Below are 110,711 nucleotides of genomic sequence, written 5' to 3'. Positions count from 1 at the left end.
GTGCCGAAGCCTGGCTCGCCAGGCAGAGCGACGGTGGGCTGGCCCGATGCGGACGTCTCCAGCAGCATGTTCGATCCGATGGCTTCGAGACCTGCTTCATTGACGAAGGTCGCGATTTCGAGCTGTCCGATCGTCTGCATTTCCACCTGATCGGCCAGCTTTACCTGCACTTCGCCGGTCTTCGAAATGACCACGTCGATCGCACCTTGCGGCACGATGATGCCGGGCTGGACGCGATAGCCGTCATTGGTGACCAGTTCACCCTGATCGGACGGCTGGAAGGATCCCGCGCGGGTATAGGCGGTCTCGCCATTAGGCAGCTCGATCCGGAAATAGCCCTTGCCGTCCACCGCGATGTCATAAGTGGCGTCGGTCTTGGTGAAGGCACCCTGTTCGACGATGCGGTAGACGCCGCCGGTGCGCACACCTGCGCCGATCTGAATGCCGGAGGGTACGCGGGTGCCGTCCGCACTGGTCGTCGCGCCCGGGCGTGAAACCTGTTGATAGAGCAGATCCTGAAACTCTGCGCGCTGGCGCTTGAAGGCCGTGGTGTTCATGTTGGCGATGTTGTTCGAGATCACATCGACATTGGTTTGCTGGGCCAGCATACCCGTGGCGGAGATGGACAGTGAGCGCATGTATTTGGTCCTTTTGGTGAGGTTTTAGAAAAGGGAAGGGGGAGAAGTTACATCTTGCCGAGCCGTTCGATCGCGCGTTGCCGCATCGAATTCATGCTGTCCGATATGGCGACGCTGGTTTGATAGGCGCGCAGGATTTCGACCATTTTCGTGGTCTCCACGATGGGCTGGACGTTGGACGCCTCGACGCCGCCGATTTTCAGCCGGGCTTCGGTGGGGGCGAGAAAGCGGCCGTTCGATCCGTTCATCAGGCCGTCGCCGCGTGGATCGACCTGGGTTTCGCTGGCAAAAGCGCTGATCGCGATGCGGCCGACCGGGCCATCGGCCGCCATCACCGTGCCGTCCTGCGCGATCGTGATGCTGCTGATCTGCTCGCGGGGAACGGTGATCGGCCGGCCATTGGCGTCGAGCAAGCGCTGGCCGCCCGCAGTGGCCAGTTCACCCGTTTCCAAAACCTTGATGAAGCCGGCGCGGGTATAGGCGACGCCGCCGCCCGGCGCTTCGACATTGAGATAGCCAGAGCCATCGATCATCACGTCGAGCGGATTGCCGGTCGCCTGAAACGCCCCCTGTGCGGCGTCATGGACCGCCCCGAAATCGAGCACGAACGACGTCTTCTTGGCGTCATCCACCGGTGCCTCCTGCACCTTCTCCACATATTCGTGAAACAGCGGCTGTTCCCGCTTGAAACCCACCGTGCTGCTGTTCGCCATATTGTTGGCGGTGACGTCAAGCTGGCGGCGCAGCGCCTGTTCGTGGCTCAGCAGCACAAAGGATGAGACGTCCATTTCCACCACTCCAAAAAAACGATGATCGATTGGCACCAGGCAAAATTTTCCCTGTGTCCGTCCTATAATAGAAACGAAATGGCGAAAGCGGTTGCCGGCATAGTGAATTCCGCAGCCGCAACGAGGCATCCAGATGGGGGTAATATGGCAAACGAAATGGCGTTGGAGATGGAGCCGGAGGACACGGTCTCCGTCCCTGAAGAAATTCAGCCGCAGACGCGAGCAAAGCCCAAGGGGCGCAAGCTCTTATGGGGTGGCATCGCCGCGGTTCTGCTGACCGGCGCAGCAGGCGGAGGCTATATCTTTATGACCCGCGACGCTGAAAACACCGCGATTGCGCCCGAGAATGCGGTGGATGCCTATGTCGAGGTGCCGCCGATGACGGTGAATTTGCGTGTGCCGGGCGGACAGGCGCGCTTCTTGAAGCTACGCTTCATCATCGTTGCCGCCAATGCCGCGCAAAGCGAGACCATCAGGACGAAGATCCCGATGTTGCTCGATGCGCTCCAGCCCTTTTTACGCGAGCTGCGTCCCGAGGATCTGAATGGTTCGGCCGCGGTGTTCCGCGTGAAGGAGGAAATGATGGTTCGCGCCCACGCCACCTTCGGTTCAGGCATGGTGCGCGATATCCTTATCCAGGATCTGGTGCAGCAATGAGCGACGATTTCGACAATTTCGCGCTCCCCGATCCGCCCAAGATGGAGCCAGGCGGGGAAGGCATTTTCGATCAGGCGGGCATAGACGCGCTGTTTGGCTTCGATGGCGGCAACCAGACGACGCAGAAAAGCGGACTCAAGGCGGTCATCGAATCCGACGTCATCAGCCATGAACGACTGCCGATGCTTGAGGTGGTATGCGAGCGGATGGTGCGCACCTTTGCCACCAGTATGCGCAATCTCACGTCGGATTCGATCGACGTCAATCTGGAGCAGGTGACATCCACACGCTTCGGCGAATTCATGAACCGCGTTTCGCTGCCCGCGATGCTCGGGGTATTCCAGGTGCATGAATGGGAAAATTATGGCGTCGTCGCGGTCGATTCCGGGCTGATCTACGCGGTTGTCGATGCGCTGCTGGGCGGCCGCAAGGGCAATGTCTCCCAGCGGATCGAAGGGCGCGCCTTCACCACGATCGAGACCAGCCTGGTCTCCAAGATGGTGCAGCTTGCGCTCAATGATTTCGCGGCATCGTTCGAAGCGATCGAGGTAGTGAACATGGAGCTTGAGCGCGTCGAGACCAGCCCGCGCTTCGCGGCGATTGCGGGGCCGAGCAACATCGCCGCAGTGGCCACTTTCAGCGTTGATATGGAAGGGCGCGGCGGGCGTTTCAGCATCATCCTGCCCTATGCCACGATCGAACCGGTGCGCGAAAAGCTGCTTCAGCGCTTCATGGGCGAAAAGCTGGGCCGCGACAGGATCTGGGAATTGCACATGGCATCCGAACTCTCCCAGACCGAGATCATCATGGATGTCGTGCTGGGTGACAAGCAGATGCGGCTGCGCGACGTGATGAACCTTCAGGTGGGCCAGACGATCGGCGTCAATCGCGGGCCGGACGATGCGCTTGAAGTGCATTGCGGCGGGATCGCGCTCGGCCGGGCCTATATCGGTCAGCGCTGCAACAATATCGCCATCAAGATGGTGACGGACATTTCAAAAGGATTTTCACGATGATATTCGCGACCCTGACCAATCTGGTGCTGATCATCCTTTGTGTCGCCGTGCTGATACAGAGCGCGCGGCTGCTTTACAGTTTCCGCATGATCAAATCGGGCGATCTCGCCGAAACCGTCAAATCGCTCGATCGCGCCACGGCGCAGGCGCGCGCGGTTCTTGGCGAATTGAAGGATATTCTCTCGGTCGACGGAGCGGCGAACGCGCGCACCATCGCATCGGGTGCCAGCTTGCGCGAAGAGCTTTCGGTGATGGTCGGGATCGGCAATGCCGTGGCCGAACGGATCATGGATGCGGCTGGCGCGGCGAGCCCGCAACGGGATGAAAAGGCGGTGACCCGCAAGCCAGTGCCACGCGCGCCGGCGCATAAGCGGCGTGCGCGCGCTGCGGATGCGACCAACGGCCTTGCTGTCGGCACCGTGCAATGAAAAACGGCGCGATCCTGCCCAGGCTTTCATGCGGCGCGCAAATGCTGGTGATGGCGTCTCGGGCGCGGGCCTTTGCCAAGCGCCCCTCTCTGCTGGCGATCACCGCCGGCTTTGCGGGGCTCACCGCTTTCGCCAACGCCATGGCCGCCGGTGCCGATCCTGCGCCGACGCGGATGGGGGTTTCGATCCAGCAAAGTATGGGCGAGCGGGATCAGGCCCTGGCCAAGCAAAAGCGCGGCCTGGAATTGCGTGAACAGGCGACGCGGGCGGCTGAGGCGCGCCTGAAAGCGAGCGTGGAAGCCCGCAAGACAACTGCGGCCAACGCCGAAAATCCTGCGCTCGCAGCGCAGGCGCAAGCCGCGGCACTGGAGGAAAATGCCCAGCCGTTCGACGATCTCGCCCGCATCTATCAGACGATGAAGCCGGGGAAGGCCGCGCCGATCTTCGAACGGCTCGATCTCGATGTGCAGTTGCAGATCGCGCGCCGGATGCGCGAGCGATCGACCGCGCTCATCCTCTCCAGCATGTCGCCCAATGCCGCGGTACAGCTCAGCATGGCGCTGGCGGGGCATCGGATCAAGCCGACGCCGGCGGCTGTGCCGGCATCGGCACCGCGCGTCGATCCGGTCAAGAAAGGCGCCCCTGATGTCAGGCAGGCAGGCGCGCGCGCGCCCAAGGCCATCGGTACCACGCCCTAGACGCGGCAGCACCGCCGGACCCTGTCGATATAGACAAGGTCCGGCGGCGGATCAGGCGGGATCCGCTGATAATTTCAAGATCAAGGCGCGTTCCGCACCGGGATGCACGCGTTGCAGCGCCGCTGTAAGCTGTTCATCCAGACGCTCGGCATCCACCGGCTGGAAACCCGAGGCGTAGAGACGTGAAAATTCCAGCGTGGTCGTGAGCAGTGCCGCGCGCAATTCCGGCATCTTTTCCCGGAGATCGTTGATCATGCTGGCGTCTCTGGCCTGAATGGCCACCGATACGCTGAGCGAGCCATCGATCCCGCTGGGCGAGAAGATCGGCGTGGTTATATCGCTGACGTTGAGGAAAGATGCCGAATCGCCGCTCGGGGCAGGGCTGCCCACAGCCGCCATGCCGCCCCCGGCCAAAGACGAGAGCGCAGCGGCGGCGGTTATCACGATCATGCGCATTTTAGGCGATCTCCGGGCAACAAAGGTGCGATCGCCGGATGGTCATAACGCCGAGAGAATCGGTCCTATGGGGCAATCTCATTCTATAATAGGATTAAAGATTGAACGGAAGGTAAAGCATGTCCCGCGATCAGCGGCCCGGCACGGTCAGGATCGTTTCCGATCCTCGGGCAACACTCCCCAGAAACCGTCGGCATGACGATGCGCAAAGCGCGGGCAAAAGCGGTCGCAACGCAGCGCCTTCGCCCGGCGAGTCCACCACGCCCGACCGACGTCGTTGGGTGGTCCCCGCGTCACTGTTCGCCGCGGGATTTGCGTTGGGCGGGCTGCTCGTCGCCGCGCGCAACCTCCTCCAGGTTCCCGGATTATGAAAAGCCGCTTTTTGTGGGCCGCGGCGATGATCGTCCTGCCGCTTCCCGCGGCCATGGTCCTTGGCGCGGATACGATCGCCCTGTCGCCTGCGCGTTTGCCGGGTTTTGCGGCCCTGCTTGCGCAGCAGCCGGCGATCGCCGCACCTGCCGGCTGGAAGGCGCTATCTGAAGCGGAGGCCTGGACGGCGCTGTCCCGCGCCGGCGATGCGGGGCGGCAGGGTGCGCGCTGGGCTTATGCGCGCAGCCTGATCGCGCAACGCCGCGGTGCGGAGGCGCATGGCGTGCTGAGCGTGATGCAGCAGGATGATCCCGATCTGGCGATGGTGGCCGCATTCCGCCTGGCGCGGGGCGCGGCCTATGTGCTCACGGGGCGGCCATCGGATGCGCTTGATGTGCTGGGCGGCAATGGACTGGCGGACAATCCCGAAGGGTGCGCATGGCGAATGCGGGCACTGGCCGAGGCCGGCTATGCGGCGCAGGCGCTGGGCGAAGGGCGATGCGCGCTGCCAGCCGTGAATGCGCGGGGCGGACGTGCGCGCTTGCCTTTCGTGCTGGCGGCGGCGCGGGCGGCGATCGAGACCGGCCAACCCGACGATGCGCTGGGCTGGCTCGCCGGCGTTTCGGACCGGGATATGCAGGCGGATATTTACCGCGCCCGCGCCTATCTCGCGCTCGGACGACCCGAAGAGGCCAGAGCGCGACTGGATCGCGCGGGGCAAAGGGGATCCATGACCGAGCGCATGGATGCGCAACTCACGGGCATCGAACTGGGCCTGGCCACGCACGCGCTGGCCCCCGCAGCCGCGCTGAAGCAGCTGGCCGATCTGCGCTTCATATGGCGCGGCGATCATATCGAGGAGCGCGCGCTGCGCCTGAGTTACCGGCTTTCAGGCGAAGCCAAGGATTCGGGCGGTGCGCTCGCGACGGGCGCCATATTGTTCCGCTTCTTCGATCCCGCGGCGCAGGGGCCGGGGTTCGTGAGCGGATTGCAGGCGCATCTGACCGCCGTGCTCAACGCCAGCAACACATTGCCGCTGGATCAGGCAGCGGGCATTTTCTGGGATCATCGCGATCTGATGCCCAGCGGCGCGGAGGGCGACAAGCTGGCGAGCAGCCTTGGCGCGCGGCTGCAGGAGGCGGGGCTCTATGATCGCGCCGCCGAATTGTTCGAACATCTGCTGTTCGTGCGCGCGCAGGATCTGGCTCGGGGGCCGCTGTCGGTCCGCGTGGCGTCTCTCCATATTCTGGCGGGGCATTCCGATCGCGCGCTCTCAGCGCTCAATCGCACAGCGCAGGATGGCTATACCGACGAGATGATCCATGCGCGCAAACGCGTGGAGGCGGCGGCGCTCAGCCAGGCCGGCAAGATCCCCGAAGCCTTTGCCGTCTTGCAGGAGGTGCCGGACGCCGGCGCTTTGCGCGCCGAAATTCTTTGGAACAAACGGGATTGGTCCGGGCTGATTGCCGAGACCGGCCATGCGCTGCCGTCGGGCGGCGCGCTGAGCGATGTGGATCAGGCGATCATCCTGCGCCACGCGATCGCGCTGGCCATGCTGGGGCATGAAGACGCACTGGCCGCCTTGCACAGCCGTTATGCCGCAGTCTTTGCACGGCTTCCAACCGCGCCCGTCTTCGAGATGCTGACGGCGTCTGCCGACACCGTGAACCCCGGAGCCATCGCCCGCGCCATGGCCTCGCTCCCCACAGCCAGCCCGGCAGGCGAAATGGCGGCGCTGTTCGATGTGGCGCGGAAATAGGGGGGATAGCGGACCGAAGGTTCTCGATTCACTTAGAAGGGTGAGCCACCATTCCGACCTGACAGGCGACGCAGGGTTGTCAAAAAGTCGCTTAATAAGCTAGCTCAAGCGCTAGTGGAAAATATAAGACAATGAGGTGTTCCATCAACTTGGAAGACCTGCAAATGGCCGGACGAATGGCCAAAAATAATCGGCAACAGCGAGCCTCACCCACGAAGCCCTGCCGTCCATTTCCCCTTGGTCCGGCTGGTCAAATGGAATTGCTGGCAGCGGTCGCAGCGATAATGTCTGAGCGCGATGCTGGCGGCCTGGGCGGCCAGCATCGCGTGGTGTTCGGATGGGTAGCGCGCCTTTTTCAGGCAGATGCTGAGCTTGGTGCGCATGTCGGTCTTCCGCTAACGTCGGCCATATTCCGCTATGACGGAAGAAGGCGCTCGACAGCAAGCGCGGGGCACCTGTCTTTCTGCTATCCGGATCGTTCCGACGCTCAGCGCAGATAATTCGCCAGCGACAGTCCTGATATCTGCGCGAAGACCGAATAGGATGCGGTGAGGATCGCGCGGTTGTTTTCGATGTCCAGCGCGACCTGGCCCATGTCCGCATCCTCGGCGTCGCCGATCACCTTTTCCAGCATCAGCGCGCGTTCGTCGGCGCGCAGGCCGAGTGTTTCCACCTGATTCTGCTTCGCGCCATTATGCGCATTGTTGCTGCGGATATCCTTCAAGCCGATTTCGAGTTCGCTGATCGCCTGCTTCATCGCGTCCAATTGCACCGCCGTCGGCTTGTCGCCGAAGGGACCGGCCTCCGCCAGCGTGCGATAGGCCTTGACGAGATTGCCCGCCACATCGCTTGCCACGATGCCGAATTCCACATTGACGCCATCGGCCATCTGGGCGGAGCGCAGAATCTGATCATTGGCAAAGGCATCGGCGGATGCGAGACCGACCATATCCGAAAGCTGCTGGGGAATGAACGGCTTGGTATTGGTCTGCGATCCGGCGAAAATCGCATTGCCGGCGGAAACGGTGTTGAGCGTGGCGCGCAGGCTATCGAAATTGCTTTCGATGTCCGCCTGAAGGCCCGGGCCATTGCCAGTGCCGATCACCTCCAGCAGCGCCTTGCGCAGATCTTCGGTCTGCGTGTCGATCGCATTCAGGCCGGTGTCATAATATTCGAGCGTGGTCGACACATGCGACGCCACGGTCTTGTGCGCTTCCTGGCGCGCGAGCACCGAGCGGGCGGATAGCAGGCGTGACGTATCGATGCCGATGCCGGCGTAGTCGGTCGCCTTCTTCTGCGTTTCGAGCTGGTGAAGGCTGTTGGCCAAGCGCTGCTGTGCGGTCTGCATGGCGGTTTTCATGGAATATTGCACGGGTCCGGTGGCGACGCGGTTCATGGTCGAACTCCCTTAATTGAGCATGGCGAGGAGCGTGTCATACATATCGCTCGCCGTGGTGATGACGCGCGCTGACGCGGAATAGCTGTTTTGCAGAACGACCATCTGGGCCAGTTCCTCGTCGATATTGACGCCCGCGAAATTGTCGCGGCGAATGGTTGCATCCTCGCGCCGGGCGGCGGCGTCATCATAGGCGCTGCGTGCCTGCGCCGATTCCGCACCGGCCTTGCCGAGCAGCAGGCTGGCGAAGCTGTCGAGCGTGGAATCGCCATCCTTGCCGAGATCGACCGCATTGGCCAGATTTTCGACGAAATCCTCGGCACCGCGGATATCGCCCGTGCCCACGGCCTTCTCCCCGATGGCGGCATCAAGCTGAAGCCGGGCGAGCGGGAGCTTCTTTGGATCGCCCAATATGCCTGGGATCACATTGGCGCTGCGCGAACCACTGGCATTGCCGGTAAGGCCCGACAGGGACGAGAAGGTGCGGCCCGTGCCCATGCGATCGGTGGAATCCGAAGGGATGGAGATGGTGGAGCCGGTCGATGCCGCGCCGGGCGCGAAAGCGATCCGGCCCTTGTCGTCCATCGAGAAGACACCGAAGCCGCCGAGCGGGCTGGTGTTCAATTCGGTGAGCAGATCACCGAATGTCGGGCCGACGGAGCCGGTGAGCGTATCGCTTGTCAGCGTGCGGCCGGAGAGATCCCGCAGCGTGATCTGCGCGGTCTGGCCGGGCGCGAAGCCATGGGGATCGGCCGGGATAAACCCTGAAGGGGCAAGCGCGCTGGTCTCGCTGCGGACCAGATCATTCAGGCCGAAATGATGCGAGAAGCCGATGCCGGCGCGGTCGCTGGGCGCGGTGTCGCTTTGCGCGACGGCAATGCCGTTGCCGGCACCCGTGGCGCTGATCGAAAGCACGCCGTCGATCATCTGGGCGGTGGCCTCCGGGGCCAGGCCGGCATTGATCGCGGCGATTGCATCATCCACCGTTGCCGCAGGGCCGAGCGCGTCGAAATCGACGGTGGTGGTAGCCACCAGCGTGCCATCCGCGGCGAGAACGGCGAACACAGCAGCGCCGGTAAAGCCGAGCCGGTCTGTGCCGACCAGGCCGCTCTCTCGTCCCGTGAGCGTGGCGGGGGCGGGCACGGCCGTCCCCGCATTCGAAGCGGCGTTCAGCGTGTCGGCCAGGCCGGTGAACAGCACGCCCAGTTTCTCGGTGAAATCGGGCAGAGTGCGATCCCGCGTGTCGATCAGGCCGCCCAGCTTGCCGCCGATCGCAGAGGAATCGATCCTGTCGCCTGTCGCCGCGCCGGGCATTCCCGCGGCGTCGGCAAAGCGGATGTCGATGGGCGGATAGGTCGGCTGAGACGCGCCCGGCCCCGCGGGATAGCTCAGCAATCGCAGCCGGCGATCGAGCAGAACCTGTCCCGATCCGGTTTCGATCGTGACGCGACCATCCTGCTGCTGGCGGACATTGACCTTCATCAGCGTGCTGAGTTCGTCCACCGCCGCGACGCGCCGGTTCTCAGCGCCATTGGCGCTCTGCCCGCCGGTCTGCGCGATCTGATCGTTGAGATCATGGATCTGATCGAGCAGGACATTGATCCGGTCCACGGTGTAGCCCAGCTCGGTCTCCACGTCGGCGCGCAGGTTTTTCACGTCGCCGTCGAGCTGCTTGATCGACAATAGTGCATCCTGCACATTGCCCGTGAATTGCGCGATGGTTTCCGGCGATCCCGACGCGCCCGTCATCGTCGCCGCCGACGCCGCGATGGCGTCGATGCGCCCGGCGATGCCGGATTCAGCGCCCGGCGCGCCGAGCAGCGCCTGAAGACGATCGAGATAGCTCGCCACGGCTTCCGACCGGCCCATGTCGCCGCCCCGGCGGAACACCGCATTTTCCAGGAAACTGTCCGCCACGCGTTCCGGCTGGCCGATGAGGACACCGGTGACCCGCCCCGCCGTGGTGGCGGTGCTGATCGTCGTGCGCTCCCGCGCATAACCGGACACACCCACATTGGCGATATTGTTGGACACCGAACGCATTCCCGCTTGCGAGGCGGCGAGGCCGGACGTGGCGGTATGGAGGATTTCGTTCAGTGACACGGTGGTGTTCCTTTGGCGGGCGGGGGCGGCTGGGGGATCAGCGTTTCAGGTTGCTGATTTCCTGAAGCATGTCGTCCACCGTGGTGATGATCTTCGACGACGCGCTATACGCACGCTGAAAGCGGATCATGTTGGTGAATTCCTGCGCTAGATCGACGTTGGAGGCTTCGAGCGAACTGGCCGAGATATTGCCCGAACCCAGCGAGCCGGGAATGTTGATCGCGACGTTGCCGCTATCCTGGGAGATGGCGTAGGCATTGCCCGAAAGCCGCGTCATGCCATCCGGATTCTGGACCGTGGCCAGCGGAAGCTGGTAGATCTTCTTCGACGAGCCATCCTCGAAAATGGCGCTGACGATGCCGGTGTCCGAAATTTCGACCGAGGCGACCGTGCCCAGCGTGCCGCCATCGACGAACGAGCTGAGCAAAGCGGAGTCATCGTCGAAGGACGTCAGTCCATCAAGCGCGCCATCGGTGCCCAATTGCAGCGTGATCGGATCGGACCCTGCGCCATTGGCCCAGGTGATGTTGAGATCGGCGAACAGAGCCGCGGTCGATCCGGGGAGATCCAGGCTGCCGTCGCCATTGAACTGCACCGTGCCGCTAGCGAGCAAGCCACCGGGCGCGCCGGTGACATCGGCGGCGGGCACGGCATAGATTTCCGCCTGCCATTCATTGGGCGCAGTCTTGACGAAACCCATGGTGATACGGTGCGGGCTGCCCTGGGCGTCATAGATGTCCATCGAGCGCGCGAATTGCGCGGCGGCCGTGCCAGCGGCCATATCACCTGCAGCATAGGCACCCACGAAGTCCGCGGTGGTCGATTTGAGATTGATGCGCGCCTGAAGACGCGATGTGGGCGAAGCCGAACCGGTCAGCGCGGATGGGCGGATCGGTTCGAGCTGATCGAGATTGCCGGTGTTGACGAAATTGCCCTGCGCATCGAGCGGCCAGCCTTGCAGATAATATTGCGAGGTGTTGCGCAGGAAACCCTGCGAATCCGGCTTGAACGATCCGGCGCGCGTGAAGGCGATTTCGCTGTCTGCGCCCAGGCCGGCGCGGACCACGAAGAAACCGGCGCCATCGACGCCGATATCGGTGAGGCTGGAGGAAGCCTGAAGCAGACCCTGCTTCGAAATCATCGCCTGGGGCGCGGCGACGACGCCGCCTGCGGAATAGTTGCTTCGCACGCGGCCATCGGTGACCAGCGTACGGAATTCGGCGGCGACACCCTTATAGCCCACGGTGTTCACGTTGGTGATGTTGTCGGCCACGGTGGCCATGGCGCTGGCTTGCGCGCTGAGGCCGGAAACACCGGCGTAAAGGGCGGAATAGAGGCTCACGATTGTCTCCCATGTGCGGCACGGGCGCTGCGCCCTGCCAAGTTCCATTTTCATTGTAGGAGGGGGCTGTGCAGAACCAAAGATAGGCAAAATTTGCCCAGTCGATGACCGCGAATCCTGCATCATCCTATAATATTGGAAATGGCCAATGGCGGTCCCGGATGGAGAAGGCAATGTCCCTGCGAATTTCGCTGCGCGATGGCGAGAAATGTGTCGTGAACGGCGCGGTGTTACGTTCCGAAGGACGGACCAATCTCTATGTGGAAAACGGCGCGGCGATCCTGCGTGGGCGCGACGTCATGTCTCCCGCTGATGCGGATACCGCCGCGAAATGCCTCTATCTGGCGTGCATGATGGCCTATATCGATCCGGCGCATGTCGCCCGGCATCAGGAGACTATCCTGGCAGGGCTGGGCGATCTCATCACGGCGCTGGGATCGGCCGAAGCGCGATCGGTGTGCATCGCGTTTGCCGAAAAGGTGGCCGCGCTGGATTTCTATAGTGCATTGGCGGATTGTCGCTGGCTGATCGCCTATGAAGCCACCGCGCTCGCCCGCCTTTCAGAGACGGTGCAATAGCATGCGCATGATGCAGACGCTGGCCGCGACGGCCGATGGATTGCGCGCGCTGGAGCCCGACCGCCGCTATGGCCGTGTGGTTGCGGTGCGCGGCGCGCTGATCGAAATCGAAGGACTGGCGGGTGCGGCGCAGATCGGATCGCGCATCCGGGTGGGCGGCGCCGTGGACGCCGAGGTGATCGGGCTGGACCGCGGAATCGCGCATTGCCTGCCGTTCAGCTATCCGCAGGGCATCGCATCGGGCACGCGCGCAGACCTGGTGGGCGGTGCCTTTGCCATTAAGCCTTCTTCGGCATGGCTGGGCCGCATGATCGACGGTCTTGGCCGGCCGATCGACGGGAGCCGCCCGTTGCCGGCAGGCGGGCAGTCCCGCCTCATCCGGGGTATGCCGCCTCATGCTTCGGCGCGCGCGCGGGTCGGTCGGAAAATCGAGACAGGCGTGGCCGCACTCGATATCTTTGCGCCGCTGTGCGAGGGGCAAAGGCTTGGCCTCTTCGCCGGCTCGGGCGTGGGCAAATCGACCTTGCTTTCGATGATCGCGCGGTGGACGGAATGCGATGTCGCCGTGATCGGGCTGATCGGCGAACGCGGCCGCGAAGTTCAGGAATTCGTGGAAGATGATCTCGGCCCCGAAGGCATGGCGCGCAGCGTCGTTGTGGTCGCGACGTCGGACGAACCTGCACTGATGCGGCGGCAGGCGGCGTGGACGACCATGGCGGTGGCGGAGCATTTCCGCGATCAGGGTCTGCATGTGCTGTGCCTGATGGATTCGGTCACGCGCTTCGCCATGGCGCAGCGCGAGATTGGTCTGGCGAGCGGCGAACCGCCCGCCACCAAGGGCTATACACCGACGGTTTTCGCCGAATTGCCCCGGCTGCTGGAGCGCGCCGGGCCAGGCGTCGTGGGGCAGGGCTCGATCACGGGGCTCTTCACCGTGCTGGTGGATGGCGATGATCATAACGAGCCGGTGGCCGATGCGGTGCGCGGGATATTGGATGGCCATGTGGTGATCACGCGGCGGATCGCGGAGCGCGGACGCTATCCCGCGATCGACGTCCTGAAATCCATATCGCGCACCTTGCCGCGGGCGCATGAGCCCGAGCAGAACCGGATCTGCCTCGCTGCGCGCCGCATCCTGTCCACCTATGGCGATATGGAGGAAATGGTCCGGCTCGGTGCCTATCGTGCCGGATCGAGCGAAGAGGTGGATCGCGCGGTGCGCCTGGCACCACAAATCGAGGCGCTGCTCAATCAGGCCAAGGATGCCCGCAGATTTTCCGAAGACGGCTTTGCGGCGCTGGCCGCGCTGGTGGAGGTGCATGATGAAGACCCCGTATGACGCTGCGATGCGCATCCGCCGACGCGAGATCGACACCGCGCAGGTGGCCATCAATATCCAGATCAATCAATTGGTGCAGATCGAAAGTCACCACAGCGATGTCGACCACACGCTCGCCAAAGAAGCCGAAATCGCCGCGGGCGATCATGCACTGAGTTCCCATGCCTATATGGAACGGATGCGAATGCTGCGCGAGCGCCTGGCCGCGGAGCGCGACGAGGCCGATGTCAGGCTTGGCCGGCTGCGGACGACGGCGCTGGCCGCTTATGGCGATTTCAAGGCCATCGAATCCGCCGCCGACACTTATCGGGACGATGAAACCCGCAAAGCGGCGAATGGCGAGCAGGGACATATGGACGATATGGCGGCCACCGCCGTCGTGCGCCGCCTGCGCAGGTGGGGATGATGATCGGGCGCGTCGATCATGCGCAGGAAGCCGCGATGCGGCGCGCGGAGCTGATCTATGCCCAGGCGCGGAGTGAGCTTTCCACGCGCTTATGGCAGGCGGCGCTCGGCGCGGGTGATGGCAGCTATGCCCGCACGCCTAAGATGGAGCGCAGCGCACAAGGCGTATCGCTGGACTCACTCATGGCGCTGATGATGGCGCGCGATGCCGATGATGCAGCGCCAGCGCGGCGGGCGTCACAGACAAAGGCCGAACCATTGGCAATACCGACAAAAGCAGAGCCCGTTGTGCCTGCCGCTCGCGCTGTTGCGGCTGAGCGACCCGCGGGGCTTGGGGTCAATGCCGGTTTTACCAATATCCTCCAGGCATCGGCAGTGCGAACGGGCATTCCGGCACCTGCGCTCGCGGCGATCGTCAATGCGGAAGCCGCCAAGGACGAGGACGGGCGCTGGCGCGTCTATTCCCGCAATCCGCGATCCAGCGCCGCCGGACTGGGACAGTTTCTGAGCGGCACTTGGCGCGGAGAGGCCGAGCGGTCAGGCACCTGGCTCAACAGCCTGTGCATCGCGCGGGGCTGGGTTGATGGACGGGGAAAGGTGATCAAGGAGGCGCGATCCCAATTGCTGGCGCTGCGCTATGATCCCGAGGCATCGATCAACGCCATTGCGGACTATGCCAAGGGCAATCTCGACCGCCTGCGCTCTGCCGGTGTCCATGTGGGCCAAGGCCTGGATGACATCGCCCAGGCTGCTTATTTCGGCCATCATCTGGGGATTGGCGACGCGATCAAATTCATGAAGGGTGGCCTTCAGGCCGGGCGTGCGCGCCGCCTCCTGGACGCGCAGATCGGCAATGGGGCGGCCAATCGGCGCATCGCCGAGACCGGAGACGCTGTCAGCGCACACCGCAATTGGCTGCTCGGCTTTGTAGGACGCAATATCCGCCCGGCGCGTTTTGCGGCGCTTCAGCCCGTCGGCCCCGGGCGAGTATCCTAAAAATTATAGGATAATAATTTTATTAAATATAGGAATAACGGGTTGTTAACCATTGTTCCCGTAAACCCTGTCTCAGGGGGCACGCGGTGGGCGCGGCGCCTTGAGCTGGAGGGTTCAAAATGTCGAAAATCACGATTGCGCTGGAATCAGCGGTGGCCTTGGTCATCGCCAATAAGCCTAAGGACGGAGAGAAGCAGACTGCACGGCAACGCGTCGATACCGATCGCGCCTTTGCCCATATCCTGAAATTGATCGCACCGCGCATTCGCCACTTCATCCGCCAATATGGATTGGCCGCACATTGGGACGATGCTGAACAGGTCTGCGCCATCGGAGTGCATCGGGCGATCCAGGGCTATGACCCGGAAAAAGCGCAATTCACGACATTCGTAAACTGGCAGATCCGGGGGGAATTACAGGGTCTTCGCTTTCGTCTGATGACCGACCAGAGGCCATCTGCGAAAAAGGTGGATGCCACCACGGTGTCTCTCCATGCGACGACCCGCGGACCGGAAGGCGAAGAAACTTCTCTGGAATCGCTGATCGAAGACGAAAGCGCAACGGCTCTGACCGAAGCCGCCGCCGCCGATTATCTGGCATCTTCAGCCATGAAGTCGCTGGTCGACAGCTACATTGATCATCTGCGCACCACGGCGATCGGCCAGCTCAAGCGCCGTCCCCGTCCCAGAACGCCAGCGCGTCCCTGCGAAATCGGCGGCGGCATGGCATCGCGTCCGCGCACGGCGCTCCACAATATCGATCCAGAAGAATTGCTGAAGCTCGATCTGCGGCTGAAGCGCAACCGCGAGATCGTGGAAAGCCGCCTGTTCGAACTGCCCGGCAGCGATGTGATCGAGGATGATGCCGGGATCACCAAGGAGCGGGTCCGCCAGATTGCGAAGCGCGCAGCCAAGACCATCGGCGAACTGGCCGGAAGCGATCCGAAATTCCAGCTTATGGCGAATTATCGCAAGATCGGCATGATCCGCAGAAAGACACCGAAGACCGAAACGGAAACCATGATGGACGGCGAAATGCCTCTTTGCGTCATCCTGCCCGAGCCGCAGCACAATGGGCGGCTGTTGCCCATGCTGAGCGAAGCACAGATGCTCGATATGGCCATCGCCGATCGTGGTCATCTGGCGGGGCCGCAATCCAACATGCGCCATTGAGCGACAAGCGGGCCAAGCCCGCTCGCACCGGCCAACAGGGAAGGGGCTCCGCTGCTTGATGCAGGGGAGCCCTTTTCGCGTCTCAATGCGGATTGCGCGGAAGCGATACGCCTGAGCGGGAAGGATCGTTGATCCGCGGCGATCCTCGGGCGCGATCGCCACTCGTTCACGCATAAGGATGGCCGCCCGGCGGATTGCGCCGGGCGGCCGGACTGATCGGTGGAGGATTAGAAGTCCGACCAGTCCTTGCTTTCAATGCCGTGCGCCACACCATTCGCCTTGGCCATCACCGAAACGGGAAGGGCTTTGACGGGGGAGGTATAGGGCACAGCACCGATCTTGGCGGGCGCCGCCTTGGCGACCTTGCGCACTTTCCGGACAGCGCCATTGTCCACCTTGAAGAGCGCGGCCTGATCCGCGAGCGCGGTGACTTCGTTGGTCAAATTGCGCGCCGCCGCAGACGTTTGCTCGACCATGGCCGCATTCTGCTGGGTCGATTGATCCATCGCGCTGACGGCCACGCTGATCTGCGTAATCGCGGACGACTGCGCCTGATTGTCGGCCGCCATCGTACCGAGCAAGGTGTGCACTTCGCCTACGTCGCCCGAAATGTTGGCAAGCGCGCCATCCACCCGCTGCACTGCTTCCACAGCGGTCACGATATCGGTTTGCGTGACGGTCAATTGGTCGCGTGCGCGCTTGGCTTCCTCTTCGGCGCGCATTGCCAGCGAACTGACCAGATCCGCGACGACCGCAAAACCGCGGCCCGCGTCACCGGCGCGACCGGCTTCCACCGCAGCATTCATCGCGAGCACGCGCGTTTGAAATGCGATCTTGTCGACGCCCTGGATGACCGAATCGATTCCTGTGGCACTCTCGCGCACGCGTTCCATCGCCTGCACCGCTTCATCGGCCATGGTGCGTCCGCCGCTGACCGTTGCGATGGCCTGATCGGCGCGCGCCACCGTGCGGCCAGCCGCGGATGCGGTGGCTTTCAGGCGGCCGTCGATCTGCACCAGCGCAGCCGATGTCTGTTCCAGGCTGGCGGCATTGCCTTCGGTGCGGCGGGCCAGATCGTCCGAGGCCTGAGCAATTTCGGATGAGCCGGTTCGGATGCCGGCGGCGCTTTCGGAAACCGATCCGATCATTGTGCGCAGACGCACGACAGCATCGTTGAAATTGGTTTTGAGTGCCGCATAGTGACGCGGAAATTCGACGCTGATCTCGGCGGTCAGATCACCCTCGGTCAGAAGAACAAGCCCTTCCGCCAGTGTCGTCGTGACGATCTGTTGCTCGGCAGCGGCGCGCGCGTCACTCCCCGCACGGTCCACCGCTGCCATGCGGAATTGCTCGACCGCTTTGGCCACATCACCGATTTCATCGCCGCGATCCCGGTGCGGGACGTCTGCCTTGCCACCGGCGGCGAGAATACCCGTGGCGCGGGAGAGCTCGCTCAGCGGCCTGGCGATCAGCCGTGTGAGCATGATCAGGCCACCAAGCACGCCGGCGACGCCTATGACGAGCGCGACAATCAGCGTCACGCGGGATCTGGACTCGGTCGTGGACACCGAATTGCTGACTTCCTTGGCCAGATCGCGTTGAATCTCGACGGCTTGATCGGCGCTGGCGAGCACGGCGTCGAACCGTGTTTCGGCGTCTCTGGCGACGGCCAGCGCTTCATCCTTTCTCAGCGCCCGAGACAATTCCAATACTCTGGCGTCATCACGATAATAGCTTTCCAGCCGTGCCTTGAATTCGCTGAAATTGGTCAAGGTTTCGGGGCGGGCGAGGGTCTTGCTATATTTGGCGATGACGGCGGAGAGCGCCTTGCGGTGCACATCGAGATCGGCGTCTGCCTCCCTCAATGCGTGGAGTGTGCTGGATAGAATGTGATTATATTCACCGGCACGGATATTGGCGACCGCGGTCTTCAATTCCATCGCATTGCTCAAATTGGGGATGCGCCGTTCGACCAGCGCAGTGGCTTCGGTATTGACGCTGGACAGCGCCACGATGGCAAGCACGCAAATGCCGGTGATCAGGATCATGAGACCGCCGAAGACGACCATGAACTTCCTTTGTATGTGCAAATTCTGCATGGCTTGATCCTTGAATGTCAAATGCCCCATGCCGCGTTCGCGCAGAAAGCCCGTCTCGGAACCGGCGGTCCTGTTCGAAGGCGATGCCGGAAGCCGGTGTCGCTGTTCCCCGCGATCGAAAGGGTGCCGCTGGGATGAGCATCGCGATCGCGCGCCATGCGAGCCAGCGCCTCATAATCGCTTACATCATATTATAGGATTTTTTTGGCCTACGCCTTATTGCAGCGGCATCAGCGGTGTTAGACCGCTTCAGTCAGGAAACAATCCGCTGGCGAAAGCGACGCGCAAGGCTTCGGACAAACTTCTGACGTCGAGCTTTTCCATCACCTTGGCGCGATAGATTTCCACCGTTCTCGGGCTGATATCCAGTTGATGTGCGATCACCTTGTTGGACAAGCCATCGATAAGCCCGCGCAGTACATCGCGCTCACGCGGAGACAGGCGCGCCAGCTTCACACGCGCGTCGGCCTCCTTGGAGGAAATCTCATTGTGCTTTTCAAGCCAGAGGAAAGCGCGATCGACGGCCTGAATCAGGCTGAGCGGATCGCAGGGCTTTTCCAGGAAATCGATCGCGTTCAGCTTCATGGCATGGACTGCCAGCGTGATGTCACCCTGTCCGGTCAGGATGATTGCGGCGAAGCGCGATGGCGGCCCCGCGATCTCCTTGAGCACTTCAAGCCCATTGGCGCCGGGCATGTTGAGGTCCAGCAGTATACATCCCGGCGCAAGATCGGGGGCATTTTTCAGAAATTCGTCGCCGGAACTGAAACAGCGGATGGCGAAACCGGTCTGTGTCGCCATCAAGCTGTGCAGAGACAGCCGGACGTCATCATTATCATCGACGATATAGAGCGCGCGATCCGTCATGATGCCCTGCGCTCGATGTCTCCGAATGCCGGCACCGTAAAGCGCACGACGGCACCCACGCCCGGCAGGTTTTCCGTGGACAGCCGGCCGCGATGTGCTTCGACGATCCGCCGGCAGATGGAAAGGCCAATCCCCATGCCATGCGCCTTGGACGAAACGAAATGTTCGTGGTGCCGATTGAGCACATCGAGCGGAATGCCGGGTCCATTATCATTCACGGCGATTTCCACCATATTGTCCTCTGTTCCCCGCGTGACGAAATGAATCTGGGGGTGATACGTCTTGGCGTCCGTCATCGCTTCGATGGCGTTGCGCGTCATGTTGACCAGAACCTGCTGGATCTGGACGCGATCCGCGAAGATGAAGGCATGGCGGGGATCGATTTCAGTCTTGATGTCGATGATCTTCCTTTCCGCACTGGTCAGCGCGAGATCAATCGAATCCGCAATGATTTCATCGAGGCGCTGTGCCTGGAATTCCACTTCGCCCTTGGATGCGAAAGTGCGAACGCGCTGAATGATTTCGCCGGCGCGCATCGCTTGAGAGGCGGTGAGCCGCAGCAATTCCGTGACGCGGCTCTTGTCGAACCGGTCATTGGCAAGGATGAGATCGGCCGCACCCACGAAATTGCTCATGGCGGCCAGCGGCTGATTCAATTCATGCGCCAGGCCGGCAGCCATTTCGCCCATCGCGCTCAGCCTGGAGACATGGAGCAATTCATCCCGCAACTTGGCCAGTCGCGTCTGATCAGCAATCTGGTCGGTCAGATCGCTGACAAATAAGGTGAGAATGGAGTCCGGCCCCGATTGCGCTTTCCCGACCGACAGTTTGACGGGTATTTCCTTCCCGTCGCGATGCAGCGCTATCCAGTAATTGCCCGGGCCAACCGGGGGATATTCCCCAGTCTCAAGATAACGATCTATAAAGCGATGATAGATGCGCCGAAACTTTCTGGGCATCAGCATCGCGACATCGCGTCCGATCACATCCTGCGCCGGATGTCCAAACAGCTTTTCCGCATTGGCGTTGAATGATCCAACCTTGCCCGTGATATCAATCGTGATGAGCGCTTCCGGCACCGTCTTGAGAATGGCTTTCAGCGCGGACTCGCGTATCTCCAGCATCGTGGCGCGATGTTCATGTTCCGACGTATCGAGCAACACCCCCAGCATTCGTGAAATCAGGCCGTCATCCGTGTAAAAACAATGCGTCGATCCTTCGATGACCTGCGGCATGGCGACAGGGGCTATCGTGCGCAGTTGAAATTTGACCCTTGAAATCCGGTTCTCACGCGCGACGTCGAGCGGCGGAATAAACTCCCTGTGGAAGCTTGAGAGGATCAGCTTTTCGGCGCGCTCGGTATCAAGGGATGCCGTGTCGGGTGGAAATCCCAGAAGGCGTTGGGCCTGAGTTGAATAGGAAACGAGATCGGATCCGATTGTCCATTCGAATATGCCGATTTCATGGGCCTCAACGGCCAACGCCAGTCGCGCGTCGCTCTCGCGCAAGGCTTGTTCGATCTGCTTGCGCGCGGTGATGTCGGTCATCGTCAATACGATGATGCCTTCTGCTTTCGTGGCGCCTTGAATCGGTCTTGATTGTTCCAGGATCTCGACCGGTGAACCATCCTGCTTATGCTCCGTGATTTCCCGCTCGCACTCGCCTTTCACGGCGATCGGCGTTGCGGATGGACCCGCGCTGGAGCGGAGCAATTCATGCTTGATCCGGCCGACGGCATCGGCGGCTGACCATTGATAAAGCTGCTCGCAACCCCTGGACCAATGCAGGATCCGGCCATCGGGATCGGTGATGGCGATCGTGGCGGAATCCAATGCGCCGATCAGCCTGGTCCGTGTCGCGAGCGATCTGGAAAAGCGCCCGGGCCAGGCTTTGCTCTGGCTCCAGACAATGGCGGCCATCGCGATCAGGCCTGTGATCAGACCAGCGCCGGCGGGTATGAAAAGCTGAAACTCGGCTGGCGCGGCATAGCGTGATGGAAAAGCCGATATCGACCACGCCGCGATCCCGATCGTCACGCCGGCGACGATGCGCGCCATCCTGGTGGCTTGGCGGTCTCTTATCATCAGCAGGCCCGTGACCAGCGCGAGCAGCAAGATGGTCGTTCCAGACATCGGACTGCCCAAGGTTCTCGGACCCCAGTGGCGATCGACCTGCCACGTTTCCTGAGACAGGGTCGCCGCGCCGATCAGCGATGGAAGCAGCAGCAAAAGCGCCGCCGGCAAGGGGCGCTCATGGATCAACACGAAGAGCGCCAACGCAATCATGCCATAGGCCGCCGCGACGGCCGGCTGCACCGAAAATGCCGCGCCGTCAGCCTCTTGGGTCAGCAGCACATGGGAGTGCCAGCCACTGATCAGGCAGCACAGGATGGCGACAACGAGCGAGAAAATTGGCAGGGATCGCGTTTCCCATAAAACCATTTTCACCGAATCACGCTGATGCAGAGGGAGATTCTGCATTTTTTTTCCAATATTATAGAAGCTTATTGCGTAACGAGATTCTGCATTGGAATGCGTATATCGGACTTAACAATCCAAGTAATTGTTAATTCCCTGTTCGGTATCTTTAGTTGTCTTCGAGGTAATGCTTAGTATCCTATCTATCGCGCGGGGACATTTTCGGGGGCGAGTCCCTCGATCAGCGTGCGATTGACTGAAATCAAATCCTCGATCGAGGCCTGCCCCCTCACCACCTGCCCGGTGTGGCGTTCTACCCACAGGGCGATGGAGATGATGCGCGCGCGCAGCTCGGCTGGAAGCTGATTGTCCGGCGAAGCGCATAAATTGGAAAATGTGCTCCAGACTTCGCGATTGCGGTGAAGCGCGGGCATGAGCGCGGCGTGCTGCAGCCCGGCGTCATGCGCGTCGATCATGTCTCCGGTGATCTGGCTCATCAACCGATATTCCATGGCGCGCGGTGTTTCCGCGATGGCGCGCGCGCGCTGATACGCATTCAAAGACATGCTTCCTCCGTGGGAATTTCTGGCTCCATTGTAGGAGAGCGGAAGCAAGTCCGAACCCTTTTCGGCTTTTCATGGTCTTCAGGAAAAAACGGGTGGTTTGCGCCGGGAGAGGGCGGAGCATCCTATAATCAAGAAACCCGGCCTAGGCCCCCCCGCTTTTTGGATTTTGTCCATGCTCAACGGAATTGGTGTCGTCGTCATATTGGTATGCGTCTTCGGAAGCTTCCTGATGTCGGGCGGCAACATAATGGTGATCCTCCATGCCTTGCCGCACGAGATGCTGGCGATCGCCGGCGCTGCAATCGGCGCGTTCGTCTTCGGCAATTCGGGGGGCACCGTCAAAAAGACGCTGGCCGGTTTCAAGCGGGTCTTCGATGGTCCGCACTGGACCGAGGGCGATTATCGCGATCTCCTCGCCTTGCTTTTCACGCTGCTCTCCACCTTTCGCAAAGGTGGTGCGACCGCGATCGAGCAGCATGTGGAGGCGCCGGATACGAGCGCGATCTTCTCGCAATATCCGCGCCTGCTGGCCGATCCGCCGCTGATCGATTTCATCTGCGATTATCTGCGCATGATGACGGTGAATTTCGAAGATCCGCACCAGATGGCGGAAGCCATGGAGCGCGACATCGAACGCCATCATGATGAAGAGCTGCTGCCGCAACATGCGATTCAGATCATGGCCGATGGTCTGCCCGCTCTGGGCATTGTCGCGGCCGTGCTGGGCGTGATCAAGACGATGTCGTCGATCGATCAGCCGACCGACATATTGGGTGCAATGATCGGCGGCGCTCTGGTCGGCACGTTCCTCGGCGTGCTGCTTTCTTATTGCTTTGTCGGCCCGATCGCCTCGAAATTGCACCAGATCGTGGACGCTGATTGCAAGCCCTATTCGATCGTGAAGACGGCGATCGTGGCCTATACCCAGCGGCTGCCGATCCAGGTCGCGATCGAACTCGCGCGTCGCATGACGCCGTCGACCTACGCCCCCACCTTCACCGAACTCGAGATCGCTCTCGATGAAGCCAAGGATCGCCTCAATGCCCAAACCGTATGATCAAGCCGAAGATCGGGCGCTTCGGCTGCCAAGCCATGGCACCACGGTCACCGCAGAAGATCTGCGCGTCCGTCTCGTCCTGTGCAGCGATTTCGATGGCGAGATGCTCATCGATGGCAGTCAGGTGGAAAGCGTGGGGCAGGCTGTGCTGCAGCTTCTCGTTGCCGCGCGGCAGGAAGCGATCACGCATGATCAGCCATTTGCGATCACCAATCCGAGCAGCGCGTTCGTCGAGCGCGCCAAGGCCTGTATGCTGAGCGCTGCACTTGGCCTGGATATTCAAGGGGAGTCCGTCCAGTGAGCAAGTTAATCCTGACCGTCGATGACTCCGCCAGCATGAGGATGCTGCTGAAGGCCTCTCTCACCGCCCAAGGATTTCGCATCGAAAGCGCGAATGACGGTGCGCACGGGCTCGAGCGGATGCACGAGGTGATGCCGGATCTGCTGATCACGGACATCAACATGCCCAAGATGGACGGGTTCGAACTGATCGAAGCCGTGCGGGTCGTGCCCGAATTCCGGGGCACGCCCATCCTGGTTCTGTCCACCGAATTTTCTGAGGACAAGAAGACCCGCGCCCGCGAGGCGGGTGCGACCGGCTGGATCACCAAGCCGTTCGATGCCGATAAATTGGGAGCGGCGATCCGCCGCGTGTGCCCATGAGCGGCGATAGCGAACTGGACGAAATTCAGGGCATCTTCTTCGAGGAATGCGCCGAAGGTCTGACCGTCGCCGAAGAGGGTCTGTCGGCCATGGCCGCCGGTGATGTGTCTGCGGACGTGATCGCCGGTGTGTTTCGCGCTGTGCATTCGATCAAGGGCGGCTCCGGTGCCTTTGGCCATGCGGCGCTGCTCGCCTTTTCGCACCGTTTCGAAAATGTGCTCGATGAAGTGCGCGGGGGCAAGATACCGCCCGATGAGGCGGTCACCCAGACCATGTTGAATGCGTTCGATGTGCTCTCGGATCACGTCAAGGCGGCGCAGTTCAAGACGGATCCGCCGAACGATGCGGCCATGCTCGCGCAACTGGATGCACTGCTGGAGCATAAGGCAGGAGCCGTGGCCGAAGCGCCGGTTGTCGTGGTGGCCGAGGCACCAGTCGCCGACGATTTCGGCTTTGTGCCGGTGGTCGCGCCGATCGAGGATTTCGATCCGTTCGGATTTGAACCGGTAAGCGTATCGCTTGATATCGAGATGGACGTTGCCGCACCTTGGCAGGTGCGCTTCGGCCCGTCGCGCGGCGCGCTGGCCAATGGCGGCGAACCCTTGCTGGTGATCCGCGAGCTTGAGGCCATGGGCGGCACCGTGACTGCGGTGGACGTGTCCGCTTTGCCCAAATTACGCGATCTCGATCCCGAAGACAGCTATTTCATCTGGACCCTCGATTTGCCCGGCGAGATGGACGAGCAGGCAATCAGAGACTGTTTCGATTTTGTCGCGCCGGACTCGCTGATCGAAGTGGCGCGATCCGCGGCGGCGCCGCCGCCCGCCCTGGTCGATCTGGCACCAGTCACGGTGGAACCCGTCGCCGCGCCGGCCAAGCCCGTGGCAGCCGAAACGCCATCGGCCCGGTCCGCTCCGACGCCCGAGGTTCGTCCGGCCGAAGCGGCGGCCCAGACGATCCGGGTCGAATTGTCGAAGCTGGATCAGTTGCTCAATCTCGTCGGCGAACTGGTGATCCGCAACTCGATCCTGGCGGACCGTTTGTCGCTTCCCGATCAGGAACGTGTCGAACTGCCGGATCTTTTGCGGCTGACGCGGCAGATCCAGGACAATGTGATGTCTCTGCGCGCGCAACCGATCCGCCAGGCCTTTTCGCGGGTTCCGCGGATGCTGCGCGATCTGGCGAGCGAGACGGGCAAGAAGGTCGTTCTGGAAACGATCGGTGAGACCACCGAAGTGGACAAGGGCGTGCTGGAGAAGATCGGCGATCCGCTGACCCACATGATCCGCAATGCGGTGGATCACGGCATCGAAAGTCCGGAAGAACGCATCGCGGCCGGAAAATCGCCCGAAGGCACGATCCGCCTGTCTGCCGAGCAGAAGGGTGCCAGGATCATCGTCAGCGTGAGCGATGATGGCAAGGGGATCGATCGCGTGCGGGTGCGCGCCAAAGCGGTGGAAAAGGGCATCATCAGCGCCGACGCCGTGCTTTCGGACGAAGAGATCGATGCTTTGATCTGCGCACCGGGCTTTTCCACCGCGGAGAGCATCTCGAACATCTCGGGCCGCGGCGTCGGCATGGATGTGGTGCGCAGCAACGTGGAAGCCCTGGGCGGACGCGTGGAAATCCATTCTGTGCCGGGTGAGGGGACCACCTTCATCATGGGCCTGCCGCTCACGCTGGCCATTCTGGACGGCATGATCGTTCGGCTGGAAGAGCAGCGCTTCGTGCTGCCGCTGGCCAATGTGATCGAAACGATCCGGCCGGAGCCCGGGCAGGTGAAGGCGACATCGCCCACCACCGAGGTGATCGAATTGCGCGGCAGCTATCTCCCCGTGAAGCGCGGCAGCGAACTGTTTGGCATCGGAGCCAATGACCGGCGCAATCCCGAGGATTCGGTGATCATCATCGTCGAAAGCGAAACTGCCGGTCATGTCGGCCTGATGGTCGATACGATCGATAACCGCCGTGAAGTCGTCATCAAGAGCCTTGAGGACAATCTCCATCCGATCCGCGGGCTCGGCGGCGCCACGATCCTGGGCGACGGATCGATCGCGCTCATCCTGGATATCGACGCGCTGGTCGCGCCGCCCCCCATGCAGGTCAAATTCACACAAAAGGGTATTGCAGCATGACCATCGCCGAAGAAACCGAAACGGAAACCGACGAGCGCAAGATCGTCACCTTCACCCTCGGCCACCAGATGTTCGGCATTGATATGCGTGCGCTGATCGAAATCCGCGAATGGGAAGAGCCGACCCCGCTGCCCAGCGTGCCGCTCTATATCAAGGGTGTCACCAATTTGCGTGGATCGGTGGTGCCCGTCGTCGGCCTGGCCGAACGGCTGGGCTGGGAACCGAGCCAGATCCATTCGCGCTCCTGCATCCTGGTGGTGAGCATCGCGGGCAAGCAGGCCGGGTTCCTGGTCGATGAAGTCGCCGATATCGTGGTCATCAACGGCGGCGATATCCAGCCGGCACCCGATGTGGACGTCAATGACGAAAGCGTGATCGCGGGTCTCGTGAAGATCGAACGTCGCACCAAGGATGCCGAAGATGCGGAAACCATGGTGCTTCTGCTGGATCTCGATGCGCTGAGCCTGACTCGGCACCTGACCGATATCGCCGCGTGAAACACGATTTGATCACGACAGCAGACAGGCGGGGTGATTCCTCTGCACTCGGCGCGTCGGCGGAGCTTGGCCTGGCCGAGTTTCGCGAGATCGCCGTGATCATGCAGCGTGAAGCACGCATCCATCTGGTGGAAAGCAAGCTGACGCTGGTGCATTCGCGTCTGTCCAGACGATTGCGCGAGCATGGCGTTTCGAATTTCCGCGATTATGTCGCGCTGGTGAACCGCGATGAGGCGGAGCGCCGGGCGATGGTGACGGCGTTGACGACCAACCACACCCATTTTTTCCGCGAGGCGCATCATTTCGATCATCTGCGCAGCGCCGTGCTGCCCGATCTGCAGGCGCGCGCCCGCGCGGGCAGGCCGGTGCGGATCTGGTCGGCGGGCTGCTCCAGCGGCGAGGAGGTCTACACCATTGCCATGACGATCGCGGGCGAGAGCCATGCGAGCGCGGCATGGCTGCGCAACGGCGACGTGCGTCTGCTCGCCACGGATATCGCGCCGCATGTGGTCGCCTCCGTGGCGGAAGGCGTTTATGCGGAATCGACGGTCGAGCCGATTCCGCCGGCATATCGCGCGCATTGGGTGAAGCCTCATGAAAAGGGCTTCATCATTGCGGACGAGCTGCGCGCGCTGGTCACGCCACGGGTGCTCAATCTGTTCGATCACTGGCCGATGAAGCTGCAATATGACGTGATCTTCTGCCGCAACGTGATGATCTATTTCGACGATGCGGCGAAGGCGGAACTCGAAACCAAATTGATCGACATGCTCGCGCCGGGTGGTCATCTGTATATCGGCCATTCGGAGCGGCTGAGCGCGCGCGGCATCGCAAAGATGTTTTCCGCAGGGCAGACGATCTACGGCAAGATCGAAGGGAGCGCAGGCCAATGACCGCGCCGACCCGCGTGCTGATCGTCGATGATAGCGCGTCCATGCGCGCTGTGCTCAACCGGATCCTGTCGTCCGATCCGCTGATCGAAGTGGTGGGCATGGCCCCCGAACCCCATGCCGCGCGCGAGATGATCAAGTCGCTCAATCCCGATGTGGTGACCCTGGACGTCGAAATGCCGGGCATGGATGGTCTCTCCTTTCTGGAAAAGATCATGCGGCTGCGGCCGATGCCGGTCATCATGTGTTCCACATTGACGGCCAAGGGGGCTGAAATAACAATCGAGGCGCTGCGCCTGGGCGCGGTGGACTGCATCGCCAAGCCGTCCGGCGATCCGAGCCAGATCGAACGGGATGGCGCGCTGTTTCGCAAGATGGTGAGGGACGCCGCGCGCTTCGAGGTGCGCAGGGCACCCGAAATTCGCCAGCCGGTCGCTCCGGCGCTGCCGGGCAAGCAACGCGATGTGCTGATCGCCATCGGCGCATCGACCGGCGGTGTGGAAGCGCTTTTCTCGTTGATCGGCGCGCTGCCGCTCGATTGCCCGCCGGTGCTGGTGGTGCAGCATATGCCGGCCAGCTTCACGAGCGGATTTGCCGAGCGGCTGGACCGTGAGTGTCAGGTTTCAGTGGTCGAAGCGATCGCCGGCACGCAGATCAGGCGTGGAACCGTCTATATAGCACCCGGGGGCGCAAACCATATGGAGCTGACCGGCGGGACGACGGGCCATATCCGGCTGCGTCCCTCCGAATTGGTGGGCGGGCACAGGCCTTCGGTCGATGTGCTGTTCCGGTCGGTCTCCGCGCTGGGCGCTTCGGCCGTCGGGGCGATCCTGACGGGCATGGGGAGCGACGGTGCAGAGGGTTTGCTCGCGATGCGGCAGGCGGGCGCACGGACGTTCGGTCAAAACCAGGCGAGCTGCGTGGTTTATGGAATGCCGCGGGCGGCCTTCGAGCGCGGTGCGGTCGAAAAGGAAGTCAGTTTGTCTGCCATGCCCGAGGCGATCCTCGGCGCGTGCAGAACGCAGTAAGGGTCAGGAAATCGTCATGCCGGCAGCAGCAACAATCAAGGTTATGGTGGTCGACGATCAGACGAGTATGCGTGCGATGATCCGCCGCTCGCTTCAGGATATCGGCTTCAAGGATGTACGGGACAAGGGCAGCGCGATCGAAGCACTGAACGCGATCAAGTCCGACCGTGTCCACCTCATCATCTCCGATTTCAACATGCCCGATATGGACGGCCTTCAATTTCTGGAGGCCGTGCGCGCGGATCCGGTGATTGGTAAAACCGTGTTCATCATGCTCACCGGATCTTCGGATCGCGAGATCGTGCAGAAAGCGGCCGCGCTGGGCGTCAACAACTATGTGGTCAAACCCTTCGCGCCCGCCGCGCTGAAGGAAAAGATCGAACGCGTCTTCGGCGAGCTGGAATAGCCATGCGGCGCGTCCCCATCATTCAGGGCGAATTGAGCGTGATCGCCGAACCCGGCGTCATGATTTCGACGTTGCTGGGCTCCTGCGTAGCGGTGTGCCTCCAGGATCCCGTTGCGCGTGTGGGCGGCATGAATCATTTCCTGTTGGTGCAGCCCGAGAGCAACAGGCCGCTCAGCGCTTCGGACGAGCAGCGCTATGGCGTGCACGCCATGGAATTGCTTATCAACGGCATGATGCAGCACGGCGCGATGCGCAACCGGTTGCGCGGGCATCTGTATGGCGGGGCGAATATCATTGCCGGGCTCGCCGCAATCGGCACGAGCAATGCGAAGTTTGCGCGCGCCTTCATGGAAACCGAAGGCATCGAGATCGGCCGTTGCGAACTGGGTGGGACCTTGGCCCGGCGCGTGGATTTCATTCCCTATGAAGGCCGGGTGCGATCGATGGTGGTGCGCGACGTGCCGCCGCCCGTCATCGCGCGTGCCGCGCTGGCCGAGGCGGACGGCGATGTCGAACTTTTCTGAAATCCTGTGACTATGATGGGCCGAGCCATGACCAAACGCATTGACGAGACCAGCGCCTCCCTTTGTGCGGCGGTGGCCGACGAGATCCGTCATGCGCGCGACCTCATCGAGGGTCTGGCAACGCAACTCGTCTCCGACGAACGGTTCGTGACCGATTATCTGGACGCCTTGCAGGCCTTCGACCTGATCATCCAGCATATGGACGAGAGTGCCGATCTGCTCGGCCGGGTGGCCGATGGCCATGACATAGCGGGTGCGCTCGCCCGGATCAGGCTGAATGTGATGCAGCATCGGCTGAACAACGCGCTGGCGGGAGAATAAGCATGGTGCAGTTCAGCCAGGACGACCAGCCGATCATCGTGATCCGCAAGGTGAACCGCAAGAAACCGGCGGCGCATCATGGCGGTGCGTGGAAGGTGGCCTATGCCGATTTCGTCACCGCGATGATGGCGTTTTTCATGCTGCTCTGGCTGCTTGCCACGCCGGACAAGGGACGGCTGAAGGGGCTGGCCGAATATTTTTCTCCCGCCACCTCCGAAGGCGCACCGGCAGTGCCGACATTGACCAACATGCCGGGTGACGAAGCGGGCTTTGGCGGCCATCGCCGCCGCGCCCAGGCGGACGCCGTCGAGGCCAAGGGCGAAACCACAGCGGAAGCCGGCACCAAGGGTGCCGCGCGGGGCGGCACGGCAGATATCCCCGAGGCCGCGATGCGGATGCTGGCAGACGAGATGATGGTGGCGCTCGAAGCTTCGCCGGCGACGCCGGTCGATCAGCGCCAGGTGCGTGTCGATCAGCAACGCAATGGCGTGCGGATCAATCTGATGGATACGGCCAATCGCACGATGTTTCGCGGTCCCACGGCCGAGCTGAACGGCTATGCCCGCGAATTGCTCGGCAAGGTCGCGCGCCGTCTGATCAAATCGGGCGCGCAGATTGCGATCGAGGGGCATACCGACTCCAGCGGGGGGCAGAGCGACGCCAATTGGCGGCTGTCGAGCGAACGCGCTCTGGCTGCGCGTTCGGCGATGGTGGCCGCCGGGCTGACCGTGGATCATTTCTCCGAAGTGGTGGCCAAGGCGGGCACCGCGCCCATCTATCCCGATCGCCCGGATCGGCCGGAAAACCGGCGGATCACCATCGTGATCCTGGGTGATCCGTCTGTGCTGCCGCGCGACGTGAGCTTCAAATTCTGATGTCTGCGGGAGTATCGCCATGAAGAAGATCGTCATCTGGGGTGCCAGCCTGATGCTCGGGATGAGCGCCGGGGGCGCCACCGCCTATAGCGCGGGCTGGTTGACGGACGGGGCGCTTCTTCCGGCAGCGGATCCGGTGTTTGTGCCGACCGGGCCGGTGCTCGCGCCGCTGGTTTTCTCCGATGGCCGTCTGGCGGGCTATGCCTCATTCGAGGTGCAGCTCGAAGTGATCAACGGCGAGGATGCGATGGTGAAGGAGCGGGTGCCGCTGCTGTTGAACGCCATCAATATGCGGACGCACCGGACACCGATGGCGAGCGGGCCGGATGGTCTGGTGCCCAATCTCGAAGCCTTCCGCACGCTGGTCATGCAGGCGGCGCAAGAGGTTTACGGCCCCGGCGTAATCGGCCGCGCGGCGATCACTCAGGCGACACCGGTTTAGAGATTGCAACGGGCATTGCTTCGGAGTTCACGCATGAGCTAGCTGGCTTATGACCGAAATTTCAGATCGCGAGCGGCACTCTTTCATCAAAGACGGCGCACAGCATTTGCGCGCTGGCGTTACAGCGCATCTGGCACAACTCCATTCGATATTCTCCGATCTCCCTGAGGGTCATGCTGGTGTCCGGCTCAATGGGCTAGAAAAACTGAAGCCCTTGCTTTCCAATAATGGGCCGATAGGTTCGATCGCCGCCCACATTCTTGGGCAGACATGCCGTCCCGTCCGCGCTATTATGTTCGACAATACGACTGAAGCCAATTGGTCTCTGGCTTGGCATCAGGACCGCACGATCTGCGTAAGACTTAGAATTGAGATAGCCGAATTCGGCCCTTGGACGACCAAGGCTGGAATGCAGCATGTGGAACCGCCATTTGACTTAATAGCCCGGATGCTCACGTTGCGGGTCCATCTTGACGATGTGTCTGCCAATAACGCGTCGCTTTTGATCGCGCTGGGCTCGCACAGGAGGGGGCGTGTCCCGATCGACATGATTGACGCAGTCGTGCATCAGTCCGGGATCAGGAAGTGTTTCGCCGAGGCTGGTGATGTCTGGCTCTATTCCACGCCAATCTTACATGCTTCGGACCGCGCGAAGAACCCATCGCGAAGACGCGTTCTTCAGGTGGATTTTTCGGCAGACAGTCTGCCAGGGTGTCTGGAATGGCTTGGTGTTTAACCCGGTCCGCCGAAACTCTTCACCAGCGATCCGGCGATCAGCGCCCAGCCGTCCACTAGCACGAAGAAGATGATCTTCATCGGCAATGATATGGTTGCGGGTGGCAGCATCATCATGCCCATCGCCATCAGCACCGCGGCCACCGCAAGATCGATTACGAGAAAGGGCAGCAACAGCAGAAATCCGATTTCGAAGGCGCGGCGCAGTTCTGAGATCATGAAGGCGGGCATCAATGTGGTGAGCGGCAGATCCGCGCGGGTGCCGGGCTTTTTGCCGGACATCTCGACGAACAGGCGCACATCCTCTTCGCGCACATGCTTGAGCATGAAAGCATGGAAAGGCTTGGCTGTCCGTTCGAAGGCGACGGTCTCGGTGATCTTGCCCTGATTGTAGGGCGTGATGCCATCTTTCCACGCGGTCTCGAACGTCGGTGCCATCACGAAGAAGGACAGGAACATCGCCAGGCTGATGATCACGGGATTGGGCGGCACGCCCGGCGCGCCGATGCCGGTGCGCAGCAGGGACAATGCCACCACGATGCGCGTGAAGGATGTGACGGTCATCAATATGCCCGGCGCGAGGCTGAGCACGGTCATCATGATCAGGAGCTGGATGGCCCGGCCGGAGATCGACCCTTCGCCCAGATCGGCGGAGATGCTCTGCGCCAGCGCCGCATGAGGCGATGTCAGAAGCAAAGCAAAGGCGGTAGCCGCCAGCAATTTACGCATCGGGCTTCCCCTTGGGCGGATTGCGGGCGGGGAGCGCTTCAAGCAACAGCACGCCTTCCGGGGCCATCAGCACGAGATGTTCGCGATTGTCGCGGCGGATCAGCGCGATCGAACGGCGGCCATCGAGCGGCAGACGCTCTATCAGCGAGAGCCGTTTGGCGGGCGCGGCATTCATGAACTTGCCCATCAATCCGCCCGCCAGCGTGATATCATAGCGGCGGACCGCCCAGAGCGCGCCGGCGAGCAGACCCAGCACGATGCCCAAAGCGCCCAATGTGCGCAGGATGGAGAGAATATCCACCTCAGCCGGCCCGCCGCATCACTTCGGTGATTTCGAGCGACATCATTTCACCGTCGACCAGGATCCGCCCCTTGGCGATGAGCTCGTTATTCACATAGACGAGCGTCGGATCATTATGATCGCAATCGAACGGAATCATCGCGCCGCGGCTCATCTTGAGCACCTGGCGAATGGGTATGTTCGTCGATCCAAGCACGATCGACAGATCGATCGGTATTCCCTCGAGCACAGACATGCTGGTCTCCTTTCAAGGTCGTTATAGGAATAATTTGCAGGATTGATCCGCAGCTAGGCAAAAAATGCCTATAAGAGAAATGTCTGCATGGAGCGGACGGGAGACCATCATGGAGCTGCAATCCTCGATCGACGTTTCGGCGTCCGGTCTGCGCGCGCAATCGCTGCGGATGCGCGTCATCGCCGAAAATCTGGCCAATACCGATTCCGTGGCGCGCACGCCGGGCGGCGATCCGTATCGCCGCCGCGTGGCGACGTTCAAGACCGAGGTCGATCGCGCCACGGGTGCCAATTCGGTCGCGGTGAAATCGATCGAGGGCGACAAATCGGCGTTTCAGAGCGTCTATCAACCCGGCAATCCGGCAGCCGATGCGCAGGGCTATGTGCAGCGGCCCAACGTCAACAGCCTGATCGAAGCGGCCGACATGAAGGCCGCGCAGCGCTCCTATGAAGCCAATATCAACGCCATCGAAGCGGCGCGCGGCCTGACCATGCGCACCATCGACCTGCTCAAATAAGGATCAAGATCATGTCCATCGGAACACTCGACGCCACCACCGCTTATAGCCGTGCACTCAAGACCATGGTGACGCCGCCCGCAGAAAGCGCCGTCGCCGAACCTTCAGCCAATCCTGCCAGCTTTGGCGGCATGATCCAGACCATGGTCACAGATGCCGCCGCATCCTTGCGCACCGCCGAAAGCGAGAGCGCCAAGCAGGTGGCGGGCAAGGGCGACATGATCGATATGGTCACTGCGATCGGCGCCGCCGAAACCGCGCTGGAGACCGTGGTCGCCGTGCGGGATCGGGTGGTGAACGCCTATTCCGAAATCATGCGTATGCAGATCTGAACGATCATGGATTCGCTACAGGCGATTGATCTGGCGCGGGCGGGGCTGGTGCTCGTGCTGACCGTGGCCGGGCCGATGCTGATTACCTCGCTGATCGTGGGCGTGTCCATCGGCCTGCTTCAGGCTTTGACGCAGGTGCAGGAAATGACGCTGACCTTCGTGCCGAAGATCCTGATCATGGGGCTGGTGCTGCTGCTGTCCCTGCCGATGATCGGCCAAGCGCTGTCCACCTTCATGACGCGCATCTCCGATATGATCATCACGGGCGGAGCATGACCGATCTGCCATTCGACGTAACGGGCTTCCTGATCCTGTTCGCCAGGATCGGCGCGGTGCTGATGCTGCTCCCCGCTTTTTCCGAAGAGGCGATCCCGGCGCAGATCCGGCTTTTGCTGGGCATGGGCTTCACGGCCGGGCTGTTCGGTCTGCTGCACGGTCGCCTGACGCCTGCGCAACTGACCGACACCGCATTGCCGGGGATCATCATCTCAGAACTTCTGGTGGGGCTGGCCATTGGTTCGATCATCAGCATCGTCTTCAAGGCCGCGGCGATTGCCGGCGGGATCGTGAGTATGCAGATCGGCCTGTCTTCAGCGCTCGTCTCCGATCCGGCGCTCGGCGGGCAATCGCCGATGATCGCGCATTTCGTGGCGGTGGCGGCCACGGTCGTGTGTCTCGCGATGGGCGTGCACCATCTGTGGATCGGTTCGATGATCCAGTCCTATACGGTGTTTCCGGTCGGCGGATTGCCGCCTGCGGAGGATTTCGCGCGGCTCGCGATCAGCGCGGTCGGTCATGCCATGGGGCTTGGCCTCGGTATGGCGGCACCGCTCATCGTCTATGGCATCGTGTTCAATGTGGCGCTGGGTCTGGCGGCGCGCATGGCCCCTGCGATCCAAGTGTTCTTCATCACCCAGCCGCTCAATATCATGATGGGCTTCGCCTTGTTCGCCGTGACCATCGGCGCGAGCCTGACCGCCTTCGCCAATGCGATGGCGGCTTTCCTCCAGAGCGGCTGGCAGGCCTGACGCCGTGGCCGAGACCGACCAGAGCCAAAAAACCGAGGAGCCGACCCAGAAGCGGCTCGACGATGCGCGCGCGCGCGGCGAAGTCGCGAATGCGCCCGAAGTCCGCCACGCCACGATGTTTGCGGGCATGATCGTGGTCGCGGGCGGGCTTGGCACATGGACCATCGACAGCCTCAGCACCATGTTTGTCCGGCTTTGGGGGAATGCGGATGATTATGCGCTGCAGCCGCTGGGCGCGCAGAGCCTGGCAACCGGCATCATGAAGCAGACCGCGCTCTCGCTCGCGCCGATCGCAGGACTGCTCTTTGGCTGCGCGCTGCTGACGTTATTCCTTCAGGGGCGCCCGACGCTCTCGTGGAGCCGGGTTGCTCCGAAATGGTCCAAACTCTCGCCCATGAGCGGATTCAAGCGGCTATTGGGCCAGCGGGCCTTGGTGGAATTTGGCAAGACGCTGGCGAAATTCACGATCATCGTGACGGTCGCGGTCGTGGTTTTGTGGCCCAGGGCGATCGCGCTCGATCAGCTTGTCGGCATGAACACATGGATGATCGGCAAGGTGGCGGGCGCTTTGATATTCGATCTGGTCAAGGCCGTGGGTATTCTCGTTCTGGCGCTCGGCATGGCTGATTTCGTCTATCAGCGCCGGGCCTTTCTCCGGCGGATGCGCATGTCTCTGCAGGAATTGAAGGACGAGATGAAGAACAATGACGGCGATCCAAAGATCAAGGCGCGCGTCCGGTCGATCCGGGTGCAGCGCGCGCGTCGCCGAATGATGTTTGCCGTGCCCGGTGCCAGCGTGATCATCACCAACCCGACCCATTATGCCGTCGCGTTGAAGTATGAGCATGGGAATATGGCCGCGCCGGTGGTGGTGGCAAAGGGCATGGATACGATTGCGCTCAAGATCCGCGAGATCGCGGACGCGAACGGCGTTCCGATCGTGGAAAGTCCGCCCCTTGCCCGGGCGCTTTACGCGGCGGTCGAAATCGATCGGCCCATTCCCGTGGAGCATTATGCCGCGGTGGCGGAAATCATCGGCTTCGTGATGCGGATCGCGCGCCGTGCCGCCTGAATCGCCCAAAATTCTGGACCGGCCAGCGCCGGCCTCATCCTCCATCCTATAAGGTAAGAGATGAAACGCTTTCTGAATTTGCGGGCGAAAGCCCTGGCCATCGCTGCCGTCTGCTTGGCGCTGCTCGGCACCGCATCGGTGCAGGCCGCGCCGTCTTCGCGGATCAAGGACATTGTCGACGTCGAAAATGTCCGGTCCAACCAGCTCGTCGGCTATGGCCTCGTCGTCGGTCTGCCGGGGACGGGGGACCGGACGCGCAATATCCCGTTCACCGAAGAAACGATGCAGGCGATGCTGGAGCGGATGGGCGTCAATATCCGCGGCACGCAGATGCGCACGCAGAATGTGGCGGCCGTTTCGGTCACGGCCACGCTGCCGCCCTTCGCGCGCGCCGGATCGAAGATCGACGTGCAGGTCTCTGCGCTCGGCGACGCGACCAGCCTGCAGGGCGGGGTTCTGGTCGTGACATCGCTGCGCGCGCTGGATGGAGAGATCTATGCCGTGGCGCAAGGATCGCTCGCGGTGTCCGGCTTCAAGGCGCAGGGGCAGGCGGCGAGCGTGACACGCGGCGTTTCCACGTCGGGGCGGATCGCCAGCGGCGGCATCGTCGAACGCGAAGTGCCTTATGCGCTTAAATCCGCGCTCGCGCTGAAGCTTGCGCTGAAAAATCCAGATTTCACGACGGCTTACCGCATTGCCGATGTGATCAACGGTCAGGTTCCCGGTTCGGCCGAAGTGCTGGATCCGGCGACGGTGCAGTTGAAGCCGGCGGGCGGCTTTTCAGGGTCAGTGATCGATCTTGTCGCGCAGGTGGAAAATCTGTCCGTGTTCGTGGATCAGCCCGCGCGCGTGGTGATCAATGAATCGTCGGGCACGGTGGTGATGGGCAGCGACGTGCGGATCAGCCCCGTCGCGATCGCCCAGGGTGGCCTGACGATCAGCGTCACCGAAACACCCGTGGCCTCGCAACCCGCGCCATTTTCGGAAGGGGAGACGGTGGTTCTCCCGCGCACGCAGATCGATGTGGACGATGGCTCCGGCCGCTCGCTCGCGATGGTGGGTGGCGGTGCATCGCTTCAATCCCTGGTCTCGGGCCTGAATACGCTGGGCGTGAGCCCGCGCGATCTGATCACGATCCTTCAGGCGCTGCGCAGCGCAGGTGCGCTGCAGGCCGAAATCGAGGTGCAGTGATGGAAGCGTCGCCCGTTCAGCCGGCCCAGCCTTTGCCGGAGCGTCATGCGCCGCGCGTGCCGCAGCCGGCGCATGACGCCCGATCGACAGCTCGCGAATTCGAATCCGTGTTCATTGGCGAGATGACCAAGATCATGATGGAAACGGTGGAGACCGATAACGGCTTCTCCGGCGGGCATGGCGAAGAGATGTTTCGCGGCGTGCTGGCCGAGGAACTGGGCAAGGAAATCGCGCGGCGGGGCGGCATCGGCCTGGCTCCCGCCGTCATGGATCAGATCATCCGGATGCAGGGAGCCCATGCCGATGGCCAGTAACCTCGTCGATATCATATCATCGCTGACACTTATCATGAGCGAAGAGACCGAGCGGCTGAGTGCGCGCGAGCGCGGAAAGGATCTGGCCGAATTGGCCGCCGTGAAGATCCGGTTGACCGGCCTGCTCGAAGGCGAACTGGCGCGTCTGAACCGGACGCAGCCGGGCTGGGCCGACACCATGGATGAGGATACGAAAGAGGGATTATCCGGTGGACTGATCGCGCTCGGCGCGGCATCGGCGTCGAACGCCGCCGTGCTCGAACGCCAGATCGATCTCTCCGTGGAACTGATGGCGGCATTCGAGGCCGAGGCACGCCGCATTTCGAAAAGTCGCGCTGAAACCTACAGCGCCAGCGGCATTCTGGCACCGATCGATCCCGCCACGCCCATCTCGATCAATTCGGAATATTGAACGCGCCGTTATTCGTAAATGGCGGCGATCACCGTGCCGACGGCGGATGGCGGCAGCCCGTCCATGGCGATTTCGAGGTCGGGGTTTTGGCTATAGCCGGTCATGCAGCCGTTGCGATCACAGGTGACCATCAACAGGCGTAGGCCTTCATCCTCGGTGATCGCCACGATCCCGCCGCTCGCGGGCAAACGGCCCGGATCGACAACGACCACGGTGCGCGCGGGCAGACCCGGCCCCAGCGTGGCTCGGCAGACGCGAAGGCCATAGGCATCCGGCCCTGCCTTGCGCGGCGCTTCCACCATCTCGCCCGTTGGGATACGCGCGATCAGGCCATCCACCAGCGGCGCCCCGAACACGGGCACCAACCGGACGGTGACCATCTCATCAGCGAGAATGGCTGGTTCGGGCGCTGGAGATGACGCGCTTTCAGACGGTGCAGCAAAAGGCTTGATGCGCGCCGGTTGTGGGGTTTTGCTCGGGATCCGATCGGGCTTGCCCTCGCGCAAATCCCGCCGGAGCGCGGCAATCCTCGCCAGACTCTTTTCGATCCGATGATCCGGGTTCGCGATCAGTCCCAGATAGGAATCGAGCGCGCCATTCTCGTGAAGCCTGATGATATGCGTGCGCAGCGCCGCGGCATCGGCCACACCGAACAGTCGATACAGCGCCTCCAGCGTTTGCCTGTTCCAGCGCAACAGCGGCTTTTGCGCATTCTCCAGGCGGGAGAGGATGACGGGTGCAATGCCGAAGTCCCGTTCCAGCACGGCAATGCTCAGTGCGCCATCCCTGTCCCGCAGGGCGCGCAGGGCGGCGGCGAGCATGACGGCGAAACGGTCTTCCTCGGGATCGACGGCCTCCCAATCCTGCAACCCGGCCGCCCAGTCCGCGATGTCGAAACCGGCGTCACCGATGTCGATCAGCAGATCATCGGGGCCGGTGCCGAGCGCGCTGGCGATAGCGATGATCTCGCTCGCCTTGGCGACGACTTCTCCACGCTCGATTTTCGAAAGGCGAACATAGGGAATATGCGGCAGCTTGGCCGCCAATTGCAGCAGCTTCGGCATGGTCGCATTGCGGCGCTGCTCTCTGACTCTGTTGGGAAAGACGATGGCGCGGAAGGGATCGACCACGATCGGCCTGTTGCTGCGGCGCTCGATCTTCTTGGCAGGCCTGGATGGAGCAGCCGATCTCGACGTCGCCTTCACGACTAAAGGAGGCTCACGCCGCATGATTTGGCTCCCAAAAATCCCACGAGTCAGCGGTGCCCGAGTCGCGGCGCAAATTCAATAGCGGGGCGCTGAGGTTAATAATTCGTTGATCCATAAGGCTTATTCATTCCGTCTCCGAAAGGAGTCCTGGCTCACGTGGGACCGTTCCACTGAGTCCGTCCCCACGCTGCAAAACGGAGCGGCTAACAAAGGACAGATACGATTCGACCAATTTCTCGAATCTATCCGCTTTGCCAGCGGACGGGTCTTTGCATGGGTGCGACAGGCTGCTGGGTGCGGCGCGAGATCGCGTGTGACGCCGATCACTGTGGCCGGTCGCGCGCAGTGTAAAACACACCCTGCGACCAAGGTTTGCTTCGCGCGAAGGCGCTGCTAAACAATCCGAAAGGGGTCGCGTCCTTGAAGGGGTTTCAAATTATGAACCGTTTGACGCGTGTATCACTTATGACTGCGGGAGTGGCCGGCGCTGGCTGCGCCGTGATCGTGCAAGGGATGGCCGCAGGCCCGTCCGCGCCGATGGCCCGCTATGTGATGGATGTCAGCACCACCAGCGGCATGGCCGCGATGGGCGGTGGCATGGGCGGCGCGATGAGCATGATGTTCGGCGGTGGAGACCGTGAGGCGCGGTCGATCGAATTGCGCCTGGGCTCCAGCCTGTCACCCACGGGCGGTGCCCCCAAGGCCGATCACTTTCCCCCGGTGAGCGCGAAAATGGGCAAGGCGCTGCCTTTGACCAGCCCGAAGCCGGCAACACCCGGCGAACCGGGAAAGGACAAGGAATACAGCAACCAGTTTCAAAAGCCGAAGGGCCGGCTGCTGCTCTATTGGGGCTGTGGTGCGAAAGCGGGCAAGGGCCAGCCGGTGATCATCGATTTCTCCAAGCTGGCCAAGGGCCAGATGCCGCCGAACCTGTTCACCACGCGGGTGCCCACGCCCGATACCGGGCCGATGCTGACCAACAGCCGCACTTATGGTGCATGGCCTGGTGACAAGGGCGGCAAGCAACCAACCAAGGCGTCGTCGCTGCTCGGCGAACATCGCGTGGCGGGCAATTATGCGCCAGAGATCAAATTCACCTTGGGCCAGGATTTCATGCCGGCGATCAACGGCAAGGCGCGCGATCTGCCCGGTGGCGCTGCCGATCTATCTTGGAATTCGGTGACCAATGCGACGGGCTATTATGCCTGGGCGATGGGCGCGAAAGACGCGGGCGGCGATTCGGCGGATATGGTGTGGTGGACATCCTCGGCCGCGCGCGATTTTGGCGGGGGGCTGTGGGACTGGTTGCCACCCGAAACCGTCCGCCGCCTGATCACCGAAAAGGTGGTGATGCCGCCGACGCAGACGAGTTGCACCATTCCGGCCGAAGTGAAGGCCGCATCGCCCGGCTTCCTGATGGGAAATCTCTATGCCTATGGCCCGGAAGCGCATTTCGCTTATCCGCCGCGCCCCGCCAATGCGGCGGCTGCCTGGAAGCCCGAATGGACGACGCGCGTGCGTTTCCGCTCGAATACGAGCTGGCTGATCGGCGGACCTGACATGGGCGCTGCGATGTCGGGCGACGATGGCGCGAAGCCCAAGGGCAAGAAATGCAAGGGCGGCCTGGGCGGAATATTATCCGGCGCGATCGGCGCGGGCTGCTGAGCGTTTGAGGGCGAAGCCGCCGCTCAGCCGGAAAGCTGGGCGGCGCGCTTTGTAGCCAGGGCGTCAAAGATCATCCCGCCGGCCATGAACACCGCGCCGGTGCAGGCGGCGGCGAGCAGCCATCCGCCATAGCCGGGATATTGCACCATGTAAGCCTTGCCGCGCTCCGCCGCGCCGACGGACAGCGCGTAGATGATCAGGCAGGCTTCGAAACGGGTCTTGATGACGAACAGACGTTTTACGCGCTTCCACATGCCAAAAGTTAATGCACACTCCGTGCCAGCGGCGCAATGGGCCGGGGTCGCGTTAAAGATTAAGGTTAACTGTTAAATTGCCCGACACTTGGCGTCAGGCGAGGTCTTCCAGATCAAGCAAAGCCAGCAGCGAGGCCCGCGCCATGCGGACATGCCCGGCGAAATTATAGTCATCCAGATCCGATGGCGTGATCCGTTCCGGCCAGCGGCCCGAAACGAGCGATTCGATCAGGTCGATCTTCGCTTCATCCAGCAGGAAGCGTGGGTCGATCGTGGCGGGATCGGCCACCACGCGCAGGCGTAGACACGCAGGCCCGCCGCCATTGGCCATGGACTGGCGCACGTCCACGGGGATCAGACGGCGGATCGGACCATTGCCGGCGACATGCTCTTCCAGCCACGCCCATACCGCGGGCGTTTCCTGCGCTTCGCTGGGCAGGACCAGCGCCATGCCACCCCCGCCGGGCAGCGTCACGAGCTGGGCGTTGAACAGATAGGAACGGATCGCCTGGGCCAGGCTGACTCGCGCCGCGGGGACTTCAACGATTTCCACATCGGGCATGATCGCCCGCAAATCGGCGAAGAATCCGGCCTTGTCGGCAAAGGCCTGTTCGTGCGCGAACAGAACCCGCTCATTGGCGACCGCGACCACATCATTGTGAAACGCCCCCGCCGCAATGGCTTCGTCCGACTGCGCCACGAAGAGGGCGCGCTGTGGATCAAGCCCGTGATAGCGCGCGACGGCTCTGGAGGCCTCGACATGCTGGCGGGCGGGGAAGGGGCCGCCGCTCTGGCCGTAAACAAACACTTCAAACCCCGGTGCGGCATGATCCGGGCACAGTCGCATGTGATTGGCCGCGCCCTCGTCGCCAAAGGGGGCGGGGGCCGGGCCGTGCACCACGAAAGCAGGATGGGCAAAGGCCAGCCGGAGCTGCGCGAGTGTGCCCGGCCATTCATGGCTGCGGTGCGGCATGGTCTGAAGATTGGCGACCGTCAGGTGCGTCCTGCCATCTGCCGTGTCGGGCGCGGGGGATATGGTGGCGGCATTCGCCGCCCACATGGGCGAAGCGGAAAAGGCACAGGCGCGGATATGCGGTGCGGCATCCGCCAGATTGGTGCCCAGCGATGCGAGCCAATCGAGATTGGGGCGGTCATGCGGGAGCAACAGCCCCTGCGTCAGGCCCAGCCGAAGATTGGCGCGCATCTTGGCCAGCCCCTGCAAGGCGGCGGCGCGGGGCTGGGATATCCCGCCGGCATTCTTGGCAGAGGCCAGATTGCCGAGACTGAGACCCGCATAATTATGGGTCGGGCCAATCAGGCCGTCGAAATTGATTTCAGTGAGCGGCATTCAGCACTCCATCACCAGCGCGAGACATGGGTGATCGTATCCCCGATTTTCACATCGAGCAGCGCTGCGCCCTGCGGATCGATCGCGACGCCATCGACGCGGTTTTCGATCTGCGCATAAGCAGCGACGAAATCACCGAGCCGGCCGGTGGAAACAAGCGATTTGGCACCGTCCCCGCCGATTTTCGCGATTGCCACGATCGGCGCGGTCCTGGCTTCCATAATGCTGCGCACCTTGTCGGTTTCCGCGGTCATCGTCGGGCCGCCGTCAAAGATGTCGATATAGGAATCGAACTTGAAATGCTCATTCTCCAGCATCCGCATCGCCGCCCTGCCGCTGGGATGCGGAATGCCGATCACGGCGCGCGCACTTTCCGGCAGCATCGCAGTGTAAATGGGATGCTTGGGCATCAGGTCGGCGATGAACTGATTGCCGTGGATCGCATTGAACCCGTCGGCATCCTGGAAATTCATCCCGAAGAAGCGGCCCGCCAGTCCGTCCCAGAAGGGCGAGCCGCCGGCCTCGTCGATCACCCCGCGCAATTCGGCCAGGATACGGTCCCCGAAACGCGCGCGGTGTTCGCGGATGAAAAGATAGCGGCTGCGCGCGATCAGCAGACCGAGTCCGCCCGCCCGTTCGCCGGGATGAAGGAAAAGCCCGCCGACCTCGCTCGCCCCCTCCAGATCCGTGGAAAGCGTGAGCATATCCGCCCTGAACGTGCGCTTCAGTTCCTGACTGTGCTGCGTGAGCGTGCCGATGCGATAGCTGTAGAAGGGCCATTTTTGCCCCACCTGACTGAACAATTGGCAGGTGCCGCGCACCTCTCCGGTTTCGGCATTTTCCAGCACCAGCACGAACAGATCGTCGGTAATCATATTGTCATCGCGCGAAAGCGCGGCATCCGATCGTTCGAGCTTGTCGGTCAGCGATGTGCGATCGGCGGGCAGGTTCGTAAACCCCCCTCCGGTCAGCTTCGCCATCTCGTAAAGCGGCTGGAGATCCCCGGCGTGTGCCGCCCGCATTCTGAAGCTCAAATCAATCCCCTTTCGGCTATGCGCATGATTGTCAGCGCGGACAGCGCGGCGCGTTCGGCAAGCGACTCCACGATCAGAAATTCATCCGATGAATGAATCGCGCCGCCCCGCACGCCCATCGTATCGACCACCGGAACCCCGCACGCCGCGATATTGTTGCCGTCGCAAACCCCGCCCGTGGATTTCCAGGCGACGGGGATGCCCAGATCGGCACCGGCCTGCTTCACCAGCCCGAACAGGCGCTCGGCGGCGGGATCGATCGGCTTTGGCGGGCGACCGAAACCCCCATGGAGATGGATATGAACATCATGCTCGGCCGCGACGTCCGTCACCAGACGGTTCAGCAGAGCCTGCGCCCGGGCTTTGTCCGCCGACGTCGCGGGCCGGAAATTGACGCGGAGCACGGCATGATCGGGCACGACATTATTGGGACCGCCGCCATCGATCCGCGCGGGATTGACCGCAAGGCCGGGTGTGACCGCCTTTTTGAGCCGCAGCGCGAGATCGGCTGCAGCGACCAAGGCGTTGCGGCCATCTTCCGGATTGCGCCCGGCATGGGCGCTGCGCCCCGTCACGATGAGCGAGAAATTGCCGCTGCCGGCACGCGCGCCGGCCAGCGTGCCATCGGGGAGCGCGGGCTCATAGGTGAGCGCCGCCAATTTGCCCTTGGCCAATCGCGCGATCAGCGCGGCGGATGACCCCGAACCCACTTCTTCGTCCGAATTGATCAGCACGTCATAACCGATAATGGACGCGGCGGGCGAGGCTTCGACGGCGTGGAGCGCAGCCAGCATCAGCGCGATGCCGCCCTTCATATCCGCCACGCCGGGACCGTTCAGCGTGCCTTCGTCCAGCCACGCAAGCTGCTGAAACGGATGATCGATGGGAAACACCGTATCCATATGCCCGGTAAACAACATCTGCACCGGCGCATCGGGTCGCACGCTGAGATGCAGATGCCGGCCATGATCGATCATGCTGACAATGCCATCCGGCGTCACGCTCTCGACCGGATCGGGCTGCGCCAGTCTCAAATCGCCGGGCAGCGCCGAAAAGCTGTCTGCCAACAGCTCCGCCATCGCCGCCAGTCCCGCCAGATTGCGTGACCCGCTGTTGATCGCGGCCCAGCGCTCCACCTGCGCAAGCATCGGCGCGGCGCGGGCCGTTTCGATCGCGTCTTGCTCGGCATGGGAGAGAAGTGTCATCCGGCGCTTCTAGTGATCTATGGGGCCGGGGTGAAGGGGCAAGGCTCTCTCTGCTTCGGCTTCAATTCTGCCTCGATACGCGCTAAGCGACGCGTCATCATGACCCAGAATATTTGTGTCGCCGCGCTGTATCGTTTCGCGGCCTTTCCCGATCCCGCGGCTCTCCGCGATCCTTTGCTCGCGCTCTGTAAAGATCAGGGCGTGAAAGGCACGCTATTGCTGGCCACCGAGGGCATCAATGGAACGATTGCAGGGGCGGCCACCGCGGTGGAAGCCGTGCTCGATCATCTCCGGACCTTGCCGGACTGTGCGGCGCTCGAGGTCAAATATTCCAGTGCGGACACGATGCCGTTTCACCGGATGAAGGTGCGCATCAAGCGCGAGATCGTGACGATGGGCGTGGAGGGCGTGGATGCGCGCGATCCCGGGCGCTATGTTGCGCCGACCGAATGGAACGCGCTGATCAGCGATCCCGACGTGATCGTGATCGACACGCGCAACGATTATGAGGTCGGCATCGGCAGTTTTCAGGGTGCGATCAACCCGGCCACCACCCATTTCGGCGAATTTCCCGGCTGGTTTCGCGATTACCGCGCGACGCTGGGTGAAGATGCGCAGCCCCGGATCGCGATGTTCTGTACCGGGGGCATACGCTGCGAAAAGGCGACTGCCTTTCTCAAGGCCGAGGGCATAGTGGATGTCTCGCATCTGAAGGGCGGCATCCTGGCCTATCTCGAACAGATGCCATCAGCGGAAAGCTTGTGGGAAGGTGAATGCTTCGTGTTCGACGAGCGCGTGGCGGTGGGGCACGGCGTGGCGCAGGGCAGCTACATGCTGTGCCGGGGCTGTCGCGCGCCGGTCAGCGCCACCGATGCCGCCTCGCCGCTATATGTGGAAGGCGTCAGTTGCCCGGCCTGCGCAGGGTCCCGCGATGCCCAGCAACGCGCCCGTTATGCCGAACGCCAGAAGCAGGTGGAACTGGCCGAAGCCCGCGGCGAAACGCATATCGGGGATGCTGAGACCGCACTGGCGGATCAGAAGTCATAGACCAGTGAGGCGCGGCTCAGCGTGTCGGTCGTGCGCCGGCCGTCGGGCGGGTTGCTTTCATATTGCACATTGTAACTCAGCCGGGCCGATAGCGGGCCGACCACTTTCGCGGTGAACGCCGTCGTCCCGTTGAGCGTGCTGGTGACGGCGTCGGCATAGAGCGCCGCATTCTGGGTGAACGAAATTCCCGGTCTCGGCTTCCAGTCCAGCGTGAAAGATCCGCGGCCGGCGACCATCGGCTCGAACCCGCCCTCGCTGAACTGCGTGAGACGCAGCGCCGGCCCGGCCTCCAGATCGAGCTTCAGGCGCTCGCCGCCGATCGCGCGATAACCCATGCCGCCGGATAAAGTATAACGGCTGTCATAGCCCAGGAAGGGATCATGCTCATATTGGGCAAGGCCATAAGCAAAGCCCTGCTCGCTGAACTTGTAGCGGGGTTGCCAGGACGTCAGCACGCGCTGCCGCGTCGTGATCCCGTCGCTTTCCTGATAATCGCCCTGGATGATCACGCTATGTCGCCATTGCGCGCTTTCCCGCGATACGTTTACCGCGGCGGTGGCCCCGATATATTCGCTATTTCCAGTCGCGAGAAAGCCCCCTAGTTCCGCACTGCCCTTCCAGGGAATAAGCGGAACAGCGGCCGGGTACAGCGTCGGCTGAACCGCCGCGACCTGCAAGGACGGCATGACCGGCTGGGGCAGACCGGATTTGCGTGCGGCCACTACCGCGTCGATCGTCGCTATATCATCGGGACTTGCCAGCTTGGCATATTTCGCGATGGCCGCGATTTCCGCATCGTCGCCACTCGCAACCGCGGCATCGAGCATGACCCTGACCGCATGAGGCATGGCCGCGGCGGGCGCTGCACAGCAAAATGCCGGAGCGAGAAAAGCGGCCAGCAGCGCGCGCATCAACAATGTCTCCCGAGCGTGCAAATTGCAGTCACGATTTTACGTTGCAATGCGGCAAGAGCAAGGCCGCGTGCGGCAGGCAGCACCGGGAGATGGTTGAGTGGTGATCAAAGTCCCATTCAGATCTTGGTCCAGATTCTCGAAATCTTGATCGGTGTTAAGGAAAATCGGGAAACAATCTCGTTTTCGTGCATTTTGAGATGTGAACATCAAACTGGAACCAAGACGCTCATGAAACGCCGTGCCCTCATTGTTGAAGACGAAATCCTCGTCGCGCTCGACATCGAGAATGCCTTGCGCGAATTGGGGATCGAGGTCGTCGGGATCGCGGCAGACAGTCAATCGGCACTCAGCATGGCGGCAGACGTCGATTTCGCGCTGGTCGATATCAATTTGCGAGACGGCCAGACCGGGCCGATGATCGGGCGGACATTGGCGCGCGATTATGGGGTATCCGTGATCTTTGTGACGGCCAACCCCTCGCTTCTGGGCGATGGCGTTGAAGGGACGATGGGGGTCCTGACCAAACCCTTTTCGGATCAGGGAATCTCCGCCACGGTAAGCTATATCACCATGCGAGACGCCGCCCGCGATGTCTCGCCGCCGCCCGGACTGCATCTCTTCAACTAAATCAGGATCAACGCGACAGCGAGATCAGCGGGATCGTGATCCGTGCGTGCAGCCCGTCACCGTCCCACGATTTGACGATGTCTCCGCGCAATTGATCTCTTACGCTGAGCTGGATGAGCCGCGATCCGAAGCCCGTCAACTCCGGCCGTGTGCCTATAGCGGGGCCGCCATGCTCGCGCCAATCTATCAAGCAATCATCGTCACGCACTTCGATGCTGACATCGACCCGGCCACGCGCGCGCGAAAGGGCACCATATTTCGAGGCATTGGTCGCCAGTTCATGGAAAAGCAGTGCCAATGGGGTGGCGGCGCGGTCATCAATGGCTGGATTGTCGCCCTCGATGTGAACACCGCGGCCGTCGGCATCGCCATAGGGTTCGAACAATGCGCCCAGCAACCCCTGCAGATTGGCCGGATCCTCGGACGGGCGCGACTCCCGGCTATGAGGCCGCACAAAATCATGGGCGCGGCCGAGCGACTGGATGCGGGTCCGCAGATCGTCAGCAAGGGGTTTGATCTCCGGCCGGGTGCGCGCCGAAAGGTTGATCAGCCCAGCTATGACGGCGAAGATGTTCTTGATCCGGTGACTGAGTTCCTGCGCGACGATTTCGCGTTCCTCGGCGATGCTCTTGGTTTCGTGAATATCCGTGCAGGTGCCGAACCAGCGGACGATGTGGCCGGCATCATCGCGGATCGGCATCGCGCGTCCCAAGGTCCAGCGATACTCACCGCTGTGATGTCGCAGCCGGTATTCGATCTCATAAGGTTCGCCCGTTTTCAGCGACTGGCTCCAGCGCTTAAAGGCGCGATCCTGATCGTCCGGGTGGAACATGTCGTTCCAACCCTCGCCGTCGGTCGATCCGGCAGGAACGCCCGTGAATTCATACCAGCGCGCATTATAATAATCATGAAAGCCATCGGGCAGCGTGGACCACACCATTTGCGGCATCGTGTCGGCCAGCACATGGAAGCCCTGTTCGCTTTCGCGCAGGCGGCGGTCGTCAGCCAATTGGCGGCGCAATCGGCGGCGCAGTTCGAGCTGGGTCATCACCTGCGCGGCGAGCACTTCGAGCCCCATGGACTGCAGCGAGGTGAGATGTTCGCGCGGCGCTGTATCGATCACACACAAGGAACCCAGAGGAATGCCTTCAGGCGAGACCAGCGGCGCTCCTGCGTAGAAGCGGATATCGGGCCGACATGTGACCAGCGGATTATCCGAAAAACGCGGATCGAGCGTCGCGTCCGGGACGACCAAAATCTCGTTTTCCAGCATTGCAAAGGCGCAGAAGGACTGGCTGCGGGGCGTTTCCGTCGCGTCCAGTCCGTGGCGCGCCTTGAACCATTGCCGATCGGACGTGACAAAGCTTACCAGCGCGATCGGCGTCTCGCACAAGGCACTGGCGAAATCGACGATATCGTCAAAAGGCTTTTCAGGCGCGGTATCGAGAATGCCATATTCTTCGAAAACGCGCAGGCGCTGTTCTTCATCGAAATTCAAGAGAGACGGGCTCCAGGACAGAGGGGAGCGAACAGCAAGGCTACCATGGCACATACGCCACAAAGCGGCAATGGTTCCGCGACGTCAACGATCTAGGCGCGGTCCAGATGCGGGGCGAATGCGGCCAGAATGTCCTCGTAGAGCGCCTTTTTGAACGGCACGATCAATGCGGGGAGGTCGGCGGGGTCCGCCCATTTCCAGGCGCGGAATTCGGGATGCTCGGTTTCTATGTTCACATCCGCATCGGTGCCGGTGAAGCGCGCGAGAAACCAGATCTGTCGCTGGCCGCGATATTTGCCTTTCCAGATCCGCCCGACGAGTTCGGCCGGAAGATCGTAAAACATTTCATCGGGGGCTTGGGCGACAATTTGGATATGTTCGGGGGCGATGCCGGTTTCCTCACCCACTTCGCGCCGCGCTGCGGTCTCTGCATCTTCGCCCGGATCGATCCCGCCCTGCGGCATCTGCCACGCCTCGACGACGTTATCGAGCCGCTGGCCGACAAAGACTTGGCCCTCCGCATTGAGGATCATGACGCCCGCGCAGGGACGATAGGGCAGGGTTTCAGGATCGATGCTCATCCGCGCGTCACTGGCCGGTTTTGCTCCTTTTGTCGAGCATGAGCGCTGTGCGGCACGCTGCATCCGTCGCATTGGGCGCGCAGAGCCGCACGGTGCCGAATTTGGCCAGTTGCGCGCGCGCCGCGGCGTCCGGAATGGGTGGGGTCGCCGGGGCGAAGCCCTTTCCCCTTATGGCATATTGCACCGAATAGACATTCTGCGCGTCGCGATAATGCAGCACCAGATTTTGTTCGCCGCTATTGCCCACAGCGCCGGGATAGGCATTGGCAGCCACCTTGCCGCAGCCCTTGGAGATCATCGCCATGGACAGTCCGCTGCCGAGATCGCGGGTCTCCAGAACCTTGTAGAAAAAACCGGCGGCGCAGCCGGCTTCATTGCGGAAAAGGCGCGCCGCCAGCGCTGCATTGTCCAGCCGGGCAGCGCCGCCGCCCTTGACCGATGTCACGGTGACCAGCCGGGACCAGCGTTCCGATGTTTCGCCATCCGGCGCGAATTCGAACAGGAATTGCCGTTCATTCTGCGCCTTGAACACGGGCACGAAATTACGGAGCATGTCGAAGGTCAGCACCTTGCCATATAGGCCCAGGGTCATGCCCACGGGCTTGACGGGGCTCTGCTTCAGGGCGGCGCGCATGGCGTCGGCCTGCGCCTTGATCGCCTGGGGGCTATCGATCTGCGCCTGGGCGGGGTTGAAGGGGCACAGGCAGGCCAGAGCCAAAGCGGCGCGGATCATCGTCATGGGCAAATCCTTATCCTGTCAGGAGCGCATTATCGTGGCTTCGTCCTGGGGCACGATACCTCTGTATGTTGCCAGAGCGCCAGCCCTATCCCTGAAGTATTGCTTCAGATCGGCACCTGCTGGCTGATGCAATGAAAGCTGCCACCGCCGACCAATATGTGATCCGCGCGCTGGCCGGTGACATGGCGATCGGGGAAAAGTCTCTGGATCGCCGCGATCGACGCTTCGTCATTGGGCGCGCCATAAAGCGGGACGACCACGGCGGCATTGCCGATGTAGAAATTCATGTAGCTCGCCGGGATGATTTCGCCATCGCGCCGGACGAGGCCGGGGGAGGGGATGGAAACCGTCTCGATCCCCATCGCCGCCGCGCGCACGCGGGCATCGGCATAGATGGCCGCATTGGGATCGTCATCGCCTTCTGGCGCAGGCACCGCCAGCACATTGGGCGCCACGAAGCGCGCGAGATTATCGACATGGCCATCGGTATGATCGTTCAGCAGGCCATCGCCCAGCCACAGGATGCGCGTCACGCCCAGTGCATCCTCAAGCCGCGCGGCGATATCTTCGCGGGTGAGGTCGGGATTGCGGTTCGTGTTGAGCAGGCATTGTTCGGTGGTGACGGCCAGGCCGGTGCCATCCACATCGAGCGCGCCACCTTCGAACACCCAGCGGCAGAGCGTGACGGGCAGGGCTATCGTGGCGGCAAGCCGTGAACCGATATCCTCGTCGCCCGGCATCTCATATTTGCCGCCCCATCCGTTGAACCCGAAATCTCGGGCTTCGCGGGCGGTACCCGTATCGACGATGATCGGGCCGGTATCGCGCAGCCAGATATCCCCGAAACGATGCTCCTCCACGATCACGCCGGGCGCGGCCAGCGCGCGCGCGGCTTCGGCCGAGGAGGCATTGGCGGCAATCAGGTGGACGGCTTCGCCCTTGCCATCGGCATGAACCGCATTGGCAAAGGCCGCGACTTCGCGCCGCGCGGCATCGATCACGCCCGGCCATTCCGCATCATGACTGGGAAAGCCGATCCACACGCGCGCGTGCGGTGCCCATTCGGGAAGCATGGTTTTGGTCATCACTCTCTCGCATCAGACTCAGCCGTCACCCTGAACTTGTTTCAGGGTCCATTTGGAAGTCCCGACCATCGTGCGGCGGATAAATGGATGCTGAAACAAGTTCAGCATGACGGAGAGGTTTAGGCCATTGGAACAGCGTCTCTACTGCCCAGCGCGGCTCTTGTCGCGGATCGCGCGAAATTCGTCAGTCGGCATCCAATTGGGCCAGGCATCGCTGTCCGCCAGTTCGCGGCCGATCGTGTAATAAAGCTGGAGATCCTGCACAGCGCCGCCCCAGTCCCAATCGGGATTATATTCATCCTGGGGCTTGTGATAGCGATGGGTCACATAATCCTCGGCGGCCGCCATGCCGGCTGCCGTGCCGCCCTTTTCCAGATCGTCGCCGCTGCCCGCGGCCAGCATCGGCACGCCCAGCTTGGCGAAGCTGAAATGATCCGAACGGTAATAATGCCCCTTTTCCGGGGTGGATTCCGCCGTGATCACACGCCCCTGCGCTTTGGCGGCGCGCGCCAGATAATCGTCCAATTCGGATTTTCCGGGACCGGTGACGGTCACGTCACGGGTGCGGCCGAACAGATTGAGGCTGTCCATATTCACGCCGCCCACGGTCTTGCCCAGCGGATGCAGCGGGTTTTCGGCATAATATTGCGAGCCGAGCAGGCCGGATTCCTCGGCGGTCACCGCCACAAACAGCATCGAGCGGTCTGCCGCACCCGCCTTGGCATAGGCTTCGGCCAGCGCGATCAGGCCCGCCGTGCCGCTGGCATTGTCCACCGCGCCATTGCAGATGTTGTCGCCCTTCACCGCCGGACAGATGCCCAGATGATCCCAATGCGCCGTGAACATCACATATTCGTCGGGCCGCGTCTTGCCCGGCAGCAGGCCGACGACATTCTTCGAAGCCTGTTTGCGGATGCTGGTGTCGAACGACACGGATGCCTTCACCCCCAGCGGCACCGCCTTGAAGCCCTTCTGCCTGGCGGCAGCGGACAGCGCGTCGAAATCCTGCCCTGCGCTGGCCATCAGCTTTTTCGCGGCATCGAGCTGCATCCAGCCAATCGCGAGAGACTGATCCATATGGCCATCGGCCGAATCCGCGCCCAGCCGGGGGCCATCCCAGGATCCTTGGATCACGCCCCAGGGATAGGCGGCGGGTTCGGTATCGTGGACGATGATCGCGGCGGCGGCACCCTGACGCGCGGCCTCCTCGAATTTATAGGTCCAGCGGCCATAATAGGTCATCGCGCGGCCGTTGAAATCGCCGTCGAGCGTCTTGGTCTGATAATCGGGATCGTTGATCAGGATGATGACGGTCTTTCCCTTCACGTCCAGCCCGGCATAGTCATTCCAGCCCTTTTCGGGCGCATTGATGCCATAGCCGACGAATACGGTATCGCTATTTGTCACATCGACATGCGGCACGACGCGATTGGTGCCCACCACCATATCGGTGCTGAAGGCGAGCGAGACGGGCGTCTTGCCGCCGGTGAACGTCATGGGAGAGATATTCTTCGCGGTGATCTCCACCAGCGGCACATCCTGATACCAGCTTGTTCCGTTACCGGGCTTCAGGCCCGCTTTGGCGAAGCGGTCGGCGATGAGCTTGATCGTCTTTTCCTCGCCGGGCGTCGCGGGCGCGCGGCCTTCGAAACTGTCATCGGAAAGCGTCTTGGTGACGTCCTTCAGCGTGGTGAGCGAGATATCGGGCGCTTTTGCGAGCGCGGTGCTCGAAAGCAGGGCGAAGGCCAACAGGGCGGTGGTGGAGCGGATCAACGCAGGTCTCCGAAATGTTTCATATGAGACCGCTTTTGGCGAAGGTCGCGGGAGCGCACAACGAAAAAGGGCGGCCATTGCGGGCCGCCCTTTCGATTTTGCTTCGGGTGAAACCGATCAGCGCGAATAGAATTCGACGACCAGATTGGGTTCCATCTTCACCGGATAAGGCACTTCGTCGAGCGACGGCACGCGGGTGTAGGTCACCTTGGTGTTGCCATCGGGCACGACATAATCGGGGATGTCACGCTCGGCGAGGCTCTGCGCTTCCATCACCAGCGCCATTTCCTGCGCCTTCTTGCCGAGGCTGATTTCGTCACCCGGCTTCACGAGACGCGAAGCGATGTTGCAACGAACGCCGTTCACGAAGATGTGGCCATGGCTCACGATCTGGCGGGCGGAGAAGATCGTCGGCGCAAACTTGGCGCGATAGACCACGGCATCCAGGCGACGCTCGAGCAGACCGATGAGGTTCTGCGAGGTATCGCCCTTCATGCGCGATGCTTCGGTATAGTTCTTCTTGAACTGCTTCTCGGTGATCTCGCCGTAATAGCCCTTCAGCTTCTGCTTGGCGCGGAGCTGAATGCCGTAATCGGAGACCTTGCCCTTGCGGCGCTGGCCGTGCTGGCCGGGGCCGTATTCGCGCTTGTTGACCGGGCTCTTGGGCCGACCCCAGATGTTTTCGCCCAGACGGCGATCGATCTTATACTTGGATGCGTTACGCTTCGACATAGTGTGTCCTTCAATTGCTACAACGTCTCCTGCCCCGAGGGGCAGGTTGTTCCCGGTACGTCGCTCTATGCGGAACAAGAGTCCGATAGGGCCACCGCTTCACCGAGGTGCGGGGCCAATTGCGAAGCGGGGCCGTTAGACCGGCTGCCGCGCAGAGTCAAGAATGTGCGGTCAGCTTCTGTCCCTGGGCGCGGCCAGGCTGGAGAGAACGCCACGCAATGTGCGCACCTCGCCGCTGTTCCAGCCGGGCTTGGTGAGCAGGGTGCGCAGCATCCGGCGCGTGACCGGGGTGCGATCGGGCGGGAAGAAGAAGCCGGATGTGACGAGCATCGCATCGAGCTGCGCGATCATGCCGTCCAGCTCGTCCTGCGGCGCGGGCGGCTCGATCTCGATCGTCGGCGGGCTGGCGAGCGCTTCGCCCTTCGACCATTCATACACCGCAAGCATCACGGCCTGCGCCAGATTGAGCGACTGAAACTGCGGGTTGATCGGCACGGTGATGATCTTGCGCGCGATCGCGACGTCGTCGGATTCGAGGCCGGAGCGTTCCGGCCCGAACAGGATCGCGGATTTGGCGGCCGTGCTGCGGATTTCCCGCGCGGCGTCTTCGGGCGTGACGACGGGCTTGGTCACCCCGCGCTTGCGCACCGTGGTGGCGTAGACATGCGGGCAATCCGCCACGGCTTCGGCCACGGTCTCGAATACGGTGGCGTTCGCCAGCACGATATCCGCGCCCGATGCGGCCGGGCCGGCAGACGGATTGGGCCAGCCATCACGCGGAGCGACGAGCCGCAACTCGGTCAGCCCGAAATTGAGCATCGCGCGGGCGGCTTTGCCGATGTTTTCGCCGAGCTGAGGGCGAACGAGAACGATGGCGGGCGGCGGGGCCAATCTGTCTCGACCGCGCATCTCGGCTTCGCTCGATGCTGGCTCGACACCAACGGGGCGGGGAATGGACGAGGAATGGGCTTCCCCCTCCCGTTCGTCCCGAGCAGATGTCGAGCTTGTCGAGACATCGTGTCGAGGGATTCTGCGGCTGGGCGGCTTGGAAAAATGCGCCAATTGTGCCCAATCGCTTTTGATCAACGCTTCTTTCTTGATGCGAGACCAGTTTTTGATCTGAGATTCGGCGGTCAGCGCCTGTTCCCGTGTCTGGAAATCTTCGGACCACACCAGTTCGACCGGCCTGCGCTTTTGGGTATAGCCCTCAATCTCGCCATGCTGATGCTGGCTGATGCGATGCTCCAGGTTTTCAGTATGGCCGACATAATAGCTGCCATCGGCGCAACGCAGCATATAGGTAAAAAAGCTCATGCGCTTCCATTAGAGCCTCGGCTGCGCTCGGCATAGTCCCTCCACTGCGCTCGGGATAGACGGTGTGGGGTTAAAGGACAGGACTAACTCCCCATTTCCTTCACCGATCCTGCAAATTCCTCGAAATCCTTGGCCTCCGTGAAATCCTTATACACGCTGGCGAACCGGATATAGGCTACGCTGTCCAGCGCCTTCAGGCCGTCCATCACCATCTCGCCCACGCGATTGGCCTGGATCTCGCTTTCGCCGCTTGTTTCGATCTGGCGCTGGATCGCGGTCACAAGGCGTTCGATGCGGATGGGTTCGATCGGGCGTTTGCGGCAGGCGATGGCGATCGAGCGTTCGAGCTTTTCGCGTTCGAACGGCTCGCGCCGGCCCTCGCTTTTCACGATCGTCAGTTCGCGAAGCTGAATCCGTTCGAACGTGGTGAACCGCGCGCCGCACCCCTCGCACTGCCGCCGCCTGCGGATGGCCGCCCCGTCTTCAGTGGGGCGGCTGTCCTTCACCTGGCTGTCATCATGGCTGCAAAAGGGGCACTTCAACGATCAGAAACCCGGATAGATCGGGAAACGATTGCACAACGCCTGGACGCGCTCACGCACATTGGCCTCGATCTGGCCGTCGCCCGCCTCGCCATTCTTGCGCAGGCCATCGAGGACATCGGCAACCATATTGCCGATCTCGCGGAATTCCGCGGGGCCGAAGCCGCGCGTGGTGCCCGCGGGCGATCCGACGCGGATGCCGCTGGTCTTGACCGGGGGCAGGGGGTCGTTCGGGATGCCATTCTTGTTGCAGGTGATTGCCGAGCGTTCCAGCGCTTCGTCCGCATCGCGCCCGGTGACGCCCAGCGGGGAGAGATCGACCAGCGCGAGATGCGTATCCGTGCCGCCCGAAACGAGGTTCGCGCCGCGCTCCTTGAGCGTGGCCGCCAGAATCTTGGCGTTTTCGACCACGGCCTTGGAATAGCTTTTGAATTCCGGCTGGAGCGCCTCGCCGAACGCCACCGCCTTGGCGGCGATGACGTGCATCAGCGGGCCACCCTGCAGGCCGGGGAACACCGCCGAGTTGATCTTCTTGGCGATCGCCTCGTCATTGGTCATCACCATGCCGCCACGCGGGCCGCGCAGCGTCTTGTGCGTTGTGGTCGTCACGACATGGGCATGGCCAAAGGGCGTGGGATGCACGCCGCCGGCCACCAGGCCCGCGAAATGCGCCATGTCCACCATGAACAGCGCGCCGACTTCATCCGCGATCGCCCGGAAGCGCGCGAAATCGATGTGGCGCGGATAAGCCGAGCCGCCGGTGATGATCAGCTTGGGCTTATGTTCCTTCGCCAGCGCCTCGACCTGATCGAAATCGATCAGATGCGTTTCGGGATGGACGCCATATTGGATCGCGTTGAACCATTTGCCCGACATCGCGGCACGCGCGCCGTGCGTCAGGTGACCACCGGCGTCGAGGCTGAGGCCCATGATCGTGTCGCCCGGCTTGGTGAGCGCGAGCATCACGGCACCGTTGGCCTGCGCGCCCGAATGCGGCTGCACATTGGCGAAACCGCAATCGAAGAGCTGTTTGGCGCGATCGATCGCGATCTGCTCCACCTCGTCGGAAGGCGCGCAGCCCTGATAATAACGCTTGCCGGGATAGCCCTCGGCATATTTGTTGGTGAAGACCGAGCCCTGCGCTTCGAGCACGGCACGCGAGACGATGTTTTCCGAAGCGATCAGCTCGATCTGGTTCTGCTCGCGCGCGAGTTCGTGGCGCACGCCGGCGAAGATGGCGGCATCGGCATCGGCCAGGCCGCGCGTGAAGAATCCATCGGGCTGAACATCGTTCAGATTGGCGGGGTTGGTGCTCATAGGGCCTCCTGCGGATTGGACAGTTTATCGACGCGGCCGCTGTGGCGGCCGCCTTCAAAGGATGCGGTGAGAAATTCGGCGAGGCATTCCTTCGCCATATCCGGGCCGGTCAACCGCGCGCCCATGGCGATCACGTTCGCATCATTGTGCTGGCGCGCCAGGCGGGCGGAAAGACTGTCGGATACCCGCGCGCAGCGGCACGCGGGATTGCGATTGACCGCGATCGAAATGCCGATACCCGATCCGCACAGCGCGACGCCGAAATCGGACAGGCCCGCGGCGATGTGCGCGGCCAGCTTATAACCATAATCGGGATAATCCACGCGATCGGCGGTTTCGGGGCCAAGATCGGTCACGTCATGACCCTGCTCGCGCGCCCAATCGGCAAGGACCGTTTTTAGGTCGATCGCGGCATGATCCGATGCGAAACCGATGCGCATGTGGCGCTCCCAAGACTCTGTGGTGACTCGAATGCGCCCCCATTAGGCGAGAGCCGGCGGGATTGCCACCATGGATTGCCGTTCGTCGAGGTCTGGACAGGGGAGGACACAAACGCTCTAACCGGGCGTTACCGACGCAAGACAAATGCACAATAAGGATATGCCCATGCGCTTGACCCTCTCGATCGCCGCCGCGACGCTGCTTCTGGCGGGTTGCGGCGCCAAGACCGACACGGCCGATAATGTGGCCGTGATCGACGACAATGCGATGGCGATGGAGGATGTTCCGGCCAATGAAGAGCCGGGCGTGATGAATGACGAAAGCATGGCTGACGCTCCGGTGACCGACGCCTGGATCGGCAAATGGACCGGCCCCGAGGGACTGGCGCTGGATATCGCGAAAACCGAAGCGCCGGGAAGCTATAAGGTCACCGTAAACCTGCTGGATGGTGCTGGCAGCTATGCGGGCACGGCGGATGGCGACGTGATCACCTTTATGCGGGCGGGCATCAAGGAAACCATCCGTGCCGCCACGGGCGACGAAACAGGTCTCAAATATCTGGCAGGCAAGCCCAATTGCCTGATGATCAAGCAGGCCGAAGGATTTTGTCGCGGCTGATGTGATCCTTGTCACACAGACGTCGCTGATTGCGGTGTAGGGAATCGCTAGCCGGTTCCTTTGCCAATCCTCCCGAGCAGCGAAAGAATCCGCTAAAAGGCCCGTCCGCGTCATCGGGCGGGCCTTTACCTTTCCAGCGTCTCCAAACTGAAGCAGATCCGTCACCCGCCGGTCACCAGCCGCGCCTATCGCCGCGCCATCACAATGCGTGGAGTGATGGGATGAACGGCATGGCGGTGAATGAGGTTTCGGATACCAATCAGCGAGTGCGCGACGCCGTGCTCCGACACGGACAATTATCGAAGCAGGGGCTGCTCGAGCGCGCCTTCACCTTCGCATTCCGAGGGTTGGTCTATGCCCAGATCTGGGAAGATCCCGCCATCGATCTGGAAGCGCTGCAGATCACGCCTGACAGTCATGTCGTGACCATCGCCAGCGGCGGCTGCAATGTCTTATCCTATCTCACTGCCGATCCCGCACGGATTACGGCGGTCGATCTGAACACCGCCCATATTGCCCTGAACCGCTTGAAACTGGCGGCCGCGACGCATCTGCCGGATCATGCGAGCTTCCGCCGCTTTTTTGGCGAAGCGGATCAGGCTGAGAATGTCGCTGATTATGAATATCATGTCCGCCCGCATCTCGACGCGGTCTCGCGCCGCTATTGGGAGGGGCGCGATCTGATCGGGCGGCGGCGGATCGGCGGCTTTGCCAAGGGGATTTACCGGCGCGGATTGCTGGGTGGTTTCATCGGCACCGCGCATCTGCTCGCCAAGCTCTATCGCATCGATCCGGGCGCGCTGCTCGCGGCGAACAGCGTGGAGGAGCAGCGCACGATCTTCGAGGAAAAGCTGGCACCGATCTTCGACAAGAAATTCGTCCGCTGGCTGACCGATCAGCCGGCCTCCCTGTTTGGCCTGGGTATTCCGCCCGCCCAATATGAGGCGCTGGCGGGGGACGATCCCGAAGGCATGGCGGCGGTGCTGCGCGCACGGCTGGAGAAGCTCGCCTGCGATTTCGATATCCGCCAGAATTACTTTGCGTGGCAGGCCTTTGGACGTGGCTATGGCAAAGGTCCGGACGCGCCTTTGCCGCCCTATCTCCAGCCGGCGCATTATGAGGCTGTGAAAGGTCGGATCGGCCGCGTCGATGTGCGGCACGCCAATTTCGCCGATTTCCTCGATAGCCAGCCCCAGGCAAGCCTTGATCGCTTCGTTTTGCTCGATGCGCAGGATTGGATGACGGACGCCCAGCTTGAGCGGTTGTGGATCGGGATCACGCGCACGAGCAAGCCCGGCGCGCGCGTCGTGTTTCGCACAGCGGCTGCGCCCAGCCTGTTACCGGGGCGCGTGCCCGATTCCATCCTGTCACGCTGGCATTATAAGGCGGCGGCGTCGCGCGATTTCACGGCGCGGGATCGTTCCTCAATCTATGGCGGCGTTCATCTCTATGTGCTGAAAGGCGCAGACTGATGGCGCATGTCGCATCGGGCGCGGCGCAGATGGATGCGATCTACCGCACCCAGCGACATTTTTACGATCTCACCCGCAAATATTATCTGCTGGGGCGAGACAGGCTGATCGGGGATCTGGCGGTGCCGCCGCACGGGACCGTGCTTGAAGTGGGCTGTGGCACGGGGCGCAATCTGATCGCGATCGCGCGCGCATGGCCGCACGCGCAATGTCATGGCTTCGACATTTCCAACGCCATGCTGGAAACCGCGACAGCCTCCATCGCGCGCGCAGGCCTGTCGGGCAAAATCCGGCTGGCGCAGGGCGACGCCACGCGCTTCGATCCGCGCCCCATGTTCAGGAAAGCCGCGTTCGAGAGGATCGTGTTTTCCTATACGCTTTCGATGATTCCCGGCTGGCGTGACGCCATCGGCGCTGCGGCGGACGTTCTGAGCGAAACGGGCGCAATCCATATCGTCGATTTCGGGCAGCAGGAGCGATTGCCAATTTGGTGGCGGTCGATCTTGTTCGGTTGGCTGGCGCGCTTCGATGTCACGCCACGCGCCGGATTGCGCGCCGTGCTGGAGGCGTTTGCGGCGGAGCACGGGATGCCGCTGGAATTCACATCGCTTTATCGCGGCTATGCCTGGAGCGCCGTGCTCAGGCGCTGAGCAGCCATTCCCGGAAGGTGCACATGGCGGTGGACTCGATCCGGGTCTTCAAGCGGGTGAGCCAATAGGCACCGGTCTCCCATTCGGTTGCAAAGGGCTGGATCAGGCGACCTTCGTCTCGTTCGGCGCGGAACATCGCGGCAGGAAGCAGTCCGACGCCTGCGCCCGCCATCGCCGCCGCCGCCATGGTGACCGAGGAATCGAAGATCGGCCCTCGCAAAGGCGGGCAGGGGGCGGCGGCCGCGCGAAACCAGCCGGGCCATTCATCGGCGCGATAGGATCGCAGCAAGGTTTCACCGGCGAGATCGGCGGGGCTTTTCAGCCGGCCTGCCAAAGCAGGGGCGCAGAGCGGCGTCAGCGGGGCGATGACCAGCCGGTCTGCCTCTGCACCCTGCCATGTGCCGTCGCCAAAGCGGATCGCATAATCCAGCCCTTCGCCCGCCAGATCGACCCGGTTGTTATTGGTCAGAATGCGCAGGTCGATGAAGGGATGCCGCACGCGGAAATCGGGCAGCCGGGGGATCAGCCAGCCGGTCGCAAAGGTGCCGACGACGCCCACGGTCAGCACATCGTGGAAGCGGCCATCGGCATAGCGCTCCAGCGTATGCCCGATGCGATCGAAGGACTCGGCGAGCACCGGGACAAGCGCCGCGCCTTCGTCGGTCAGCGCCAGCCCGCGTGGCAGGCGGCGGAACAGGATCGTGCCCAGCCGCTCTTCCAGGCGCTTCACCTGATGGCTCACCGCCGCCTGGCTGACGCACAATTCCAGCCCCGCGCGCGTGAAGCTGAGATGCCGTGCAGATGCTTCGAAAGCGCGCAGAGCGTTCAGCGGGAGATGCGGCCGATCCATATTTGACCCCAATTCAATTCATGGCTGCGCCGACATATCGTCGATTGTGAGGTACACGCCAAGGCGGCATTCTTCGCTGCGAAAAGGAGATGCAGCATGTTGGGACGGCGTGATATATTGATCGGCATCGGTGGCGCAACCGTGGGTCTGGCCGCGTTGCCACAATTGAGCATGGGCAGAATTAGCAAGGATTTGCGGGATGATGCGCTGCTTTCGGAGCTGGAGCGGATCGAACGGTCCATCGACGGTCGCATGGGATTTTCGCTTCATGATATGGACAGCGGATACCGTCTTTCCCGGCGTGGCGGCGAACGCTTTCCGATGTGCAGCACCTTCAAATTCATATTGGCGGCGGCCACGTTGAAGCGGGTGGATCAGGGCCGGGAGCGGCTCGACCGGCGCATCGCCATTATCAAGGCGGACATGGTGGAGCACGCCCCCGTTACCGAAAAGCATATTGGTCCTGCGGGCATGACGGTGGGGGCGTTGTGCGAAGCGACGATGACGCAAAGCGACAATCCGGCGGCCAATCTGCTATTGCGCGCGATGGGCGGCGTCGCGGTCTATAATGCGTTTCTGCGCAGCATCGGCGATCGGCATAGCCGGCTGGACCGGACCGAACCCGCGATCAACGAATCCGCGCCCGGCGATCCGCGCGACACGACCATGCCCGATGCGATGCGCGGCAATCTGGAGCGGTTGCTGATAGGGCACGCATTGACGCCGGCGTCTCGCGCCACACTGACCGGCTGGATGATCGCCAACAAGACAGGCGATAAAAGATTGCGCGCGGGCCTGCCGAAGAATTGGCGGATCGGCGACAAGACGGGGGCCGGCCTGAACGGCAGCAATAACGATATCGCGATCCTGTGGCCCCCGCGGCGCAAGCCAATCCTGATGACGAGCTATCTCACCGAATCCAACGCGTCATTCCAAGCCTGTAACGCGGCGCATCAGGCTGTTGCCGCAGCGGTGGCGAAATTTCTCGGCTAGGCATCTCGTGCGGCCGCCTGTCGGCAGCTTATCGCACGGGATTCAGGCGGCCTTGCGCAATTCCAGCCGACCCCAGATTTCCACGAGCGCCCCGGTCAGTTCGCGCATCATCTCTTCGGTGTGCGAGGGGCCGGGCGTGAAGCGCAGCCGCTCGAGACCGCGCGGCACGGTGGGATAATTGATCGGCTGCACATACACGCCATATTCGGCGAGCAGGATATCGCTGATCTTCTTCGCCCTGATCGGATCACCCACCATCAGCGGCACGATATGCGTGGTCGATGGCATCACGGGCAGGCCCGCATCGGCGAACATGTCCTTCAAGCATTGCGCAGCCGCCTGCTGCCCATCACGCTCTTCGCTCGATTGCTTCAGGTGACGCACCGCCGCCAGCACGCCCGCGACCAGCACGGGAGAGAGAGAAGTGGTGAAGATGAAGCCCGGCGCATAGCTGCGGATCACATCGATGATCATCTGATCGGCCGCGATATAACCGCCCATCACGCCGAAAGCCTTGCCCAGCGTGCCTTCGATGATCGTTAGTCGGTGCGCAGCGTCATCGCGCTCCGAAATGCCGCCGCCGCGTGCGCCATACATGCCGACGGCATGGACTTCGTCGAGATAGGTCAGCGCATTATATTTGTCCGCCAGATCGCAGATCGCGTGGATGGGCGCGACATCGCCGTCCATCGAATAGACGCTTTCGAACGCGATCAATTTGGGAACGTCGGGATCGGCGGCGGCGAGCAGCTCTTCCAGATGCTCCAGATCATTATGCCGGAAAACCTGCTTCTCGCAGCCCGAATTGCGGATGCCTGCGATCATCGAAGCGTGGTTCAATTCGTCCGAAAAGACCACGCAGCCGGGCAGGATCTTGGCGAGGGTAGAGAGCGTGGCGTCGTTCGAGACATAGCCCGACGTGAAGATCAGCGCACCTTCCTTGTCATGCAGATCGGCCAGCTCGGCTTCCAGATCGACGTGATAATGCGTGTTGCCGCCGATATTGCGGGTGCCGCCGGAGCCTGCGCCCACATCGTGCAGCGCGTCTTCCATGGCGGCGATCACCTTGGGATGCTGGCCCATGGCGAGATAATCATTGGAGCACCATACGGTGATCGGCTTGGGGCCGTTATGCCCGGCGAAGCAGCGCGCGTTCGGAAACGAGCCCTTGTTGCGCAGGATGTCGATGAATACCCGGTAACGTCCTTCGGCATGAAGCCGGTCGATCGCCTGGGTGAATACGCGATGATAATCCAATGTTTCGGCCCCTCAGCCCGTTATTCTATCGCTGCGCCCTTGTTGCAGACGCCTTTAGCGATGACCGCCGTCCATTGCCAGCGCGAACGGTTCGCAAATATACGCAATAATCCCGATTACAGTATTCGCATATCCTCAAATCCATAATTCCGAAGCGCCGGCACAAGGGAATCGACGCCCGGCGTGGCTGCGGTGAAGATCGCGATGCCAGCGCCCGGCTTCTCCGGCCAGACATGGCCCTGAGTCAGAAAGGCGATGCGCCGGGCGATGCCCTCGCCGCCGTGAACGAAGGAAAGAGGGCGTCCTGCGGCGCGGGCCAGTTCGGCCTCCACCAGTGGGAAATGCGTGCAGGCAAGCGCCACCACGTCCAGCATTTCGCCGCCCGGCTGGCCCGTAAGCCCGGCCATGGCGCGCGCGAAAACGGCGGGATCCGGTACCTCTCTACGAAGTTTGGCTTCGGCCGCATCCACCAATTCGGCAGACCCGTGGCGCAGCACCACGCAATCGCTCGCAAATTCGGCGGCCAGTCGATCGACATAGGGCTGGCGCACGGTGGCATCGGTGCCCAGCACGCCGATCACGCGGGTCTTCGAGGCGAGCGCCGCGGGCTTGATCGCGGGCACGGTGCCGACGATCGGCAGATCGAGCGCATGGCGCACGGCCCCCAATGCGATCGTGGAAGCCGTGTTGCAGGCGATCACGATCAGCCGCGGATTGAACCGCTCCGCCAATCGCCCGAGCAAGGCGGGCACGCGCGCTGCGATCTCAAGTTCGCTCTTGGTGCCATAAGGATAACCGGCATTGTCGGCGACATAGACGAAGGGCGCGGCGGGCAGCAGGGCGCGCGCCGGGGCAAGCACGGAAAGCCCGCCGATGCCGGAATCGAAGAACAGGATCGGGCGTTTGTCCGTCATCGGCGCGGGTTTAGCTTAACCGCGGCGCGCGTCAAATCATCGGCATTGATCCATATTGTTGCGGTTGGGTGATAATCCACTATTATGGCCGCAGAGGGGAATTTTGTGACTTCGATACCCTGGATCGCGCCGGCCCTGGCGCTCCTGATCGGCTATCTGCTGGGATCGATCCCGTTCGGACTGATCCTGACGCGGGTTTCCGGCGCGGGCGATCTGCGCACGATCGGATCGGGCAACATCGGTGCGACCAATGTGCTGCGCACCGGGCGCAAGGGCATTGCCGCGGCCACATTGCTGCTGGATATCGGCAAGGGCGCAGCCGCCGTGCTGATTGCCGGAGCGCTGTTTCCCGGCGGTGCCGTTCTGGCCGCGATCGGCGCGTTTTTCGGGCATCTATATCCGATCTGGCTCAAGTTCCGGGGCGGCAAGGGCGTTGCGGTCTTGATGGGGATCGCACTCGCGCTAAGCCCGGTGTGCGGGCTGGTGTTCGCGCTGATGTGGATCGGGATGTTGCTGGTGACGAGGATTTCTTCGGTGGGCGGGATGAGCGCTGCGATCGCATTGCCGGTCACCGCCGCGATATTGGGCGATTTCGAGCTGGTCGCGCTGTTTCTGGCGCTGTCGCTGATGGTCATCTGGAAACATCGGGAGAATATCGCGCGGCTGCTTTCGGGCACCGAGCCACGGATCGGCGGCGCAAAGGCGGACGCGCCGCAGGGTGACTGACCCGGCCGATGACCGCATCGCGCGGCTGCGCCTGATCCGCTCTTCCCAGATCGGCCCTGTCACCTGCCATCAACTCATATCCCGTTTCGGCAGCGCGCAGGCGGCGCTCGATGTCCTGCCCGATCTGGTGCGGCGTGGCGGCGGACGGGTGCCAAGGATCGCGACACAGGCGCAGGTGGAGGCGGAAATCGCCACGGTGGAACGGATCGGCGCACGCTATCTGTTTCGCGCGCAGGGGCTCTATCCCCGATTGCTCAACGAGATGGACAATGCACCCGCAGCCCTGATCGTGCGGGGCGATCTGAAATGGCTCGATCGGCCGGCGGTCGCGATCGTGGGCGCGCGCAATGCGTCCGCCGCCGCCTGCCGCTTTGCGCGGATATTGGCGCAAGGGCTTGGCGATGCGGGGATTTCGGTTGTGTCCGGCCTGGCGCGCGGGATCGATACCGCCGCGCATCAGGGATCGATCGATAGCGGCACAGTGGGCGTCATCGCCAGCGGGATCGATGTGACCTATCCGCCGGAAAATCGCGCGTTGCAGGAGGACGTCGCCACGCGCGGTGTGTTGATCGCCGAACAGCCGCCGGGCACCGAACCCCTGGCGCGGCATTTCCCCTATCGCAACCGGATCATCGCCGGGATGACGCTGGGCACGGTGGTGGTCGAGGCGGCGCCGCGATCCGGATCCCTGATTACCGCGCGGCTGGCGAATGAAGCGGGCCGCGAGGTGATGGCCGTCCCTGGCTCGCCGCTCGATCCGCGCGCGCAAGGCTGCAACGCGCTGATCCGCGATGGCGCGACGTTGATCCAGAGCGCGGCCGATGTGATCGAATCGGTGATGCCGCTGGGTGCGGCGCGGCTGGCGGAACCGTACTATCCATTCGAGCCTGCCGAACCCTATGTGGATACAGGCGATGTGGAGCGCGCCGCGCTGCTGTCGCTGCTCAGCCACACGCCGGTGCCGGTGGATGAATTGATCCGGCAGACGGGCTTGCCGTCCGCGATCGTGCAGACCGTGTTGCTTGAACTCGAACTGGGTGGCCGCTTGCAAAGACATGCGGGGGCGAAGGTCAGCCTTGCTTCTTGAAAGGGCTTGACGCATCCCCCCGCAACTCGCCAGCCTCGTGCGCCTATGCGTAAGGAAACGAACACTCCATGCAACTCGTCATCGTAGAATCGCCGGCCAAGGCAAAGACCATCGAGAAATATCTGGGTGGCGATTTTCGCGTGCTCGCTTCTTACGGTCACATCCGCGATCTGCCGCCCAAGGACGGGTCGGTCGATCCCGATGACGGTTTTGCGATGCAATGGGAGAATTACGCGGACAAGGGCAAGCAGCTCAAGGCGATCACCGACGAGGCCAAGAAAGCAACGCGGCTAATCCTTGCGACCGATCCCGATCGCGAGGGCGAGGCGATTTCATGGCATGTACAGGAAGTGTTGCGAAACAAGAAGGCACTGCCGGCGATCGTGGACCGGGTGACGTTCAATGCGATCACCAAGCAGGCGGTGACCGATGCGATGAAGGCACCGCGCGCGCTGGATGAGGACCTGATCGACGCCTATCGCGCCCGCCGCGCACTCGATTATCTCGTGGGATTCACGCTTTCCCCTGTGCTGTGGCGCAAGCTGCCCGGCGCGAAATCGGCCGGACGCGTGCAATCGGTCTCACTGCGTCTGATCGTGGAGCGTGAGCGCGAGATCGAGCAGTTCAAGCCCCAGGAATATTGGTCCGTCACCGCCGACATGGAACATGCGGGAACCGGCTTCGTCGCGCGGCTGACCAAGTGGCGCGGGGACAAGATCGATCGCCTGACGATCGGCAATCAGGGCGATGCCGAAGCCGCGAAGAAGGCGGTCGAGGATGGCCGGTTCAGCGTGGCGTCGGTGGAAACCAAGCCGCTCACGCGCAATCCGCCGCCGCCCTTCACCACCTCGACGCTGCAGCAGGAAGCCGCCCGCAAGCTGGGCTTTTCCGCGAGCCACACGATGCGCGTGGCGCAAAATCTCTACGAAGACGGCGCGATCACCTATATGCGCACCGATGGCGTGCAGATGGACCACAGCGCCATCTCCGCCGCGCGCAAGGCCGTGGCGGACCGCTATGACGCGGGCTATGTGCCCGACAAGCCACGGCAATATACCGCCAAGGCCAAGAATGCGCAGGAAGCCCATGAGGCGATCCGCCCGACCGATTTCGGCAAGGACAAGCTGGGCAGTGGTGATCATGCCAAGCTCTATGACCTGATCTTTAAGCGCGCACTCGCGAGCCAGATGGCCTCGGCACGGCTTGAGCGGACGACCGTCGAACTGGCGGATGGCAGCGGGCAGACGGGCCTGCGGGCCACGGGTCAGGTCGTGCTCTTTCCAGGCTTTCTCGCGCTTTATGAAGAAGGGCGCGACGACGCCCCTGGCCGCTCCGGGCAACAGACCGACGCGGGGGACGACGAGGACGGCCGCCTGCTGCCGCGCATGGCCGAGGGCGATGCGCCCGCGAAGAAGGCGGTCAATGCCGAACAGCATTTCACCCAGCCGCCGCCGCGTTACTCCGAGGCCAGTCTGGTCAAGAAGATGGAAGAGCTCGGTATCGGGCGGCCGTCCACTTATGCGTCTATTTTGCAGACGCTTAAGGATCGTTCTTATGTCCGTATCGAAAAAAACCGGTTTTTCGCGGAGGAAAGCGGACGGCTGGTCACGGCCTTTCTGGAGCGCTTCTTCGAACGCTATGTGAGCTATGATTATACCGCCGGGCTCGAGGAAGAGCTGGACGAGATTTCGGGCGGGCGCGCTGAGTGGCAGAAAGTGCTCGAAGCCTTTTGGGCCGATTTCAAGCCCAAGACCGCCGAGGTGATGGAACAGAAGCCATCGGAAGTGACGGCGGAACTGGACAAGTTTCTGGCCCCCTTCCTGTTTCCGGAAAAAGAGGATGGTAGCGATCCTCGCCTTTGCCCCAATTGCGGGGAAGGGCAGCTTGCCTTGCGCGGCGGCAAATTCGGCGCGTTCATCGCCTGCTCCAACTATCCGGAATGCAAATATACCCGCCGCTTCGCCCAGGCCGGCGGCGGTGACGCGGGCGCGGATACCGGTCCGGAAGTGCTGGGTGTCGATCCCGACACCAATCTGGAGGTGTCCAAGCGGTCCGGGCGTTTCGGCCCCTATGTTCAGCTTGGCGATGGCAAGGAAGCCAAGCGCAGTTCAATCCCCAAGGATGTGCCGGGTGAGGATTTCGGGCTGGAATGGGCGCTGAAGCTGCTCTCATTGCCGCGCACGATCGGCGTTCATCCCGAAAGCGGCAATCCGATCGCGGCCAGCATCGGGCGCTATGGCCCCTATCTGATCCATGACGGCAAATATGCGCGGCTGACGTCCACGGCCGAAGTGTTCGAGACGGGCATGAATGCCGCTGTGGTCAAGCTGGCCGAAGCCGCGGCCAATGGCGGTCGCCCGGCACGGGGCGCGGCGCGCGAGCCTCTGAAAGTCTATGGCAAGCATCCGCGCACCGATCTGGAGCTTAAGCTCATGGATGGCCGCTTCGGGGCTTACATCACCGATGGCACCACCAACGCCACGCTGCCCAAGTCGATCGACAAGGACGCCCTGACGCTGGAGGAAGCGGCGCAACTGATCGACGCGCGTGCGGCGATGCCGAGCAAGGGCAAGAAGAAAGCGGCACCGAAAAAGGCGGCTGCGAAGAAGCCGGCGGCGAAGAAGGCACCGGCCAAGAAGGCTGCGCCGAAGAAGAAGGCGGCGGAGGGCTGAGGGACGGGGGCCAACGCCGCTTCGCCGTTTGTCCCGAGCGAAGTCGAGGGACGTGGTGCAGGTGACAGACGTCCCTCGACTTCGGTCGGGACAACGGTGAGGAGAGAGTGCAGGCTTAAACCGTCACCAGCCGGTCCTCGCCCAGATCCTGCATCACGCTCACCAGGCCGCCATAGTCCACCCGGGGGTCGAAATCTTCCGGCCGGGCATTGGCCAGTTGCAGGCCCGACTGGCAGGCGATGATACGGACACCCAGTTTCAGCGCCTCATCGAACAGGATGGCGAGCGCAGGCAGGCCGGCGTCTTCATGCGTATCGTCTTCCCAGCCCTGGAGCGGTTCGCGGATCGCGCGGACCGCCTCACCCTGCAGGAAAATCCGCGCGTTTCCGCCCAGCGCGGCATGGGCGGCGGCGATGGAGAGCGCGCCGCGCAATCGTTCGGACGAACCCTCTATGACGATGACCGTCAGCCCGCGCACTTGGGGCACCCCGGATCCTTGGGCAATGTCAGCGTGCGGAACCGCAGCGAGAGCCCGTCTGCCAGCAGCAATTTGCCTGCACTGTCCTCGCCAAAGGGCATCAGCGCGCGGATCACCTCCAGCGCGGCGAGGCTCCCCATGATGCCGGTGAGCGCGCCCATCACGCCCTGATCTGCGCAGGACACATCGGGACGGTCGGGATCACCGCCCACGAAGCAGCGATAACAGGGCTTGTCCTTCTCCCAGCCGCGATAGACCGCAAGCTGCCCCTCGAACTGGCCCACCGCGGCGGAAATGAGCGGGATTCGAAGCGTTAGGGCGGCGTCCGCCACTGCGAGCCGGGTCGTGAAATTGTCACATCCATCAAGCACCGCATCGACGCCTTTCAGAAGGTAGGCGGCATTTTCTGCCGTGATCCGAATCGGATGCGCGGTAATCTTCGTATCCGGCGTCAGCCGCGCCACGGCATCGCCCGCCGCCTCCACCTTGGCGCGACCCTCGTCGACGGTGCCGAACAGCGTCTGCCGCTGGAGATTGGAGAGCGAGACATGATCGTCATCGATCAGCGTCAGCCGCCCCACGCCCGCAGCCGCGAGATACTGGATTGCCGGAGACCCGATCCCGCCCGCGCCGATGATGGCGACATGGCTGGCGAGCAGCTTTGCCTGCCCAGCGCCTCCAATCTCCTTCAGGATGATATGGCGGGCGTATCGCTCTAGCTGGGTATCGCTCAGATCATTCACGACCCATCCTTTGCCGTTTGTCCCGAGCGAAGTCGAGGGACGTGGTGCGGGTGACAGACGTCCTCCGATTTCGGCCTTCGGCCGAAGAGTATCCTGAGCGCCTGCCGGGCGTTAAAGCGCCTTCACGCCCGTCGATCCGAAGCCACCCGCGCCGCGTGCGGTCTCGTCCAACGCCTCCACTTCGGCAAAGGTTGCGTGCTGCACCTTGGCCGGAACAAGCTGCGCGATCCGGTCGCCGCGCGCGATTTCAAAGGCTTCGCTGCCCAGATTGATCATGATGATCTTCATCTCGCCGCGATAATCGGCGTCGATCGTGCCGGGCGTATTGGGCAGCGAAATCCCGTGTTTGAGCGCCAGGCCGGAGCGCGGGCGAACCTGCACCTCATAGCCTTGGGGAATGGCGATCGCGAAGCCGGTAGCGACTGCGTGGCGTGCCCCGGGTGCCAGTGTCACAGCCTCGGCCGCAACCACATCCATGCCCGCCGCATGGGCGGTGGCATAAGAGGGCAGGGGCAGGCCTTCGCCGTGGGGCAGGCGCTTGATCGCGATGGAGATGGTCATGGTCGCCTTTCGGAAATGATGCCGCGGGCATAGCGACGCGGGCGCGAGTCGGGAAGCGGCTCAGAGCAGGGATAGAGCGGCTGCGATCCTTTCGGCGATCTTCATCGCGACCACGTCCTTGGGCTGCTCGTCCCAGTTTTCCACGCCATCCGTGGTCACGATCTGCACGCGATTGCGCTCGCCGCCCATGACATCGCCCGATACGTCATTGGCGATGATCCAGTCACAGCCCTTGCGCGCCAGCTTGGCGCGCGCGTGCGCCACGATGTCGTCGGTCTCGGCGGCAAAGCCGATCAGCAGCGCTGGGCGTTTGTCCGACTTCGAGAGCGTGGCGAGAATATCGGGATTTTCAGTCAGGACGAGGCTCGGGATGGTGCCATCGCCGGCCTTCTTGATCTTGGACGTCGCGGCATTTTCCGTCCGCCAGTCGGCGACGGCGGCGACCATCACGGCGGCGTCGGCGGGCAGCGCGGCATCGACGGCGGCAGCCATGTCGCGTGCGGTTTGCACGTCGATCCGTTCCACGCCCACGGGCGTGACCAGATCAACCGGCCCGGCGACCAGAGAGACGCGCGCGCCCAGCATTGCCAGCGCGCCTGCGATGGCAAAGCCCTGCTTGCCCGATGAGCGATTGGCGATGTAGCGCACGGGATCGATCGGCTCATGCGTCGGCCCCGCGGTCACGAGGATATGGCGTCCGGCAAGCGGCAATGTTTTCGGCTTGGCTACAGCGACATAGCCGCCAAAATGCGCGCGGATCGCGTCCATGATCGCTTCGGGTTCTGGCAGGCGACCGGGACCGAATTCGCCGCAGGCCATCGGGCCTTCATCGGGATCAAGGACGATCACGCCATCGCCACGCAATTGCGCCACATTGCGCTGCGTGGCCGCATGGCTCCACATCCTTACGTTCATCGCGGGCACGGCCATCACCGGCTTGTCGGTTGCGAGCAGCAATGTCGTGGCCAGGCTATCGGTGATCCCCGCCGCCATCTTGGCGAGCAGATCGGCAGTGGCGGGGCAGACGACGACCAGATCGGCCTCGCGGCTCAAGCGGATATGCCCCATCTCCGCTTCATTCTTCAAATCCCACAGGCTGGTGTGAACGGGCTGTTCGGACAGGGCCGCCAGCGTCATCGGCGTAATGAACTGCGCGCCGCCATCAGTCAGCACGCAGCGCACGCTCATCCCCGCCTTGCGGATCAGGCGGATCAGCTCGCAGGCTTTATAAGCCGCGATCCCGCCGCCGACGATAAGGAGGATGCGCTTGCCCTTCATACCGGACCTAATGCCGTGCAGCGGCGTCTGAGTCGAGGGCAGGGCGGCGGAAGGGCACGATGAGATCGGTGAGGGCTGCGGGCACGAACATCAGGCCGAGCAAAAGCAGTGGCGCGATCAGCAGACCCCAATAGAAATTGTCCGGCCGTGCGAAGACCATCAGCATGACGGCGTAACCGATCAGTGTAAGGCTCGTGCGCAGCGCAAACGGCGTCCGCCAAGATATCCAGCCGAGCAGCGCGAGCGGGATCAGGATCGCACTCAGCCATTGCGGAAACAGGGTGAGCGGTGTGGTGAGCCGCATCGCCGCTATGAAAAATGTCCAGCCGCCCATGCCGTTCCAACCCGATGACACAGGATCGGCAGCGCTGGTGACAGCGGCCACCTGTCCGACATGCCAGAGCAGATAGCCGGCGAACACCGCGATGACCGCGCCCCAAGCTGCGCCTTCCCGCTTCTTGCCATCGATCAGCGCCAATATGCCCATGGCGAGGACGTAAGCGATGGCGGTTTCGCGAATGAGCACGGCGCAAAGCCCGGCCACAACGCTGCCGATCCAGCGGTCCCGCCGCCGTAGCGCCAGTGAAAGCGCGATCAGCAAAGCGGCCCATGTCTCATGAAATAAGATCATGCCGGGCTGCGCGGCCACGACCGATCCGCACAGAATCAGCGCAGCGCCGATGGCTAGCCGGGTCCGGCTGCCGAAAGCCTCGCTCAGCCTCGCCGTCCAGAGCGCGACGACCGCGGCGATCAGCAGGAAGATCATCCCGCGCGGCATTGGCGCGGGCAGCAGCGTGAGCAATGTCGCGAGGGTGGGAAGCCTAAAAGCGATAAAGGGCCGGAGCGGAAAGCCGCCCGCGCGCAAAGCTTCGGCCGCGGCGGGATAATAGGATGCGCCGCGATCCATTTCAGTAACGATCGTTTGATATAGCCTGGCGTCCGTGCCGCCTTTGCTATTGGCGGCGTAGGGCGCTGTGGTGCCCGGCTTGATCGAGCGCCCAGAGGCTCCGATTCCCGTCAATATGGCGACAGACAGCAACGCCAATATCGTCATGGACACCCATGCCGAGCATCCGGCGAAGCGGGTGGGCGGGTCTTTCATCGCTCGAACCGGACGCGCTGATGCAACACTGTTTGTTTTTCTCGCTCAAACCGCCGCGATGAAGCGCCATCTGATGTCGATAAGGCAAGATGGTTAAGTTAGCGTGTTCGGATCACCCGAAGAAAAGCGTACCCGCGATTCCGGCCGCAGCGGCGAGGATCGCCACCGCGGCATAGCGCCATCCGCCGCCGATCCGCACGACCTGGATTTCGCGCAGGGGCGGGGCCGGGGGTGCCGCGCCGGCTTTGGGATAATGCGTCTCGATCCGGCGGACCAGATCGGGCAGGCCGGCCAACGTGCGGAAATCGAGGATCAGGCGATCGGCGAGTGCGGCTTCCGGGCCAAGCTCGGTCCGCATCCATTCCTGCACGAACGGGCCGGACGTATCCCACATATTGATATCGGGATCGAGCGACTGGGCGACGCCCTCGACCATGACCATCGTCTTTTGCAGCAGCAGCAGATGCGGCTGGGTCTGCATGTCGAAGTCGCGGGTGATCGCGAACAGCCCGTCGAGCATCTGGCCGATCGAGATATCCTTGACCGGCAGACCGCGGATCGGCTCGCCCACGGCTCTCAGCGCGGTGGCGAATTCATCGACATTGTGATGTGCGGGCACATATTGCGCCTCGAAGTGAATTTCGGCCACGCGGCGGTAATTGCCGGTGAGCAGGCCATAGAGAATTTCCGCCAGCCAGGTGCGCGCCTGACGGTTGATCCGGCCCATGATCCCGAAATCGATCGCCGCCAGATCGCCATTGGGCATGGCGAAGAGGTTGCCCTGATGCAGATCGGCGTGGAAAAAGCCTTCCGATATGGCCTGGCGCAGAAAGGCGCGGATCAGACGCTGGGCGAGGATCTTGGGATCATGGCCAGCGGCGATCAAGTCATCGCGGCGGGAGAGCTTGATCCCGTCGATCCATTCCAGCGTCATCACGCGGCGTGCCGTGCGCTGCCAGTCGATCGACGGGATCTTATACCCCGGCTCCGCCGTCATGGCCTCGGCCAGTTCGGAAGCGGAGGCGGCTTCGCGGCGCAGATCGAGCTCGCGCATCGTCCATTGGCGGAACGTGGCGATGACGAGACGGGGGCGGAGACGGGAAAGTTCGCCGCCCATCGCTTCCACTTGTGCGGCGGCCCATTCATAGGTCTCCAGCGCCGCGGCGAAATCGTCTTCTATGTGAGGGCGCAGCACTTTAATCGCGACCGTGCGGCCCTCGGTGGTGACGGCCTTGTGCACCTGCGCAATGGATGCGGCACCCACGGGCACCGGATCAATGCTCTGGAACAAGTTTTCGACCGGCTTGCCCAAAGCGGTTTCGATACTGGCGCGGATCACTTCAAAAGGCGCGGGGGGCAAGGCGTCCTGAAGCCGGAAGAGATCGCGCGCGGCTTCCTCTCCCACCAGATCGGGGCGGGTGGCGAGCGACTGGCCCAGTTTGATCGCGGCGGGGCCAAGCGCCTCGAACGCGGCGGAATAATTGGGCTGTTTGGGCACGCGCGCGCCGAAACGCGCGATGCGGATCAGCATTTTGACGCGCGGCGGGGTCAGCGGATCGCGCTCGATCCCCTGCAAGGCCCCATGCCGCGCCAGAGTGCGGCCCCATTTCAGGAGACGCCAGCCATGAGTGACGGGGTGGGTCAAATCTTCCAGCCGCTATGGATGGCCACGAGCCCGCCCAGCATCGGCTCCACGTTGGACTGAACGAAGCCGGCCTTGTCGATCATGCCCTTGAACGTGGCCATATCGGGGAAACGCCGGATCGATTCGATCAGATAGCGATAGCTCTCTTCATCATTGGCCAGCAGCTTGCCGAGCTTGGGCACCATCGTATGCGAATAGCGATCATAGACGTCGGAGAAGCCGGGCCACAGCGTGGTGGAGAATTCCAGGCAGAAGAAGCGGCCGCCGCGTTTCAGCACGCGGTGCGCATCGTTCAACGCCTGCTGCACATGGGTCACATTGCGGATCCCGAAGGCGATCGTATAGGCATCGAAACTGGCTGATGGAAAGCTGAGCGTTTCGGCATTTTCCTCGGCCCAGATCAGGCCTTCCAGCCCCTTTTTCCGCGCGCGCTCCATGCCGACTTCCAGCATTTGCGGATTGATGTCGGACACCGTGATCGCGGCACCCGAGGCGTGCATCCGAAAGGCGATGTCCCCCGTGCCGCCCGCGACGTCGAGGATCAATTCGCCGGCGCGCGGTTTCACCCGGCGCACGAAGCGGTCTTTCCACAGCCGGTGCATCCCGCCGGACATGGCATCATTCATGAGATCATATTTCGCCGCCACGTTGGAGAAGACGGCGCGGACGCGGCCGGCCTTCTCGCTGGCGTCGATATCTTGATAGCCGAAGGAAACGGTGTCGGTCATTGGAACGCCTCTCGTGCCGATCCTGCAAACTGCGGGGCCTGCGGTTGGGTGAGGACGCTCTAGCCAGACTTGCCGCGGGTGCAAAGCCTGTTAAGTCCTTGGCCATGCCTGAATTGCCCGAAGTCGAAACCACGGTGCGCGGCCTGACCGGGGTGCTGGAGGGGGAAGTGCTGGCACGCGTGGAGCCGCGCCGCGCCGATCTGCGCCGCGCCATCCCCGTCGATCTGCGGCAAAGGCTGACCGGCGCGCGCGTGACAGGGCTTTCCCGCCGCGCGAAATACGGGCTTATCGCGACCGACCGGGGCGATACGATGATCTTTCACCTGGGTATGTCCGGGCGCTGGCGGGTCGATCCGGAGGACATCGGCACGCATGATCATCTGGTGATCGAAACCGGATCGGGGCGGTTGTTGGCGCTGAACGATCCGCGGCGGTTCGGCTCGATCGACCTGGTGGAAACCGCGCTGGTGGAGCGATTTGCACCGTTCATGGCGCTGGGGCCGGAGCCTTTGGGCGAGGGTTTCGACGCGCCCTATCTCGCCGCCGCGCTGGAGGGGCGAGTCTCCGCGATCAAATTGCTGTTGCTCGATCAACGGATCGTGGCGGGACTCGGCAATATCTATGTGTGTGAATCGCTGCATATGGCGGGCATTGCGCCGACCAAACCAGGCGGCCGGATTGCGCGCAAACGGCTCGATCTGCTGGTGGAGGCGATCAAGGAGGTTCTGGCGGCGGCGATCGAAGCGGGGGGCTCCACCTTGCGTGATTATGCGCGGCCGGATGGGCAATTGGGCTATTTTTTCAAGCAATGGCGCGTCTATGGGCGCGAAGGACTTGAGTGCCCCGTTTGTGCGCAGCCCGTTCTTCGCCGCGTGGATGGGGGACGCTCCACCTTTTACTGTGGAAAATGCCAAGGTTGATTAGGTCGGCGTTGAGCGGTTGACCAGCGACGAGTCTGTGGTTATTGGAGCCGCTTTCCGGGCGTGGATGATTTCCGCGCCTTCTTTCTTTCGAATATGAGGCAGCAGGCATGGCGAATACGCCGCAAGCAAAGAAGCGCATCCGGCGGAACGCCCGTCGTACCGAAGTCAATGGCAACCGCATCGGTCGCATCCGTACCTTCGTCAAGAAGGTGGAAGCGGCTCTCGAAGCGGGTGACAAAGCTGCCGCCAGCGCAGCGCTTCAGGGCGTTCAGCCCGAGCTGATGCGCGGCGTTGCCAAGGGCGTGCTTCATCGCAACACGGCTTCGCGCAAGTTCTCGCGCCTCAACAAGCGGGTCGCGGCGCTCGCCTGACCCCCTATTTGGGTAAACAAAAACGAAAGGCCCGCCGGCTTCCAGTCGGCGGGCCTTTTGTTTTGCGCGGGCTCTATTCCCGCTGCCTAGGCAATCCCGCGATTCGCCCGTCATTGCGATATCGCAACCAAGTCTAAAGCATTAAAATAAAACAGAAAAATGCCCATCTGGTTGATTTGCGCGCCTTTGCGGAGTCAAGCGTCTTTATTTCATATTTTTGACAGGGCTGCCCTTGATCCGGGTCCGAGTCCGTCCCTAAAACAGACCTCCGGCGAGTCGTATCAGTGGCCGGGACAGCATGATTCAGCGGGTATTCGCGTCGGGGCAAGTCAGTTCCGGCCGAGGGAGCGCGTTGACTCTGATTGAAGGCGCATTGAGCGCGCAGGTGGGCAGGGCGAGGCGTGAACCGAATGGCGAATAACAAGGCGCAGGACGTGACTTACGAGAATGCTGCGCCGTTCGCCCAAGCCTGGACCGAGGTCCGTGCCGGACTGCGGCGCGATTGCGGGGTGCGCACGTTCGATCACTGGCTGAAGCCGATCCGGCTGGGCGCGTTTCACGCCGAAGACGGCCTTGTCGAAATGGTGCTGCCCTCTCCCTTCATGGCGCGCTGGGTCGAATCGCATTTCGCGGAGCGGCTGACGCTCGCGTGGCGCGCCGTCGCGCCGATGGTGAGCGGCGTTATGGTGCTCGCAGAGGACGCTGTGGAGGGCGTGGCTCTCTATGCCGCGGAGCCGGAGCCCGAGGCGCTGGCGGTCGTGCCGCAGCCCATTCCCGAGCCCCGCACCGCCAGTTCGCTCGATCAGCGTTTCACGTTCGACAGTTTCATCACCGGCGATGCCAATGCGCTCGCGGGCAGCGCGGCGCGCAAGATGGCCGAAAGCGGCCCGGTGATGTTCAATCCCTTGTTCATCCATGGCGGCACGGGCCAGGGCAAGACGCATCTGCTGCACGCCATCGGCCATGCTTTCGAGGCCAGCCAGCCCGGTGCCAATATCGTCTACATGTCTGCCGAGAAGTTCATGGTGGAATTCGTCTCGGCGATGCGGGCGAAGGATACGCTCGGGTTCAAGGCCAAGCTCCGCTCCGCCGATCTGCTGATGATCGACGATGTGCAGTTCATCGCCGGCAAGGGATCGACGCAGGAGGAGTTTCTCCACACCGTCAATGAGGTGATGGCCAGCGGCAAAAGGCTGGTGATCAGCGCCGACCGCAGCCCGCAGGCGCTGGAAGGCGTGGATGCGCGCATCCTCTCGCGCCTCGCCATGGGTCTGGTGGCCGATGTAAAGCCCGCCGACCATGATCTGCGCCTGGCCATCCTCCGCCGCAAGGCCGAGGCGGCCGGGTCCGTGGTGCCCGAGGAAGTGGTCTGCTTCCTGGCCCGCAAGATCGCCAACAATGTCCGCGAACTGGAAGGGGCGATGAACCGCGTCGCGGCTTATGCCACGCTCACCGGGCGCGCCATCGACCTGGCCTTCACCCAGGACGTGCTGGGCGATCTGCTGCAGGCCAGCCAGCGCAAGGTGACGATCGACGAGATCCAGAAACGGGTGTGCGACCATTTCGACATCCGCCAGAATGATCTGGTCTCCGCCCGCCGCGCCCGCGCCATCGCCCGTCCGCGCCAGATCGCCATGTATCTGGCGAAACGGCTGACCCCGCGCTCACTGCCTGAAATCGGCCGCAAATTCGGCGGCCGCGATCACACTACGGTGATCCACGCCGTGCGCCAGATCGAGAAGCTGCGCGCCAGCGACACCGAGATCGACGGCGACGTCCGCGCGCTGATCCGGACGCTCGAGGGCTGATTTAGAGCGTGATGACGTTGCATGGCTCCGTCATTGCGAGGAGCGCAGCGACGCGGCAATCCAAGGTGGCATAAACCGTTCTGGATTGCTTCGCTACGCTCGCAATGACGGGTTGGATCGACCGAAAGCCATCGCACTCTGCCCATAACCGTCATGCTGAACTTGTTTCAGCATCCATTCGTCCGCTCGCAATAGGGTCGCGACTTTGAAATGGACCCTGAAACAAGTTCAGGGTGACGGCCGTGTAACTCGCCTCAGTTCTTCGGTGGCGGCGGGACGGTGATCTTCACCGCTTCGCCCGAATTGCCGGGAAAGCCGGTAAACAGCGCCTCGATCAGATTGGGCACGAGATAGGTCAGCCGATCGGTGCTGGAGACGGCCTTGGCCGAGCCTTCGAACAGACGCTGGCCATTGCCCTGACGCTCGATCACCATATCGAGATCGCTGGTGTAAACGGTGTAGCTCTGCACATCATTGCCATAGCCGCCCCACATGAAGGGATCATGGAAGCCCATCAGATAGCCGCGACGGCCCCAGCCGCCATAGCCGCCGCCCCAGCCACCCCAACCGCCACGACCCCAGAAGGGATCGCCATAGCCGGCACCATAGAAACCGGGCGAACTGCGGATCTTCTCACGGCCGCGATCGACGCCGTAATCGAGCTTGACGATCATCGAAGCCTGGGCGGGCGACGCCGCGGGCTGATAGCCCTGCTGCACCAGCTCGGCGCTCACCAGCCGCGCATATTGGGAAAATTCGAGACCGCCCTGCAAGGCGGGATCCTGCGCGACCACCGCGAAGGTTTCGCCCTGCGGCGCGGGCATGGCCTGGAAGCGCGCGACATCGGCGCGGAAGCCGGTGGCGCACCCGCCCAGCGCCATCAAAGCGATCGGAGCGGCAGCGAGAGCGATTTTGCGGATGATCGTCATAGTGTCAAACCTTTTGAAGCGACTGTTCATATGTCGTTATGACAGGAGCATAAGTCAAATCGGCTGAACGCAGATTGAACGCGCAAACCAACCATCAGGTTGCACGGTTCGCCGCACGCAGCAGACCCAGCGCATCATAAGCCGCATCCAGCGTCGGCGCGGCCAGCGCCCGCGCCTTGGCCGCGCCATGCGCGAGATAGGCGTCGAGCTGCGCGGTATCGGTGCGCAATTCATTATAGCGCGTGGTGATCGGCCCCAGCACGGAAACCAGAAGATCCGCCAGCGCGGGCTTGAACTGCCCGAATCCCTGGCCCGCGAATTGCGCCAGCACCGCTTCGGGCGTGGTATCGGCCAGCGTGGCATAGATGTTGACCAGATTGCGCGCTTCGGGCCGGCCCTCCAGCGCGGCGATATCATCGGGCAGCGCATCGGCATCGCTCTTCGCCTTGCGCACCTTCTGCGCGATCATGTCCACATCATCCGACAGATTGACCCGGCTCATGTCCGACGGATCGGATTTGGACATTTTCGCGGTGCCATCGCGCAAAGACATGATTCGCGCCGCGGTCTTGGGGATATAGGCATCGGGAATGGTGAACACCTCGCGCCCGAAATCCTGATTGAACTTGATCGCGATATCGCGCGTCAGCTCCAGATGCTGGCGCTGATCCTCGCCTACCGGCACATGGGTGGATTGATAGATCAGGATGTCGGCGGCCTGGAGCACGGGATAGACATAGAGGCCGACGCTCGCGCCCTCCTTGTTCTTCCCCGATTTCTCCTTGAACTGGGTCATCCGGTTGAGCCAGCCAATCCGCGCCGTGCCGTTCAGCAACCAGGCGAGCTCGGCATGTGCAGGCACCTGCGCCTGATTGAACAGCGTCGAGCGATCGGGATCGACCCCGGCGGCGATCAGCGCGGCGGCCATGTTGCGCGTATTGTCACGCAATTCGGCGGGATCATTGTGGACGGTGATCGCGTGGAGATCGGCGAGGAAATAGAGACACTCCCCCCCCTCCGCGCCAACGGTATCCTGCATCTTCACCCAATTCTTGATCGCGCCCAGATAATTGCCGAGGTGGAGATGGCCGGTGGTCTGGATGCCGGAAAGAACGCGCATGATAGGGCTTTCGCTTAAAGTGTGCGCTGCGGATGCCCGCCCGGTGCGCAATGTGCAAGCGCGGGATGGGAGGCGGAGGAAGGAATGGCGGAATTTCGCCAAAGGTCACACAAGGGTCACACTGTCTGGCACAATGGCTGTGTGATCGGGTTGGCGGTATCCCGGCTAGTTAGCAAAGCGGTTGGTGCTGCTGTCGGTGTCGGTTAGGGTCTCGAAGAAGCAGCGCTGGGCGATGGGGGGCAATGGTACGCGGGAGACATGTCCGATGCACTCGCCAAACAAAGAGGGAATAATATTCGATAATGGGGTTGTAGGAAAGAGTTTTGATTAACGAGTAAAGCCATCACCACCTGCTGTTCTTTTGGCAGAGTTGCGCTTTTGCAAAATTTTATTTTCACGCCAAAATACATGGCAGGAAGCAGAGTGGGCCGAGTTTGAAGGATGACGAGAAATGGAATGATCGGAGACGAACTCCGAAATATTGCCATCACATCCGGCTGAACGGTTCCATAATATTCGAGCTTTGCATTGGATCGTTCACTTAGGTGATGCGCTCAAGCTTCGGAAATATTGTTTGAAGAATGCGCCGCCAGTCATCTGAGCAAATCTTGGCTTAATCGCAATTTGCTCATCCCAAGTAAGTAGGTCTTTGTGAAGAATTTTCAGAATATCTTCTTCTATGACGGCTTCGTCCGCATCCGACAGCCCTAGAGTAGTGCCGAATATACGCTTTGTTTGAGTGCTTTCGGGAGGTGTCAGTAGTTGCATATTAGCCGGGTGAAAAGCGAAGCCAATAAATACGATTGTTTCTGCTTTGGTCACAGCATCGTGCATCAACGCGAGCGTATCGTCGTCGCCCATGCCTTCCGTGAAAGTTTTTACGCGCTGGGCGGCTGTGAGGAGGTTCGTGGTGCTTGAGCCAAATGGGACTGCGTTATGCGGGTCTTGCCATGGTAACGGTCCAACTTTGCCATAAGGGTGGTAGATAGGAAGATTGATCATGATCTGCTCGGCTTCAGGCATAGTCAGGTCATAATAATCAGCCAGAGCCTGGATCAAAAATCGCTCAATACACCGATCATAATTAAACGTGATTATGCTCACGTTTTCGAATACGGACGATGCACGCGCGCGAGATACGTTTTCTGTCAGCATTTGGAAGAAGCCAACATACCAGGTTCCTATTAAAGCATGAAGATTAAATTTTCCTGAAATGGTATTGTGCGAACCCAAAGCGCTTTCTCGTTCTGCATCCAATATGCTTTTGACAATTCCAAGTTTACCGCAAAGCTCCATCTCAACGTCTCCCTGATGGGCGTTGAGAAAATTATCTATTGAGATAGCTGCTGCTGGAAGAACATCGGCGATGCGCCACGCCTTGTATAAATATGGATTAATGTCTCCCGATCTTCCATCAGGTAGCTTTGCATAATCTCTCAACGCCTGCGTGATTTGAATGTCACCGCTATATTGACCTTTGGTATTATCGAATTTGATATTCAAGAGTGAAGCGATTTTGCTCTTGAGACCTTCCCCACTGGGAAGATTGGCCTCGCAACTTGCGCCCGCTCCGATAATGAAAAGTGTCTTAGAATTGAACATGTCGATATAGTAACGGTTGAATTGCGATATTCAACCGACGTAACACACGTTAACTGGTAAGAATTCGACCTGCTCCGGAGTTCCTAACAAAATAGAATAGGAATCCTTACCACTGCGACTAGCGGCACGCCGCCGAGTCTCGATGCGCCCCGCGAAGGAGGGGAGGGTGCGAGACAGTTCCAACCCGATTTATATTCGCCTAGCGGCCCAGAAACTGGCTATAACTCGGAGCAATCATTTGGTGTTGGTGGGCGGCTGTGAATCCGAACGCTTGATGAAAAGCCTTGGCCACTCAGCCCGCCTTCTTCCGCCGCAACAACAGCATGATCCCGTCGCGGTCCATCGCGCCGATCGCGAAAGCGACGGCGAAATAGACCACGCCCCCGGTGCCGACGAGCGCGGTGACGCCGGCCAGGCGCTCGATTACCGATCCCGCGAACCAGTCCGTCAGCAGCACCCGCAATCCGTAAAGCGCTACGACCATGACGAGGCCAGCCGCGATCTGGCGGGCGATGCGGCTCCAGAGCCAGTTTTCGATGCGGAAATGGCCGCGGTGGCGCAGGATGACATAGAGCATCACTGCATTGAGCCATGAACAGGCGGATATGGCGATGGCGAGGCCGTAGATGCCGAAGGGGGGGATCAGCAGGAAATTGAGCACGACATTGGCGACGAGCACGATCACCGCGGTCTTGACCGGGGTCTTGGTATCCTTGCGCGCATAAAAACCCGGCGTGATGACCTTGACCAGCACATAAGCGGGCAGGCCCGAGACGATGATCGCGAGCGTGTTGCCGGTGATCATCGCATCCTCGGCGGTGAATTTGCCGCCCTGGAACAGCGCGGAGACGAGCGGCCCGGCGACCACGGCGAGCGCGAGCGCGGCGGGCAGGCAGAGCAGCATGGAGAGTTCGACCGCCTGACCCTGCACCTTGGCGGCTTCGTCGGGCTCGCCCTTGCTGATGAAGCGGCTGATCTGCGGCAGGATCGCGGTGCCCAGCGCGGTGCCGATCACGGACAAAGGAAGCTGGTTCAGCCGGTCCGAATAATTGATGTAGCTCATCGAACCTTCGGGCAGGCGCGTGGCGAAGAAGGTGTCGATGAGCTGGCTGATCTGATAGACGCCCGCGCCCAAAGTGGCGGGAATGACGACCACGAAGAATTGCTTCACGCCCGGCGTGATGACGGGCTTGCGCCATTTGAGCGAGACGCCGGCCTTGCGCGCGCTGTTCCACATCAGGGCCAATTGCAGGAAGCCGCCCGCGGTGACGCCCATGGAGAGCGCGGTGGCGCTGGCCGCGCCGCCGGTGGGCACGATGATCAAAGCGATCAGCATGGCCACGTTCAAGAGCGCCGGAGCAAAGGCCGCCGCGGCGAATTTGGTCAATGAATTGAGAACGCCCGAGAAGAGCGAGACGAGGCTGATCAGCAGCAGATAGGGCATGGTGATCCGCGTGAGGAACACCGTGAGTTCGAATTTCGCGGGCTCGTCAACAAACCCCGATGCGATCGCGCCGACGAAGAGCGGCATGGCGAGTTCGAACACGAGCGTGAACAGGAAGAGCGTGGGCAGGAACACCGCCAGCACCTCTTCGGAAAACTTGCGCGCTTCCTCCATGCCGCCCGGCCCGTGATACCGCTGGCTGAACAGCGGCACGAAGCCGGCGGAAAAGGCACCTTCGCCAAAGAGACGACGGAAGGTGTTGGGCAGGCGGAACGCCACCAGGAACGCATCCGCCGCCCCGCTGGCGCCCATGATGCGCGACATCATCATCTCGCGCGCAAAGCCGAAGACGCGGCTGACCATGGTCAGCCCGCCGATCGTGCCCATGGACTTGATCAGGCTCATCGGCGCGTCTTCCTTTTAATCGTCGGTCTGGCCCGGGCTTATGCCTGGCCTTCCGGCTCCGCATTGGCCAGCGCGTCCTGCTGCCCCTGAAGCTGGCTCATGTAGAGCGCGCCGAAATCGATGGGTTCGAGCAGCAAAGGCGGGAAGCCGCCATCGCGGACGGCGTCCGCCAGCACGCGGCGGGCGAAGGGGAAGAGGATGCGCGGCGCTTCGGCGAGCAGGAAAGGCTGAAGCTGGTCTTCGGGGATGTTGCGCAGCCCGAAGAGGCCAGCGTAAGCGAGTTCGACCTGGAAGGCGACCTTGTCCGCGGAATCGGCGCGCACGTCGATCTTGAGCATCACTTCGTAGACGTCTTCGCCGGCCTGCTGCGAGCCGATGTTGAACTGAACGTCGATGCGCGGCTGGCCCTGCCACTGATAGACCGCGGGGGCATTGGGGTTCTCGAACGAGAGATCCTTCACATATTGCGAGATCATCCCGGCCTGAGGCGCGGTATCCTCGCCATTGGCCAGTGGATCGATCGTGGTGTTCGCGCCTGCTTCATCGGCCATTTGGTATCGCCCTTAATTCTATAGTGAATGTCTGTGTCGGGCCGCGCGGCGACCCCGCCGAACGACCTATGCCGCGCGCGACTAGCAGCGGGCGGAGACGAGGGCAATGGCGGGGTTGGCGGTTGTGAAGGAGAGGACTGGCATTGTGCGGTGTTTCTGCGCTATGATTGGTGTTTGAAACGCGGCGCACGCATCCCTATGTAGGACGCAGTGTGCGAACGGAGGCCCTGTGACGACGGTTGTAATTCTTGCCATGGTATCGGCTTTCCTCGCTTTCCGGCTCTATTCGGTGCTGGGCAAGCGGACCGGTCATGAGCAGCAGCCCCTCCCGCGGGCCGCCGACGAACGCGCCTCCACTGCGCCGCCCTCCACGCCGCTGGGCGAGACCGCGCCCGATGCGCGCAGCCTGCCCGATCCCTTGGTCGCGCCCGGTGCCCTTGCCGGCGTCCGCGCGATCGCAGCCGCCGACAATCAGTTCGAACCCGGCCGCTTCGTCGAGGGCGCCAAGGCGGCCTATCGCATGACGCTGGAAGCCTATTGGAAGGGCGACGAGGAAACCCTGCAGGAGCTTGCCGCCGATGACGTGCGCGCGGCGTTTCTGGAAGCGATCGCAGACCGCAAGGCGGCGGGCCATGTGCTGGACAACCGCCTGGTCGCGATTGAAAAGGCGAGCATCTCCGACGCGGTGCTCGAAGGGCAGACCGCACGGGTCACCGTCCAGTTCGACGCCGATATCGCCGCGGTGACCCGCGACGCCGAGGGCAATGTGATCGCCGGCTCGATGAGCGACGCAGTGCCAACGCATGACGTGTGGACGTTCAGCCGCCAGGTGCGCGCGTCCGATCCCAACTGGATATTGATCGACACCGACGAGGCGGCCTGACCGTGATCCAGCGGGGGGCGTTGATCGCGCTGGCGGCGCTTGCGCTGGGCGCGTGCAGCGCACGGATCGTGCCGCCGGGCGCGCCTGCACCCACCGATCCCATAGCCGCCCCGCAATTCACCACGCCCTTGCCCGCCATCCCCGTGGCCGCGCCGGTGACGACGGCGCTCAACGCCCGCGCGGCAGGCGCGATTGCCGGAACGCCGATCGCCGCTCTGCCGATTGCGCAGGCGCAGGCCGAACGTGCGTTGAAAGCGTTCCAGACAAGCTGCCCCGCGCTCATCAAGCGCAATGACAGCAGTGGGCTGACCCGCGGCGCGGATTGGGCCGCTGCCTGCGCCGCAGCGCCGGACTGGAACGCTAGCGACGCTCCCGGTTTTTTCAGGCGCTATTTCGAGACCGTGCAGATCGGCACGGGTGCCGCCCATGCCACGGGCTATTTCGAACCCGAGATTGCAGGATCGCGCACGCGCGGCGCAGGCTATGATGTGCCGGTCTATCGCAAGCCGGGGGATCTGGTGGATGTCGATCTCGGCCTGTTCAGCGAGGACCTGAAGGGCAAAAAAGTGCGCGGCCGCGTCGAGAAGGGCGCGTTGGTGCCTTATTATCAGCGCAGCGAGATCGTGGACGGGGCGTTGGCGGACAAGGGGCTCGAACTCGCCTGGGCCGCGGACCCGGTGGAATTCTTCTTCCTGCAGATCCAGGGCTCCGGACGGCTCAAGCTGCCCGACGGATCGGTGATGCGGATCGGCTATGATAATCAGAACGGTCGCGGCTATACCGGGATCGGCAAATTGCTGCTTGATCGCGGGCTGGTGCCCAAGGGGCAAGCCTCGATGCAGGGCATCATGAGCTGGCTGCGCGCCAATCCCGAACAGGGTCGCGCCGTGATGGACGAGAACAAGAGCTTCGTCTTCTTCCGCGAACTGACCGGGGCGGGGCCGCTGGGGGCGATGGGTTTGCCCGTGGCCGGTGGCGCGAGCGTCGCGACCGATCCCGATTTCACGCCCCTGGGCGCGCCCGTCTTCCTCTCGCTCGATCGCGCGGAAGCCGCGGGGATCTGGGTGGCGCAGGATGTCGGCGGCGCGATCAAGGGGGCCAATCGGTTCGATACCTTCTGGGGCGCAGGCGCGCGCGCACGGGCGATCGCGGGCGGCATGTCTGGCAGGGGGACGGCCTTTCTGCTGCTGCCGATCGGCACCGTGGCGCGCCTGAATGCGGAAAGCGGCCATGCCGGGCCGTCGGCTCGGCGCTGAAGAGCGCGCGCTGTGGGCGCGGGTGATCGAGAGCGTCAATCCGATCGCACCGGCGCGGGCAGCCCCCGCCGAAACACCGGCATCAGCGCCACCGCCCAAACCGGCTCTGCCCAAATCCAGAGTGCGCGCGGCACCGGTCGCGGTGAAGCCGCCGCCGCTCGCCAAAACCCCGCCCAGGCCAGAGCCATCGAACACGCTGGACGGGAGTTGGGACCGCAGGCTGGGCAAGGGCGTGGTCAGCCCGGATTTCGCGGTCGACCTGCATGGCCATACGCTCGAATCCGCGCATCGGCTGCTTGATGCCAGCCTGGAGCGCGCGATCGCCGATGGCGCGCGCGTGGTGTTGCTCATCACGGGAAAAGCGCCAAAATCTCAATCGCTTGGTGGTCCGCCGAAGCGCGGCTTGATTCGCGCGGCGGTGGGCGACTGGATCGCTTATTCCCGCCACGGCAGTGCGATTGCCGCCGTGCGCAATGCACACCCGCGTCATGGCGGGGCAGGGGCGCTGTATATCATCCTCAAACGGGGAAGAACGGTTTCTTAATCTCTTCCATCAATCGTTCCTTAACCCGGCAATGCGAATGGTGCGCGTTCAAGAGGCCTTAGCGACGGCCCGCCGATTTCTGAGGATCATCAAGCGATATCATGGAAGGCGATTCTCTCAAGAACCGGGCATTTGCCTTCGCCCTGTGCATCGGCGCAGGAACCTTCATCCTCGCGATGCTGGCGGGGAGCAGCGCCGCGGCCTCCCATGCCGGCAACGCTGGAAACGCGCTGGTGGTCGCGATCATCTGCGCCGCGATGAGCTGGGCTTCGGCCAATCAAACGCTGACCGTGGTGGCCAATGCTGTGGACGCAGCGATCAAGCGCCTGATCGAAGCCGCGCAAGGCGATTTCGAAGCGCCCACGCCAGATGCGGTGCGCCAATGCTTGCCCGAACTGGCCAAGACGATGGACGCCATGTTCATCGAAACGCGCTCCACGCTGGAAAGCATCAACAATCTGGCGATGTTCGATCCGGTAACAGGATTGCCGAACCGCACCAATTTCCGCCGCGATGTGGAACGGACGCTGATCGATCTGCCCGATGATACGGTGTCGGCGCTGCTGTTCGTGGACCTCGACAATTTCAAGATGGTGAACGACACGCTGGGCCATGCCCAAGGCGACCAGCTTCTGGTGAGGGTTGCCAATCGGCTGCGCACCGTGCTGCATTCGGAGCGCGCCGCCGGACGCGAAGGCGCGGCGCATGGCGTGCTCGGCCGGCTGGGCGGCGATGAATTCACCCTGTTCCTGCCCAGCGTGACGGGCGAGGCGGACGCGATGCGCGTGGCGCAGAAGATATTGAACGCGCTGAACGAGGATATCTCGCTTTCGGGCCACACCGTCCGCGTCGGCGCCTCGATCGGGGTCGCGCTGCATCCCGTCCATGGTCAGTCACTCACCACGCTCATGAAGGCGGCCGACGTCGCCATGTATCATGCCAAGGCGAGCGGGCGCGGTCAGGCGCAGCTCTACACCGATGCGCTGGCGGAGGATCTCACCGAAAAACTCGATCTGGAGCGCGATCTGCGCGTGGCGATCGAAAGCAAGCAGTTCACGCTCGCCTTCCAGCCGCAGGTGGATCTGATCAGTGGCGCGCCGACGTCGGCCGAAGCGCTGCTGCGCTGGAATCATCCGGAAACCGGGTTGCGCTTGCCCGGCGCGTTCATCGACACCGCCGAGGACAGCAATCTGATCATCGAGATCGGGGACTGGGTGATCGACGCGGTGGCGGCCACGATCGCGCGCTGGGATTCCTTTGGCATCCAGCAGCGCCTGTCGATCAACATCAGCCCGCGCCAGATCGAGCAACGCGATTTCTTCAGCCGTCTGCGCGAGCGGATGGACTATCATGGCGCGCCGCCCCGTCTGCTTGAGCTGGAGATCACAGAGGCACTGGCGATGACCTGCGGCGAAGCGGTGTTTAAGGAAATGGCCGCGTTCCGCCGCGATGGCGCGATGATCGCGATCGACGATTTCGGCACGGGCTATTCGAATTTCGCGCGGCTGCGGGATATGCCGATCGACCGGGTGAAGCTCGATCGCAGCCTGATCGCCGACATCGCCAGCTCCGAACAGGCGCGGATCATCGCGCAGGCCATGATCGGGCTGATCCACGGCCTGGGCCACAAGGTGGTCGCCGAGGGCGTGGAGACCCGCGATCAGATCGACGTTTTGAAAGTGATCGGCTGCGATTCCTTCCAGGGCTATGCGATTGCGACGCCGATGGACGAGCAGAGCTTTATCGACTGGTCGAAAGCGGACGGGCCGATTCTGGCGGTGGCGTGACGCTGTTTCAGTAGCAAACCGTTTGTCCCGAGCGAAGTCGAGGGACGTTGGACCAAGCACCACGTCCCTCGACTTCGCTCGGGACAAACGGGTATTTTAAACCAAAATCGACTTTGATCGTTTCAACGCCGCTTCAATGATATCCGCGAAAATATCCGTCAGCACGGCGATATCCTGAACTGCGACAGCCTCGTCAAGCTTGTGCATCGTCGCGTTCAGCAGGCCAAATTCCACCACCGGGCAGAGTTTGGACAGGAAGCGGGCGTCGGACGTGCCGCCGGTGGTCGACAGTTCGGGCGTGATCCCCGTGTGTTTGGTTATGGCTGCCGAGATCATGTCGGAAAAGGCACCAGGCGGGGTGAAGAAGGCCTCACCGGAGATTTTCGCTTCCAGCGCGGCGCGGGGCGATTCCTCCTCGCAGATCGCCCGAATGCGCGCGGCCAGCGCTTCGCCGCTGTGGAGATCGTTGAAGCGGATGCTGAGCCGCGCCTTGGCGGCGGCGGGGATCACATTGGTGGCGGGATTGCCCACTTCCACATCCGTGATCTCGATATTGGAGGCCTGAAACCAGTCCGTGCCCTCATCCAATGTGATCGCCTCGATCCGGGAAAGGATGCGGACCAGCGCGGGGATGGGATTGTCGGCCAGATGTGGATAGGCAACATGCCCCTGCGTGCCCGCGACGGTGATCCACATATTGACCGAGCCGCGCCGGCCGATCTTGATCATGTCGCCCAGCCGGTTGACCGACGTGGGCTCGCCGACCAGGCACAGATCTGGGATCTGGCCCGCCGCCTGCATATGCTCGATCAGGACCACCGTGCCGTGCACCGCCGGGCCTTCCTCGTCGCCGGTAATGATCAGGCTGATCGTGCCGGGATGATCGGCATGGCGCGCGGCAGCCGCCACAAAGGCCGCGATCGAGCCCTTCATATCCACCGCCCCTCGGCCATAGAGCAGGTCACCCCGGATTTGGGGGGTGAAGGGATCGCCGGCCCAGCCAGCGCCGGGCGGCACGACATCGAGATGCCCGGCATAAGCAAAATGCGGCGCGCCCGACCCGCGGATGGCGAAGAGGTTTTCCACCGGGCCATCCGGCGCATCACCTGCGATGAAGCGGTGCACCGCAAAGCCGATGCCCGCCAGCGCTTCCTCCAGCACATCGAACACCGCGCCGGTGGCGGGGGTGACGCTGGGGCAGGCGATCAGACGGCAGGCGAGATCGACGGGATCGATGGAAATGCTCATGCCGATCGCCTAGCTTGCACATTCCAATTTGACCAGCCGGAGCGGCATCATGCCCAAGCTCGATCTCGAATCCCTTCCGCAGACCAATGCCACGGGCTATCCGCCCGTCTATGCCGACGTGATCCAAGAGCGCTGGTATCGCCGCCTGGCGCCAGCATCGGGGATCACCGATTTTGGCGCGAGCCATGTCGTGCTCAAGCCCGGTGCCTGGTCCGGTCAGCGCCACTGGCATGTGGGCGAGGATGAAATGGTGGTGATGATCGCCGGAGAGGCGACATTGGTGGATGATCTGGGGCGTCATCCGATGAAGGCCGGGGACGTTGCTGCCTTTCCCAAGAATGACGGCAATGGTCATGTGCTGATCAACGAAAGCGACATGGATTGCGTCTATGTGGCGATCGGGCGGCCTTCGAACTCCGACTGTCACTATCCCGATATCGACATGCACCTGTTCGCCGACAAGGGCGGGCAGCGGCGCAAGGATGGGTCGGAATTTTAGGGCTGACCCTCAATTCACCTTAAACCCGTTTGTGTCGAGCGCAATCGAGACACGTGGTGCAGGGGACAACGTCCCTCGACTTCGCTCGGGACAAACGGTTTTTTGGAAGCTGTGGTAAGACTCTATGCCCCCTGGGGCTGCTCGAACTTTTCGATCACCCAATCCTCGGCCTGCGCACCGGCGATCCAGTCCTGCATGAAGGGATGCGCGATCATAGCCTGCATATAGCCTTCGGCAAAACGCGCGATCGGGAGCGACCAGGTGATGAAGCGCGTCACCACCGGTGCAAACATGATATCGGCCGCGCCGAAATCACCGAACAGAAAGTCACCCGATCCGCCAAAGCGTGCGCGCGCCTCCGCCCAGAGCTGCATGATACGCACGATATCGTGCACCACGGGTTCGGACGGCGGCTGTGCCGGAAACACCTGACGGATGTTCATGCTATGCTCGCGGCGGAGCGCGGCGAAGCTGGAGTGCATTTCGGCAGCCATGGAGCGCGCCATCGCGCGGGCGGCATCGTCCTCGGGCCAGAATTTGTCGCGACCCGCTTTCTCGGCGAGATATTCGACGATCGCCAGACTGTCCCACACCACGGCATCGCCATCCCACAGGATTGGCACCTTGCCCGAGGAGGGGGCGAATTCATCCCCCTCGCGGCGATGATCCCAATCCTGATCGTAGAGCGGGACGACATTCTCCTCGAACGGCAGGCCGGACTGCCGCACTGCGAGCCAGCCGCGCAGCGACCATGACGAATAGGCCTTATTGCCGATGAAGAGTTTGAGCATGGGGGCGTGATAGAGGCGGAGGGGGAGTGAGACAACCACCTGAAAATTCCTCCCCCTTTGGGGGGAGGGGGACCGCTTGCGGTGGAGGGGCAGTGGCAGTTCCCCGCCTTGTCCAAACCTCGCGCGTTGACTGCCCCTCCGTCAGGCTGCGCCTGCCACCTCCCCGTGCCGGGGAGGGATGAAGAATCAGCTCACCGCTTCGATCACCAGCGCGCGGAGTTCGGCTATGCCTTCGCCGGTGTCGCTCGACGTGGCGATCACATCGGGATGCGCCGCGGGGCGGGTGCGCGCTTCGGCGATCGTTTTCGCCAGCACATCGGCGAGTTCGGTGTCCTTGATCTTGTCCGCCTTGGTCAGCACGATGCGATAGCTGACGGCCGCCTCGTCGAGCATCTTCATCACATCGCGATCGACATCCTTGATGCCATGGCGCGAATCGACCAGCACCAAAGTGCGCTTGAGAACGGTGCGACCGCGCAGGAAATCGTTGATCAGGAAGCGCCAGCGCAGCACGACATCCTTGGGTGCCTTGGCAAAGCCGTAACCCGGCATATCGACCAGGCGAAACAGCAAAGGCTCCGTTCCGACGTCGAAGAAATTCAGCTCCTGCGTGCGGCCCGGCGTGTTGGAGGTCCGCGCGAGCGAATTGCGCCCGGTGAGCGCGTTCAGCAGCGAGGATTTGCCGACGTTGGACCGGCCCGCGAAGGCGACTTCCGGCGCGTCCATATCGGGCAGATATTTGAGCGAGGGCGCGGACTTCAGGAAATTGATCGGGCCGGCAAAGATCTTGCGCGCGTTTTCGATCGCTTCCTCGGTCAGGATGTCTGGCGTGATGTCCTCAGTCATCTACCCGTCATCCTCGCGCAGGCGGGGATCCCGCTTTTCCGTGAAGCATCCGAAGAAGGAAGAAGCGGGATCCCCGCTTGCGCGAGGATGACGGGGAAAGAGCAAAATCCCCTCACTTCGCCTTCGCTTCGACCTGGCCCAGCGTGGGATGGCGGCTGTAGAGCCATTTCTGCTGGGCGATGGAGAGGCAGTTGTTGGTGAGCCAGTAAAGCTGCAGGCCCGCCGCGAACGGCGCCATGATGAACATGAACACCCAGGGCATGATGCCGAACACCTGCGCCTGCACCGGATCGGCGGGGGCGGGGTTCAGCTTGAACTGGAGATACATGGAGACGCCAAGCAGGATCGGCAGCACGCCCAGCGCCAGGAATTGCGGCGGGGTGAAGGCGAGCAGGCCGAACAGATTGACCGGGGTCATCGGATCGGGCGCGGAGAGATCCTTGATCCAGCCGACAAACGGCTGATGCCGCATTTCGATCGTAAGCATCAGCACCTTGTAAAGCGCGTAGAAGATCGGGATCTGCAGCACGATCGGGAGGCAGCCCGCGAGCGGATTGACCTTTTCCTGCTGATAGAGTTTCAGCATCTCGGCCTGCAATTTCTGCTTGTCGTCCTTGTGACGCTCCTGCAGCGCCTTCATCTTGGGCTGGATGACGCGCATTCCGGCCATCGACTTGAACTGCTTTTGCGCGACGGGGAACATCAGGCCGCGGATGATGACCGTAAGGCCGATGATCGCGACGCCAAAATTGCCGAACATGCGGAACAGCCAGTCGAGCAGATAGAAGATCGGCTTGGCAAACCAATAGAACCAGCCCCAATCGATGCCCTTGTCAAACTGCGCGATGCCCAGATTCTTCTCATAGCCATCGAGCAGGCTGACTTCCTTGGCACCCGCGAAGAAATGGGTGGAGGCGGTGGTGGCCTTGCCCGCCGGAACGATCTGCGGCTGGGCGGTGAAATCGGCCTGATAATTCTTGTCGGTGCCGACGCGGAAAGTGGCGTCGATATTCGATTTCTGATCGGGCACCAGCGCGGTCAGCCAATATTTGTCGGTAAAGCCAAGCCAGCCGCCCTTGGAGGCGAAACGCTGGCCATTGTTGCCGGCTTCATCGAGATCCGAAAAATTGATGCTGTAATTCGCCGCGGCATTGAACACGGCCATGGGGCCGGTGTGGATCGTCCAGCTACTGGGATCCTTCGACACGCCCTGACGGCTGACGAAGCCGAAGGGCTGCGCAGCCACGGGGGCGGCACCGGCGTTGGAGAGTTTTTGCGAGACGGTGAACATGTAATTCTCGTCGATCGCAAAGAGGATTTCGAAAATCTGGCCCTGGCCGTTATTCCAGCTCAGCGTGACCGGCGTGGCCGGCGTAAGCGCCCCGCTGCTGGCGGTCCAGATGGTGTCGGGGCCGGGAAGCGCGACGCCCTGGCCGGTCCAGCCGAAGCCGGCGAACTGGCTGTCCTTCGCGCCGCCGGGGGACAGCAGGCGGATCGGGGGCGAATTCTTGGCGATCGTCTCGCGATATTTGGTGAGCGTGAGATCATCGATCCGCGCGCCCTTCAGATTGATCGAGCCCTGCAACGCAGGCGTGGCGATCTTCACGCGTGGCGATTCGGCGAGCACCAGCGTCCGTTCGCGCAGCGCCGCGGGGGCGTTGGCAGCCGGAATGGCCGACGGGCTCGGCACCGGCACGGTCTTGCCGTCCACGATCTTGGTCACGGGCGGATTCGCGGTGGGGAAAAAGCGATCGGACACCGCGCTCCAGCCAAACAGCACGAGGGCAGACAGCACGATCGCCAGGATCATGTTGCGATTATTATCCAAAACTATTCCCCCAAAACATGGAATTGGCCGTATTCATTCAGACTGGCTTTCATGGAACCGGATCATGGCCCGCGCCACCCCAGGGATGGCACCGGCCGATGCGTTTGGCTGCGAGCCACCCGCCTTTGAATGCGCCATAGCGGCTAAGCGCAGTGATTGCATAGGCCGAACAGCTTGGGCTGTATCGGCAGGAGGGCGGCAGGACGCGCGAAGGCCCGATCTGCCAGAGCCACGCGATCAGAATGAGGAGCCTGGCGAGCATGGTCAGCCATGTCCGCCGTCACTTTCGTCACCCCGAACTCGTTTCAGGGTCCATTCTTCAACCGGCAAGATTGCGCCTGACGGCAGAATGGATGCTGAAACAAGTTCAGCATGACAGGAGAAGGGTATCACTGCGCCACTTTCGCCAGCGCCTTGACCAGTTGGCGCTTGAGATCATCGAAATCGCGTTCGATGCCGCCAGCCCGTCCGATCAGGATATGATCCGCGCCGGCGACGCCCTGAAGCGGCAGAAATTCGCGCGCAAGCGCACGAAAACGGCGCTTCATCCGATTCCGGACGACAGCGCCGCCAATCTTCTTGGTCACGGTGATGCCGATTCGCATCCCATCCGATCCATCCTTACGGTCATGAACCAGAAGGACGAATCCGGGCATGGCCGCACGCTTTCCACCATTGGCCGCAAGGAAATCCTTACGGCGGCGAATCGTGCTCAGGCCGAGAGGGACTTGCGGCCGCGCGCGCGGCGGGCGCGGATGATGTTGCGACCACCGGGGGTCGACATCCGCAGCCGGAAGCCGTGACGGCGGGCGCGCACGAGATTGCTCGGCTGAAAGGTGCGCTTCATCGCTCATTTCCTCAAACGTCTAAAATAGAAAAGGGCCACTCATGCGAGCGGCCGCTGTTGGAGGGGCGGATAGGCAAAAGACGGGTCAAAGTCAATCGCCTCCGACCCGATTTTGCTTCGCGATCGCCTCGCGGCGTTTCGCGCTCTGGCGTCTGAGGCTCCAGTCCGCCCAACTCCCATAGCGCGGATGCCGCTTCTTGAACGCCACATAGCGCTTTTTCGCCCAGAGCGAGTTCTTGAGAACAAGCCCGGCACCGACGCCGAAGAAGATGATCCCGCCCGGCCCCGGAAAGATGCCCACCACCGGCGCCAGGATGATCAGCAGGCAGCCGATCAGGAACAAGGCATAGCGAAAGCGCTCGCTTGCCAGCCATTGTTTGAAGCGGTCTCGCAAGGTCATGCAAGGGATGTGGGCACGCAGATGTGCCGCGACAAGACAATCCGTCGCGAAATTCGTCTCGACTCGCCTTCGTTTCGCCTTACAAACGAATTGGAACAAAAGGGGGGTAAATGGTCGCGATCGTCTCCACAGTGGCTTATCTCGGGCTGGAAGCGCGCGCGGTGGAAACGCAGGCGCAGATCGCGCCGGGCGTGCCAGGCTTTACGCTGGTCGGGCTGGGCGACAAAGCGGTGACCGAAAGCCGGGAGCGCGTGCGCGCGGCGATCGCGGCGCTCGGTCTGTCGCTGCCGCCCAAGCGCATCACGATCAACCTCTCCCCGGCGGATCTGCCCAAGGAGGGATCGCATTATGATCTGCCGATCGCCTTGGCCTTGCTGGGTGCGATGGGGGTGATCGATGCCGAGACGCTCGCATCCTATGTGGTGGTGGGCGAACTGGGGCTGGACGGGCGAGTGGCCGGATCGCCCGGCGTGTTGCTCGCCGCGCTCCATGCCTCCGAACGGCAATTGGGGCTGGTCTGCCCCGCGGCGCAGGGGCCGGAGGCGGCCTGGGCGGGGAATGTGGAGGTGATCGCCGCGCCCGATCTCCTCTCCTTGCTCAATCATTTCAAGGGCAGTCGCCTGCTGGCGCCGCCGATGCCGGGCGCGGTCAGCGATCCGGTGTCCGGCCCCGATCTGAAACAGGTAAAGGGGCAGGAGAGCGCCAAGCGCGCACTGGAGATCGCGGCGGCGGGCGGGCATAATATGCTGATGAGCGGACCGCCGGGATCGGGCAAGTCTCTCATGGCCTCATGCCTGCCCGGCATATTGCCCGAATTGACGCCGGGCGAGGCGCTGGAAGTGTCGATGGTCGCCTCGGTGGCAGGGGAAATGACCGACGGGCGGCTGATCCGCGCGCGGCCGTTCCGCAGCCCGCATCATTCGGCCTCGATGGCGGCGCTGGTCGGCGGCGGGCTGAAGGTGCGCCCCGGCGAGGTCAGTCTCGCGCATCTGGGGGTGCTGTTCCTCGATGAACTGCCCGAATTCCAGCGTGCCGTGCTCGATTCGCTGCGCCAGCCGCTGGAGACCGGGACGGTGAGCGTCGCGCGGGCCAATGCGCATGTCACCTTTCCCGCGCGCGTCCAGATGATCGCGGCGATGAACCCGTGCCGCTGCGGCCATCTGGGCGATGCCACGCTCGCCTGCTCGCGCGCGCCGCGCTGCGCCTCGGATTATCAGGCCAAGGTGTCCGGCCCCTTGCTCGACCGGATCGATCTGCATGTGGAGGTTCAGGCGGTCACAGCGGCGGACCTGATATTGCCGCCGCCCGCGGAAGGATCGGCCGAGGTCGCTGCGCGCGTGAGCGCCGCCCGCGCAATCCAGACGGCGCGCTATGCCGAGGCGGGCCTGCGCACCAATGCCGAAGCGGATGGCGATGTGCTCGATGCCTGCGCCACGCCCGACGAACCCGGCCGCAAATTGCTGGCGCAGGCGGCGGAAGCGATGCGCCTCTCCGCACGCGGCTACACCCGCATCCTGCGCGTGGCCCGCACGATCGCCGATCTGGCGGGCAGCGACGGGGTGGGGCGGGTGCATGTGGCGGAGGCGCTGAGCTATCGAAGACGGGCGCCGATGAACTGAGCGCTGTTGACGACCGTTCACTGAATCGTGGTTTGAGCTGCGTGACAGTGCAGCGAATCGCCTATTTCAATCGGGTGTCAAACCGCGGGCATTTTTTTGGGTGGTGACGCGCGTGAACGGCGTAAATCGCCCGTTGCCTATTCGGTGAGATGTGGAAATGCGGCAACAAGGTGAGGCTCAGGCTGTTATCGCATTGCCAACTGTCGATCGGCCGTTGGCCGTTGAAATGGGCTTTGAGTTGTCATCCGATTTTGACAGGAGGATTGTGATCGATCAACGCGCCTTCAAGCGGCGTTGCAATAAGGAGAGACGAGTTGGGCGAGATTCGCAGACGCAAGCGCCGGATCGCGCGGTCGGTCATCTTCACGATGATCGCGCTCCAGTCGCTCGGCTCCCCCGCGGCCTGGGCGCATCCGAAATCGGCCCAGCCGGTGCAGCCCCGGAAAAACGTGCTGCTCATTATCGCAGACGATCTCAACACGCGGCTCGGCGCTTATGGATCGCCCGTCGTCCAAACCCCCAACATCGATCGTCTTGCCCGATCGGGCGTGACATTCGAACGCGCCTATTCCCAATTCCCACTTTGTGGGCCTAGCCGGGCCTCCTTTCTGACCGGAATGCGGCCTGACACCACGCACATCCTCGATCTCCAGACGAAGCTGCGGGACAAGGTTCCAAGCGTCGTGACCCTTCCTCAATATTTTCGCCAGAACGGCTATTTTTCGGGGCGCGTGGGCAAGGTTTTTCATCAGGGCGTGCCAAGCGACATCGGCACGGGTGGTCCCGACGATCCATTATCCTGGGATCACGTCATCAATCCTGCCGGCCGTGACAAGCAAGCCGAGCGCGATGGCCGGATCATCAACATGACACCCAAAATACCGCTGGGCATCGCCTTTGCCTATCTGCCGGACGACGGGCCGGACGAAGCGCAAACGGACGGCATGGTCGCGACCGAAGCCATTAAGATGATTGAAGCGCATAAGGACAAACCGTTTTTCATCGCGGTCGGTTTCTATCGCCCGCATGTGCCCGCAGTGGCACCGAAGAAATATTTCGACCTTTATCCCGATGACAGGCTGCATTGGGCTCCCGAGGGTCCGGGCAATATCAAATCTGTTCTGCCTGCTGCAGTCGGCCTGGGGGCGAAGCTATCACAAGGGCTGACGGATGATCAGCGTCGGCAGATGGTTCGGTCCTATTACGCATCGACGTCGTTCATGGATGCGCAGGTGGGGCGGGTGCTGGATGGCCTGGAGAAGAGCGGTGCCGCGAAGAATACGATCGTCATATTCATAAGTGATCATGGCTATAATCTGGGTGAGCATGGGGAGTGGCAGAAGGATGTGCTGTGGGAGCAATCCACGCGCGTGCCACTGATCGTCTATACGCCTGGCGCAAATGGCAACGGCCGCAAATCGGAACGACTGGTCGAATTGCTCGATGTCTATCCCACATTGACGGATCTAGCAGGTTTGCCGGGCAATCAGAATACGCAAGGGCGAAGCCTGAGACCTTTGCTCGACCGACCCAACGGCCCATGGAGCCGCCCGGCCCAATCGCAGGCTGCAAATGGACGAAGCGTGCGTTTCAAGGAGTGGCGGTATAGCGAATGGGGCGAAAATGGGTTGGTGGGACGCGAACTGTACAATTTGAACAGGGATCCGGGCGAATATCAGAACCTTGCCGGAAATCCGCGCTATCGCAAGATTCTGGACCGCTTGAAAGGGATGCTGCCGAAGGCCTGATCGATCCTATCAGATCGCGATAGCGCGAGAAACTGGATAACGGCCCGGCTACACCCCCGCAAATTCGCAAGTCGGTTCGCTTCGCACCTAACCCATCTTGCGCCCGGCGAAGTGCTGGGCTAACCGGCCTGCGCTGCCCCTGTGGTGAAATTGGTAGACGCGCTCGACTCAAAATCGAGTTCCGAAAGGAGTGCTGGTTCGATTCCGGCCAGGGGCACCACTTCTATATTATCTTCAAGCGCCGGGCGGGTGCATCCGCCCCCTTGGCTTTCCTCGCACAGGGCTTGGGCGGCCGTTCGGCCTTGCGAACCCTTTCGGGTTCGATCGCGCCCGTTGCGGCGAGATTGAATCAAAACCGCCATCCCCACTGATGCGGAAATGGCGGCTTGGCGTGTTCGACGGGCTCAGTCGGTCTTGGCGGCCATTTCCGCGCGCCGGGCCTTGGTGGCGGCGACATCCGCGGCCGTGACGATCGTATTCTTGTCGGCATCCTGCTGCGTGAAGGCGCGCGCGCCCGAGGCGTCATATTCGGCTTGCTGCATTTTGCCGTCCTTGTTGGTATCCAGCACGCCGAAGCGGACATGGGTCTGGCGGATCTGGCGCACGCGCTCTTCGGCCTGCACCTCTGCGCTGCTGTCCGATGCGGCGAGCTGGCCTTCCAGGCGCGCCTGATATTCCGAAAGATATTCCGAGTCCGAGACCCAGCCATCCTGGTTCGCATCGGTCGCCTTGAAGCGGATAGCGCGCACGGCATCGAATTCGGCGCGGGTCACCTGACCGTCACCATTGGTATCATAATCATGGATGAAGGCATTGCCCTCATGCGGCGCGGCGATGGCGGCGGGGATGGCGAGCAGCGCGCAGGATGCGGCGGCGATCAGGCGAAATTTCATGTCAGTCTCCATATGATGGTGAGGGATCAGGCGGCGTCGAACGCCAGCGTGTAGGTGTAGCTGCGATAGGGGATTTCGGATCCGGCGGGGGCGGTGGTGCGATGGCGCACCAGGATCAGATATCGGCCGGCATCATCGGGCTTGAGCGTGAATTGGCCCGCAGCATCGGTCTTGATCTGCCCGGCGATCTTGCGGCCGTCATAGACACCCGCGGCGCGAAACAGCGTGACATCGACCCCCGCCAGCGGCTTGCCGTCGAACAGCAATAGGAAGGTAGCGTCCGATCCGCTGGCGATGCTGTTGGGGTGGGTGATTGGCTGAATTTCCAGCGCCTCGCCGCGCGGCTTGAGCGCGGCGGCGGTGGGCTGGCCGCGCGTGACATAGGCGTCGGCCAGCGTCGCGCTTTGCACGGCGACGGGTTCAGCGCCCTTGGGCGGCGCACCATCCTCGCCGCGCATCACCCATTGGCCATTCACCCGGTACATCTGGCCCTTGCGGCCGAGGCGTTGGCCAGTGGTCACCCGATAGGTGCCCGGCGTTTTCAGATCGGCCTCGAAGATGGAGAGATCGCGCAAATAGGTGACCGGGCCGGCTTCACCCGCCGATCCATCGGGCAGGGTGAGGCTGAACGGCGCATCGCGCATCGCGACCTCGGCGGCAAAGGGCTCTTCGCCAAATGCGGATTCCACCGTGATGTGGTCACGCTGGCCCACATCGAACGCGCCGGGCAGCACATAGGGCATATGCGCCTGCACCCCGGGCGCGGTGCAGAGCAGGCCGCCGAACACCATCGCGGACAGCCGGTTTTTCGTGAGTCTCATGAATTTCCCCTCTCAAGATGAGTGGCTATTAGTGTTAATGAGAATCACTTGCAATACTAAAACAACCCTGTATTGGGCGCTGCCATGGACCAACCGGCATCAAGCCGAACACTCAAAATCGGGGGTTTTTCGCATGAACATGACCAAATCCATTCTGCTGGCCAGCGCTGCCTTGCTGGCGTTTCCGGCGGTCGCGCAGGCGCAGGCGCGCGTTGTGGAGGACGCGACGGCGGCGGATTCCACGCAGCTTGCGCTCGACCGGCTGGTGATTTCCGCGGGCGCTGAAAAGATCGCAATCGATACGCCCCAGGCGGTCACCGCGCTCGATCAGGATGATATCGATCAGATCCAGGCGACGACCATCGGCGACATGCTGGAGGGCATTCCCGGCGTGAGCATCCAGGGGGGCGCGAGTGCATTGGGGCAGGGGTTCAACATCCGCGGCCTGGGCACCGGCCTGGCCGATTCGGACAGCCGCATCCTGATGACCGTGGACGGCGTGACCAAATTCTTCGAGCAATATCGCATGGGGGCGTTCTTCAGCGAACCCGAGCTTTACAAGCGCGTCGAAGTGCTGCGCGGCCCGGCATCCTCCACACTCTATGGCGCGGGTGCACTGGCGGGCGTGGTGAATTTCACCACCAAGGACGCGTCCGATTTCCTGAAGGATGGAGACAGGCTGGCGGTGCGGCTGAAGGCGGGCACGGAGACCAATGCGGAATCGCATGTGCTGTCAGGCATTGTGGCGGTCGCGCCGGTGGCGGGCGTCGAACTGCTCGGTAGCTATAACAGCCGGCGCAGCGATCATTATGAGGATGGTCATGGCGATGAGGTGATCCCATCGAATGCGGTGTCCGATAGCTGGCTGGTGAAGGCGCGTGTGACGATCGGCGGCAATCGCAAACATGCGATCTGGGCCTCCTATCAGGATTGGATCAGCGACAGCACCCAGATTTACGATCAGGCCGAAGCCTTTGGCACCACCCCGGTGCGCCGCAAGGTTCACGACAAGACTGCGGTGATCGGCTATGAGAATGACTTTAACGGCAGCGATCTTTTCAATGTCGAGGCGCAGGCCTCCTATGCCGATTCCAATATTCATCAGACCGAGACCAGCTTTCTCGGCGCGCTTGAATATTCCGAATTTTCCTATGCCACCAAGCAGGCGAAATTCCAGAACCGCTCCAAATTCGATCTGGGTGGGGACTGGTCGACCTTCCTGTTCCTGGGCGCGCAATGGAGCGACCAGGCGCGGCGCAATCCGCGCAAGAGCCTGACCGGCGTCATCACGCCGGGCGGCCCAACCCACCCCGAAGGCGACATGACCAAATATGGCGTGTTCGCGCAGGCGGAGATCGTGTGGTCCGACAAATTGACGATCATCCCCGGCGTGCGCGTGGATTGGACCGATCTGAAGCCGGGTGACACGCTGGTGGGCGGCTTGCCCGTGACGATCCCCGGAGCCCGGCGCGTGAAGGACAGCGGCGTTTCACCCAAGATCGCGGCCAGTTATGCGCTGACCGACTGGTTCTCGCTCTTCGGATCGGTGGCGCACACGGTGCGTATGCCGGTGCTGGACGAGCTTTACAGCCGGACCAATGCGACCGCGACCAATGTGAGCCTCAATCTGAAGCCCGAGGAATCGGACAATTATGAAGCCGGCTTCTCGCTGTCATTCGATGGCCTCGCGTCAAGCCGCGACAAATTGCGCTTCAAGGCCACGGCGTTCCAGAATGATGTGAAGAACCTCATCACGCGCGGCACGGCGACGTCATCCTATTTCGTGAACGTCGGCGAATCGCGCTTCAAGGGGATCGAGGTCGAGGCTGAATATGGTGCAGGCGGGTTTTTCGCGCGCGGCAATCTCTCGATCATCGATGGCAAGAACCGGCTGAGCGACACCTATCTCAACACCATTCCGGCGAATGAATATCGCCTGACGCTGGGCTATGCCGATCCGGTCACCGGGCTGTCCGGCGGCTGGACGGGCGAATTTTCGGAGAAGCAGGACAAGGTTTCGAGCATCGCGCTCGCGACGCCGGGCTATGCGGTCCAGAATCTGTTCCTGGCGTTCAAGCCGCGGATCGGCGCGGCAGAGGGCTTTGAATTCCGCGTGGGCGTGGACAATGTGTTCGACAGATATTTCCAGCGGCATTTGTCGTCGCTGCCGGCGGAAGGGCGGACGTTCAAAGTCTCCGTCGCCAACACTTTCTGAGCTGCGCCATGCGGCTTCCCATCCGCATCGGCGCGCCGGCCGCTGCCTCGCTGCTCGTGAACGGGCTGATGGTGGCGGCCCTGCTCAATCTGGGTATCGGCGGGATGACATCGCATAAGCCGCCGCGGGCGATCGCGGTGATGGATCTGGCGGTGCTGAAAGGCGCTGAGGACGGGGTGGAGGAGGCACAATCCGCCAACGAACCCGCGGGGGAGCCAAGCCCAACCCCGCCAGCCGCCGCGCCTACGGCGGTAGCGGCGATCGTGCCGCCGCCGCCCATGCCTGTACCGGGAGCACGCGCAGCCCCGAGTCTACCATTGGCAGCACAATCGACTGCACCCGCTGCCCCGGCGGCGACGTCACCGGCAAAGGCCGCACCATCCATCGCTGCGGCTTCGGCCTCAGCATCAGCATCAGCATCAGAGGTTCGCAAGGGGGCGAGGGATGGGCTGGATGCGAATGCGCCTTCGGGCACCAGCCGATCCTATGCGGCGCGTGTGCGATCCTGGCTGCTCGCGCACAAGACTTATCCCAGGCGCGCAAAGATGCGGCGCGAGGAGGGCGTGGTGCGCGTGTTCTTCGTGATCGACCGGGGCGGGCGGCTGATGGAAGGCTGGGTGACGGCGGGCTCGGGCTTCCTCTCGCTGGACGAGGAGGCGGCGGCCATGCTGCGCCGGGCCTCGCCTTATCCCTCCGCGCCCAGCGAGGTCCGCGGTGATCGCATCGAGATCAGCGCGCCGGTCGAATTCACGCTGCCGCTTTAGAAAGGCCGGCGACGCAGCTATAGTGATTGAAACATGGAGTGATCGATCGTGACTGACAGCCTGGATGATCGCATCATCGAAACGCCGGACGGGCCGATGAGCTGGGCCGCGTGGAAAAAGAAGAATCCGGTGCAGGTGCCGTCGCGCCGCACCAAGGGCAAGAAGCTGCCCAATAAGGTGCCCAAGCGGACGGGCGAGACCTGACCGCCCGCAATCGCTTGCCTTGGATCGATCGCGGTGCGATAGGCGCGGCCCCGCGCGCGCCTGCGCCTCACGCAAATCCTGGAAATTTTCATGCAGACCCGCGCTGCCGGCCGCGCCATGGGCCTCGATTTCGGCACGACGAACAGCGTCGCCGCACTGGCGGGCGCTGATGGTGCCTCCGAGATGGTGGAGTTTCAGGGCGACCATGCGGCCGGCGCGGTGTTCCGCTCCGCCTTGTGCTTCTGGCATGATGATGCGGTGCGCGGCGGGATCGCATCCGAAGCCGGGCCATGGGCGATCGCCGAATATCTCGAATGGCCGCAGGACAGCCGCTTCATCCAGTCGTTCAAATCGGTGGCGGCCAGCGCCACCTTCGAACACGCCTCGATCTTCGAAAAGCGGTATCGCTTCGAGGAACTGGGGCGGCTCTTTCTTGAAAAGCTCGTGAGCCATGCAGGCGGGGTGCTGGACGATCGGCCGCAGCGGGTGGTGGTGGGCCGGCCGGTCGAATATGCCGGAACCCGGCCCGACGCGAAGATCGCGCGTCAACGCTATGACCGGATGTTCGAAGCCTTCGGCACCGAAATCCATTATGTCTATGAGCCGCTGGGCGCGGCCTTTAGCTACGCCTCCCGCCTGACCGATCCGGCGACCATATTGGTTGCGGATTTCGGCGGCGGCACCAGCGATTTTTCGATCGTGAAAGTGGCCGCCGCGGGCGCTGCGCGGCGCTGCATCCCGCTCGGGTCTGCGGGCATCGGGATCGCGGGGGATCGCTTCGATTACCGGATCATGGACCGCCTGATCCTGCCCATGCTGGGGAAGGGCGGCAGCTATCGCTCTTTCGACAAGACGCTGGAGATCCCGCGCAGCCATTTCGCCGATTTCGGAGACTGGTCGCGCCTCGCGCTCATGAAGAACCGTCGCACGATGGAGGAACTCGCCAAGCTGCAGAAGATCGCGCTCGATCCTGATGCGATCGGGCGGATGATCGCGGTGATCCAGAATGAGCTGGGCTATCCGCTTTATGATGCGGTCGGCCAGCTCAAGCGTGCGCTTTCCCAGGACAGTCAGGCGCATTTCCATTTCGAGGGGGCTGGCCTTGCGATCGAGGCAGACGTGTCACGCGCGGATTTCCAAAGCTGGATCGCCGAGGATATCGCGCGGATCGCCGCGACGGTCGATCGCGCGCTGGCCAAGGCGGGCGTGGCGGATGGCGAGATCGATCGCGTGTTCCTCACCGGGGGATCGTCACTCATCCCGGCGATCCGGGGGCTGTTCGACCAGCGCTTTGGCGAGGACCGGATTGCGACGGGCGGCGAACTGACATCGATCGCGCACGGGTTGGCGATGATCGGGCAGGAAGAGACGATCGCCGAATGGGCGGTGCAGGATGATTGACGGCCGATGAGCCACTGTCCATGGAGCGTGGATGGCCCGCGCTGATCGCCTCGAACGTATGGAAAATCAGCGTATCGCGCTGGAAGAGGACTATCTGGCTCTGCTGCTGGCAGCGCTGAAGCGCTGCGCGGCGGGTCATTGGGGGCTGTTCGATCATACCAAGGACCGCGCCGCCCGTGCCAGCGTGGCCGCCGAGATCGAGGCGCTGATCGAGACCGGCGACGCCATTGACGATCTGCGCGAAAAGCTCGGCATGGAGATATTCGCGCTGCATCAGGAATTTCTGGCCGCGCGCGGTCCGGTCAAGGCCAGCGCCGTCGGCGAACCCAAACAGGCGCGCGCCTGGCTGGATCGGCTCGGCGCATAGCGCCGGCGTCGCGGCCATGCGCGCACGCAATTTCTGTTTCCGGCTGAAGGGGATAGGGGATTCCGTAGCGTCGGATCGCGCGCCATCATGCTGTGTTCGGGCTTTGTTGACACCTGCCGTCGTAAATGGTCTCTAAACCCAAAGTTTGTACGCGAGGGGAAGCGCTCGAACGGTCTTCTCCCGGGTATGGAAGCCCAGCCACGGGTCATAGCGTGGTATCGTCCTCACAGGGACGTGTGAAGGAGAGGAACATTATGAAGCTCGTTTTGAAGCTCGTCACCGGCGTCGCTTTTTGCAGCCTCGCGACCGGATTGGTCCATGCGCAGACGGAGAGCGAGGCGACGCCACTGGACGCCGAACCTGTGGTTGAAGATCAATATGCCGATATCGTCGTCACGGCCACGGGGCGCGCGCAACGCGCCCAGGATGTGCCGCTCGCCGTCAGCGTGATCGGCGGGGAGGCGCTGGAAAACAGCGGCATCTCCGATATTCGCGGGCTGAGGCAGGTGACACCGAGCCTGCAGGTGACCACCGGCCAATCATCGGCCACCGGCGTCGTGCTGCGCATCCGCGGCATCGGCACGGCGGGCGACAATCCCGGCTTCGAACCGGCGGTCGGCGTGTTCATCGATGGCGTATTTCGCGCGCGCGCCGGCGTGGCGCTGGCAGACCTGCCGCCGATCGATCGCGTGGAAGTGCTGCGCGGGCCGCAGGGGACGCTGTTCGGCCGCAACACATCGGCGGGCGCGCTCAGCATCACGACGCAGGGACCGAGCTTCGATCTGGGCGGCTATGCCGAGGCGAGCTATGGCAATCTTGACGAAATGGAGCTGAAAGCCGGGGTGACCGGGCCGGTGTCCGAAACCATCGCGCTGCGGGTGGACGGCGGCTATCACAAGCGCGACGGCTATATCAAAGACGCCAATGTGGACCGCCGCTTCAACAATCTCGATCGCTGGTTCGTGCGCGGTCAGGCGAAATACGAAAGCGGCGATGTCACGGTGCGGCTGATCGGCGATTATGCCGAGACCGACGAATCCTGCTGCGGCGCGCTGAATACGGGATCGGGCTTTGCCCAGCCGGGCACCGCCGCCTTTGCCGCGAGCAGCGTGGTGCAGGGGCTGGCTGCCGCCAATGGCCGGGTCGGCATCGCCTTTCCGTTCGATGCCGAGGCGCGCGTGATGGCCGCCTCGCCCAATCGTGATCTGTCCGAGCGCGTGAAGGAATGGGGCATCTCCGGCCAGGTCGATTGGGATCTGGGCGATGTCACGCTGACCTCGGTCACGGCGTGGCGGGATTGGAAAGCACGCCGCAATCAGGACATCGACTTTTCCGGCGTGGATCGCGCCTATCGCGAAGGCTATCAAACCGGATTGCGGGATTTCACGCAGGAAATCCGGCTGAAGGGTTCGGCCTTTAACGATCATCTCGACTGGCTGGTGGGCGGTTTCTACCTGAACGAAAAGAACACGCTGACCGACCGTGTGCGCTTCGGCACGCAGGGCGATGCCTATGTCGATAATTTCGTCAACGCGCTGACCGATGCGGCCGTGCCGGGGCCGGGTGGGTTCCAATTGTTCGGGACGATTCCGGGCCGTCCGCTGGTGGGTCAGGTGCTACTCGCATCCAACGCACAGCTTGCCGCCGCGGCGGGGGCCGGCGGGCCGGCCGTGCTGGCGACGTTCCTCACGCCATTCCCGTCCACGCCGAATGGGGCAGGTCAGGTGGCCGATCGCTATCGGGTCGATACCGAGGCGTTCGCGCTGTTTACGCACAATATCATCAACTTCAACGACAATATCTCGCTGACATTGGGCCTGCGCTACAATCACGAGACCAAGGATATCGATGCCAATCTTAATTCAGCCGTTCCTGCGTGCGCTTTCCTGCAGGGGGCCAATGCGGCACTCCTGCGTGCCGGACTCAATGGGCTCAACGCAATCCCCGGTGCAGATGGCAAACCGACTAATCTCGGCGACGCCATCGTCAACCTCTCCTGCAATCCGACCGTCAACAGCGAATTCAACGGCCTGTATGACGGTGGCCGCAGCGAAAGCGTGTTTACCGGCACCGCCAAGCTGGCGTTCAAACTAAGCGATGATGTGCTGGTTTATGGTGGCTATGATCGCGGCTACAAATCGGGTGGCTATAATCTGGATCGAAGCTCCTTCGATTCCCGTTTTCTGCGGATCAATCAGGATAGTCTGACGAGCCCCTTGGGAGATGGTGCGCAGATTGACGATCTCGAGTTCGGAAAGGAGTCCGTCGATTCATTCGAAGTGGGCGTCAAGACCAATTTCAGCCGTGCGATCCAGTTCAACGCTTCGGCCTTTTACGCGGATCTGAGGGGCTATCAGAATCTGGTGTTCACCGGCAGTTTCTTCGAGGTGCAGAATTTCAAGAAACTGATCTCCAAGGGGATCGAGCTTGAATCGATCTTCCGTCCGGCGTCCGATCTCACGGTGAGCCTGAACTACACTTTGCTCGATACTGAAGTGAAGGATGCGGCGGCGGGCGCTGACAATAATATGCCGCTCACCAATTCACCCAAGCATGTGGTCACCGGCGCAGTCACCTGGACGCCGCAGCTTAGCGACAGCGTGGGCGGACTGGTGCATGTCGATTGGCGGACGCAAAGCGATGCCAATACCCTGAACGATCCCGTCGGCGTGCCCTTTACGACCAATGACGGCCATTCGATCGTCAATGCGCGGGTGGGCGTGAATTTCGGCCCCAATCAGAATTTCGGGGTCGAAGCCTATGTCGAAAATCTGTTCGACCGCTATTTCAACATCACGTCGTTTCCGATCCCCGAACAGAGCGCCAGTTTCGCGGTCTATCCATCGCCGCCGCGGCTTTATGGCGTAAAGTTGCGCGCACGCTTCTGATCCGCGCACGATCGCTTCAATAAGGGGCCGGATCGCGGTTTGCGTGATCCGGCCTCTGCTTTATGGGGTGGATGAAACTGAACAGGATTGCCACGAACATGCCGCTTGACGATTCCGATGAGCAGAAATTGCCGGTGCCGCAGGAGATCCAGGACGCGATCCGCACGCTTTTGCTGTGGGCCGGCGATGATCCCACGCGCGAAGGCCTGATTGACACGCCCAAGCGCGTCGCGCGCGCGTGGAAGGAATATTGCGCCGGCTATGACGAGGATCCGGCGCATCATCTGACGCGCACGTTCAAGGAAGTGGGCGGTTATGACGAGGTCGTGCTGCTGAAGGACATTCCGTTCCAGTCGCATTGCGAGCATCATATGGCACCGATCATCGGCAAGGCGCACATCGCCTATCTGCCACGCGACCGGGTGGTCGGTATTTCGAAACTGGCGCGCGTGCTGCATGGCTATGCACGGCGGCTGCAGGTGCAGGAGCGGCTGACCGCCGAGGTCGCGCAATGCGTGTGGGATCATCTCAAACCCCATGGCGTCGCGGTGGTGATCGAGGCGAGCCACGCCTGCATGACCGCGCGCGGCGTGCGCACGCCGGGCGTGGGCATGACCACCAGCCGGTTGATCGGTTGTTTCCTTGAAGACAACCGGAGCCGCAAGGAAGTTCTCTCGCTGATGGGCTTTTGAGCCGACTGTTCAGATCGCCCATATTCCGTTTGTCCCGAGCGAAGTCGAGGGACGTGGGGACAAATCGGCGCGTGTCTCGACTGCGCTCGACACCAACGGGTTTGGGGTGTGCGAAGCTTAGACGGGATAGCAAGCAAAAAAGGCCGCCCGATCGTGTGATCGGACGGCCTTTTTTGGTGTTTCGCGTTTGAAAGCGATCAGGCTTCGGCCTGATCCTCTTCCGCAGCCTCTTCGGGGGCTTCCGAAGCGATCTCGCCGGGTTCGGCATTGGGATCGTAATCTTCGGTGAAGCCAGCCTCGTCCTTTTCGAACATGGCGGACATCACATCGACGCCCTGCGCCTGAAGCTCGGCTTCCTCAGGCGAACGTGCGACGTTCACCTTGATGGTCACCACGACTTCGGGATGCAGCGTCACCTTGACGGTTTCGACGCCGATCGCCTTGATCGGGCGATCGAGCACGATCATCGACTTCACGACCTTGGCACCATCGGCTTCCAGGGCTTCCACGATGTCGCGGACCGAAACCGAACCATAAAGCTGGCCGGCGTTGGAAGCCTGACGGATGAGCGTAACGCTCTTGCCGTCCACATCCTTGGCTGCGATTTCGGCTTCGCCGCGGCGTGAGGCGTTATCGGCCTCGATCGTGGCGCGGTTGGCTTCGAAAACCTTGCGGTTGCTCTCGTTGGCGCGCAGCGCCTTCTTGTTCGGGAGCAGGAAATTGCGTGCGAAGCCATCCTTCACGGTGACGACGTCACCGATCTGGCCAAGCTTTTCGACGCGTTCGAGCAGGATCACTTGCATGGTCTGACCCTCACTTCACGATATAGGGGAGAAGGCCAAGATGACGCGAACGCTTGATCGCCTTGGCGAGTTCGCGCTGCTTCTTGGCAGACACCGCGGTGATGCGGCTCGGGACGATCTTGCCGCGCTCGGACACGAAGCCCTGCAGCAGACGAACGTCTTTATAATCGATCTTCGGCGCGTCTTTCGCGGCGAAGGGGCAGCTCTTGCGGCGGCGGAAAAATGGGCGTGCCATGGTTTCTGCTCTCCTTATTCGGCTTCGGCGTCGCGGTCGCGACGGGGACGATCTTCACGATCGCCGCGGGGACGGTCACCACGGTCACCACGATCGCGGCGGCCATCACGGTCGCTGCGCTCGGACTTGCGCATCATGACCGACGGGCCTTCCTCGAGGGCGTCGACCTTGACGGTCATGTAGCGGATCACGTCTTCGTTGATCGAAGTCTGGCGCTCAAGCTCAGCGACGACGCCGGCAGGGGCATCGATTTCGAGCATCACATAATGCGCCTTGCGGTTCTTCGCGATCTTGTACGCGAGCGAACGCAGACCCCAGGTCTCGGTCTTGACGACCTTGCCCTTGTTATCTTCGATGATCTTGGTGGCGGATTCCGCCAGCGCGTCGACCTGGGCTTGTGCCAGATCCTGACGCGCGAGAAAAACATGCTCATACAGAGCCATGCGCGCTATTCCTTCATCTTGGCCGATCGCTGACGCCGCGACCATCGCGAACGCCCCTCCGGCTGTCGTCTCAAAAGCAAAGCAGGGCGGAAAGACGTGCTTTCCACCCCGATTGCAGGGTGCCCATGGCGAAAAAGGGGGGCGGGCGCAAGCGGAATCTCAAGATTTGCGGCGGATTACACCCAGCCTTCGAGCACCTGATCATGCGGACGATGACCATCCGCCCACATCTGGATATTGGCGATCACCTTGTCTCCGGTGGCTTCGCGCGCTTCGACCGTGGCGGAGGCCATATGCGGGATGAGCACCGCATTTTCGAGCGCGAGCAGCCGCGGATCGACGGCGGGCTCATGCGCATAGACGTCAAGCCCGGCCCCGGCGATCGTGCCGCTTTCCAGCGCATCGATCAGCGCCGATTCGTCCACCAGTTCGCCGCGCGCGATATTGATCAGGCAGGCGTCGGGCTTCATCTGCGCCAGCCGCGCCGCATCGATCATGTGATGCGTCTCCGCATTATGCGGGCAATTGAGCGAGACGAAATCCGAGAATTCGAGCAAAGTCTGCAGATCGGGATCGAATGTGGCGCCCACGGCGCGCTCGACCACATCGGGCAGGCGGTGGCGATTGTGATAGCGGATGGAGAGA

At 62.4% G+C, this 110,711-nt stretch carries 119 protein-coding genes and 1 tRNA gene (2 of these 120 only partly in view); 61 read left to right on the top strand and 59 right to left on the bottom strand.

Annotated elements, in window-relative coordinates:
* Positions 1–638: the 5' portion of a flagellar basal-body rod protein FlgG gene (flgG, locus tag FHS49_RS06265; RefSeq protein ID WP_184016464.1), read on the bottom strand. 148 nt of this gene lie to the left of the window's left edge; 638 of the gene's 786 nt are visible here — the first part of the coding sequence; its start codon is at positions 636–638; its stop codon lies off the left edge, out of view.
* 47 nt (positions 639–685) lie between these two features.
* The gene (locus FHS49_RS06260; protein WP_184016461.1) at positions 686–1,426 is read right to left on the bottom strand and encodes a flagellar hook-basal body complex protein; all 741 of its coding nucleotides are present in this window, start codon (positions 1,424–1,426) and stop codon (positions 686–688) included.
* A gap of 144 nt (positions 1,427–1,570) precedes the next feature.
* Here FHS49_RS06260 and FHS49_RS06255 point away from each other — a divergent pair, with 144 nt between their 5' ends.
* From FHS49_RS06255 to FHS49_RS06240, 4 genes are read left to right on the top strand one after another with little or no spacing between them, the layout of a single operon-like run.
* On the top strand, positions 1,571–2,083 hold the full coding sequence (locus FHS49_RS06255) for a flagellar basal body-associated FliL family protein (RefSeq protein WP_246350407.1): 513 nt from the start codon (positions 1,571–1,573) through the stop codon (positions 2,081–2,083).
* A complete protein-coding gene (fliM, locus tag FHS49_RS06250) occupies positions 2,080–3,099 on the top strand; it encodes a flagellar motor switch protein FliM (RefSeq protein ID WP_184016459.1) in 1,020 nt (339 codons plus the stop codon). The genes FHS49_RS06255 and fliM overlap by 4 nt, the downstream gene beginning before the upstream one ends.
* A complete protein-coding gene (locus FHS49_RS06245; RefSeq protein ID WP_221240408.1) occupies positions 3,096–3,527 on the top strand; it encodes a DUF6468 domain-containing protein in 432 nt (143 codons plus the stop codon). The genes fliM and FHS49_RS06245 overlap by 4 nt, the downstream gene beginning before the upstream one ends.
* Complete coding sequence (locus tag FHS49_RS06240; RefSeq protein ID WP_184016457.1) at positions 3,524–4,225, top strand: MotE family protein; 702 nt, start codon at positions 3,524–3,526, stop codon at positions 4,223–4,225. The genes FHS49_RS06245 and FHS49_RS06240 overlap by 4 nt, the downstream gene beginning before the upstream one ends.
* A 51-nt stretch (positions 4,226–4,276) precedes the next feature.
* Here FHS49_RS06240 and FHS49_RS06235 read toward each other — a convergent pair whose 3' ends face one another.
* Entirely contained in the window at positions 4,277–4,675 is a 399-nt protein-coding gene (locus FHS49_RS06235) for a hypothetical protein (protein WP_246350405.1), read from the bottom strand.
* A 125-nt stretch (positions 4,676–4,800) separates the two neighbouring features.
* Between FHS49_RS06235 and FHS49_RS06230 the strand changes: the two genes are divergently transcribed.
* Complete coding sequence (locus tag FHS49_RS06230) at positions 4,801–5,052, top strand: hypothetical protein (RefSeq protein WP_184016453.1); 252 nt, start codon at positions 4,801–4,803, stop codon at positions 5,050–5,052.
* Positions 5,049–6,809, top strand: a complete 1,761-nt coding sequence (locus tag FHS49_RS06225) for a tetratricopeptide repeat protein (RefSeq protein ID WP_184016451.1) — start codon at positions 5,049–5,051, stop codon at positions 6,807–6,809. The genes FHS49_RS06230 and FHS49_RS06225 overlap by 4 nt, the downstream gene beginning before the upstream one ends.
* A 206-nt stretch (positions 6,810–7,015) precedes the next feature.
* Here the strand turns inward: FHS49_RS06225 and FHS49_RS06220 are convergent, their stop codons facing one another.
* The 4 genes from FHS49_RS06220 to FHS49_RS06205 all read right to left on the bottom strand — a co-directional run bounded on the left by FHS49_RS06220 (position 7,016) and on the right by FHS49_RS06205 (position 11,650).
* Positions 7,016–7,192: a hypothetical protein gene (locus FHS49_RS06220; RefSeq protein WP_184016449.1), complete on the bottom strand. Its 177-nt coding sequence runs from the start codon at positions 7,190–7,192 to the stop codon at positions 7,016–7,018.
* 104 nt (positions 7,193–7,296) lie between these two features.
* Positions 7,297–8,205 carry a flagellin gene (locus FHS49_RS06215; RefSeq protein ID WP_246350403.1) on the bottom strand — a complete coding sequence of 303 codons (909 nt, stop codon included), beginning with the start codon at positions 8,203–8,205 and terminating at the stop codon, positions 7,297–7,299.
* A gap of 12 nt (positions 8,206–8,217) precedes the next feature.
* Entirely contained in the window at positions 8,218–10,308 is a 2,091-nt protein-coding gene (locus FHS49_RS06210) for a FlgK family flagellar hook-associated protein (RefSeq protein ID WP_184016447.1), read from the bottom strand.
* A 37-nt stretch (positions 10,309–10,345) separates the two neighbouring features.
* Positions 10,346–11,650, bottom strand: a complete 1,305-nt coding sequence (locus FHS49_RS06205; RefSeq protein ID WP_343052938.1) for a flagellar hook protein FlgE — start codon at positions 11,648–11,650, stop codon at positions 10,346–10,348.
* Between the two features lie 173 nt (positions 11,651–11,823).
* Between FHS49_RS06205 and FHS49_RS06200 the strand changes: the two genes are divergently transcribed.
* The 5 genes from FHS49_RS06200 (at position 11,824) to FHS49_RS06180 (ending at position 16,140) form a co-directional block, all read left to right on the top strand.
* The gene (locus FHS49_RS06200; RefSeq protein WP_184016445.1) at positions 11,824–12,228 is read left to right on the top strand and encodes a flagellar biosynthesis repressor FlbT; all 405 of its coding nucleotides are present in this window, start codon (positions 11,824–11,826) and stop codon (positions 12,226–12,228) included.
* A 10-nt stretch (positions 12,229–12,238) separates the two neighbouring features.
* Positions 12,239–13,567: a flagellar protein export ATPase FliI gene (gene fliI / locus FHS49_RS06195; protein WP_184017350.1), complete on the top strand. Its 1,329-nt coding sequence runs from the start codon at positions 12,239–12,241 to the stop codon at positions 13,565–13,567.
* Positions 13,548–13,973, top strand: a complete 426-nt coding sequence (locus tag FHS49_RS06190) for a hypothetical protein (RefSeq protein WP_246350401.1) — start codon at positions 13,548–13,550, stop codon at positions 13,971–13,973. The genes fliI and FHS49_RS06190 overlap by 20 nt, the downstream gene beginning before the upstream one ends.
* Positions 13,970–14,968 (top strand): peptidoglycan-binding protein, encoded by a 999-nt coding sequence (locus FHS49_RS06185; RefSeq protein WP_343052909.1) that lies wholly within the window; start codon positions 13,970–13,972, stop codon positions 14,966–14,968. Before FHS49_RS06190 ends, FHS49_RS06185 begins: the two co-directional genes overlap by 4 nt.
* 119 nt (positions 14,969–15,087) lie before the next feature.
* Entirely contained in the window at positions 15,088–16,140 is a 1,053-nt protein-coding gene (locus FHS49_RS06180; RefSeq protein WP_184016443.1) for a sigma-70 family RNA polymerase sigma factor, read from the top strand.
* A 227-nt stretch (positions 16,141–16,367) separates the two neighbouring features.
* Here the strand turns inward: FHS49_RS06180 and FHS49_RS06175 are convergent, their stop codons facing one another.
* From FHS49_RS06175 to flaF, 4 genes are all read right to left on the bottom strand, one after another.
* Positions 16,368–18,239 carry a methyl-accepting chemotaxis protein gene (locus FHS49_RS06175; RefSeq protein ID WP_184016441.1) on the bottom strand — a complete coding sequence of 624 codons (1,872 nt, stop codon included), beginning with the start codon at positions 18,237–18,239 and terminating at the stop codon, positions 16,368–16,370.
* Between the two features lie 249 nt (positions 18,240–18,488).
* Entirely contained in the window at positions 18,489–19,106 is a 618-nt protein-coding gene (locus tag FHS49_RS06170) for a response regulator transcription factor (RefSeq protein ID WP_184016439.1), read from the bottom strand.
* Positions 19,103–21,586 (bottom strand): PAS domain-containing sensor histidine kinase, encoded by a 2,484-nt coding sequence (locus FHS49_RS06165; RefSeq protein ID WP_184016437.1) that lies wholly within the window; start codon positions 21,584–21,586, stop codon positions 19,103–19,105. The genes FHS49_RS06170 and FHS49_RS06165 overlap by 4 nt, the downstream gene beginning before the upstream one ends.
* A 140-nt stretch (positions 21,587–21,726) precedes the next feature.
* A complete protein-coding gene (gene flaF, locus FHS49_RS06160) occupies positions 21,727–22,089 on the bottom strand; it encodes a flagellar biosynthesis regulator FlaF (RefSeq protein ID WP_184016435.1) in 363 nt (120 codons plus the stop codon).
* Positions 22,090–22,261: 172 nt separating this feature from the next.
* Here flaF and motA point away from each other — a divergent pair, with 172 nt between their 5' ends.
* The 13 genes from motA to FHS49_RS06095 are packed head-to-tail and all read left to right on the top strand — an operon-like array spanning position 22,262 to position 31,663.
* On the top strand, positions 22,262–23,146 hold the full coding sequence (gene motA, locus FHS49_RS06155; RefSeq protein WP_184016433.1) for a flagellar motor stator protein MotA: 885 nt from the start codon (positions 22,262–22,264) through the stop codon (positions 23,144–23,146).
* Positions 23,130–23,447: an STAS domain-containing protein gene (locus FHS49_RS06150; RefSeq protein WP_184016431.1), complete on the top strand. Its 318-nt coding sequence runs from the start codon at positions 23,130–23,132 to the stop codon at positions 23,445–23,447. Before motA ends, FHS49_RS06150 begins: the two co-directional genes overlap by 17 nt.
* Positions 23,444–23,809, top strand: a complete 366-nt coding sequence (locus FHS49_RS06145; RefSeq protein ID WP_184016429.1) for a response regulator — start codon at positions 23,444–23,446, stop codon at positions 23,807–23,809. Before FHS49_RS06150 ends, FHS49_RS06145 begins: the two co-directional genes overlap by 4 nt.
* Positions 23,806–25,944, top strand: coding sequence for a chemotaxis protein CheA (locus FHS49_RS06140; protein ID WP_184016427.1), 2,139 nt, complete (start codon positions 23,806–23,808; stop codon positions 25,942–25,944). The genes FHS49_RS06145 and FHS49_RS06140 overlap by 4 nt, the downstream gene beginning before the upstream one ends.
* Entirely contained in the window at positions 25,941–26,441 is a 501-nt protein-coding gene (locus FHS49_RS06135; protein ID WP_184016426.1) for a chemotaxis protein CheW, read from the top strand. Before FHS49_RS06140 ends, FHS49_RS06135 begins: the two co-directional genes overlap by 4 nt.
* Entirely contained in the window at positions 26,438–27,334 is an 897-nt protein-coding gene (locus FHS49_RS06130; RefSeq protein WP_184016424.1) for a CheR family methyltransferase, read from the top strand. Before FHS49_RS06135 ends, FHS49_RS06130 begins: the two co-directional genes overlap by 4 nt.
* Positions 27,331–28,359 (top strand): protein-glutamate methylesterase/protein-glutamine glutaminase, encoded by a 1,029-nt coding sequence (locus tag FHS49_RS06125; protein ID WP_184016421.1) that lies wholly within the window; start codon positions 27,331–27,333, stop codon positions 28,357–28,359. Before FHS49_RS06130 ends, FHS49_RS06125 begins: the two co-directional genes overlap by 4 nt.
* A gap of 16 nt (positions 28,360–28,375) precedes the next feature.
* A complete protein-coding gene (locus FHS49_RS06120; RefSeq protein WP_184016419.1) occupies positions 28,376–28,765 on the top strand; it encodes a response regulator in 390 nt (129 codons plus the stop codon).
* Between the two features lie 2 nt (positions 28,766–28,767).
* Complete coding sequence (locus FHS49_RS06115; RefSeq protein WP_184016417.1) at positions 28,768–29,289, top strand: chemotaxis protein CheD; 522 nt, start codon at positions 28,768–28,770, stop codon at positions 29,287–29,289.
* A gap of 27 nt (positions 29,290–29,316) precedes the next feature.
* Positions 29,317–29,610, top strand: coding sequence for a hypothetical protein (locus tag FHS49_RS06110; protein ID WP_184016415.1), 294 nt, complete (start codon positions 29,317–29,319; stop codon positions 29,608–29,610).
* Positions 29,611–29,612: 2 nt separating this feature from the next.
* Entirely contained in the window at positions 29,613–30,485 is an 873-nt protein-coding gene (locus FHS49_RS06105; protein WP_184016413.1) for a flagellar motor protein MotB, read from the top strand.
* Positions 30,486–30,504: 19 nt separating this feature from the next.
* Positions 30,505–30,927, top strand: coding sequence for a hypothetical protein (locus tag FHS49_RS06100; RefSeq protein WP_184016411.1), 423 nt, complete (start codon positions 30,505–30,507; stop codon positions 30,925–30,927).
* 49 nt (positions 30,928–30,976) lie between these two features.
* On the top strand, positions 30,977–31,663 hold the full coding sequence (locus FHS49_RS06095; RefSeq protein ID WP_184016409.1) for a phytanoyl-CoA dioxygenase family protein: 687 nt from the start codon (positions 30,977–30,979) through the stop codon (positions 31,661–31,663).
* Here FHS49_RS06095 and fliP read toward each other — a convergent pair.
* From fliP to FHS49_RS06080, 3 genes are read right to left on the bottom strand one after another with little or no spacing between them, the layout of a single operon-like run.
* The gene (gene fliP / locus FHS49_RS06090) at positions 31,660–32,391 is read right to left on the bottom strand and encodes a flagellar type III secretion system pore protein FliP (protein WP_184016407.1); all 732 of its coding nucleotides are present in this window, start codon (positions 32,389–32,391) and stop codon (positions 31,660–31,662) included. The two genes, FHS49_RS06095 and fliP, sit on opposite strands and share 4 nt — an antisense overlap.
* Positions 32,384–32,692, bottom strand: coding sequence for a flagellar biosynthetic protein FliO (locus FHS49_RS06085; protein WP_184016405.1), 309 nt, complete (start codon positions 32,690–32,692; stop codon positions 32,384–32,386). Before FHS49_RS06085 ends, fliP begins: the two co-directional genes overlap by 8 nt.
* A gap of 1 nt (position 32,693) precedes the next feature.
* On the bottom strand, positions 32,694–32,927 hold the full coding sequence (locus FHS49_RS06080) for a FliM/FliN family flagellar motor switch protein (RefSeq protein WP_184016403.1): 234 nt from the start codon (positions 32,925–32,927) through the stop codon (positions 32,694–32,696).
* 109 nt (positions 32,928–33,036) lie between these two features.
* Here FHS49_RS06080 and flgC point away from each other — a divergent pair, with 109 nt between their 5' ends.
* The 8 genes from flgC to FHS49_RS06040 are packed head-to-tail and all read left to right on the top strand — an operon-like array spanning position 33,037 to position 37,793.
* The gene (flgC, locus tag FHS49_RS06075) at positions 33,037–33,444 is read left to right on the top strand and encodes a flagellar basal body rod protein FlgC (protein WP_184016401.1); all 408 of its coding nucleotides are present in this window, start codon (positions 33,037–33,039) and stop codon (positions 33,442–33,444) included.
* 11 nt (positions 33,445–33,455) lie between these two features.
* Positions 33,456–33,776: a flagellar hook-basal body complex protein FliE gene (gene fliE, locus FHS49_RS06070; RefSeq protein WP_184016399.1), complete on the top strand. Its 321-nt coding sequence runs from the start codon at positions 33,456–33,458 to the stop codon at positions 33,774–33,776.
* 6 nt (positions 33,777–33,782) lie between these two features.
* Positions 33,783–34,052 carry a flagellar biosynthetic protein FliQ gene (locus tag FHS49_RS06065; RefSeq protein ID WP_184016397.1) on the top strand — a complete coding sequence of 90 codons (270 nt, stop codon included), beginning with the start codon at positions 33,783–33,785 and terminating at the stop codon, positions 34,050–34,052.
* The gene (gene fliR, locus FHS49_RS06060) at positions 34,049–34,804 is read left to right on the top strand and encodes a flagellar biosynthetic protein FliR (protein WP_184016395.1); all 756 of its coding nucleotides are present in this window, start codon (positions 34,049–34,051) and stop codon (positions 34,802–34,804) included. Before FHS49_RS06065 ends, fliR begins: the two co-directional genes overlap by 4 nt.
* A 4-nt stretch (positions 34,805–34,808) precedes the next feature.
* Positions 34,809–35,876 carry a flagellar biosynthesis protein FlhB gene (gene flhB / locus FHS49_RS06055; RefSeq protein WP_184016393.1) on the top strand — a complete coding sequence of 356 codons (1,068 nt, stop codon included), beginning with the start codon at positions 34,809–34,811 and terminating at the stop codon, positions 35,874–35,876.
* 60 nt (positions 35,877–35,936) lie between these two features.
* Complete coding sequence (locus FHS49_RS06050; protein WP_184016391.1) at positions 35,937–37,067, top strand: flagellar basal body P-ring protein FlgI; 1,131 nt, start codon at positions 35,937–35,939, stop codon at positions 37,065–37,067.
* Positions 37,067–37,381, top strand: a complete 315-nt coding sequence (locus FHS49_RS06045; RefSeq protein ID WP_184016389.1) for a rod-binding protein — start codon at positions 37,067–37,069, stop codon at positions 37,379–37,381. The genes FHS49_RS06050 and FHS49_RS06045 overlap by 1 nt, the downstream gene beginning before the upstream one ends.
* Positions 37,371–37,793 (top strand): flagellar biosynthesis protein FlgN, encoded by a 423-nt coding sequence (locus FHS49_RS06040; protein ID WP_184016387.1) that lies wholly within the window; start codon positions 37,371–37,373, stop codon positions 37,791–37,793. Before FHS49_RS06045 ends, FHS49_RS06040 begins: the two co-directional genes overlap by 11 nt.
* An 8-nt stretch (positions 37,794–37,801) precedes the next feature.
* Here FHS49_RS06040 and FHS49_RS06035 read toward each other — a convergent pair whose 3' ends face one another.
* On the bottom strand, positions 37,802–39,022 hold the full coding sequence (locus tag FHS49_RS06035; protein WP_221240406.1) for a helix-turn-helix transcriptional regulator: 1,221 nt from the start codon (positions 39,020–39,022) through the stop codon (positions 37,802–37,804).
* Positions 39,023–39,466: 444 nt separating this feature from the next.
* On the opposite strand from FHS49_RS06035, the gene FHS49_RS06030 reads away from it, so the two are divergent.
* The gene (locus FHS49_RS06030; protein ID WP_246350399.1) at positions 39,467–40,666 is read left to right on the top strand and encodes a hypothetical protein; all 1,200 of its coding nucleotides are present in this window, start codon (positions 39,467–39,469) and stop codon (positions 40,664–40,666) included.
* Between the two features lie 23 nt (positions 40,667–40,689).
* On the opposite strand, the gene FHS49_RS06025 is transcribed toward FHS49_RS06030, so the two are convergent.
* The 4 genes from FHS49_RS06025 to FHS49_RS06010 form a co-directional block, all read right to left on the bottom strand.
* Entirely contained in the window at positions 40,690–40,920 is a 231-nt protein-coding gene (locus FHS49_RS06025; RefSeq protein WP_184016385.1) for a hypothetical protein, read from the bottom strand.
* Between the two features lie 94 nt (positions 40,921–41,014).
* Entirely contained in the window at positions 41,015–42,268 is a 1,254-nt protein-coding gene (locus FHS49_RS06020; RefSeq protein WP_184016383.1) for an N-succinylarginine dihydrolase, read from the bottom strand.
* An 11-nt stretch (positions 42,269–42,279) separates the two neighbouring features.
* Entirely contained in the window at positions 42,280–43,302 is a 1,023-nt protein-coding gene (locus tag FHS49_RS06015) for an arginine N-succinyltransferase (RefSeq protein ID WP_184016381.1), read from the bottom strand.
* The gene (locus tag FHS49_RS06010) at positions 43,299–44,507 is read right to left on the bottom strand and encodes a hydrolase (protein ID WP_184016379.1); all 1,209 of its coding nucleotides are present in this window, start codon (positions 44,505–44,507) and stop codon (positions 43,299–43,301) included. The genes FHS49_RS06015 and FHS49_RS06010 overlap by 4 nt, the downstream gene beginning before the upstream one ends.
* 99 nt (positions 44,508–44,606) lie before the next feature.
* On the opposite strand from FHS49_RS06010, the gene trhO reads away from it, so the two are divergent.
* Positions 44,607–45,554: an oxygen-dependent tRNA uridine(34) hydroxylase TrhO gene (gene trhO, locus FHS49_RS06005; protein ID WP_184016377.1), complete on the top strand. Its 948-nt coding sequence runs from the start codon at positions 44,607–44,609 to the stop codon at positions 45,552–45,554.
* On the opposite strand, the gene FHS49_RS06000 is transcribed toward trhO, so the two are convergent.
* Positions 45,542–46,465 (bottom strand): DUF481 domain-containing protein, encoded by a 924-nt coding sequence (locus tag FHS49_RS06000; RefSeq protein WP_184016375.1) that lies wholly within the window; start codon positions 46,463–46,465, stop codon positions 45,542–45,544. The two genes, trhO and FHS49_RS06000, sit on opposite strands and share 13 nt — an antisense overlap.
* Before the next feature lie 231 nt (positions 46,466–46,696).
* Here FHS49_RS06000 and FHS49_RS05995 point away from each other — a divergent pair, with 231 nt between their 5' ends.
* On the top strand, positions 46,697–47,095 hold the full coding sequence (locus FHS49_RS05995) for a response regulator (protein WP_184016373.1): 399 nt from the start codon (positions 46,697–46,699) through the stop codon (positions 47,093–47,095).
* 7 nt (positions 47,096–47,102) lie between these two features.
* On the opposite strand, the gene FHS49_RS05990 is transcribed toward FHS49_RS05995, so the two are convergent.
* From FHS49_RS05990 to FHS49_RS05945, 10 genes are all read right to left on the bottom strand, one after another.
* Complete coding sequence (locus FHS49_RS05990) at positions 47,103–48,593, bottom strand: PAS domain-containing protein (protein WP_425502671.1); 1,491 nt, start codon at positions 48,591–48,593, stop codon at positions 47,103–47,105.
* A 92-nt stretch (positions 48,594–48,685) separates the two neighbouring features.
* The gene (locus FHS49_RS05985; protein ID WP_184016369.1) at positions 48,686–49,174 is read right to left on the bottom strand and encodes an RNA pyrophosphohydrolase; all 489 of its coding nucleotides are present in this window, start codon (positions 49,172–49,174) and stop codon (positions 48,686–48,688) included.
* Positions 49,175–49,181: 7 nt separating this feature from the next.
* Complete coding sequence (locus FHS49_RS05980) at positions 49,182–49,913, bottom strand: hypothetical protein (protein WP_184016367.1); 732 nt, start codon at positions 49,911–49,913, stop codon at positions 49,182–49,184.
* Between the two features lie 104 nt (positions 49,914–50,017).
* Positions 50,018–50,998, bottom strand: a complete 981-nt coding sequence (locus tag FHS49_RS05975; RefSeq protein WP_184016365.1) for an agmatine deiminase family protein — start codon at positions 50,996–50,998, stop codon at positions 50,018–50,020.
* Between the two features lie 141 nt (positions 50,999–51,139).
* Positions 51,140–52,849: a M28 family metallopeptidase gene (locus FHS49_RS05970; protein ID WP_184016363.1), complete on the bottom strand. Its 1,710-nt coding sequence runs from the start codon at positions 52,847–52,849 to the stop codon at positions 51,140–51,142.
* A 39-nt stretch (positions 52,850–52,888) separates the two neighbouring features.
* Positions 52,889–53,503 (bottom strand): 30S ribosomal protein S4, encoded by a 615-nt coding sequence (gene rpsD, locus FHS49_RS05965; protein ID WP_184016361.1) that lies wholly within the window; start codon positions 53,501–53,503, stop codon positions 52,889–52,891.
* 171 nt (positions 53,504–53,674) lie between these two features.
* Positions 53,675–54,817, bottom strand: a complete 1,143-nt coding sequence (locus FHS49_RS05960) for a TrmH family RNA methyltransferase (RefSeq protein WP_184016353.1) — start codon at positions 54,815–54,817, stop codon at positions 53,675–53,677.
* Positions 54,818–54,900: 83 nt separating this feature from the next.
* Positions 54,901–55,359 carry a transcriptional regulator NrdR gene (nrdR, locus tag FHS49_RS05955; protein WP_184016351.1) on the bottom strand — a complete coding sequence of 153 codons (459 nt, stop codon included), beginning with the start codon at positions 55,357–55,359 and terminating at the stop codon, positions 54,901–54,903.
* 3 nt (positions 55,360–55,362) lie between these two features.
* A complete protein-coding gene (gene glyA / locus FHS49_RS05950) occupies positions 55,363–56,676 on the bottom strand; it encodes a serine hydroxymethyltransferase (protein ID WP_184016349.1) in 1,314 nt (437 codons plus the stop codon).
* Positions 56,673–57,116 (bottom strand): RpiB/LacA/LacB family sugar-phosphate isomerase, encoded by a 444-nt coding sequence (locus FHS49_RS05945; protein WP_184016347.1) that lies wholly within the window; start codon positions 57,114–57,116, stop codon positions 56,673–56,675. The genes glyA and FHS49_RS05945 overlap by 4 nt, the downstream gene beginning before the upstream one ends.
* Positions 57,117–57,282: 166 nt before the next feature.
* Between FHS49_RS05945 and FHS49_RS05940 the strand changes: the two genes are divergently transcribed.
* The 3 genes from FHS49_RS05940 (at position 57,283) to FHS49_RS05930 (ending at position 59,857) form a co-directional block, all read left to right on the top strand.
* The gene (locus tag FHS49_RS05940; RefSeq protein WP_184016345.1) at positions 57,283–57,735 is read left to right on the top strand and encodes a hypothetical protein; all 453 of its coding nucleotides are present in this window, start codon (positions 57,283–57,285) and stop codon (positions 57,733–57,735) included.
* Between the two features lie 230 nt (positions 57,736–57,965).
* Positions 57,966–59,207: a BtaA family protein gene (locus tag FHS49_RS05935; protein WP_184017342.1), complete on the top strand. Its 1,242-nt coding sequence runs from the start codon at positions 57,966–57,968 to the stop codon at positions 59,205–59,207.
* The gene (locus tag FHS49_RS05930; RefSeq protein ID WP_246350393.1) at positions 59,207–59,857 is read left to right on the top strand and encodes a class I SAM-dependent methyltransferase; all 651 of its coding nucleotides are present in this window, start codon (positions 59,207–59,209) and stop codon (positions 59,855–59,857) included. The genes FHS49_RS05935 and FHS49_RS05930 overlap by 1 nt, the downstream gene beginning before the upstream one ends.
* Here FHS49_RS05930 and FHS49_RS05925 read toward each other — a convergent pair.
* The gene (locus FHS49_RS05925; protein ID WP_184016343.1) at positions 59,847–60,707 is read right to left on the bottom strand and encodes a LysR family transcriptional regulator; all 861 of its coding nucleotides are present in this window, start codon (positions 60,705–60,707) and stop codon (positions 59,847–59,849) included. The two genes, FHS49_RS05930 and FHS49_RS05925, sit on opposite strands and share 11 nt — an antisense overlap.
* 96 nt (positions 60,708–60,803) lie before the next feature.
* On the opposite strand from FHS49_RS05925, the gene bla reads away from it, so the two are divergent.
* Complete coding sequence (gene bla, locus FHS49_RS05920; RefSeq protein WP_184016341.1) at positions 60,804–61,700, top strand: class A beta-lactamase; 897 nt, start codon at positions 60,804–60,806, stop codon at positions 61,698–61,700.
* Positions 61,701–61,742: 42 nt separating this feature from the next.
* Here bla and hemA read toward each other — a convergent pair whose 3' ends face one another.
* Both hemA and murI read right to left on the bottom strand, forming a co-directional pair.
* Complete coding sequence (gene hemA, locus FHS49_RS05915; RefSeq protein ID WP_184016339.1) at positions 61,743–62,957, bottom strand: 5-aminolevulinate synthase; 1,215 nt, start codon at positions 62,955–62,957, stop codon at positions 61,743–61,745.
* Between the two features lie 116 nt (positions 62,958–63,073).
* A complete protein-coding gene (gene murI, locus FHS49_RS05910; RefSeq protein ID WP_184016337.1) occupies positions 63,074–63,871 on the bottom strand; it encodes a glutamate racemase in 798 nt (265 codons plus the stop codon).
* Between the two features lie 105 nt (positions 63,872–63,976).
* On the opposite strand from murI, the gene plsY reads away from it, so the two are divergent.
* The 3 genes from plsY (at position 63,977) to topA (ending at position 68,356) form a co-directional block, all read left to right on the top strand.
* The gene (gene plsY, locus FHS49_RS05905; protein ID WP_343052908.1) at positions 63,977–64,597 is read left to right on the top strand and encodes a glycerol-3-phosphate 1-O-acyltransferase PlsY; all 621 of its coding nucleotides are present in this window, start codon (positions 63,977–63,979) and stop codon (positions 64,595–64,597) included.
* The gene (gene dprA, locus FHS49_RS05900; protein WP_184016333.1) at positions 64,590–65,684 is read left to right on the top strand and encodes a DNA-processing protein DprA; all 1,095 of its coding nucleotides are present in this window, start codon (positions 64,590–64,592) and stop codon (positions 65,682–65,684) included. Before plsY ends, dprA begins: the two co-directional genes overlap by 8 nt.
* A 68-nt stretch (positions 65,685–65,752) precedes the next feature.
* Positions 65,753–68,356, top strand: coding sequence for a type I DNA topoisomerase (topA, locus tag FHS49_RS05895; RefSeq protein ID WP_184016331.1), 2,604 nt, complete (start codon positions 65,753–65,755; stop codon positions 68,354–68,356).
* 115 nt (positions 68,357–68,471) lie between these two features.
* Here the strand turns inward: topA and FHS49_RS05890 are convergent, their stop codons facing one another.
* From FHS49_RS05890 to FHS49_RS05870, 5 genes are all read right to left on the bottom strand, one after another.
* The gene (locus FHS49_RS05890; protein WP_343052907.1) at positions 68,472–68,843 is read right to left on the bottom strand and encodes a DsrE family protein; all 372 of its coding nucleotides are present in this window, start codon (positions 68,841–68,843) and stop codon (positions 68,472–68,474) included.
* Entirely contained in the window at positions 68,822–69,577 is a 756-nt protein-coding gene (locus tag FHS49_RS05885) for a molybdopterin-synthase adenylyltransferase MoeB (protein WP_184016330.1), read from the bottom strand. The genes FHS49_RS05890 and FHS49_RS05885 overlap by 22 nt, the downstream gene beginning before the upstream one ends.
* Positions 69,578–69,688: 111 nt before the next feature.
* Positions 69,689–70,138: a dUTP diphosphatase gene (gene dut, locus FHS49_RS05880; RefSeq protein WP_184016328.1), complete on the bottom strand. Its 450-nt coding sequence runs from the start codon at positions 70,136–70,138 to the stop codon at positions 69,689–69,691.
* 60 nt (positions 70,139–70,198) lie between these two features.
* Positions 70,199–71,416, bottom strand: a complete 1,218-nt coding sequence (gene coaBC, locus FHS49_RS05875; RefSeq protein ID WP_184016326.1) for a bifunctional phosphopantothenoylcysteine decarboxylase/phosphopantothenate--cysteine ligase CoaBC — start codon at positions 71,414–71,416, stop codon at positions 70,199–70,201.
* 7 nt (positions 71,417–71,423) lie between these two features.
* Positions 71,424–72,437 carry a glycosyltransferase family protein gene (locus FHS49_RS05870; protein WP_184016324.1) on the bottom strand — a complete coding sequence of 338 codons (1,014 nt, stop codon included), beginning with the start codon at positions 72,435–72,437 and terminating at the stop codon, positions 71,424–71,426.
* Position 72,438: 1 nt separating this feature from the next.
* On the opposite strand from FHS49_RS05870, the gene FHS49_RS05865 reads away from it, so the two are divergent.
* Positions 72,439–72,615: a hypothetical protein gene (locus FHS49_RS05865; protein ID WP_184016322.1), complete on the top strand. Its 177-nt coding sequence runs from the start codon at positions 72,439–72,441 to the stop codon at positions 72,613–72,615.
* A 15-nt stretch (positions 72,616–72,630) separates the two neighbouring features.
* Here FHS49_RS05865 and ubiB read toward each other — a convergent pair whose 3' ends face one another.
* Together ubiB and FHS49_RS05855 are read right to left on the bottom strand one after the other, a co-directional pair.
* The gene (gene ubiB, locus FHS49_RS05860) at positions 72,631–74,163 is read right to left on the bottom strand and encodes a 2-polyprenylphenol 6-hydroxylase (RefSeq protein WP_184016320.1); all 1,533 of its coding nucleotides are present in this window, start codon (positions 74,161–74,163) and stop codon (positions 72,631–72,633) included.
* The gene (locus tag FHS49_RS05855) at positions 74,160–74,891 is read right to left on the bottom strand and encodes a class I SAM-dependent methyltransferase (protein ID WP_184016318.1); all 732 of its coding nucleotides are present in this window, start codon (positions 74,889–74,891) and stop codon (positions 74,160–74,162) included. Before FHS49_RS05855 ends, ubiB begins: the two co-directional genes overlap by 4 nt.
* Before the next feature lie 104 nt (positions 74,892–74,995).
* Here FHS49_RS05855 and mutM point away from each other — a divergent pair, with 104 nt between their 5' ends.
* The 3 genes from mutM to dnaA all read left to right on the top strand — a co-directional run bounded on the left by mutM (position 74,996) and on the right by dnaA (position 77,993).
* On the top strand, positions 74,996–75,811 hold the full coding sequence (mutM, locus tag FHS49_RS05850; protein ID WP_184016316.1) for a bifunctional DNA-formamidopyrimidine glycosylase/DNA-(apurinic or apyrimidinic site) lyase: 816 nt from the start codon (positions 74,996–74,998) through the stop codon (positions 75,809–75,811).
* A gap of 110 nt (positions 75,812–75,921) precedes the next feature.
* Complete coding sequence (rpsT, locus tag FHS49_RS05845) at positions 75,922–76,185, top strand: 30S ribosomal protein S20 (protein ID WP_184016314.1); 264 nt, start codon at positions 75,922–75,924, stop codon at positions 76,183–76,185.
* Positions 76,186–76,595: 410 nt separating this feature from the next.
* Positions 76,596–77,993 carry a chromosomal replication initiator protein DnaA gene (dnaA, locus tag FHS49_RS05840; protein ID WP_184016312.1) on the top strand — a complete coding sequence of 466 codons (1,398 nt, stop codon included), beginning with the start codon at positions 76,596–76,598 and terminating at the stop codon, positions 77,991–77,993.
* A gap of 254 nt (positions 77,994–78,247) precedes the next feature.
* Here dnaA and FHS49_RS05835 read toward each other — a convergent pair whose 3' ends face one another.
* The 5 genes from FHS49_RS05835 to secB form a co-directional block, all read right to left on the bottom strand.
* Positions 78,248–78,922 (bottom strand): DUF4136 domain-containing protein, encoded by a 675-nt coding sequence (locus FHS49_RS05835; RefSeq protein WP_184016310.1) that lies wholly within the window; start codon positions 78,920–78,922, stop codon positions 78,248–78,250.
* A gap of 94 nt (positions 78,923–79,016) precedes the next feature.
* Positions 79,017–80,042 carry a tryptophan--tRNA ligase gene (gene trpS, locus FHS49_RS05830; protein WP_184016308.1) on the bottom strand — a complete coding sequence of 342 codons (1,026 nt, stop codon included), beginning with the start codon at positions 80,040–80,042 and terminating at the stop codon, positions 79,017–79,019.
* Positions 80,043–80,579: 537 nt separating this feature from the next.
* The gene (locus FHS49_RS05825) at positions 80,580–81,644 is read right to left on the bottom strand and encodes a hypothetical protein (protein WP_184016307.1); all 1,065 of its coding nucleotides are present in this window, start codon (positions 81,642–81,644) and stop codon (positions 80,580–80,582) included.
* 292 nt (positions 81,645–81,936) lie between these two features.
* Complete coding sequence (gene murJ, locus FHS49_RS05820; protein ID WP_184016305.1) at positions 81,937–83,493, bottom strand: murein biosynthesis integral membrane protein MurJ; 1,557 nt, start codon at positions 83,491–83,493, stop codon at positions 81,937–81,939.
* Positions 83,494–83,531: 38 nt separating this feature from the next.
* Positions 83,532–84,044, bottom strand: a complete 513-nt coding sequence (gene secB / locus FHS49_RS05815) for a protein-export chaperone SecB (protein ID WP_184016303.1) — start codon at positions 84,042–84,044, stop codon at positions 83,532–83,534.
* 229 nt (positions 84,045–84,273) lie between these two features.
* On the opposite strand from secB, the gene FHS49_RS05810 reads away from it, so the two are divergent.
* The 4 genes from FHS49_RS05810 (at position 84,274) to FHS49_RS05795 (ending at position 88,514) form a co-directional block, all read left to right on the top strand.
* Complete coding sequence (locus tag FHS49_RS05810) at positions 84,274–84,927, top strand: Tim44/TimA family putative adaptor protein (protein ID WP_184016301.1); 654 nt, start codon at positions 84,274–84,276, stop codon at positions 84,925–84,927.
* The gene (gene mltA, locus FHS49_RS05805; RefSeq protein WP_221240430.1) at positions 84,924–86,183 is read left to right on the top strand and encodes a murein transglycosylase A; all 1,260 of its coding nucleotides are present in this window, start codon (positions 84,924–84,926) and stop codon (positions 86,181–86,183) included. Before FHS49_RS05810 ends, mltA begins: the two co-directional genes overlap by 4 nt.
* Positions 86,158–86,727: a Smr/MutS family protein gene (locus FHS49_RS05800; protein WP_184016297.1), complete on the top strand. Its 570-nt coding sequence runs from the start codon at positions 86,158–86,160 to the stop codon at positions 86,725–86,727. The genes mltA and FHS49_RS05800 overlap by 26 nt, the downstream gene beginning before the upstream one ends.
* A gap of 101 nt (positions 86,728–86,828) precedes the next feature.
* Positions 86,829–88,514 (top strand): putative bifunctional diguanylate cyclase/phosphodiesterase, encoded by a 1,686-nt coding sequence (locus tag FHS49_RS05795; protein WP_184016295.1) that lies wholly within the window; start codon positions 86,829–86,831, stop codon positions 88,512–88,514.
* A 96-nt stretch (positions 88,515–88,610) separates the two neighbouring features.
* On the opposite strand, the gene dapE is transcribed toward FHS49_RS05795, so the two are convergent.
* Complete coding sequence (dapE, locus tag FHS49_RS05790; protein WP_184016293.1) at positions 88,611–89,762, bottom strand: succinyl-diaminopimelate desuccinylase; 1,152 nt, start codon at positions 89,760–89,762, stop codon at positions 88,611–88,613.
* A gap of 49 nt (positions 89,763–89,811) precedes the next feature.
* On the opposite strand from dapE, the gene FHS49_RS05785 reads away from it, so the two are divergent.
* Positions 89,812–90,261, top strand: coding sequence for a cupin domain-containing protein (locus tag FHS49_RS05785; RefSeq protein WP_184017336.1), 450 nt, complete (start codon positions 89,812–89,814; stop codon positions 90,259–90,261).
* A gap of 122 nt (positions 90,262–90,383) precedes the next feature.
* On the opposite strand, the gene FHS49_RS05780 is transcribed toward FHS49_RS05785, so the two are convergent.
* The 7 genes from FHS49_RS05780 to FHS49_RS05750 all read right to left on the bottom strand — a co-directional run bounded on the left by FHS49_RS05780 (position 90,384) and on the right by FHS49_RS05750 (position 94,973).
* On the bottom strand, positions 90,384–91,052 hold the full coding sequence (locus FHS49_RS05780; RefSeq protein ID WP_184016291.1) for a glutathione S-transferase family protein: 669 nt from the start codon (positions 91,050–91,052) through the stop codon (positions 90,384–90,386).
* Positions 91,053–91,238: 186 nt separating this feature from the next.
* Positions 91,239–91,898 (bottom strand): ribosome biogenesis GTP-binding protein YihA/YsxC, encoded by a 660-nt coding sequence (yihA, locus tag FHS49_RS05775; protein ID WP_184016289.1) that lies wholly within the window; start codon positions 91,896–91,898, stop codon positions 91,239–91,241.
* A 112-nt stretch (positions 91,899–92,010) separates the two neighbouring features.
* Complete coding sequence (gene yidC / locus FHS49_RS05770) at positions 92,011–93,726, bottom strand: membrane protein insertase YidC (RefSeq protein WP_184016287.1); 1,716 nt, start codon at positions 93,724–93,726, stop codon at positions 92,011–92,013.
* A 49-nt stretch (positions 93,727–93,775) separates the two neighbouring features.
* Positions 93,776–93,988 carry a membrane protein insertion efficiency factor YidD gene (gene yidD / locus FHS49_RS05765; protein ID WP_184016285.1) on the bottom strand — a complete coding sequence of 71 codons (213 nt, stop codon included), beginning with the start codon at positions 93,986–93,988 and terminating at the stop codon, positions 93,776–93,778.
* Positions 93,989–94,115: 127 nt separating this feature from the next.
* Entirely contained in the window at positions 94,116–94,382 is a 267-nt protein-coding gene (gene rnpA, locus FHS49_RS05760; protein WP_246350391.1) for a ribonuclease P protein component, read from the bottom strand.
* A 56-nt stretch (positions 94,383–94,438) separates the two neighbouring features.
* Positions 94,439–94,573 (bottom strand): 50S ribosomal protein L34, encoded by a 135-nt coding sequence (gene rpmH / locus FHS49_RS05755; protein WP_184017332.1) that lies wholly within the window; start codon positions 94,571–94,573, stop codon positions 94,439–94,441.
* Positions 94,574–94,664: 91 nt separating this feature from the next.
* Positions 94,665–94,973 carry a hypothetical protein gene (locus tag FHS49_RS05750; RefSeq protein ID WP_184016283.1) on the bottom strand — a complete coding sequence of 103 codons (309 nt, stop codon included), beginning with the start codon at positions 94,971–94,973 and terminating at the stop codon, positions 94,665–94,667.
* A 110-nt stretch (positions 94,974–95,083) separates the two neighbouring features.
* Here FHS49_RS05750 and FHS49_RS05745 point away from each other — a divergent pair, with 110 nt between their 5' ends.
* From FHS49_RS05745 to FHS49_RS05735, 3 genes are all read left to right on the top strand, one after another.
* The gene (locus FHS49_RS05745; RefSeq protein ID WP_184016281.1) at positions 95,084–96,592 is read left to right on the top strand and encodes a YifB family Mg chelatase-like AAA ATPase; all 1,509 of its coding nucleotides are present in this window, start codon (positions 95,084–95,086) and stop codon (positions 96,590–96,592) included.
* A 314-nt stretch (positions 96,593–96,906) separates the two neighbouring features.
* On the top strand, positions 96,907–98,340 hold the full coding sequence (locus tag FHS49_RS05740; protein ID WP_246350389.1) for a sulfatase: 1,434 nt from the start codon (positions 96,907–96,909) through the stop codon (positions 98,338–98,340).
* 135 nt (positions 98,341–98,475) lie between these two features.
* Positions 98,476–98,560: transfer RNA gene (locus FHS49_RS05735), tRNA-Leu, on the top strand.
* Between the two features lie 184 nt (positions 98,561–98,744).
* Here the strand turns inward: FHS49_RS05735 and FHS49_RS05730 are convergent.
* The gene (locus FHS49_RS05730) at positions 98,745–99,233 is read right to left on the bottom strand and encodes a CREC-EF hand family protein (RefSeq protein WP_184016279.1); all 489 of its coding nucleotides are present in this window, start codon (positions 99,231–99,233) and stop codon (positions 98,745–98,747) included.
* 26 nt (positions 99,234–99,259) lie between these two features.
* On the bottom strand, positions 99,260–100,054 hold the full coding sequence (locus FHS49_RS05725) for a DUF4198 domain-containing protein (protein ID WP_184016277.1): 795 nt from the start codon (positions 100,052–100,054) through the stop codon (positions 99,260–99,262).
* 139 nt (positions 100,055–100,193) lie between these two features.
* On the opposite strand from FHS49_RS05725, the gene FHS49_RS05720 reads away from it, so the two are divergent.
* The 7 genes from FHS49_RS05720 (at position 100,194) to folE (ending at position 108,585) form a co-directional block, all read left to right on the top strand.
* On the top strand, positions 100,194–102,269 hold the full coding sequence (locus tag FHS49_RS05720) for a TonB-dependent receptor domain-containing protein (protein ID WP_246350387.1): 2,076 nt from the start codon (positions 100,194–100,196) through the stop codon (positions 102,267–102,269).
* A gap of 8 nt (positions 102,270–102,277) precedes the next feature.
* The gene (locus FHS49_RS05715; protein WP_184016273.1) at positions 102,278–103,033 is read left to right on the top strand and encodes an energy transducer TonB; all 756 of its coding nucleotides are present in this window, start codon (positions 102,278–102,280) and stop codon (positions 103,031–103,033) included.
* Between the two features lie 48 nt (positions 103,034–103,081).
* Positions 103,082–103,237, top strand: a complete 156-nt coding sequence (locus FHS49_RS05710) for a hypothetical protein (RefSeq protein ID WP_184017472.1) — start codon at positions 103,082–103,084, stop codon at positions 103,235–103,237.
* Positions 103,238–103,327: 90 nt separating this feature from the next.
* Positions 103,328–104,638, top strand: a complete 1,311-nt coding sequence (locus FHS49_RS05705) for an Hsp70 family protein (RefSeq protein WP_184016271.1) — start codon at positions 103,328–103,330, stop codon at positions 104,636–104,638.
* Between the two features lie 31 nt (positions 104,639–104,669).
* Positions 104,670–105,005: a hypothetical protein gene (locus FHS49_RS05700; protein WP_184016269.1), complete on the top strand. Its 336-nt coding sequence runs from the start codon at positions 104,670–104,672 to the stop codon at positions 105,003–105,005.
* Between the two features lie 254 nt (positions 105,006–105,259).
* Complete coding sequence (locus FHS49_RS05695; protein ID WP_184016267.1) at positions 105,260–107,893, top strand: TonB-dependent receptor; 2,634 nt, start codon at positions 105,260–105,262, stop codon at positions 107,891–107,893.
* Positions 107,894–107,991: 98 nt separating this feature from the next.
* A complete protein-coding gene (gene folE / locus FHS49_RS05690; RefSeq protein WP_184016265.1) occupies positions 107,992–108,585 on the top strand; it encodes a GTP cyclohydrolase I FolE in 594 nt (197 codons plus the stop codon).
* Positions 108,586–108,782: 197 nt separating this feature from the next.
* On the opposite strand, the gene rplI is transcribed toward folE, so the two are convergent.
* From rplI to FHS49_RS05670, 4 genes are all read right to left on the bottom strand, one after another.
* Positions 108,783–109,388 carry a 50S ribosomal protein L9 gene (rplI, locus tag FHS49_RS05685; RefSeq protein WP_184016263.1) on the bottom strand — a complete coding sequence of 202 codons (606 nt, stop codon included), beginning with the start codon at positions 109,386–109,388 and terminating at the stop codon, positions 108,783–108,785.
* A 10-nt stretch (positions 109,389–109,398) separates the two neighbouring features.
* Positions 109,399–109,623 carry a 30S ribosomal protein S18 gene (rpsR, locus tag FHS49_RS05680; RefSeq protein WP_184016261.1) on the bottom strand — a complete coding sequence of 75 codons (225 nt, stop codon included), beginning with the start codon at positions 109,621–109,623 and terminating at the stop codon, positions 109,399–109,401.
* A gap of 14 nt (positions 109,624–109,637) precedes the next feature.
* Positions 109,638–110,066, bottom strand: coding sequence for a 30S ribosomal protein S6 (rpsF, locus tag FHS49_RS05675; protein ID WP_184016259.1), 429 nt, complete (start codon positions 110,064–110,066; stop codon positions 109,638–109,640).
* 176 nt (positions 110,067–110,242) lie between these two features.
* Positions 110,243–110,711, bottom strand: partial view of a 2-hydroxyacid dehydrogenase gene (locus FHS49_RS05670; protein ID WP_184016257.1) — the final stretch only. The gene runs 530 nt beyond the window's last position; the window shows 469 of its 999 coding nt (coding positions 531–999); its start codon lies off the right edge, out of view; its stop codon occupies positions 110,243–110,245.

Source organism: Sphingobium boeckii (assembly GCF_014199215.1).
Taxonomy (GTDB): Bacteria; Pseudomonadota; Alphaproteobacteria; order Sphingomonadales; family Sphingomonadaceae; genus Sphingobium_A; species Sphingobium_A boeckii.
This window is presented reverse-complemented; position numbering and strand designations above follow the sequence as displayed.

Excerpts from the sequence above, each read along its gene's own strand:
- FHS49_RS06260 (WP_184016461.1), bottom strand. The coding sequence starts at position 1,426 with ATGGACGTCTCATCCTTTGTGCTGCTGAGCCACGAACAGGCGCTGCGC.
- FHS49_RS06255 (WP_246350407.1), top strand. The coding sequence starts at position 1,571 with ATGGCAAACGAAATGGCGTTGGAGATGGAGCCGGAGGACACGGTCTCC.
- fliM (WP_184016459.1), top strand. The coding sequence starts at position 2,080 with ATGAGCGACGATTTCGACAATTTCGCGCTCCCCGATCCGCCCAAGATG.
- FHS49_RS06245 (WP_221240408.1), top strand. The coding sequence starts at position 3,096 with ATGATATTCGCGACCCTGACCAATCTGGTGCTGATCATCCTTTGTGTC.
- FHS49_RS06240 (WP_184016457.1), top strand. The coding sequence starts at position 3,524 with ATGAAAAACGGCGCGATCCTGCCCAGGCTTTCATGCGGCGCGCAAATG.
- FHS49_RS06235 (WP_246350405.1), bottom strand. The coding sequence starts at position 4,675 with ATGATCGTGATAACCGCCGCCGCTGCGCTCTCGTCTTTGGCCGGGGGC.
- FHS49_RS06230 (WP_184016453.1), top strand. The coding sequence starts at position 4,801 with ATGTCCCGCGATCAGCGGCCCGGCACGGTCAGGATCGTTTCCGATCCT.
- FHS49_RS06225 (WP_184016451.1), top strand. The coding sequence starts at position 5,049 with ATGAAAAGCCGCTTTTTGTGGGCCGCGGCGATGATCGTCCTGCCGCTT.
- FHS49_RS06220 (WP_184016449.1), bottom strand. The coding sequence starts at position 7,192 with ATGCGCACCAAGCTCAGCATCTGCCTGAAAAAGGCGCGCTACCCATCC.
- FHS49_RS06215 (WP_246350403.1), bottom strand. The coding sequence starts at position 8,205 with ATGAACCGCGTCGCCACCGGACCCGTGCAATATTCCATGAAAACCGCC.
- FHS49_RS06200 (WP_184016445.1), top strand. The coding sequence starts at position 11,824 with ATGTCCCTGCGAATTTCGCTGCGCGATGGCGAGAAATGTGTCGTGAAC.
- fliI (WP_184017350.1), top strand. The coding sequence starts at position 12,239 with ATGCAGACGCTGGCCGCGACGGCCGATGGATTGCGCGCGCTGGAGCCC.
- FHS49_RS06190 (WP_246350401.1), top strand. The coding sequence starts at position 13,548 with ATGATGAAGACCCCGTATGACGCTGCGATGCGCATCCGCCGACGCGAG.
- FHS49_RS06185 (WP_343052909.1), top strand. The coding sequence starts at position 13,970 with ATGATGATCGGGCGCGTCGATCATGCGCAGGAAGCCGCGATGCGGCGC.
- FHS49_RS06180 (WP_184016443.1), top strand. The coding sequence starts at position 15,088 with ATGTCGAAAATCACGATTGCGCTGGAATCAGCGGTGGCCTTGGTCATC.
- FHS49_RS06175 (WP_184016441.1), bottom strand. The coding sequence starts at position 18,239 with ATGCAGAATTTGCACATACAAAGGAAGTTCATGGTCGTCTTCGGCGGT.
- FHS49_RS06170 (WP_184016439.1), bottom strand. The coding sequence starts at position 19,106 with ATGACGGATCGCGCGCTCTATATCGTCGATGATAATGATGACGTCCGG.
- FHS49_RS06165 (WP_184016437.1), bottom strand. The coding sequence starts at position 21,586 with ATGCAGAATCTCCCTCTGCATCAGCGTGATTCGGTGAAAATGGTTTTA.
- flaF (WP_184016435.1), bottom strand. The coding sequence starts at position 22,089 with ATGTCTTTGAATGCGTATCAGCGCGCGCGCGCCATCGCGGAAACACCG.
- motA (WP_184016433.1), top strand. The coding sequence starts at position 22,262 with ATGCTCAACGGAATTGGTGTCGTCGTCATATTGGTATGCGTCTTCGGA.
- FHS49_RS06150 (WP_184016431.1), top strand. The coding sequence starts at position 23,130 with ATGCCCAAACCGTATGATCAAGCCGAAGATCGGGCGCTTCGGCTGCCA.
- FHS49_RS06140 (WP_184016427.1), top strand. The coding sequence starts at position 23,806 with ATGAGCGGCGATAGCGAACTGGACGAAATTCAGGGCATCTTCTTCGAG.
- FHS49_RS06135 (WP_184016426.1), top strand. The coding sequence starts at position 25,941 with ATGACCATCGCCGAAGAAACCGAAACGGAAACCGACGAGCGCAAGATC.
- FHS49_RS06125 (WP_184016421.1), top strand. The coding sequence starts at position 27,331 with ATGACCGCGCCGACCCGCGTGCTGATCGTCGATGATAGCGCGTCCATG.
- FHS49_RS06120 (WP_184016419.1), top strand. The coding sequence starts at position 28,376 with ATGCCGGCAGCAGCAACAATCAAGGTTATGGTGGTCGACGATCAGACG.
- FHS49_RS06115 (WP_184016417.1), top strand. The coding sequence starts at position 28,768 with ATGCGGCGCGTCCCCATCATTCAGGGCGAATTGAGCGTGATCGCCGAA.
- FHS49_RS06110 (WP_184016415.1), top strand. The coding sequence starts at position 29,317 with ATGACCAAACGCATTGACGAGACCAGCGCCTCCCTTTGTGCGGCGGTG.
- FHS49_RS06105 (WP_184016413.1), top strand. The coding sequence starts at position 29,613 with ATGGTGCAGTTCAGCCAGGACGACCAGCCGATCATCGTGATCCGCAAG.
- FHS49_RS06100 (WP_184016411.1), top strand. The coding sequence starts at position 30,505 with ATGAAGAAGATCGTCATCTGGGGTGCCAGCCTGATGCTCGGGATGAGC.
- FHS49_RS06095 (WP_184016409.1), top strand. The coding sequence starts at position 30,977 with ATGACCGAAATTTCAGATCGCGAGCGGCACTCTTTCATCAAAGACGGC.
- fliP (WP_184016407.1), bottom strand. The coding sequence starts at position 32,391 with ATGCGTAAATTGCTGGCGGCTACCGCCTTTGCTTTGCTTCTGACATCG.
- FHS49_RS06080 (WP_184016403.1), bottom strand. The coding sequence starts at position 32,927 with ATGTCTGTGCTCGAGGGAATACCGATCGATCTGTCGATCGTGCTTGGA.
- flgC (WP_184016401.1), top strand. The coding sequence starts at position 33,037 with ATGGAGCTGCAATCCTCGATCGACGTTTCGGCGTCCGGTCTGCGCGCG.
- fliE (WP_184016399.1), top strand. The coding sequence starts at position 33,456 with ATGTCCATCGGAACACTCGACGCCACCACCGCTTATAGCCGTGCACTC.
- FHS49_RS06065 (WP_184016397.1), top strand. The coding sequence starts at position 33,783 with ATGGATTCGCTACAGGCGATTGATCTGGCGCGGGCGGGGCTGGTGCTC.
- fliR (WP_184016395.1), top strand. The coding sequence starts at position 34,049 with ATGACCGATCTGCCATTCGACGTAACGGGCTTCCTGATCCTGTTCGCC.
- FHS49_RS06050 (WP_184016391.1), top strand. The coding sequence starts at position 35,937 with ATGAAACGCTTTCTGAATTTGCGGGCGAAAGCCCTGGCCATCGCTGCC.
- FHS49_RS06045 (WP_184016389.1), top strand. The coding sequence starts at position 37,067 with ATGGAAGCGTCGCCCGTTCAGCCGGCCCAGCCTTTGCCGGAGCGTCAT.
- FHS49_RS06040 (WP_184016387.1), top strand. The coding sequence starts at position 37,371 with ATGGCCAGTAACCTCGTCGATATCATATCATCGCTGACACTTATCATG.
- FHS49_RS06035 (WP_221240406.1), bottom strand. The coding sequence starts at position 39,022 with ATGCGGCGTGAGCCTCCTTTAGTCGTGAAGGCGACGTCGAGATCGGCT.
- FHS49_RS06030 (WP_246350399.1), top strand. The coding sequence starts at position 39,467 with ATGACTGCGGGAGTGGCCGGCGCTGGCTGCGCCGTGATCGTGCAAGGG.
- FHS49_RS06025 (WP_184016385.1), bottom strand. The coding sequence starts at position 40,920 with ATGTGGAAGCGCGTAAAACGTCTGTTCGTCATCAAGACCCGTTTCGAA.
- FHS49_RS06020 (WP_184016383.1), bottom strand. The coding sequence starts at position 42,268 with ATGCCGCTCACTGAAATCAATTTCGACGGCCTGATTGGCCCGACCCAT.
- FHS49_RS06010 (WP_184016379.1), bottom strand. The coding sequence starts at position 44,507 with ATGACACTTCTCTCCCATGCCGAGCAAGACGCGATCGAAACGGCCCGC.
- trhO (WP_184016377.1), top strand. The coding sequence starts at position 44,607 with ATGACCCAGAATATTTGTGTCGCCGCGCTGTATCGTTTCGCGGCCTTT.
- FHS49_RS06000 (WP_184016375.1), bottom strand. The coding sequence starts at position 46,465 with ATGCGCGCGCTGCTGGCCGCTTTTCTCGCTCCGGCATTTTGCTGTGCA.
- FHS49_RS05995 (WP_184016373.1), top strand. The coding sequence starts at position 46,697 with ATGAAACGCCGTGCCCTCATTGTTGAAGACGAAATCCTCGTCGCGCTC.
- FHS49_RS05985 (WP_184016369.1), bottom strand. The coding sequence starts at position 49,174 with ATGAGCATCGATCCTGAAACCCTGCCCTATCGTCCCTGCGCGGGCGTC.
- FHS49_RS05980 (WP_184016367.1), bottom strand. The coding sequence starts at position 49,913 with ATGACGATGATCCGCGCCGCTTTGGCTCTGGCCTGCCTGTGCCCCTTC.
- FHS49_RS05975 (WP_184016365.1), bottom strand. The coding sequence starts at position 50,998 with ATGACCAAAACCATGCTTCCCGAATGGGCACCGCACGCGCGCGTGTGG.
- FHS49_RS05970 (WP_184016363.1), bottom strand. The coding sequence starts at position 52,849 with ATGGCCGCCCTTTTTCGTTGTGCGCTCCCGCGACCTTCGCCAAAAGCG.
- rpsD (WP_184016361.1), bottom strand. The coding sequence starts at position 53,503 with ATGTCGAAGCGTAACGCATCCAAGTATAAGATCGATCGCCGTCTGGGC.
- FHS49_RS05960 (WP_184016353.1), bottom strand. The coding sequence starts at position 54,817 with ATGAGCTTTTTTACCTATATGCTGCGTTGCGCCGATGGCAGCTATTAT.
- glyA (WP_184016349.1), bottom strand. The coding sequence starts at position 56,676 with ATGAGCACCAACCCCGCCAATCTGAACGATGTTCAGCCCGATGGATTC.
- FHS49_RS05945 (WP_184016347.1), bottom strand. The coding sequence starts at position 57,116 with ATGCGCATCGGTTTCGCATCGGATCATGCCGCGATCGACCTAAAAACG.
- FHS49_RS05940 (WP_184016345.1), top strand. The coding sequence starts at position 57,283 with ATGCGCTTGACCCTCTCGATCGCCGCCGCGACGCTGCTTCTGGCGGGT.
- FHS49_RS05935 (WP_184017342.1), top strand. The coding sequence starts at position 57,966 with ATGGCGGTGAATGAGGTTTCGGATACCAATCAGCGAGTGCGCGACGCC.
- FHS49_RS05930 (WP_246350393.1), top strand. The coding sequence starts at position 59,207 with ATGGCGCATGTCGCATCGGGCGCGGCGCAGATGGATGCGATCTACCGC.
- FHS49_RS05925 (WP_184016343.1), bottom strand. The coding sequence starts at position 60,707 with ATGGATCGGCCGCATCTCCCGCTGAACGCTCTGCGCGCTTTCGAAGCA.
- bla (WP_184016341.1), top strand. The coding sequence starts at position 60,804 with ATGTTGGGACGGCGTGATATATTGATCGGCATCGGTGGCGCAACCGTG.
- murI (WP_184016337.1), bottom strand. The coding sequence starts at position 63,871 with ATGACGGACAAACGCCCGATCCTGTTCTTCGATTCCGGCATCGGCGGG.
- topA (WP_184016331.1), top strand. The coding sequence starts at position 65,753 with ATGCAACTCGTCATCGTAGAATCGCCGGCCAAGGCAAAGACCATCGAG.
- dut (WP_184016328.1), bottom strand. The coding sequence starts at position 70,138 with ATGACCATCTCCATCGCGATCAAGCGCCTGCCCCACGGCGAAGGCCTG.
- coaBC (WP_184016326.1), bottom strand. The coding sequence starts at position 71,416 with ATGAAGGGCAAGCGCATCCTCCTTATCGTCGGCGGCGGGATCGCGGCT.
- FHS49_RS05865 (WP_184016322.1), top strand. The coding sequence starts at position 72,439 with ATGGCGACAGACAGCAACGCCAATATCGTCATGGACACCCATGCCGAG.
- FHS49_RS05855 (WP_184016318.1), bottom strand. The coding sequence starts at position 74,891 with ATGACCGACACCGTTTCCTTCGGCTATCAAGATATCGACGCCAGCGAG.
- mutM (WP_184016316.1), top strand. The coding sequence starts at position 74,996 with ATGCCTGAATTGCCCGAAGTCGAAACCACGGTGCGCGGCCTGACCGGG.
- rpsT (WP_184016314.1), top strand. The coding sequence starts at position 75,922 with ATGGCGAATACGCCGCAAGCAAAGAAGCGCATCCGGCGGAACGCCCGT.
- dnaA (WP_184016312.1), top strand. The coding sequence starts at position 76,596 with ATGGCGAATAACAAGGCGCAGGACGTGACTTACGAGAATGCTGCGCCG.
- FHS49_RS05835 (WP_184016310.1), bottom strand. The coding sequence starts at position 78,922 with ATGACGATCATCCGCAAAATCGCTCTCGCTGCCGCTCCGATCGCTTTG.
- trpS (WP_184016308.1), bottom strand. The coding sequence starts at position 80,042 with ATGCGCGTTCTTTCCGGCATCCAGACCACCGGCCATCTCCACCTCGGC.
- FHS49_RS05825 (WP_184016307.1), bottom strand. The coding sequence starts at position 81,644 with ATGTTCAATTCTAAGACACTTTTCATTATCGGAGCGGGCGCAAGTTGC.
- murJ (WP_184016305.1), bottom strand. The coding sequence starts at position 83,493 with ATGAGCCTGATCAAGTCCATGGGCACGATCGGCGGGCTGACCATGGTC.
- secB (WP_184016303.1), bottom strand. The coding sequence starts at position 84,044 with ATGGCCGATGAAGCAGGCGCGAACACCACGATCGATCCACTGGCCAAT.
- FHS49_RS05800 (WP_184016297.1), top strand. The coding sequence starts at position 86,158 with ATGCCGGGCCGTCGGCTCGGCGCTGAAGAGCGCGCGCTGTGGGCGCGG.
- FHS49_RS05795 (WP_184016295.1), top strand. The coding sequence starts at position 86,829 with ATGGAAGGCGATTCTCTCAAGAACCGGGCATTTGCCTTCGCCCTGTGC.
- dapE (WP_184016293.1), bottom strand. The coding sequence starts at position 89,762 with ATGAGCATTTCCATCGATCCCGTCGATCTCGCCTGCCGTCTGATCGCC.
- FHS49_RS05785 (WP_184017336.1), top strand. The coding sequence starts at position 89,812 with ATGCCCAAGCTCGATCTCGAATCCCTTCCGCAGACCAATGCCACGGGC.
- FHS49_RS05780 (WP_184016291.1), bottom strand. The coding sequence starts at position 91,052 with ATGCTCAAACTCTTCATCGGCAATAAGGCCTATTCGTCATGGTCGCTG.
- yihA (WP_184016289.1), bottom strand. The coding sequence starts at position 91,898 with ATGACTGAGGACATCACGCCAGACATCCTGACCGAGGAAGCGATCGAA.
- yidD (WP_184016285.1), bottom strand. The coding sequence starts at position 93,988 with ATGCTCGCCAGGCTCCTCATTCTGATCGCGTGGCTCTGGCAGATCGGG.
- rnpA (WP_246350391.1), bottom strand. The coding sequence starts at position 94,382 with ATGCCCGGATTCGTCCTTCTGGTTCATGACCGTAAGGATGGATCGGAT.
- rpmH (WP_184017332.1), bottom strand. The coding sequence starts at position 94,573 with ATGAAGCGCACCTTTCAGCCGAGCAATCTCGTGCGCGCCCGCCGTCAC.
- FHS49_RS05750 (WP_184016283.1), bottom strand. The coding sequence starts at position 94,973 with ATGACCTTGCGAGACCGCTTCAAACAATGGCTGGCAAGCGAGCGCTTT.
- FHS49_RS05745 (WP_184016281.1), top strand. The coding sequence starts at position 95,084 with ATGGTCGCGATCGTCTCCACAGTGGCTTATCTCGGGCTGGAAGCGCGC.
- FHS49_RS05730 (WP_184016279.1), bottom strand. The coding sequence starts at position 99,233 with ATGAAATTTCGCCTGATCGCCGCCGCATCCTGCGCGCTGCTCGCCATC.
- FHS49_RS05725 (WP_184016277.1), bottom strand. The coding sequence starts at position 100,054 with ATGAGACTCACGAAAAACCGGCTGTCCGCGATGGTGTTCGGCGGCCTG.
- FHS49_RS05720 (WP_246350387.1), top strand. The coding sequence starts at position 100,194 with ATGACCAAATCCATTCTGCTGGCCAGCGCTGCCTTGCTGGCGTTTCCG.
- FHS49_RS05715 (WP_184016273.1), top strand. The coding sequence starts at position 102,278 with ATGCGGCTTCCCATCCGCATCGGCGCGCCGGCCGCTGCCTCGCTGCTC.
- FHS49_RS05705 (WP_184016271.1), top strand. The coding sequence starts at position 103,328 with ATGCAGACCCGCGCTGCCGGCCGCGCCATGGGCCTCGATTTCGGCACG.
- FHS49_RS05700 (WP_184016269.1), top strand. The coding sequence starts at position 104,670 with ATGGCCCGCGCTGATCGCCTCGAACGTATGGAAAATCAGCGTATCGCG.
- FHS49_RS05695 (WP_184016267.1), top strand. The coding sequence starts at position 105,260 with ATGAAGCTCGTTTTGAAGCTCGTCACCGGCGTCGCTTTTTGCAGCCTC.
- folE (WP_184016265.1), top strand. The coding sequence starts at position 107,992 with ATGCCGCTTGACGATTCCGATGAGCAGAAATTGCCGGTGCCGCAGGAG.
- rplI (WP_184016263.1), bottom strand. The coding sequence starts at position 109,388 with ATGCAAGTGATCCTGCTCGAACGCGTCGAAAAGCTTGGCCAGATCGGT.
- rpsR (WP_184016261.1), bottom strand. The coding sequence starts at position 109,623 with ATGGCACGCCCATTTTTCCGCCGCCGCAAGAGCTGCCCCTTCGCCGCG.
- rpsF (WP_184016259.1), bottom strand. The coding sequence starts at position 110,066 with ATGGCTCTGTATGAGCATGTTTTTCTCGCGCGTCAGGATCTGGCACAA.